General features: G+C 65.5%; 109 protein-coding genes, 1 tRNA gene and 1 other RNA gene (1 of these 111 cut by a window edge). 43 read left to right on the top strand and 68 right to left on the bottom strand.

Annotation, left to right across the window (positions count from 1 at the left end; all coding sequences use genetic code 11):
* The 3 genes from MXC11_RS02330 to MXC11_RS02320 form a co-directional block, all read left to right on the top strand.
* Positions 1-103: the final stretch of a GNAT family N-acetyltransferase gene (locus MXC11_RS02330; protein ID WP_250004662.1), read on the top strand. Its footprint begins 653 nt before the window's first position; only the last 103 of its 756 coding nucleotides appear in the window; its start codon lies off the left edge, out of view; the stop codon is at positions 101-103.
* Positions 103-879 carry a lysophospholipid acyltransferase family protein gene (locus tag MXC11_RS02325; protein WP_250004659.1) on the top strand — a complete coding sequence of 259 codons (777 nt, stop codon included), beginning with the start codon at positions 103-105 and terminating at the stop codon, positions 877-879. The genes MXC11_RS02330 and MXC11_RS02325 overlap by 1 nt, the downstream gene beginning before the upstream one ends.
* A gap of 91 nt (positions 880-970) precedes the next feature.
* Positions 971-2,026 (top strand): alkene reductase, encoded by a 1,056-nt coding sequence (locus tag MXC11_RS02320; protein WP_250004656.1) that lies wholly within the window; start codon positions 971-973, stop codon positions 2,024-2,026.
* Positions 2,027-2,064: 38 nt separating this feature from the next.
* Here the strand turns inward: MXC11_RS02320 and MXC11_RS02315 are convergent, their stop codons facing one another.
* Complete coding sequence (locus MXC11_RS02315; protein WP_250004654.1) at positions 2,065-2,715, bottom strand: hypothetical protein; 651 nt, start codon at positions 2,713-2,715, stop codon at positions 2,065-2,067.
* Between the two features lie 254 nt (positions 2,716-2,969).
* Here MXC11_RS02315 and MXC11_RS02310 point away from each other — a divergent pair, with 254 nt between their 5' ends.
* The 5 genes from MXC11_RS02310 (at position 2,970) to MXC11_RS02290 (ending at position 8,710) form a co-directional block, all read left to right on the top strand.
* The gene (locus tag MXC11_RS02310; RefSeq protein WP_250004651.1) at positions 2,970-3,551 is read left to right on the top strand and encodes a superoxide dismutase; all 582 of its coding nucleotides are present in this window, start codon (positions 2,970-2,972) and stop codon (positions 3,549-3,551) included.
* 143 nt (positions 3,552-3,694) lie between these two features.
* The gene (locus MXC11_RS02305; protein WP_250004648.1) at positions 3,695-5,026 is read left to right on the top strand and encodes an imelysin family protein; all 1,332 of its coding nucleotides are present in this window, start codon (positions 3,695-3,697) and stop codon (positions 5,024-5,026) included.
* A 15-nt stretch (positions 5,027-5,041) separates the two neighbouring features.
* A complete protein-coding gene (locus MXC11_RS02300; protein WP_250004645.1) occupies positions 5,042-6,463 on the top strand; it encodes a di-heme oxidoreductase family protein in 1,422 nt (473 codons plus the stop codon).
* A gap of 10 nt (positions 6,464-6,473) precedes the next feature.
* Positions 6,474-7,544: an imelysin family protein gene (locus MXC11_RS02295; protein WP_250004642.1), complete on the top strand. Its 1,071-nt coding sequence runs from the start codon at positions 6,474-6,476 to the stop codon at positions 7,542-7,544.
* Positions 7,545-7,612: 68 nt separating this feature from the next.
* Entirely contained in the window at positions 7,613-8,710 is a 1,098-nt protein-coding gene (locus MXC11_RS02290) for a DUF1513 domain-containing protein (RefSeq protein ID WP_250004639.1), read from the top strand.
* Positions 8,711-8,788: 78 nt separating this feature from the next.
* Here the strand turns inward: MXC11_RS02290 and groL are convergent, their stop codons facing one another.
* The 3 genes from groL to MXC11_RS02275 form a co-directional block, all read right to left on the bottom strand.
* Entirely contained in the window at positions 8,789-10,429 is a 1,641-nt protein-coding gene (gene groL, locus MXC11_RS02285; RefSeq protein ID WP_250004636.1) for a chaperonin GroEL, read from the bottom strand.
* 54 nt (positions 10,430-10,483) lie between these two features.
* Positions 10,484-10,777 carry a co-chaperone GroES gene (locus tag MXC11_RS02280; protein WP_250004634.1) on the bottom strand — a complete coding sequence of 98 codons (294 nt, stop codon included), beginning with the start codon at positions 10,775-10,777 and terminating at the stop codon, positions 10,484-10,486.
* 192 nt (positions 10,778-10,969) lie between these two features.
* The gene (locus tag MXC11_RS02275; protein WP_250004631.1) at positions 10,970-11,437 is read right to left on the bottom strand and encodes an FxsA family protein; all 468 of its coding nucleotides are present in this window, start codon (positions 11,435-11,437) and stop codon (positions 10,970-10,972) included.
* A gap of 262 nt (positions 11,438-11,699) precedes the next feature.
* On the opposite strand from MXC11_RS02275, the gene MXC11_RS02270 reads away from it, so the two are divergent.
* Complete coding sequence (locus tag MXC11_RS02270) at positions 11,700-13,238, top strand: AmpG family muropeptide MFS transporter (RefSeq protein WP_250004628.1); 1,539 nt, start codon at positions 11,700-11,702, stop codon at positions 13,236-13,238.
* Positions 13,239-13,319: 81 nt separating this feature from the next.
* Here MXC11_RS02270 and MXC11_RS02265 read toward each other — a convergent pair whose 3' ends face one another.
* Both MXC11_RS02265 and MXC11_RS02260 read right to left on the bottom strand, forming a co-directional pair.
* Positions 13,320-14,156 carry a mechanosensitive ion channel family protein gene (locus tag MXC11_RS02265; RefSeq protein ID WP_462938091.1) on the bottom strand — a complete coding sequence of 279 codons (837 nt, stop codon included), beginning with the start codon at positions 14,154-14,156 and terminating at the stop codon, positions 13,320-13,322.
* Positions 14,157-14,327: 171 nt separating this feature from the next.
* Entirely contained in the window at positions 14,328-14,807 is a 480-nt protein-coding gene (locus MXC11_RS02260) for a YajQ family cyclic di-GMP-binding protein (protein WP_250004624.1), read from the bottom strand.
* A gap of 149 nt (positions 14,808-14,956) precedes the next feature.
* Between MXC11_RS02260 and MXC11_RS02255 the strand changes: the two genes are divergently transcribed.
* Both MXC11_RS02255 and MXC11_RS02250 read left to right on the top strand, forming a co-directional pair.
* Positions 14,957-15,868 (top strand): putative 2-dehydropantoate 2-reductase, encoded by a 912-nt coding sequence (locus tag MXC11_RS02255; RefSeq protein ID WP_250004866.1) that lies wholly within the window; start codon positions 14,957-14,959, stop codon positions 15,866-15,868.
* Positions 15,869-15,999: 131 nt separating this feature from the next.
* Positions 16,000-16,575, top strand: coding sequence for a cob(I)yrinic acid a,c-diamide adenosyltransferase (locus MXC11_RS02250; RefSeq protein ID WP_250004622.1), 576 nt, complete (start codon positions 16,000-16,002; stop codon positions 16,573-16,575).
* On the opposite strand, the gene MXC11_RS02245 is transcribed toward MXC11_RS02250, so the two are convergent.
* The 4 genes from MXC11_RS02245 to secA form a co-directional block, all read right to left on the bottom strand.
* The gene (locus MXC11_RS02245) at positions 16,517-17,416 is read right to left on the bottom strand and encodes a DMT family transporter (protein WP_250004620.1); all 900 of its coding nucleotides are present in this window, start codon (positions 17,414-17,416) and stop codon (positions 16,517-16,519) included. The genes MXC11_RS02250 and MXC11_RS02245 overlap by 59 nt on opposite strands.
* 46 nt (positions 17,417-17,462) lie before the next feature.
* On the bottom strand, positions 17,463-18,401 hold the full coding sequence (locus MXC11_RS02240; RefSeq protein WP_250004618.1) for a Nudix family hydrolase: 939 nt from the start codon (positions 18,399-18,401) through the stop codon (positions 17,463-17,465).
* 76 nt (positions 18,402-18,477) lie between these two features.
* Complete coding sequence (gene argJ / locus MXC11_RS02235; protein WP_250004616.1) at positions 18,478-19,695, bottom strand: bifunctional glutamate N-acetyltransferase/amino-acid acetyltransferase ArgJ; 1,218 nt, start codon at positions 19,693-19,695, stop codon at positions 18,478-18,480.
* A 105-nt stretch (positions 19,696-19,800) separates the two neighbouring features.
* Positions 19,801-22,536 carry a preprotein translocase subunit SecA gene (gene secA, locus MXC11_RS02230; protein ID WP_250004614.1) on the bottom strand — a complete coding sequence of 912 codons (2,736 nt, stop codon included), beginning with the start codon at positions 22,534-22,536 and terminating at the stop codon, positions 19,801-19,803.
* 186 nt (positions 22,537-22,722) lie between these two features.
* Between secA and MXC11_RS02225 the strand changes: the two genes are divergently transcribed.
* Positions 22,723-23,187 carry a DciA family protein gene (locus MXC11_RS02225; protein WP_250004611.1) on the top strand — a complete coding sequence of 155 codons (465 nt, stop codon included), beginning with the start codon at positions 22,723-22,725 and terminating at the stop codon, positions 23,185-23,187.
* An 87-nt stretch (positions 23,188-23,274) separates the two neighbouring features.
* On the opposite strand, the gene lpxC is transcribed toward MXC11_RS02225, so the two are convergent.
* From lpxC to rsmI, 17 genes are all read right to left on the bottom strand, one after another.
* Positions 23,275-24,186, bottom strand: coding sequence for a UDP-3-O-acyl-N-acetylglucosamine deacetylase (lpxC, locus tag MXC11_RS02220; protein ID WP_250004608.1), 912 nt, complete (start codon positions 24,184-24,186; stop codon positions 23,275-23,277).
* A gap of 112 nt (positions 24,187-24,298) precedes the next feature.
* A complete protein-coding gene (gene ftsZ, locus MXC11_RS02215) occupies positions 24,299-25,501 on the bottom strand; it encodes a cell division protein FtsZ (RefSeq protein WP_250004605.1) in 1,203 nt (400 codons plus the stop codon).
* Between the two features lie 47 nt (positions 25,502-25,548).
* Complete coding sequence (gene ftsA, locus MXC11_RS02210) at positions 25,549-26,805, bottom strand: cell division protein FtsA (RefSeq protein WP_250004603.1); 1,257 nt, start codon at positions 26,803-26,805, stop codon at positions 25,549-25,551.
* A 16-nt stretch (positions 26,806-26,821) separates the two neighbouring features.
* A complete protein-coding gene (locus MXC11_RS02205) occupies positions 26,822-27,688 on the bottom strand; it encodes a cell division protein FtsQ/DivIB (RefSeq protein WP_250004600.1) in 867 nt (288 codons plus the stop codon).
* Between the two features lie 3 nt (positions 27,689-27,691).
* Complete coding sequence (locus tag MXC11_RS02200; protein ID WP_250004598.1) at positions 27,692-28,636, bottom strand: D-alanine--D-alanine ligase; 945 nt, start codon at positions 28,634-28,636, stop codon at positions 27,692-27,694.
* Entirely contained in the window at positions 28,633-30,096 is a 1,464-nt protein-coding gene (murC, locus tag MXC11_RS02195; RefSeq protein ID WP_250004595.1) for a UDP-N-acetylmuramate--L-alanine ligase, read from the bottom strand. The genes MXC11_RS02200 and murC overlap by 4 nt, the downstream gene beginning before the upstream one ends.
* Positions 30,089-31,159, bottom strand: a complete 1,071-nt coding sequence (murG, locus tag MXC11_RS02190; protein WP_250004593.1) for an undecaprenyldiphospho-muramoylpentapeptide beta-N-acetylglucosaminyltransferase — start codon at positions 31,157-31,159, stop codon at positions 30,089-30,091. Before murG ends, murC begins: the two co-directional genes overlap by 8 nt.
* On the bottom strand, positions 31,149-32,366 hold the full coding sequence (ftsW, locus tag MXC11_RS02185; protein ID WP_250004589.1) for a putative lipid II flippase FtsW: 1,218 nt from the start codon (positions 32,364-32,366) through the stop codon (positions 31,149-31,151). Before ftsW ends, murG begins: the two co-directional genes overlap by 11 nt.
* Complete coding sequence (gene murD / locus MXC11_RS02180; RefSeq protein ID WP_250004586.1) at positions 32,366-33,727, bottom strand: UDP-N-acetylmuramoyl-L-alanine--D-glutamate ligase; 1,362 nt, start codon at positions 33,725-33,727, stop codon at positions 32,366-32,368. Before murD ends, ftsW begins: the two co-directional genes overlap by 1 nt.
* A 4-nt stretch (positions 33,728-33,731) precedes the next feature.
* Positions 33,732-34,814: a phospho-N-acetylmuramoyl-pentapeptide-transferase gene (gene mraY, locus MXC11_RS02175; RefSeq protein ID WP_250004583.1), complete on the bottom strand. Its 1,083-nt coding sequence runs from the start codon at positions 34,812-34,814 to the stop codon at positions 33,732-33,734.
* Positions 34,815-36,188 (bottom strand): UDP-N-acetylmuramoyl-tripeptide--D-alanyl-D-alanine ligase, encoded by a 1,374-nt coding sequence (locus MXC11_RS02170; RefSeq protein ID WP_250004580.1) that lies wholly within the window; start codon positions 36,186-36,188, stop codon positions 34,815-34,817. It lies immediately after the preceding gene.
* Positions 36,181-37,650, bottom strand: coding sequence for a UDP-N-acetylmuramoyl-L-alanyl-D-glutamate--2,6-diaminopimelate ligase (locus MXC11_RS02165; RefSeq protein ID WP_250004577.1), 1,470 nt, complete (start codon positions 37,648-37,650; stop codon positions 36,181-36,183). The genes MXC11_RS02170 and MXC11_RS02165 overlap by 8 nt, the downstream gene beginning before the upstream one ends.
* Positions 37,650-39,395 (bottom strand): peptidoglycan D,D-transpeptidase FtsI family protein, encoded by a 1,746-nt coding sequence (locus tag MXC11_RS02160; RefSeq protein WP_250004575.1) that lies wholly within the window; start codon positions 39,393-39,395, stop codon positions 37,650-37,652. Before MXC11_RS02160 ends, MXC11_RS02165 begins: the two co-directional genes overlap by 1 nt.
* Complete coding sequence (ftsL, locus tag MXC11_RS02155) at positions 39,392-39,682, bottom strand: cell division protein FtsL (RefSeq protein WP_250004571.1); 291 nt, start codon at positions 39,680-39,682, stop codon at positions 39,392-39,394. The genes MXC11_RS02160 and ftsL overlap by 4 nt, the downstream gene beginning before the upstream one ends.
* The gene (gene rsmH / locus MXC11_RS02150) at positions 39,679-40,623 is read right to left on the bottom strand and encodes a 16S rRNA (cytosine(1402)-N(4))-methyltransferase RsmH (protein WP_250004568.1); all 945 of its coding nucleotides are present in this window, start codon (positions 40,621-40,623) and stop codon (positions 39,679-39,681) included. The genes ftsL and rsmH overlap by 4 nt, the downstream gene beginning before the upstream one ends.
* A gap of 444 nt (positions 40,624-41,067) precedes the next feature.
* Positions 41,068-41,415, bottom strand: an RNA gene (gene rnpB, locus MXC11_RS02145) — RNase P RNA component class A.
* A 40-nt stretch (positions 41,416-41,455) separates the two neighbouring features.
* Complete coding sequence (gene rsmI / locus MXC11_RS02140) at positions 41,456-42,310, bottom strand: 16S rRNA (cytidine(1402)-2'-O)-methyltransferase (RefSeq protein WP_250004565.1); 855 nt, start codon at positions 42,308-42,310, stop codon at positions 41,456-41,458.
* 120 nt (positions 42,311-42,430) lie between these two features.
* Between rsmI and MXC11_RS02135 the strand changes: the two genes are divergently transcribed.
* From MXC11_RS02135 to MXC11_RS02120, 4 genes are read left to right on the top strand one after another with little or no spacing between them, the layout of a single operon-like run.
* Entirely contained in the window at positions 42,431-44,242 is a 1,812-nt protein-coding gene (locus MXC11_RS02135) for a penicillin-binding protein activator (RefSeq protein WP_250004562.1), read from the top strand.
* The gene (locus tag MXC11_RS02130) at positions 44,239-44,604 is read left to right on the top strand and encodes a YraN family protein (protein WP_250004559.1); all 366 of its coding nucleotides are present in this window, start codon (positions 44,239-44,241) and stop codon (positions 44,602-44,604) included. Before MXC11_RS02135 ends, MXC11_RS02130 begins: the two co-directional genes overlap by 4 nt.
* Positions 44,605-44,629: 25 nt before the next feature.
* Positions 44,630-45,223, top strand: a complete 594-nt coding sequence (locus MXC11_RS02125) for a phosphoheptose isomerase (RefSeq protein WP_250004556.1) — start codon at positions 44,630-44,632, stop codon at positions 45,221-45,223.
* Positions 45,223-45,750 carry a BON domain-containing protein gene (locus tag MXC11_RS02120; RefSeq protein ID WP_250004864.1) on the top strand — a complete coding sequence of 176 codons (528 nt, stop codon included), beginning with the start codon at positions 45,223-45,225 and terminating at the stop codon, positions 45,748-45,750. The genes MXC11_RS02125 and MXC11_RS02120 overlap by 1 nt, the downstream gene beginning before the upstream one ends.
* 70 nt (positions 45,751-45,820) lie before the next feature.
* Here the strand turns inward: MXC11_RS02120 and MXC11_RS02115 are convergent, their stop codons facing one another.
* The 9 genes from MXC11_RS02115 to MXC11_RS02075 all read right to left on the bottom strand — a co-directional run bounded on the left by MXC11_RS02115 (position 45,821) and on the right by MXC11_RS02075 (position 52,402).
* Positions 45,821-46,249, bottom strand: coding sequence for a ClpXP protease specificity-enhancing factor (locus MXC11_RS02115; RefSeq protein ID WP_250004553.1), 429 nt, complete (start codon positions 46,247-46,249; stop codon positions 45,821-45,823).
* 5 nt (positions 46,250-46,254) lie between these two features.
* The gene (locus MXC11_RS02110; RefSeq protein ID WP_250004550.1) at positions 46,255-46,881 is read right to left on the bottom strand and encodes a glutathione S-transferase N-terminal domain-containing protein; all 627 of its coding nucleotides are present in this window, start codon (positions 46,879-46,881) and stop codon (positions 46,255-46,257) included.
* Between the two features lie 83 nt (positions 46,882-46,964).
* Positions 46,965-47,744 carry a cytochrome c1 gene (locus MXC11_RS02105; RefSeq protein WP_250004548.1) on the bottom strand — a complete coding sequence of 260 codons (780 nt, stop codon included), beginning with the start codon at positions 47,742-47,744 and terminating at the stop codon, positions 46,965-46,967.
* On the bottom strand, positions 47,744-48,955 hold the full coding sequence (locus MXC11_RS02100; RefSeq protein WP_250004545.1) for a cytochrome b: 1,212 nt from the start codon (positions 48,953-48,955) through the stop codon (positions 47,744-47,746). Before MXC11_RS02100 ends, MXC11_RS02105 begins: the two co-directional genes overlap by 1 nt.
* Positions 48,955-49,548 carry a ubiquinol-cytochrome c reductase iron-sulfur subunit gene (gene petA / locus MXC11_RS02095; protein WP_250004543.1) on the bottom strand — a complete coding sequence of 198 codons (594 nt, stop codon included), beginning with the start codon at positions 49,546-49,548 and terminating at the stop codon, positions 48,955-48,957. Before petA ends, MXC11_RS02100 begins: the two co-directional genes overlap by 1 nt.
* Before the next feature lie 254 nt (positions 49,549-49,802).
* Positions 49,803-50,195 (bottom strand): 30S ribosomal protein S9, encoded by a 393-nt coding sequence (gene rpsI / locus MXC11_RS02090; RefSeq protein ID WP_229604579.1) that lies wholly within the window; start codon positions 50,193-50,195, stop codon positions 49,803-49,805.
* A gap of 14 nt (positions 50,196-50,209) precedes the next feature.
* Positions 50,210-50,638 (bottom strand): 50S ribosomal protein L13, encoded by a 429-nt coding sequence (gene rplM / locus MXC11_RS02085; RefSeq protein WP_250004540.1) that lies wholly within the window; start codon positions 50,636-50,638, stop codon positions 50,210-50,212.
* 249 nt (positions 50,639-50,887) lie between these two features.
* Positions 50,888-51,703 carry a M48 family metallopeptidase gene (locus MXC11_RS02080; protein ID WP_250004537.1) on the bottom strand — a complete coding sequence of 272 codons (816 nt, stop codon included), beginning with the start codon at positions 51,701-51,703 and terminating at the stop codon, positions 50,888-50,890.
* A gap of 75 nt (positions 51,704-51,778) precedes the next feature.
* Complete coding sequence (locus MXC11_RS02075) at positions 51,779-52,402, bottom strand: SOS response-associated peptidase (protein WP_250004534.1); 624 nt, start codon at positions 52,400-52,402, stop codon at positions 51,779-51,781.
* Positions 52,403-52,546: 144 nt separating this feature from the next.
* Here MXC11_RS02075 and MXC11_RS02070 point away from each other — a divergent pair, with 144 nt between their 5' ends.
* Positions 52,547-53,713, top strand: a complete 1,167-nt coding sequence (locus MXC11_RS02070; protein WP_250004862.1) for a 1-acyl-sn-glycerol-3-phosphate acyltransferase — start codon at positions 52,547-52,549, stop codon at positions 53,711-53,713.
* A 71-nt stretch (positions 53,714-53,784) separates the two neighbouring features.
* Here the strand turns inward: MXC11_RS02070 and MXC11_RS02065 are convergent, their stop codons facing one another.
* From MXC11_RS02065 to MXC11_RS02050, 4 genes are all read right to left on the bottom strand, one after another.
* Positions 53,785-54,372: a YajG family lipoprotein gene (locus MXC11_RS02065; RefSeq protein ID WP_250004531.1), complete on the bottom strand. Its 588-nt coding sequence runs from the start codon at positions 54,370-54,372 to the stop codon at positions 53,785-53,787.
* A gap of 102 nt (positions 54,373-54,474) precedes the next feature.
* A complete protein-coding gene (zapE, locus tag MXC11_RS02060) occupies positions 54,475-55,578 on the bottom strand; it encodes a cell division protein ZapE (protein WP_250004529.1) in 1,104 nt (367 codons plus the stop codon).
* A 79-nt stretch (positions 55,579-55,657) separates the two neighbouring features.
* A complete protein-coding gene (locus MXC11_RS02055) occupies positions 55,658-57,001 on the bottom strand; it encodes a tryptophan--tRNA ligase (RefSeq protein ID WP_250004525.1) in 1,344 nt (447 codons plus the stop codon).
* Positions 57,002-57,024: 23 nt separating this feature from the next.
* Positions 57,025-57,660, bottom strand: coding sequence for an alpha/beta hydrolase (locus MXC11_RS02050; RefSeq protein WP_250004523.1), 636 nt, complete (start codon positions 57,658-57,660; stop codon positions 57,025-57,027).
* 153 nt (positions 57,661-57,813) lie between these two features.
* Here MXC11_RS02050 and MXC11_RS02045 point away from each other — a divergent pair, with 153 nt between their 5' ends.
* Positions 57,814-58,224, top strand: a complete 411-nt coding sequence (locus MXC11_RS02045; protein WP_250004521.1) for a Z-ring associated ZapG family protein — start codon at positions 57,814-57,816, stop codon at positions 58,222-58,224.
* A gap of 127 nt (positions 58,225-58,351) precedes the next feature.
* Here MXC11_RS02045 and cysN read toward each other — a convergent pair whose 3' ends face one another.
* The 3 genes from cysN to MXC11_RS02030 all read right to left on the bottom strand — a co-directional run bounded on the left by cysN (position 58,352) and on the right by MXC11_RS02030 (position 62,073).
* Positions 58,352-60,253, bottom strand: a complete 1,902-nt coding sequence (gene cysN / locus MXC11_RS02040; protein ID WP_250004519.1) for a sulfate adenylyltransferase subunit CysN — start codon at positions 60,251-60,253, stop codon at positions 58,352-58,354.
* Between the two features lie 12 nt (positions 60,254-60,265).
* Positions 60,266-61,183, bottom strand: a complete 918-nt coding sequence (gene cysD / locus MXC11_RS02035) for a sulfate adenylyltransferase subunit CysD (RefSeq protein ID WP_250004517.1) — start codon at positions 61,181-61,183, stop codon at positions 60,266-60,268.
* A 131-nt stretch (positions 61,184-61,314) separates the two neighbouring features.
* Complete coding sequence (locus MXC11_RS02030; protein WP_250004514.1) at positions 61,315-62,073, bottom strand: Nif3-like dinuclear metal center hexameric protein; 759 nt, start codon at positions 62,071-62,073, stop codon at positions 61,315-61,317.
* Positions 62,074-62,179: 106 nt separating this feature from the next.
* Here MXC11_RS02030 and MXC11_RS02025 point away from each other — a divergent pair, with 106 nt between their 5' ends.
* Positions 62,180-63,328, top strand: a complete 1,149-nt coding sequence (locus tag MXC11_RS02025) for a S1C family serine protease (protein ID WP_250004500.1) — start codon at positions 62,180-62,182, stop codon at positions 63,326-63,328.
* A 64-nt stretch (positions 63,329-63,392) separates the two neighbouring features.
* On the opposite strand, the gene hisC is transcribed toward MXC11_RS02025, so the two are convergent.
* The 10 genes from hisC to MXC11_RS01975 all read right to left on the bottom strand — a co-directional run bounded on the left by hisC (position 63,393) and on the right by MXC11_RS01975 (position 71,336).
* Positions 63,393-64,451 carry a histidinol-phosphate transaminase gene (hisC, locus tag MXC11_RS02020; protein ID WP_250004497.1) on the bottom strand — a complete coding sequence of 353 codons (1,059 nt, stop codon included), beginning with the start codon at positions 64,449-64,451 and terminating at the stop codon, positions 63,393-63,395.
* A 107-nt stretch (positions 64,452-64,558) separates the two neighbouring features.
* Positions 64,559-65,866 carry a histidinol dehydrogenase gene (hisD, locus tag MXC11_RS02015; RefSeq protein ID WP_250004495.1) on the bottom strand — a complete coding sequence of 436 codons (1,308 nt, stop codon included), beginning with the start codon at positions 65,864-65,866 and terminating at the stop codon, positions 64,559-64,561.
* Between the two features lie 177 nt (positions 65,867-66,043).
* A complete protein-coding gene (gene hisG / locus MXC11_RS02010; RefSeq protein ID WP_250004492.1) occupies positions 66,044-66,679 on the bottom strand; it encodes an ATP phosphoribosyltransferase in 636 nt (211 codons plus the stop codon).
* Positions 66,680-66,687: 8 nt separating this feature from the next.
* The gene (gene murA, locus MXC11_RS02005) at positions 66,688-67,953 is read right to left on the bottom strand and encodes a UDP-N-acetylglucosamine 1-carboxyvinyltransferase (protein ID WP_250004489.1); all 1,266 of its coding nucleotides are present in this window, start codon (positions 67,951-67,953) and stop codon (positions 66,688-66,690) included.
* Positions 67,954-67,974: 21 nt separating this feature from the next.
* Positions 67,975-68,214 (bottom strand): BolA family protein, encoded by a 240-nt coding sequence (locus MXC11_RS02000; RefSeq protein ID WP_250004487.1) that lies wholly within the window; start codon positions 68,212-68,214, stop codon positions 67,975-67,977.
* A gap of 81 nt (positions 68,215-68,295) precedes the next feature.
* A complete protein-coding gene (locus MXC11_RS01995; RefSeq protein ID WP_250004485.1) occupies positions 68,296-68,601 on the bottom strand; it encodes an STAS domain-containing protein in 306 nt (101 codons plus the stop codon).
* On the bottom strand, positions 68,598-69,245 hold the full coding sequence (locus tag MXC11_RS01990; RefSeq protein ID WP_250004483.1) for an MlaC/ttg2D family ABC transporter substrate-binding protein: 648 nt from the start codon (positions 69,243-69,245) through the stop codon (positions 68,598-68,600). The genes MXC11_RS01995 and MXC11_RS01990 overlap by 4 nt, the downstream gene beginning before the upstream one ends.
* A gap of 2 nt (positions 69,246-69,247) precedes the next feature.
* On the bottom strand, positions 69,248-69,730 hold the full coding sequence (gene mlaD, locus MXC11_RS01985) for an outer membrane lipid asymmetry maintenance protein MlaD (protein ID WP_250004481.1): 483 nt from the start codon (positions 69,728-69,730) through the stop codon (positions 69,248-69,250).
* Positions 69,730-70,527 (bottom strand): lipid asymmetry maintenance ABC transporter permease subunit MlaE, encoded by a 798-nt coding sequence (mlaE, locus tag MXC11_RS01980; protein WP_250004478.1) that lies wholly within the window; start codon positions 70,525-70,527, stop codon positions 69,730-69,732. Before mlaE ends, mlaD begins: the two co-directional genes overlap by 1 nt.
* Entirely contained in the window at positions 70,527-71,336 is an 810-nt protein-coding gene (locus MXC11_RS01975; protein ID WP_250004469.1) for an ATP-binding cassette domain-containing protein, read from the bottom strand. The genes mlaE and MXC11_RS01975 overlap by 1 nt, the downstream gene beginning before the upstream one ends.
* A 184-nt stretch (positions 71,337-71,520) precedes the next feature.
* Here MXC11_RS01975 and MXC11_RS01970 point away from each other — a divergent pair, with 184 nt between their 5' ends.
* The 10 genes from MXC11_RS01970 (at position 71,521) to MXC11_RS01925 (ending at position 78,464) form a co-directional block, all read left to right on the top strand.
* Positions 71,521-72,486, top strand: a complete 966-nt coding sequence (locus tag MXC11_RS01970; protein ID WP_250004467.1) for a KpsF/GutQ family sugar-phosphate isomerase — start codon at positions 71,521-71,523, stop codon at positions 72,484-72,486.
* Positions 72,486-73,010, top strand: coding sequence for a KdsC family phosphatase (locus MXC11_RS01965; RefSeq protein ID WP_250004464.1), 525 nt, complete (start codon positions 72,486-72,488; stop codon positions 73,008-73,010). Before MXC11_RS01970 ends, MXC11_RS01965 begins: the two co-directional genes overlap by 1 nt.
* Positions 73,010-73,585 carry an LPS export ABC transporter periplasmic protein LptC gene (lptC, locus tag MXC11_RS01960; protein ID WP_250004461.1) on the top strand — a complete coding sequence of 192 codons (576 nt, stop codon included), beginning with the start codon at positions 73,010-73,012 and terminating at the stop codon, positions 73,583-73,585. Before MXC11_RS01965 ends, lptC begins: the two co-directional genes overlap by 1 nt.
* Positions 73,572-74,096, top strand: coding sequence for a lipopolysaccharide transport periplasmic protein LptA (gene lptA / locus MXC11_RS01955; RefSeq protein ID WP_250004458.1), 525 nt, complete (start codon positions 73,572-73,574; stop codon positions 74,094-74,096). Before lptC ends, lptA begins: the two co-directional genes overlap by 14 nt.
* A gap of 7 nt (positions 74,097-74,103) precedes the next feature.
* Positions 74,104-74,829, top strand: a complete 726-nt coding sequence (gene lptB / locus MXC11_RS01950; RefSeq protein WP_250004456.1) for an LPS export ABC transporter ATP-binding protein — start codon at positions 74,104-74,106, stop codon at positions 74,827-74,829.
* 138 nt (positions 74,830-74,967) lie between these two features.
* Positions 74,968-76,452, top strand: coding sequence for an RNA polymerase factor sigma-54 (locus MXC11_RS01945; protein WP_250004453.1), 1,485 nt, complete (start codon positions 74,968-74,970; stop codon positions 76,450-76,452).
* A gap of 71 nt (positions 76,453-76,523) precedes the next feature.
* On the top strand, positions 76,524-76,832 hold the full coding sequence (hpf, locus tag MXC11_RS01940; protein ID WP_250004450.1) for a ribosome hibernation-promoting factor, HPF/YfiA family: 309 nt from the start codon (positions 76,524-76,526) through the stop codon (positions 76,830-76,832).
* Between the two features lie 18 nt (positions 76,833-76,850).
* Positions 76,851-77,315: a PTS IIA-like nitrogen regulatory protein PtsN gene (gene ptsN, locus MXC11_RS01935; protein WP_250004448.1), complete on the top strand. Its 465-nt coding sequence runs from the start codon at positions 76,851-76,853 to the stop codon at positions 77,313-77,315.
* 3 nt (positions 77,316-77,318) lie between these two features.
* Positions 77,319-78,176 carry an RNase adapter RapZ gene (gene rapZ / locus MXC11_RS01930; protein ID WP_250004446.1) on the top strand — a complete coding sequence of 286 codons (858 nt, stop codon included), beginning with the start codon at positions 77,319-77,321 and terminating at the stop codon, positions 78,174-78,176.
* 15 nt (positions 78,177-78,191) lie between these two features.
* Complete coding sequence (locus MXC11_RS01925) at positions 78,192-78,464, top strand: HPr family phosphocarrier protein (RefSeq protein WP_250004443.1); 273 nt, start codon at positions 78,192-78,194, stop codon at positions 78,462-78,464.
* Between the two features lie 45 nt (positions 78,465-78,509).
* Here MXC11_RS01925 and pmbA read toward each other — a convergent pair whose 3' ends face one another.
* Positions 78,510-79,859 carry a metalloprotease PmbA gene (gene pmbA, locus MXC11_RS01920; RefSeq protein WP_250004440.1) on the bottom strand — a complete coding sequence of 450 codons (1,350 nt, stop codon included), beginning with the start codon at positions 79,857-79,859 and terminating at the stop codon, positions 78,510-78,512.
* 94 nt (positions 79,860-79,953) lie between these two features.
* Between pmbA and yjgA the strand changes: the two genes are divergently transcribed.
* Positions 79,954-80,472 carry a ribosome biogenesis factor YjgA gene (yjgA, locus tag MXC11_RS01915; protein ID WP_284060330.1) on the top strand — a complete coding sequence of 173 codons (519 nt, stop codon included), beginning with the start codon at positions 79,954-79,956 and terminating at the stop codon, positions 80,470-80,472.
* 53 nt (positions 80,473-80,525) lie between these two features.
* Here yjgA and tldD read toward each other — a convergent pair whose 3' ends face one another.
* From tldD to mreB, 8 genes are all read right to left on the bottom strand, one after another.
* A complete protein-coding gene (tldD, locus tag MXC11_RS01910) occupies positions 80,526-81,965 on the bottom strand; it encodes a metalloprotease TldD (protein ID WP_250004437.1) in 1,440 nt (479 codons plus the stop codon).
* On the bottom strand, positions 81,962-82,816 hold the full coding sequence (locus MXC11_RS01905) for a carbon-nitrogen hydrolase family protein (protein WP_250004434.1): 855 nt from the start codon (positions 82,814-82,816) through the stop codon (positions 81,962-81,964). The genes tldD and MXC11_RS01905 overlap by 4 nt, the downstream gene beginning before the upstream one ends.
* A 22-nt stretch (positions 82,817-82,838) precedes the next feature.
* The gene (locus tag MXC11_RS01900) at positions 82,839-86,648 is read right to left on the bottom strand and encodes a YhdP family protein (protein ID WP_250004431.1); all 3,810 of its coding nucleotides are present in this window, start codon (positions 86,646-86,648) and stop codon (positions 82,839-82,841) included.
* A 14-nt stretch (positions 86,649-86,662) separates the two neighbouring features.
* Entirely contained in the window at positions 86,663-88,120 is a 1,458-nt protein-coding gene (gene rng, locus MXC11_RS01895; protein WP_250004428.1) for a ribonuclease G, read from the bottom strand.
* 43 nt (positions 88,121-88,163) lie between these two features.
* Positions 88,164-88,754, bottom strand: a complete 591-nt coding sequence (locus tag MXC11_RS01890) for a Maf family protein (RefSeq protein ID WP_250004425.1) — start codon at positions 88,752-88,754, stop codon at positions 88,164-88,166.
* Positions 88,755-88,781: 27 nt separating this feature from the next.
* Complete coding sequence (gene mreD, locus MXC11_RS01885; protein ID WP_250004423.1) at positions 88,782-89,270, bottom strand: rod shape-determining protein MreD; 489 nt, start codon at positions 89,268-89,270, stop codon at positions 88,782-88,784.
* Positions 89,270-90,259, bottom strand: coding sequence for a rod shape-determining protein MreC (mreC, locus tag MXC11_RS01880; protein ID WP_250004859.1), 990 nt, complete (start codon positions 90,257-90,259; stop codon positions 89,270-89,272). Before mreC ends, mreD begins: the two co-directional genes overlap by 1 nt.
* Before the next feature lie 150 nt (positions 90,260-90,409).
* Positions 90,410-91,447 carry a rod shape-determining protein MreB gene (gene mreB, locus MXC11_RS01875; protein WP_250004420.1) on the bottom strand — a complete coding sequence of 346 codons (1,038 nt, stop codon included), beginning with the start codon at positions 91,445-91,447 and terminating at the stop codon, positions 90,410-90,412.
* A gap of 207 nt (positions 91,448-91,654) precedes the next feature.
* Between mreB and gatC the strand changes: the two genes are divergently transcribed.
* The 4 genes from gatC (at position 91,655) to MXC11_RS01855 (ending at position 96,106) form a co-directional block, all read left to right on the top strand.
* Positions 91,655-91,942, top strand: coding sequence for an Asp-tRNA(Asn)/Glu-tRNA(Gln) amidotransferase subunit GatC (gatC, locus tag MXC11_RS01870; protein WP_250004417.1), 288 nt, complete (start codon positions 91,655-91,657; stop codon positions 91,940-91,942).
* Positions 91,939-93,393, top strand: coding sequence for an Asp-tRNA(Asn)/Glu-tRNA(Gln) amidotransferase subunit GatA (gatA, locus tag MXC11_RS01865; RefSeq protein WP_250004414.1), 1,455 nt, complete (start codon positions 91,939-91,941; stop codon positions 93,391-93,393). Before gatC ends, gatA begins: the two co-directional genes overlap by 4 nt.
* 11 nt (positions 93,394-93,404) lie before the next feature.
* On the top strand, positions 93,405-94,853 hold the full coding sequence (gene gatB, locus MXC11_RS01860; RefSeq protein ID WP_250004411.1) for an Asp-tRNA(Asn)/Glu-tRNA(Gln) amidotransferase subunit GatB: 1,449 nt from the start codon (positions 93,405-93,407) through the stop codon (positions 94,851-94,853).
* 167 nt (positions 94,854-95,020) lie between these two features.
* Complete coding sequence (locus MXC11_RS01855) at positions 95,021-96,106, top strand: calcium/sodium antiporter (protein WP_250004408.1); 1,086 nt, start codon at positions 95,021-95,023, stop codon at positions 96,104-96,106.
* 10 nt (positions 96,107-96,116) lie between these two features.
* Here MXC11_RS01855 and MXC11_RS01850 read toward each other — a convergent pair whose 3' ends face one another.
* From MXC11_RS01850 to MXC11_RS01840, 3 genes are all read right to left on the bottom strand, one after another.
* The gene (locus MXC11_RS01850) at positions 96,117-97,058 is read right to left on the bottom strand and encodes an AEC family transporter (RefSeq protein WP_250004393.1); all 942 of its coding nucleotides are present in this window, start codon (positions 97,056-97,058) and stop codon (positions 96,117-96,119) included.
* 69 nt (positions 97,059-97,127) lie between these two features.
* On the bottom strand, positions 97,128-97,688 hold the full coding sequence (locus MXC11_RS01845) for a response regulator transcription factor (protein WP_250004389.1): 561 nt from the start codon (positions 97,686-97,688) through the stop codon (positions 97,128-97,130).
* A gap of 40 nt (positions 97,689-97,728) precedes the next feature.
* Positions 97,729-98,988 carry an ATP-binding protein gene (locus MXC11_RS01840; protein WP_250004386.1) on the bottom strand — a complete coding sequence of 420 codons (1,260 nt, stop codon included), beginning with the start codon at positions 98,986-98,988 and terminating at the stop codon, positions 97,729-97,731.
* A gap of 128 nt (positions 98,989-99,116) precedes the next feature.
* Here MXC11_RS01840 and MXC11_RS01835 point away from each other — a divergent pair, with 128 nt between their 5' ends.
* The 9 genes from MXC11_RS01835 (at position 99,117) to MXC11_RS01795 (ending at position 110,782) form a co-directional block, all read left to right on the top strand.
* A complete protein-coding gene (locus MXC11_RS01835) occupies positions 99,117-99,857 on the top strand; it encodes an SIMPL domain-containing protein (RefSeq protein ID WP_250004383.1) in 741 nt (246 codons plus the stop codon).
* Positions 99,858-99,894: 37 nt separating this feature from the next.
* Entirely contained in the window at positions 99,895-100,560 is a 666-nt protein-coding gene (locus MXC11_RS01830) for an alpha/beta hydrolase (protein WP_250004380.1), read from the top strand.
* A 78-nt stretch (positions 100,561-100,638) separates the two neighbouring features.
* Positions 100,639-102,063, top strand: a complete 1,425-nt coding sequence (rhlB, locus tag MXC11_RS01825) for an ATP-dependent RNA helicase RhlB (protein WP_250004378.1) — start codon at positions 100,639-100,641, stop codon at positions 102,061-102,063.
* A gap of 260 nt (positions 102,064-102,323) precedes the next feature.
* Positions 102,324-104,693: a TonB-dependent receptor domain-containing protein gene (locus MXC11_RS01820; RefSeq protein WP_250004374.1), complete on the top strand. Its 2,370-nt coding sequence runs from the start codon at positions 102,324-102,326 to the stop codon at positions 104,691-104,693.
* A 162-nt stretch (positions 104,694-104,855) separates the two neighbouring features.
* Positions 104,856-107,081 carry a TonB-dependent receptor domain-containing protein gene (locus MXC11_RS01815; protein WP_250004372.1) on the top strand — a complete coding sequence of 742 codons (2,226 nt, stop codon included), beginning with the start codon at positions 104,856-104,858 and terminating at the stop codon, positions 107,079-107,081.
* Positions 107,082-107,098: 17 nt separating this feature from the next.
* On the top strand, positions 107,099-107,698 hold the full coding sequence (locus MXC11_RS01810) for a PepSY-associated TM helix domain-containing protein (RefSeq protein WP_250004369.1): 600 nt from the start codon (positions 107,099-107,101) through the stop codon (positions 107,696-107,698).
* Between the two features lie 10 nt (positions 107,699-107,708).
* Complete coding sequence (locus MXC11_RS01805; RefSeq protein ID WP_250004367.1) at positions 107,709-108,218, top strand: DUF2271 domain-containing protein; 510 nt, start codon at positions 107,709-107,711, stop codon at positions 108,216-108,218.
* Positions 108,219-108,234: 16 nt separating this feature from the next.
* Positions 108,235-109,164, top strand: a complete 930-nt coding sequence (locus MXC11_RS01800; protein ID WP_250004364.1) for a DUF4198 domain-containing protein — start codon at positions 108,235-108,237, stop codon at positions 109,162-109,164.
* A gap of 70 nt (positions 109,165-109,234) precedes the next feature.
* Positions 109,235-110,782: a sulfite reductase subunit alpha gene (locus tag MXC11_RS01795; RefSeq protein ID WP_250004362.1), complete on the top strand. Its 1,548-nt coding sequence runs from the start codon at positions 109,235-109,237 to the stop codon at positions 110,780-110,782.
* Between the two features lie 100 nt (positions 110,783-110,882).
* Here the strand turns inward: MXC11_RS01795 and MXC11_RS01790 are convergent.
* The 3 genes from MXC11_RS01790 to purU form a co-directional block, all read right to left on the bottom strand.
* Positions 110,883-110,957, bottom strand: a tRNA-Gly gene (locus tag MXC11_RS01790).
* Between the two features lie 56 nt (positions 110,958-111,013).
* On the bottom strand, positions 111,014-111,439 hold the full coding sequence (locus tag MXC11_RS01785) for a CBS domain-containing protein (RefSeq protein ID WP_250004359.1): 426 nt from the start codon (positions 111,437-111,439) through the stop codon (positions 111,014-111,016).
* A gap of 44 nt (positions 111,440-111,483) precedes the next feature.
* Entirely contained in the window at positions 111,484-112,335 is an 852-nt protein-coding gene (gene purU / locus MXC11_RS01780) for a formyltetrahydrofolate deformylase (protein WP_250004356.1), read from the bottom strand.
* Positions 112,336-112,573 lie beyond the last annotated feature (238 nt).

Genomic DNA, 112,573 nt, shown 5'->3' with positions numbered 1-112,573 from the left:
GCCGTGCTGGGACCCGGATTTTCAGGTCGCGGATGTCTTCATCCTGCTGCAACGCGATCAGCTCTGCCCGCGCTACGCCCGGCACTTCAAGACCGCCTGCTGATGCGCCGCCTGCGTCTGCTGGTCCGCTTGCCGCGCCTGGCCCTGGTGCTGGCCGAAGGTGCGCTGTATGCCGGGGTGATCAGCCTGTTTGCCCGCCTAGCGCCGTTCTCACTCGCACGGCGCCAGCGCCTGACCTGCCGCTTCATGCGTCACCTGCAGGCGGCGCTGCCTTTCAAGGTTCAGATACACGGCGCGCTGCCCACCCAGCCCTGCCTGTGGCTGGCCAACCATGTGTCCTGGACCGACATCGCCGTGCTCGGCGCCCTGCAGCCGCTGTCTTTTCTCGCCAAGCAGGAAGTCGCCGACTGGCCGCTGCTCGGCTGGCTGGCGCGCCAGGCCGGCACGCTGTTCATTGCGCGCGGGGCCGGGCAGAGCCGGGAGCTGAGCGCGCAGCTCGCGCAGCAGATCGGTGCAGGCCGGCCGCTGGCGATCTTCCCCGAGGGCACCAGCTCTGATGGGCGCACGGTGCGGCGCTTTCACCCGCGTTTGCTCGCAGCGGTCGCAGAAGCGGGCCTGGTGGTGCAGCCGGTGGCGCTGCGCTATCGGCGCGCGGGCCAGCTCGACACGCTGGCGCCCTTCATCGACGACGATGCCCTGCCGCAGCATCTGCTGCGCCTGCTGGCGGCCGAGCGCGCCTGTGTCGAGATTCACTTGCTCGCGCCGATCGACAGCGCAGGGCTGGGGCGCAGCGCGCTGGCGCAGTACGCCGAACAGATGATTCGCCAGACGGTCGAGGAGACGGGCAACGGGCTGTTTTTGCCCGGCGAGCGCTGTTAGTGTGGCGGCGCGTCTGCACCCAGCAGACGCCTTTCCATCCGTTTTGCGGCCAGAGGCTCGCCGCCCTGCGCCGCCCTGCAAGGAAATGACCATGCCGACACTGTTCGACCCTTTGAAAGCAGGCGATCTTGAGCTGCCGAACCGCATCATCATGGCCCCGCTGACCCGCTGCCGCGCCGAGCCCGGCCGGGTGCCCGGCGCCCTGATGGCCGAATACTACGTCCAACGGGCTGATGCCGGGCTGATCATCAGCGAGGCCACCTCGGTGACGCCGATGGGCGTTGGCTATCCGGACACCCCGGGCATCTGGTCGAGCGCGCAGGTGCAGGGCTGGAAGCAGGTCACCGACGCGGTACATGCCGCCGGCGGGCGGATCGTCCTGCAGCTCTGGCATGTCGGACGCATCTCCGACCCCGTCTACCTGGAAGGCACCGCGCCGGTCGCACCCAGCGCGATCGCTGCCCGTGGCCATGTCAGCCTGCTGCGTCCGCAGCGTGATTACCCGGTGCCGCGGGCGCTGGAGAGTGCGGAAATCGCCGGGATCGTCGAGGCCTACCGTCAGGGCGCGGAAAATGCCCGCGCCGCCGGTTTTGATGGCGTCGAGGTGCATGCGGCCAACGGCTATCTGCTCGATCAGTTCCTGCAGGACAGCACCAACCAGCGCACCGATGCGTACGGCGGCTCGCTGGAAAATCGTGCCCGCCTGCTGCTGGAGGTCACCGATGCCTGCATCGCGGTCTGGGGTGCCGGACGGGTCGGCGTCCACCTGTCACCGCGCTGCGATGCCCATGACATGGGCGACAGCAACCCGGCCGCGACCTTTGGTTATGTGGCCCGCGAACTGGGCCGGCGGGGCATCGCCTTTATCTGCGCCCGCGAGCACGCCGCCGAGGACAGCCTCGGCCCGCAGCTCAAGCAGCAGTTCGGCGGGGTGTACATCGCCAACGAGCGCTTCGACAAGGCGCAGTCCGAGCAGTGGCTGAGCGAAGGCAAGGCGGATGCCATAGCCTTTGGCGTGCCCTACATCGCCAACCCGGATCTGGTCGAGCGGCTGGCCAGCGATGCGCCGCTCAACACCCCCGACAGCAGCACCTTCTATGGCTCCGGCCCGGGCGGCTATCTGGACTACCCGACCCTCAAGGCCTGATCGCGGCAGGCGGTGCCCGCGCCCTGCGGGCACCGCGCTCAGCGCGAGTGGCCAGTCGTGCGCCCTTGCAGTGGCGTGCTCAAGCGCTGCGTCTCAGCCTGCAAGGCAGCCAGCTGCTCCTGCAGGCGTGTTTGTGTGGCCTGCTGCTGGTGCAGGCGCGCCTCAAGGACCAGACGGGCCTCCTGCTCGCGGGTCAGCGCTTCGGCCAGGCGAGTCGCCACCGTGCGCTGGGCCTCGAGCTGGGTGTATACGGCCTGCAGGCGCTGCTCCTCTTCCAGGCGTTGTGCCTGCAGGGCGGCGTGGCTGTCCTGTAGGCGGGCCAGACGCTCTTCCAGCAACCGCTGACGCTGGCGCAGCGCGTCACGCTCGCGGCTGACGCCCGACTCAGCCTCGCTGAGCTGCCTGGAGACCACCGCCAGCCGCCCGGCCGCCTCCTCGCTCAGGCGCGCAAAACTCTCCTGCGTGGCCACCAGGCGGGCATCGAGCAGCTGCCAGCGCTGCTGTTGCCAGAACAGCACACCGCCCAGTAGCGCCGACAGCGCCAGCAGAGTAAGCCCCTGGCGCCAGCGCGATGGCCGCAGCACCGGGGGCGCCAAGGGCTGATGGGCATGCAGACCGGCGGCCAGCGCGGGTAGCGGCTCATTGGTGCGGGAGGTGTCAGACGCGGGCTCAGACGCCGGGTGGTGCATGCGGCAGACCTTCAACAAAGACGGGCGAAAGCTCAGTATAGGCCGGGCAGCCGTCCACGCGGCAGCGGGCGGTGGCGGCGCTTTTCCCTACAGATGCTGCGTGGATATGCCCAGGTGCCGGTGCTATGATCCGGCGCTGACGGCGCATCAGAGCGCTGCTGCACGGGTCGCACGATCCTGCATCCCGGCACCGTGAGCCGGGCATCGCGTCAGACATGCGCGAATCCACCTGATTGATGATACGGAGAGAGACCATGGCTTTCGAACTGCCGCCGCTGCCCTACGAGAAGAACGCCCTCGAGCCGCACATTTCTGCCGAGACCCTGGAGTTCCACCACAGCAAGCACCACAACACCTACGTGGTGAACCTGAACAACCTGGTGCCGGGCACCGAGTTCGAAGGCAAGAGCCTTGAGGAGATCGTCAAGACCTCCACCGGTGGCATCTTCAACAACGCCGCCCAGGTGTGGAACCACACCTTCTACTGGAACTGCCTGAGCCCGAACGGCGGCGGCGAGCCGACTGGTGCGCTGGCCGAGGCCATCAACGCAGCCTTCGGCTCCTTCGAGAAGTTCAAGGAAGAGTTCAGCAAGGTCACCATCGGCACCTTCGGCTCCGGCTGGGGCTGGCTGGTGAAGAAGGCTGACGGCTCCCTGGCCCTGGCCAGCACCATCGGCGCCGGCTGCCCGCTGACCAGCGGCGACACTCCGCTGCTGACCTGCGACGTCTGGGAACACGCCTACTACATCGACTACCGCAACCTGCGTCCGAAGTACGTCGAGGCGTTCTGGAACCTGGTCAACTGGGACTTCGTGGCGCAGCAGTACGCCGCCTGAGTCTCCTGACCCTGTAACAAAAAACCCGGCCCTTGTGCCGGGTTTTTTGTTCTCTGGATCGCAGGGCATGACCCTTGAAAAATGATAAACGATCGCATTAAATAACGACTCGCTTTTGATGCCCGATCGCAAGGACCTGCCCGATGATTCGCTCCCCCCTGACCTGCGCCAGCCTGCTCGCCCTGTCCATCGCCCTTGCCGGTTGCGGTGAGGAGCCGCAGAACAAGGCACCAGCGGCCAGCACCGCACCCATCACCCAGAACACGGCTAACGTGACCGCGTTCGACCAGGACGCAGCTCGCGCGGTGGTCAATCACTACGCCAGCCTCGCCCACGCCGTGTTCAGCGACACCCTGTCCACCGCCCAGACCCTGCAGCAGGCGATCGACGCCCTGCTAGCTGAACCAAACGAGGCCAACCTCAAGGCCGCCCGCGCCGCCTGGCAGGCCGCGCGCATTCCGTACATGCAGAGCGAGGTGTTCCGCTTTGGCAACCCGGTGGTCGATGAGTGGGAAGGCCAGCTCAACGCCTGGCCGCTGGATGAGGGCCTGATCGACTACGTTGCCGCTGACTATCAGCACGTGCTGGGCAATCCCGGAGCCACCGCCAACCTCATCGCCAACACCTCGCTCCAGGTGGGTGAGCAGACCCTGGATATCAGCCAGCTCAATGGCGAGCTGCTGGCTCAGCTCAACGAGCTGGGCGGCTCGGAAGCCAACGTGGCGACCGGCTATCACGCCATCGAATTTCTGCTCTGGGGACAGGATCTCAACGGCAGTAATCCCGGTGCCGGCAATCGCCCGGCCAGTGATTTTCTGCTTGGCGAAGGTGCCACCGGGGGCCACAACGCGCGCCGCCGTGACTACCTGCAAGCCGTCACCGCCCTGCTAATCAGCGATCTGGAGTACATGGTCGGCCAGTGGCAGCCCGGCACCGCCGGCAACTACCGCGCCGCGCTCGAAGCGGAATCTGCCGAGAATGGCCTGCGCAAGATGCTGTTCGGCATGGGCAGTCTGTCGCTGGGCGAGCTGGCCGGTGAGCGGATGAAAGTCGCGCTGGAAGCCAACTCCACAGAAGACGAGCACGACTGCTTCAGCGACAACACCCACAACTCGCACTTCTACAACGCCCTGGGCGTGCGCAATGTGTACCTCGGTGAATACCGCAAGAGCGACGGCAGCCTGCTCACCGGACCCAGCCTGTCTTCGCTGGTCGCCCGGGCGGACAGCGCAGCGGATACCCGCCTCAAGGCCGATCTGGACGCCACCCAAGCCAGCCTGCAAAAGCTGGTGGACAGCGCCGAGCAGGAGGGTGTGTTCTTCGATCAGCTGATTGCCGCCGGCAACACCGCTGGCCAGCAGATCATCCGCGATGGCATCGCGGCCCTGGTCCAGCAGACCGCCGCCATCGAGCAGGCCGCTGGCCGACTGGGGATCAGCGACCTCAACCCCGATACCGCCGACCACAGCTTCTGATCAGGGAGTACGACCATGCCGCGCCCGACGACCGGCTTCCTGCTATTGCCGCTGGCCCTGCTGCTGGCGGCCTGCACGGCGGAAGACACCCCGCGCTTCACCGCTGCCGAGCCCGGCGAGCACCTCTCGGCGGGCGCGGCAACGGTCAACAAATCCGATCAGAACGCCTTTTCGTTGCCCTCAGCCAACCTGCCGCCGCTGAGGCGTCTGGACTTTGGCGTGGGCAACAGCTTCTTTCGCAACCCCTGGGTGATTGCGCCGGCCACGACCGATGCTCGTGATGGCCTGGGGCCGCTGTTCAACACCAACGCCTGCCAGAACTGCCACATCAAGGACGGACGCGGCCATCCGCCGGGCAGCCGCGGCGACAATGCCGTCTCCAGCCTGGTGCGCCTGTCGATTCCCGCCCAGCAGGGGCAGGAGGCATGGCTGGCGCGACACGGGGTGATCCCGGAGCCGGTCTATGGCGCACAGCTGCAGGACATGGCGATTCCGGGCGTTGCCGCCGAAGGGCGGGTGCGCGTGCAGTACCAGAGCGAGTTCGTCACCTTCAAGGACGGCACCCGCATCGGGCTGCAGCGCCCGACGCTTGAGATCGACCAGTTGGGATATGGCCCGCTGCACCCTGATGCGCAATTCTCTCTGCGCGTCGCACCGCCGATGATCGGCCTCGGGCTGCTGGAAGCCATCCCCGAGGCGGCCATCCTTGCTCAGGCGGACCCGGATGATCGCGACAGTGATGGCATTTCCGGGCGTGCCAATCAGGTCTGGGATCATGCCAGCCAGAGCACGCGGCTCGGTCGCTTCGGCTGGAAAGCCGGGCAACCCTCGCTCAACCAGCAAAACGCCGATGCATTCTTCAATGACATGGGGCTGTCCAGCAACCTGCTGGCCGGCACTAGCTGCAGCGCCGCGCAGACCGATTGCCGGGCAGCTCCGGAGGGCGGGGTCCCTGAAGTCAGCGATCACATCCTCGCCCAGGTGCTGTTCTACACCCGCAACCTCGCGGTCCCGGCCAGGCGCAATGTCGATGATCCGCAGGTGCTGGCTGGCAAGAGCCTGTTCCATCAGGCGGGCTGTCAGGCCTGCCACACCCCAAGCTTCACCACCGCCGCCGATGCGGCAGAGCCTGAGCTTGCCAGTCAGCTGATCCGCCCTTACACGGACCTGCTGCTGCATGACATGGGCGACGGACTGGCGGACAATCGCGGGGAATTTCTTGCCAGCGGCCGCGAGTGGCGGACTCCGCCGTTGTGGGGCATTGGCCTGACCGAGACCGTCAACGGCCATACCCGCTTCCTGCATGATGGTCGCGCCCGTAACCTGCTGGAGGCGATCCTCTGGCATGGCGGTGAGGCTGAGGCGTCACGCGAGCGGGTGCTGGCTTTTGATGCCGCGCAGCGCGATGCCCTGCTGGCGTTTCTCAATTCCCTGTAAGGAACCTCCCATGCTGCGCCCTGCCCTGCTGTCCTTGACTCTGCTGGCCACCCTCACCGCCTGCTCGGACAGTGCGCCGCCGGCCAAAACCGCGCTGGAGCCGATGGCCGCGGCCAGCACGGCGCTGAGTGAGGCGCTGATCCTGCCGGTCTATACGCGCTGGAGCGAGGCCAACCGCGCGCTGGCCGACAGCGCCCGTGCCCTGTGCGCCGGCGAGCAGACGCTGGATGCAGCGCGTCAGCGCTATCTGGACGTCCACCACAGCTGGGCAGCCCTGCAGCCGGTCGCCTTTGGCCCGCTGGCCGAGGGCAATCTGGCCTGGCAGGTGCAGTTCTGGCCGGACAAGAAGAACCTGGTCGCCCGTCAGGTCACCACTCTGCTGGACACCCATCCGGCGCTCAGCAGCACCGATCTGCGGCAGGCCAGCGTGGTGGTTCAGGGGCTGACGGCCTACGAATACCTGCTGTTCGATGCCAGCATCGACTTGCAGGCGCTGGAGCAGAAGCGCCGCTACTGCCCGCTGCTGCTGGGCATCGCCACCCATCAGCAGGCGCTGTCCACCGATGTACTGGCCGCCTGGCTGGGTGAGCAGGGTCTGGCCGCACAGCTGCGTCAATTCCCCAACGCACGCTATGCCGAGGGCCGCGAGGCGATCGCTGAACTGCTGCAGACCCAGGTCACCGCGCTGGACATGCTCAAGCGCAAGCTCAACACCCCGCTGCCGCCGGCCGGCAAGGCGGTGCAGCCCTATCAGGCCGAAGCCTGGCGCAGCGGTGCCTCGCTGGCGCTGATCGACAGCACCCTGCAAAGCGGCCAGCAGCTGTGGCAGCAGGGGCTGCGTGAGCTGCTGAGCCCTGAGCAGGCTGATCTGGCAACACGCCTGGATGCTGCCTGGAACGAAACCCGCCAGCGTCTGGCGGCGCTGGGAGCCCCCTTGAGCGAGCTGCTGACCCACGAAGAGGGCCGTGCCAGCCTCCGTAGCCTCTATGACAGCCTCGAACAGCTGCACCGCCTGCATGAAGCGGAGCTGGCCCGCGCACTGGGCATCACCCTCGGCTTCAACGCCCACGACGGCGACTGAATCCACCATCCACTCCGCGCCGCAGGTCACCGCGCAGGGGCCTGCGCCCAGTCTCTCTGGAGCATGCCATGCAACGACGCACCTTTCTGGGCCTGGGCGCCGCCTTGCTGGCAGCGGGCAGTCTGGGAGGCTGGACACTGGCGCGCACGGCCCAGGCACAGCCTCTGCTGCTCTCGGCCCGCGACGCTGTTGATGGCCGCCACTATGCGGTGGGTTATCGCCTCGACGGCCAGCGCCAGTTTGCCACCGCCGTGACCGAGCGCTGCCACGATGTCGTGGCGCATCCATTCTTGCCCATGGCCCTGTTCGTCGGTCGCCGCCCGAGTCGTGAGAGCTACCTGATCGACACTCGCGACGGCCGCCTGCTGCAGACGCTCAGCATCCCGCCTGAGCGTCACTTCCAGGGTCATGCGGTGTTTCATCACAGCGGCGAATGGCTGTACAGCACCGAGAATGACACCGCCGAGCCGGGGCGCGGCGTGATCGGCGTATGGCATCTGGAAGGCATGCAGTTGCGGCGGGCGAGCGAGCTGTCCAGCTTTGGCATCGGCCCGCACCAGCTGCTCTGGATGCCCGATGGTGAAACGCTGGTGATCGCCAATGGCGGCATCCGCACCGAAGCCGACAGCCGCGAGAAGATGAACCTCAATGCGATGGAGCCGAGCCTGGTGCTGCTGCAGCGCAGCGGCGAGCTGATCAGCAAAGAGCAGCTGCCCGAGCAGATGAACAGCGTGCGCCATCTGGCGGTCGCCCGCGACGGCACCGTGGTCAGCGGCCAGCAATATGAGGGCAATCCGGCGGACGCCGTGCCGCTGGTGGCGATCAAACGCCCGGGGCAGGCGCTGCAAGCCTTCCCGCTCGGCGAGGCGCAGCGTCTGGCCATGCGCCAATACACCGCCAGCGTGGCCATCCACAGCGAGCTACGCCTCTTGGCGATTACCGCACCACGCGGCGGCCGGTTCTTCATCTGGGCGCTGGACAGCGGCGCCTTGCGTCTGGATGCCCCGCTGCCCGACTGCGCAGGGGTGGCGGCCTGCAGCGAAGGTTTTGTGGTCAGCTCCGGGCGCGGGCGCTGCCGCCTCTACGACTGTCGCCGCAGCGCTATTCAGATGCAGGCACTGCAGTTACCGGCGGGGCTCTGGGACAACCACTTGCGCCTGGCCTGATACCGTGCGCAGCGGCCAGCAAAAAGCCCCGGGCCTTGCGGCACCGGGGCTTTTTTCAGCTAAGGCGGGTGGAGCGGCTTACATCATGCCGCCCATGCCACCCATGCCGCCCATGTCCGGCATGGCCGGAGCGGCCTTGTCTTCCGGAATGTCAGCGACCATGGCTTCGGTGGTGACCATCAGGCCAGCGATCGAGGCAGCCGACTGCAGGGCAGTACGGGTCACCTTGGCCGGATCGAGGATGCCCATCTCGATCATGTCGCCGTACACGCCGGTCGCTGCGTTGTAGCCGAAGTTGCCTTCGCCTTGCTTGACCTTGTCGACCACCACGCTCGGCTCGTCACCGGCGTTGGCAACGATCTGGCGCAGCGGCGCTTCGACCGCGCGGCGCAGCAGGGCGATACCGACGTTCTGGTCTTCGTTGTCGCCCTTCAGGCCTTCGATAGCCTGCAGGGAGCGCACCAGCGCCACACCACCGCCAGGCACCACGCCTTCTTCAACGGCAGCACGGGTCGCGTGCAGGGCGTCTTCGACGCGGGCCTTCTTCTCTTTCATCTCGACTTCGGTCGCCGCACCGACCTTGATCACCGCCACACCGCCAGCCAGCTTGGCCAGACGCTCTTGCAGCTTCTCACGGTCGTAGTCGGAGGTGGTTTCGCCGATCTGCTGACGGATCTGCGCCACGCGGGCTTCGATGTCGGCCTGCTGGCCAGCACCGTCGATGATGGTGGTGTTTTCCTTGCTGATCACCACGCGCTTGGCGTTACCCAGCTGCTCGATGCCGGTGGTATCCAGGCTCAGGCCGATCTCTTCGGAGATCACGGTGGCGCCAGTCAGGACGGCGATGTCCTGCAGCATGGCCTTGCGACGGTCACCAAAGCCCGGCGCCTTGACGGCGGCGACCTTGACGATGCCGCGCATGGTGTTGACCACCAGCGTTGCCAGGGCTTCGCCCTCGACGTCTTCGGCAACGATCAGTAGCGGGCGACCAGCCTTGGCAACAGCTTCCAGCACCGGCAGCAGTTCGCGGATGTTGGAGATCTTCTTGTCGACCAGCAGGATCAGCGGGCTGTCCAGCTCGGCAGACATGGTGTCCGGCTTGTTGACGAAGTACGGGGACAGGTAGCCGCGATCGAACTGCATGCCCTCGACCACCGACAGCTCGTTCTCAAGGCCCGAACCTTCTTCGACGGTGATCACGCCTTCCTTGCCGACCTTCTCCATGGCTTCGGCGATGATGTCACCGATGGAGTTATCCGAGTTGGCGGAGATGGTGCCGACCTGGGCGATGGCCTTGGTGTCGGTGCACGGCTTGGCCAGGCTCTTCAGCTCGGCGACGATGGCTATGGTGGCCTTGTCGATGCCGCGCTTCAGGTCCATCGGGTTCATGCCGGCAGCAACAGCCTTGAGGCCTTCGTTGACGATGGCCTGAGCCAGCACGGTGGCGGTGGTGGTGCCGTCACCGGCCTGATCGTTAGCCTTGGAGGCGACGTCCTTGACCAGCTGGGCGCCCATGTTCTCGAACTTGTCCTTGAGCTCGATTTCCTTGGCGACGGAGACGCCGTCCTTGGTGATCAGCGGCGCGCCGAAGGACTTGTCCAGCACCACGTTACGGCCTTTCGGGCCGAGGGTGGCCTTGACCGCGTCGGCCAGGATGTTCACGCCAACCAGCATCTTCTTGCGAGCGGAATCGCCGAATTTGACTTCTTTAGCAGCCATGTTTCTCAAACCTCGAAATGGAATTCAGGAAATGCGCGGTAAAGCAGCGGACACTCAGTCTTCGACGATGGCGAGGATTTCGCTCTCGCCCATCACCAGCAGATCCTCACCATCGACCTTGATGGTGTTGCTGCCCGAGTACGGGCCGAACACCACCTTGTCGCCGACCTTGACGGTCAGGGCGCGCACTTCGCCGTTGTCCAGAACGCGACCGGCGCCGACAGCGACGACTTCACCGCGATTCGGCTTCTCGGCAGCGGAACCCGGCAGGACGATGCCGCCTGCGGTCTTGGTTTCTTCTTCGCTGCGACGAATCACGACGCGGTCATGCAGAGGACGAAGCTTCATGGTCGATCTCTCCTAACAGGTTGTTTCCAGCATCCGGTGATGCTCACCGGCGGGTTGGCAGATTCCGGCAGAGCCGGGGGCGGCACGGCGAACCGTGCCACCGAAAGTCGTTCGCAGGATTACCCAAGCAATGCTGCGCTGACGGCTAGATGGGGGCCCGGCCGAGGGTTTCAAGGGGCGGCTGGAAAAATTTCAGGAATCGCGGCGCTCCCACTCGCCCTCGATGACCTGCGGGCGTACCCGCTCGGTCCCCGGCTCGCCGCTCCGGGGCGCATGGGCTGGCGAGTAAGGCGCGTGATAAGGAGGATGCGACCTGCGGGGGCGGGCCAGACGCTGACGCAGCAGATGCCGGGTGACCGGCAGCAGGCAAAGCAGCCCCAGCACATCACTGATAAAGCCCGGCAGCAGGATCAGCAGGCCGGCCAGGGCCAGCAGCAGACCATCGAGCATTTCCTGCTCAGGCGCCTCGCCGCTGAGCAGCCGGGCCCGGGCGCGCCAGGCCGTCGCGGGGCCGGCAATGCGCAGCAACCCGCCCCCGATCAGCACGCCAAGGAGGATCAGCAGCAGGGTGGCCAGCACGCCGATGCTGCTACCGACTTTGATCAGCAGCGCCAGCTCCAGCAGCGGGAAGAGCAGCAGAACGAACAACAGTACACGCATTGCGCAATAATCCTTGTGGGCTCGACGGCCCGCCTTATGAACAGATGGCGTCATTCTGCCGACAATTGATCCGGATCGGTGGCCGTCCGTCGCAACAGCATGTGACGGCTGCAAGGCAGATCGGCAGTGGCTGGCATTCTGCGCGTCTGGCACAGGCCGAGCAAAGCCAGGATACCGCGCCAGGACTGCGGGATGCTGGCCGGCGCCGGGCGGAGCGAGTAGAGTGCGTCACCGAAATCCTTGCCCCTGACAAGCCCGCCCCATGCCCCATCGCACCTGGCGAGAAGCCTTCGCCACCTACGCCAGCCCCTCGGCCATGGTCCTGCTGCTGCTCGGCTTCACGGCCGGGCTGCCGATGATCCTGGTGTTCTCCACCCTGTCGGTCTGGCTGCGCGAGGCCGGGGTGGCCCGCGAAACCATCGGCTATGCCAGCTTGATCGGACTGGCCTATGCGTTCAAATGGGTCTGGTCACCGCTGCTGGATCAGTGGCGCCTGCCGCTGCTGGGCACGCTGGGCCGGCGCCGTTCCTGGCTGGTGCTGTCACAGCTGCTGATCGCCACGGGGCTGGCCGGCATGGCGCTGTTTGATCCCAAGACCCATCTGGCCGGGCTGATCGCGGTTGCCGTGCTGGTCGCGTTTGCCTCGGCCACCCTGGATATCGCCTTGGATGCCTATCGCCTGGAGATCGCCGAGGACACCCAGCAAGCCGCGCTGGCGGCCTGCTACACCACGGGCTATCGAATCGCCATGCTGCTGGCCACGGCAGGCGCGCTGTTTCTGGCCGAGGGCTTTGGCTCGACAGCAGAGGGGTATGTCCACGCGGCCTGGTCCAGCACCTACCTGCTGTTCGCCCTGCTGATGCTGCCGGGCCTGCTCACCACGCTGGGCATGAAGGAGCCCGCGCTGCCGGCTCCGCTTAAACCCGGCAGCCTGCGCTATGGCCTGACGCATCAGCTGCTCTCGGTACTGGTGCTGATTGTGCTGCTGATCTCGGTGCCGGCGATGTTCACCCAGCTCTATCACAGCGGCGTGGACGGGGTGTTCAGCAGCCGGGTGAGCCTGCTGGATCTGCTGCTCGACGACCGCGCCTTTCTGCGCTTTACCCTCTACACCCTGCTGACCCTGCTGTGCCTGTCCTCGTTCGGCCGCCGCGGGCTGGCACCGGTGCTCACCCCGATCAGCGACTTCATCCAGCGCTATCGCTGGCAGGCGCTGATTTTGCTCGGGCTGATCGCCACCTACCGGATGTCCGACACGGTGATGGGGGTGATGGCCAATGTGTTCTACGTCGATCTGGGCTTTAGCAAGGATGAGATCGCCAGCATCAGCAAGCTGTTCGGGCTGGTGATGACCTTGCTGGGCGCGGCGACCGGTGGCGTGCTGATCGCCCGCTTCGGCATTCTGCCGATCCTGTTTTTGGGCGGATTGTTCTCAGCGGCCACCAACCTGCTATTCGCCCTGCTCTCGGGCATGGGGCCGAATCTCGAGATGCTGGTGTTCACCATCAGCGCCGACAACTTCAGTGGCGGACTGGCCACCGCAGCGTTCATCGCCTACCTGTCGAGCCTGACCAACCTGCAGTTCTCCGCCACCCAGTACGCCCTGCTCAGCTCGATCATGCTGCTGCTGCCGCGCTTGATGGGCGGCTACTCGGGAGTGATGGTCGAGCAGCTGGGCTATGGCGACTTCTTCCTGGTCACTGCCCTGCTGGGGATCCCGACCCTGCTGCTGATCGCCCTGCAGTGGCGGCGCGGGCAGTCCACGACCAGCGCCCACCCGCTACCGGGCAGCGACGCCTGAACCGCGCAGTACCAGCCACAACGCTACATCAGGCATCGCGCTCAGAGGCTCGTCCAGCGGCGGACAAGCCTCTCGCGCCGCTTACGACTCGCTGCGTGCCATATGCACCACGCGCTGCGGGAACGGAATGCCGATGCCCGCCTCATCGAAGCGCAACTTGACCTGTTCGGTAAAATCGAAGGTCACCGGCCAGAACTCTGCGGTATCCACCCAGACACGCAGTGACAGATTGACCGAACTGTCCGCCAGCGCCACCACCCAGACCACCGGCGCCGGATCGGCATGGACGCGCGGATCACGGGCAATCGCCAGCAGCACTTCGCGTGCCTGCTGAATGTTGCTGGAGTAGTCGATGCCGACCAGCACCTCGACCCGGCGACGGCCCTCCCGCGAGTGGTTGGTGATGGTGCCGTTGGACAGGCTGCCGTTGGGGACGATCACCGTCTTGTTGTCGCCGGTCTTCAGCACCGTGTGGAAGATCTGGATGTCGTTGACGCTGCCGGACACCCCCTGCGCCTCGATCCAGTCACCGACCCGGAACGGGCGAAACAGCAGGATCAGCACTCCACCGGCAAAGTTGGCCAGACTGCCCTGCAGCGCCAGACCGATCGCCAGACCCGCCGCACCGAGTGCCGCAATGAACGAGGTGGTCTCGACGCCGACCATCGACGCCACGCTGATCAGCAGCATCACCTTGAGGGCGACATTTGCCAGACTGCCGACAAAGCTGGTCAGCGAGCGATCGATGCTGCGCGCGCCCAGCAGGCGCCCGATCCGCTGGGTCAGGCGGCTGATCAGCCACCAGCCGATGATCAGCGTCAGCAGCGCCAGCGTCAGCTTGCCGCTGTACTCCAGCAGCACCGGCAGCCAGCTCTCTGACAGCTTGATCAGCTCGTCAACATTCAGATTGAGGTCCATGGGATCCATTGCGGTTCTCCGTAGCGGGGGGATGGAGCGGCGCAGGCCGCTGGAAGATCGGTGAGTCACATCACCATACAGATCCGCCCGACAAGGGCGGCAGGATAGGCCTGTACAGGCCAGAAGGCCGGCAAATCGCCCGCAGGCAACCGCGCTGCGGGCGGTGCACCCTCAATCGCGGAAGTTGTTGTACTGCAGCGGCATGCCCAGCTCCTGGGTGCGCAGCAGGGCGATGGCTTCCTGCAGGTCATCGCGCTTCTTACCGGTGACGCGCACCTGCTCGCCCTGAATCGCCGCCTGCACCTTGAGCTTGGCGTCCTTGAGCAGCGCAACGATCTTCTTCGCCAGCTCCTTATCGAGGCCCTCGCGCAGATTCACTTCCTGCTTGACCACCTTGCCGGAGGCGTAGGAATCCTTGACCTCCAGACACTGGATATCGATCTTGCGCTTGACCAGCGCGAGCTTGAGGATTTCGAGCATCTGCTCGAGCATGAAGTCCGCCTCGGCGGTCAGGGTGACGGTCTTGTCTTTGAACTCGAAGCTGCCCTTGCCGCGCAGGTCATAGCGGCGGTCCAGATCCTTGATGGCGTTGTCGACCGCGTTGGTGACTTCGTGCTTATCCAGTTCGGACACGATATCGAACGAAGGCATAGACTTTCTCCACAGCAGAGGGTGCTGGCCATCGGCACGGCCGCGCACCTGACTTGACGATAAAAACAGGCGCTCATTATAACCGAGCCCCGCCCGCCCGGCCCCTTCGGAGACCCACCATGCCCTGCCAGCCCCCAAGATCCGCCGCGCTGACCTGGAGCATCCTCGGCGCCGGCAGCCTCGGTAGCCTGTGGGCGATGCGCCTGGCCGCTGCCGGGCTTGAGGTGCAATTGCTGCTGCGTGACCCGCAGCGTCTGGCCGATTACCAGCGCGCCGGCGGGCTGACCCTGGAGCAGCCGGGACGGTGCATCACCCGGCGACTGCCCGCCCGCCTGCTGGCAGAAGCGCCCCCGCTGCAGCGCCTGCTGCTGGCCTGCAAGGCCTATGACGCCGCTGCCCTGGCCGAGCGCCTGGCACCGCACCTGCAGCCCGGCGCCGAGATCCTGCTGCTGCAGAACGGACTGGGCAGCCAGCAGGCCGTGGCCGCTGCCCTGCCCGGCGTGCGCTGCATCGCGGTCTCCAGCACCGAAGGTGCCCATCGGCGCCGCGATTTTCATTGTGTGCAGGCCGGGGCCGGCAATAACTGGCTGGGCGACCTGAGCGGCGGCCCGGCACCCCACTGGCTGGCGGAGCTGCAGCGCGCCGGCATTCCCGCGCAGTGGTGTAGCGACATCCTCGCGCGCCTGTGGCGCAAGCTGGCGATCAACTGCGCGATCAATCCGCTGAGCGTGCTGCAGGACTGCCGCAATGGCGGCCTGCTGGCACAGCGCGCACCGCTCGAGGCGCTCTGCGATGAACTGCAGCAGCTGCTGATCGCCGCGGAGCAGTCCGCCGCCGCAGAGGGCCTCAAGGCTGAGGTCTGGCGGATCATCGAAGCCACCGCCGCCAACTACTCCTCGATGCATCAGGATGTTGCTGCCGGGCGGCGCACCGAGGTCGATTACCTGCTGGGGCACGCCTGCCGCGAGGCGGCGCGCCTGGGCCTGGCATTGCCGCACCTGAGCGCCCTGCAGCGGCAGCTGGCGGCCCACCTGACAGCGCGTGGACTACCCACACACTGAGCGGCGAAGCGTCTAGCACAGCACGCTCAGCGTTTCGCAGTGATGCATCACACAGCGGTTGCCGGATCAGGGCGCCGCCGCTACCCTGCCGGCTGCCTGACTTGTACCCCTGCATTTGAGGAGCCAGCGCCATGGGCTATCGCCTGTCGAAGATCTACACCTGCACCGGCGATGCCGGCGAAACCGGCCTGGCCGATGGCCGCCGCGTGACCAAGGACCACCCGCGCATCGAGGCGATGGGCGAGGTGGACACCCTCAACAGCCAGCTGGGGCTGCTGCTCGCCGAGCTGGCTGAGCAGGAGGCGCTGTGGCCGGGACTGACCGAGGTGCTCGACGCGCTGAGTCCGTGTCAGCACCGGCTGTTTGATCTGGGCGGCGAGCTGGCCATGCCGGAGTATCAGGGCCTGCAGGCCAGCGAGATCAGCCGTCTGGAAGGGATCATCGATGCCTGGAACGAGGAAGTCGGCCCGCTGAAGAACTTCATCCTGCCCGGTGGATCACGCCTGCTCGCCCAGGCGCACGTCTGCCGCAGCTTCGCACGCAGCGCCGAGCGCCGCTGCCAGCACCTCAACGCCGTCGAGCCGCTGCGCAGCGAATGCCTGGCCTACCTCAATCGCCTCTCTGACCTGCTGTTTGTCGCCGCGCGGATCATCGCCCGCCGTCAGCAGATCGGCGAGGTGCTGTGGCAGGCCGCAGAGCGAGGCTGATGCCGCCGACGATCAGCGCGGCGGCCAGCAGCAGACGCCAGCCCAGCGGCTCGCCGAGCAGCGGTACCGCCGCCAGCGCCGCAATCAGCGGCACGGCCAGCTGCACGGTAGCAGCCTGCTGGGCACCGATCTGCCGCAGCACCCAATACCAGAGCGCATAACCGGCACCCGAGGCCAGCAGCCCCGAGGCCAGCGCGTACACGGTGCCCAGCAGCGTCAGGCGCAGCTCCCCGGTCAGCACCACCACCAGCAGCGGCAACAGCAGCAGTGGCACGCTGCGCACAAAGTTGCCCGCCGTATCCTGCAGAGGATCCCTGGAGCGCTTGCCAAGCAGCGAATAGAGGCCCCAGGCCACGCCCGAGGCGAGCATCAGCAGCGCGCTGCCCAGAGGCGGCGTTTCGCTGCCGGGCAGCAGCAGTGCCAGCAGACCGGCAAAGGCCAGGAGCATTCCGCCCAGCACTCGCCGGTGCAGCGGCTCGCCACGCAGCCAGCCGCCCACGAACATGCTGACCTGCACGGCCGCAAACAGCAGCAAGGCCCCGGCGCCCGCCTCAAGCTGCAGATAAGCGACGGAAAAGAGGTAGGCATAGCTGAACAGCGCCAACGCGCCCCAGCCACTGCCACCAAGACGCGGCGCGGGCACCCCTGAGGCAGCCGAGCGGCGCTGCACCAGTAGCCACAGCAACACGGCGCCACTCAACAGACGCAGCACGGTGAACGAATGGGCATCCATCGCGCCCTGCATCAGGGCCAGCCGGCAGAGCAGCGAGTTGCCGGCAAACGCCAGCAAGCTCAGCGACACCGCCAGCCACACCCCTGCCCCGCATGCAGGCGTTTTCATCCCGACAGGCCGGGTAATGCGTCCACCCGCAAGCGGCGGCGCATCACTATGGCCACAGCCCACGGATCCCGGCGATGCCCTGGGCGCCCTGCTGCCAGGCCCGCTCACGCTCGGCCGGACCCAGCCCGCCCAGCAGGTAGACCGGCCGATTGACACCGCGCATCAGCTCGGCGGCCTGCACCCAACCGAGCGGCGTAGCCTCGGGGTGGGTCTGGGTCGGCTGGATCGGCGACAGGGTGACAAAATCCACCCCCAACGACTCAGCCAGCGCCAGCTCCTCGGCATCATGGCAGGAAGCTGCCAGCCAGCGCCCCACTGGCAACGGACGCACACTGGTGCCCAGCTCACGCAGTTGCGCGGCGGTGAGATGCCAGCCGGCCTCAGGAAAATCAGCCGCCCAGGCCAGCGGCCCCTTGAGCAGCACGCGCGCGCGCCCGGCACACAGCGCCAGCACCTCGTCGGCCAGACTGCGATACGCTGAACTGGACAGCTGCGGCGCGCGCAGTTGCAGCAGACGGATGCCCTGCGCCAGCGCCCGCTCGATACCGGCCAGCAGCGCGCTGGCCGACAGATCACTCGGGGTAATCAGGTAGTCAGCGGGCAGACAGGCCGCCGTGACGATCGGCCGGTTGGCGGCGGGAAACGCAAAGCTGCCCAGCGCGCTTTCCTCCGCCCAGGTCAGCGGCTGCCCCTCCATGCCGCGCGGCGTACCGCTGAAACGGCTGACCTCCCAGACATCCAGCAGCACCGACAGGTCCGGGTAGGTATGGCGCACTTCGATCAGCGGACGGGCCTGTTCGACACGGATATCCAGCTCCTCGTGCAGCTCACGGGCCAGCGCCGCCTCAACCGCCTCGCCCGGCTCGACCTTGCCGCCGGGAAATTCCCACAGCCCGCCCTGATGCTTGTGCGCCGGGCGCTGCGCCAGCAGGATGCGCCGATCCGTACCACGGATCACCGCGGCGACTACATGCAATGCTTTCACCGACTCGCCCTCCACAAGGCCCAAGGGCGTGCAGCCTCGCAGTGCTGCACGCTCTCGAATGGTCACCAAGCGCCGATCAGGAGCGGTATTCGGCGTTGATCCGCACGTACTCGTGGGACAGATCGGTGGTCCAGATGGTCTCGCGGCACTCACCACGGCCCAGCTCGATGCGGATGGTGATTTCTTCCTGCGCCATCACCGCCGCACCCTGCTCCTCGGTGTAGCTGGCCGCGCGCCCGCCCTGATGGGCGATGCACACCTCACCGAGGAACACGTCGATCAGGCTGACGTCAAGGTTCGGCACACCGGCGTAACCGACGGCAGCCAGGATGCGGCCCCAGTTCGGGTCGGAGGCGAACAAGGCAGTCTTGATCAGCGGCGAGTGGGCCACGGCATACGCCACGTCCAGGCACTCCTGATGGTTGGCACCGCCGTTGACCTGCACGGTGACGAACTTAGTGGCGCCCTCGCCGTCGCGGACGATGGCCTGGGCCACTTCCATGAACACCTCGAACACCGCCTGCTTGAGCTGCTCGTACAATGCGCCGCTCTTCTCGGTAACCTCCGGCAGCGCCGCCTGGCCGGTGGCGATCAGCATGCAGCAGTCGTTGGTCGAGGTGTCGCCGTCGATGGTGATGCGGTTGAACGACTTGTTGGCGGCATCACGGACCAGATCCTGCAGCACCGGCTGGGCGACCTTGGCGTCGGTGGCGATGTAGCCGAGCATGGTCGCCATGTTCGGGCGGATCATCCCGGCACCCTTGCTGATGCCGGTAACGGTGACGGTGACGCCCTCATGCTGGAACCGGCGGCTGGCCCCCTTGGGCAGGGTGTCGGTGGTCATGATGCCTTCGGCGGCCAGCGCCCAGTTGTCTTCCTTGAGATCCGCCAGCGCCGCCGGCAGCGCAGCCTCGATCTTCTCGACCGGCAGCGGCTCGCCGATCACCCCGGTGGAGAACGGCAGGATCGCTTCCTCGGCAACGCCGGTCAGCGCGGCCAGCGCGGCGCAGCTGCGCCGGGCGTTGGCCAGGCCCTCGGCACCGGTGCCGGCATTGGCGTTGCCGGTGTTGGTCAAGAGGTAACGCACCGCACCGCCCAGGCGCTCGCGGGTGATCAGCACCGGCGCCGCACAGAAGGCGTTGGTGGTGGTCACCCCGGCGATGCTCGAGCCTTCAGCGCAGCGCATCACCACCACATCCTTGCGGCTGACACGCTTGATGCCGGCCGAGGCAATGCCAAGTTCAAAACCGGGAACCGGGTGCAGGGTGGGCAGAGGACCGAGACCGACAGCCATGGGAAAGCTCCTAGAAATGCGCGCTGCGCGAAAGGGATGGGGAACAGTATCAAAAACGCCGCGAGCGGCAAGGCCGGTCGCGGCGTGGGGCAAGCCCTCAGCCGATCAGCTGATCTGGCCGTGGCAGTGCTTGTACTTCTTGCCGCTGCCGCACGGGCAGGGATCATTGCGACCGATCTTCGGCTCCTGACGAATGGCCTGGGTACTGGCTTGCGGCTCGCCCGCTTCCGGCTCGCCGTCCTCGGTATCCAGTGCCGGGGCGCTGGCATGCTGGAACTCCATGTGCGCAGCCAGGGCCTCGGCCTCGCGGCGCAGGCGCTCCTCTTCCTCGGCCGGATCCTCGCGGCGCACCTGCACATGGCAGAGCACGCGGATTGCATCGCGCTTGATGCTCTCCAGCAGTTCCTGGAACAGGGCAAACGACTCGCGCTTGTACTCCTGCTTGGGGTTCTTCTGCGCATAACCGCGCAGGTGAATGCCGTGGCGCAGGTGATCCATGGTCGAGAGGTGATCCTTCCACAGATCATCCAGCACACGCAGCAGGATCTGCTTCTCGAAGGTGCGCAGCGCCTCGCTACCGGCCAGGGCTTCCTTCTCCGCGTAGGCCTTGACCAGCTCGTCAAGGATCCGCGCGCGCAGCGGTTCTTCATACAGCGCATCGTCCTCGTCAAGCCACTGCTGCAGGGGCAGCTTGAGGCCGAAGTCGCCCTGCAGGGCCAGCTCCAGCCCGGCCACGTCCCACTGCTCGGGCAGCGATTGCGGCGGGATATGCGCGTCGATGGCGCGCGCCAGCACCTCGGCGCGGAACTCGGCAATGGTCTCGGCCACGCTCTCGGCACTCAGCAAGCCGTTGCGCATGTGGTAGATCACCTTGCGCTGCTCGTTGGCCACATCGTCAAATTCCAGCAGCTGCTTGCGGATGTCGAAGTTGCGGCCCTCGACCTTGCGCTGGGCCTTTTCGATCGCATTGGTGACCATGCGGTGCTCGATGGCCTCGCCCTGCTGCATGCCCAGCGCCTTCATGAACTGCTTGACGCGATCAGAGGCGAAGATGCGCATTAAGTTGTCTTCCAGCGACAGGTAGAAGCGGCTGGAACCCGGGTCGCCCTGACGACCGGCGCGGCCGCGCAACTGGTTGTCGATACGCCGTGATTCGTGGCGCTCGGAGGCCACCACGTGCAGGCCACCCGCCTCGATCACCTGCTGATGACGGGCCTGCCAGTCGGCCTTGATCTGCGCCACCTGCTCATCGCTGGGGGCTTCTAGGGCGGCGACTTCCACCTCCCAGTTGCCGCCGAGCAGGATGTCGGTCCCGCGACCGGCCATGTTGGTGGCAATGGTCACCGCGCCCGGACGCCCGGCCTGGGCGATGATCTCGGCTTCCTTGTCGTGATACTTGGCGTTGAGCACCTTGTGCTCGATGCCCTCCTGCTGCAGCAGGCGCGACACGTATTCCGAACTCTCGATCGAGGCGGTACCGACCAGCACCGGGCGGCCCTTGGCCTGGCACTCCTTGACGTCGGTAATGATCGCCGCGAACTTTTCTTCCTGAGTCAGATAGACTAGGTCGTTGTAGTCCTTGCGCGCCACCGGGCGGTGGGTGGGGATCACCACCACATCCAGACCATAGATCTGGCGGAACTCGAAGGCCTCGGTGTCCGCAGTACCGGTCATGCCGGCCAGCTTGTTATAGAGGCGGAAGTAGTTCTGGAAGGTAGTCGAGGCCAGGGTCTGGCTCTCGGCCTGAATCTGTACGCCTTCCTTGGCCTCGATGGCCTGATGCAGGCCCTCGGACAGCCGGCGCCCCGGCATGGTCCGCCCGGTGTGCTCATCGATCAGCACCACCTGGCCGTTCTGCACGATGTACTCCACATTGCGGTGGAACAGCGTATGGGCGCGCAGCGCCGCGTAGGAGTGGGTCAAGAGGCCCAGGTTGTGTGCGGAATAGAGGCTCTCGCCTTCAGCCAGCAGCCCGGCCTGCACCAGCGTGTCCTCAAGGAACTGGTGCCCCTGCTCGGTCAGCTCCACCTGACGAGCCTTCTCGTCGATGATGTAGTGCCCTTCGCTGCCTTCACTGCCCTCTTCGGCTTCGACCTGGCGCTTGAGGCGTGGGATCAGCAGGTTCATCTGCTGGTAGAGCCGCGAGCTGTCCTCCGCCGGGCCAGAGATGATCAGCGGGGTGCGCGCCTCGTCGATGAGGATCGAGTCCACCTCATCGACAACGGCAAAGTTCAGCTCGCGCTGGAACTTGTCGCCCAGGCTGAAAGCCATGTTGTCGCGCAGGTAATCGAAGCCGAATTCGTTGTTGGTGCCGTAGGTGATGTCTGCAGCATAGGCGGCACGCTTGTCGGCCGGATCCTGGAAGGGGGTGACCACACCCACCGACAGGCCAAGAAACTCATACAGCGGGCGCATCCAGTTGGCATCGCGGCGCGCCAGGTAGTCGTTGACGGTGACCACGTGCACGCCCTTGCCGGACAGTGCATTCAGGTACACCGCCAGGGTGCCGACCAGGGTCTTGCCCTCGCCGGTACGCATCTCGGCGATCTTGCCCTCATGCAGCGCCATGCCGCCGATCAGCTGCACATCGAAGTGGCGCATGCCCATCACCCGCTTGCCTGCCTCGCGGGCCACGGCGAAGGCCTCGGGCAGCAGCTTGTCCAGGCTCTCGCCCTGGGCAACGCGCGCCTTGAATGCCTCTGTCTTGCTCCGCAACTGCTCATCGGAAAGCGCGACCATCTGCTCTTCCAATGCATTGACCGCCTGCACCACCCGGCTCATGCGCTTGACTTCACGGTCGTTCTTGCTTCCAAAGAGTTTCTTGAACAAAGGCGCAAACATGGCGAGAGGGTCATCCATCCGGGGTCATGGAGGACACTCCCAGCGGAGTGTCCGATGCCGACTGTGCGGCTGCGAAAAAGCATTCTACCCGGAATCGCCGGCGAGAAAAGCCGCGACCCACGCGCGCCATGCGTGCTCGATGGCTTCTGCTACCATGCGCAGGCTCCCTGCGACCGGTACCCACCCATGACCTTCCGCCCCCTGCACGCCCAGCCCCCCGCGGTACTGCTGCGCACTGACCGGACCCTGCGCCAACTGATGGGCGCAGCCCGGCGGCTGGAGCAGCTACAGCAGTGCCTCGAGCAGCAACTGCAGCCGGCGGCGCGGGCGCACTGCAAGGTCGCCAGCTGGCGCGACGGTGTGCTGCTGCTGATCATCACCAGCAGCGAGTGGGCGACCCGCCTGCGCTACCAGCAGCAGCGTCTGCTGCGCCTGTTGCAGGCCTGCCCCGAGTTTGCCGGCCTGCAGCGCATCCTGATGCGGGTGCGTCCGGCCTATACGCCGCAGGCTGGAAACCGGCCACCGCCCCGCCTGTCCGGCGAGGCCGCCCAAACCCTGCGCAGCACCGCCACCGGCATTAGTGACCCACGCTTGAGGGCAGCTCTTGAGCGTCTGGCCAGCCACGGCGAGCTTGCCGACGAGAACGTTTGACTCAGGCTGATCAGCAGAGTGCTACCGCGCAGACAGCAAAAGGCCACCGCGAAGGTGGCCTCAGGTACCGCATAAAGCCGGCTGCAATCAGCCGGCCGCAGCCGGGCGCATGTAGGAAATCGGCGCCGTCGAGGCATCCTCGAACGTCACCACTTCCCAAGCCTCCTGATCCGCCATCAGGGTACGCAGCAGGCGGTTATTGAGCGCATGACCCGACTTGTGGCCATGGAACTCACCGATCAGGCTGTTGCCGAGCAGGTAGAGGTCACCGATTGCGTCGAGGATCTTGTGCTTGACGAACTCATCCTCGTAACGCAGGCCGTCCTCGTTGAGCACACCGCCCTCATCCACCACAATGGCGTTATCAACGCTGCCGCCAAGGGCCAGGTTCTGCGAGCGCAGGAACTCGATATCACGCATGAAGCCGAAGGTGCGTGCCCGGCTGACTTCCTTGACGAAGGAAGTGCTGGAGAAATCGACACTGGCAGTCTGGGTACGGTCACGGAATACCGGGTGATCGAAGTCGATCTCGAAGGTCACCTTGAAGCCATCAAACGGGCGGAAAGTGGCGCGCTTGTCACCCTCCTCGACGCTGACTTCACGCTTGATGCGGATGAACTTCTTGGCCGCTTCCTGCTCCTGCAGTCCGGCAGACTGGATCAGGAACACAAAGGGACCGGCACTGCCGTCCATGATCGGCACTTCCGAGGCGGACAGCTCGATATAGGCATTGTCGATGCCAAGACCAGCCATCGCTGACAGCAGGTGCTCGACGGTATCGACCTTGACCTCGCCGTTGATCAGCGTGGTCGACAGGGTTGTTTCGCCGACAAATTCGGCGCGGGCCGGGATCTCGACCACTGGGTCGAGATCAACGCGGCGAAAGACGATCCCAGTGTCTACCGGGGCCGGGCGGAGCGTAAGGTAGACCTTTTCGCCCGAGTGCAGACCGACACCGGTCGCACGGATGACGTTCTTCAAGGTGCGTTGTTTGATCATGGCTATGGCCGTATCTGCGCAAGTTGTGAACTGTTCTCAGCAATGGCAGGCATCATAGCAGATGCCCACCTTTGCTGAACACCAATCAGCCACGCACTCTTAATATATAAAATCAATCAGCCTGGCGACGCAGGAAGGCCGGAATATCCAGATATTCCAGATCTTCTTGGCTAACGTTGCTGGACCCGGCGACAGACGCAGGCGCGGCACCGCGCCCCCCCGACATGCCGTTGCGCATGGCAGGCGGCAGATCATATGGATCATAATTGATCCCGCCATCGGCACGCACCGGCGCCTTGGCTAGGGCTGCCGCCATCTGCAGACCGTTATCGACTACCTTGACCGCTGGCTTCTCCATGCGTGCACCCAGGCCCGTAGCCACGACGGTGACATGCAGATCATCGCGCATTTCCGGATCGATCACCGCACCGATCTTCACAGTGGCGTGCTCGGAGGTGAACTGCTCGATGATGTTGCCCACCTCGGTGTACTCACCCAGCGACAGGTCAAGCCCGGCAGTGATGTTGACCAGGATGCCGCGCGCGCCCTGCAGGTTGATGTCTTCCAGCAGCGGGTTGCGGATCGCCGCCTCGGTCGCCTCGCGGGCGCGGTTCGGGCCGCTGGCACAGCCGGTGCCCATCATCGCCATGCCCATCTCGCTCATCACGGTACGCACGTCGGCAAAGTCGACGTTCATCAGGCCCGGACGCTGCATGATGTCGGAGATACCGCGCACCGCGCCGGCCAGCACGTCATCAGCCTTGGCGAAGGCCGACAGCAGGCTGGCGTCTTTGCCGAGGATGGTCAGCAGCTTTTCGTTGGGGATGGTGATCAGCGAGTCGACGTGCTCGGACAGCGCGCGGATGCCCTCATCGGCAATCTGCATGCGGCGCTTGCCCTCGAAGGGGAACGGGCGAGTGACCACGGCCACGGTGAGGATGCCCATTTCCTTCGCCACTTCGGCGATGATCGGCGCTGCACCGGTACCGGTGCCACCACCCATGCCGGTGGTGATGAACACCATGTTGGCGCCTTCGAGCAGCTCAGCGATGCGCTCGCGATCCTCCAGCGCCGCCTGACGGCCAATCTCGGGGTTGGTGCCCGCACCCAGGCCCTTGGTGACATTCTGGCCCAACTGCAGCACGGTCTTGGCTTCGACCTTCTTCAGCGCCTGTGCATCGGTATTGGCACAGATGAACTCGATATCTTCGATGTTGCTGCGCATCATGTGGTTGACGGCATTGCCGCCACCACCACCCACGCCAATGACCTTGATGACCGCACTGGACTGCACGTTGTCGGCTAACTCAAACATATCCCCTCTCCTCACCCCTTACTTGTTTCGCTGACAGCGGGGCGGCCTTAGAAGTTGCCCTGCACCCAGCGTTTGATTCGCTCGAACATCGCCGGTTTGCTGCGGGTCACCGTGCGCTCGTCATCGTCACGGCGGTCGGCAAACGAGATGCCATTCTGTTTTTTCAGCCCGTACATCAACAGGCCGACACCGGTTGCATAAATAGGATTATGCACGACATCCTCCAGTCCGCGGAGGCTCTGCGGTACGCCCAGACGTACGGAGGTGTGGAAAATTTCCTCGGCCAGCTCAACGGCGCCTTCCATCTTCGAAGTGCCGCCCGTCAGCACGATGCCGGACGGAATCAGATGCTCCAGACCGCTGCGGCGCAATTCGCCCTGCACCAGGCGGAACAGCTCCTCATAACGCGGCTCGACCACCTCGGCCAGCGCTTGGCGGGAGAGATCACGCGGTGCTCGATCGCCGACGCCCGGCACCTTGATGGTGTCATGGGGGCTGGCCAGCTTGGCCAATGCACAAGCGTAGCGGATCTTGATGTCCTCGGCATTCTGCGTGGGGGTGCGCAGAGCCATGGCGATGTCACTGGTGACCTGATCACCAGCAATCGGGATCACCGCCGTATGGCGAATCGCGCCACCGCTGAAGATCGCGATATCAGTGGTCCCGCCGCCGATGTCCACCAGACAGACGCCCAGCTCCTTCTCATCGTCAGTCAGCACCGAGGCCGCCGAGGCCAGCTGTTCGAGAATGATGTCGTCCAGCTCCAGACCGCAGCGACGCACGCAGGTCTCGATGTTCTGTGCCGCGTTCACGGCGCAGGTGACCAGGTGCACCTTGGCCTCCAGACGCACTCCGGACATGCCGAGCGGCTCATGCACGCCGCTCTGGTTATCGATGATGTAATCCTGCGGCAGCGTGTGCAGCACGCGCTGATCAGCCGGAATGGCCACCGCCCGGGCGGCATCCAGCACCCGCTCGATGTCCGCGCCGCTTACCTCACGCTCACGGATGGCCACGATGCCGTGGGAGTCGATCCCGCGGATATGACTGCCGGCTACTCCGACGAATGCCGAGTGGATCTCGCAGCCGGCCATCTGCTGCGCCTCGTCGATGGCCTGCTGGATGGCCTGCACGGTGGACTCGATGTTGACCATCACGCCCTTTTTCATCCCGCGCGAGGGATGGGTACCGATCCCGACAATCTCCAGCTGCCCGTCGGCCAGCACCTCACCGACCAGCGCCACCACCTTGGACGTACCAATATCCAGGCCCACGATCATCTTGCCGCTCTGCACGCTTGCCATGACCCCAGTGATCTCCTCAATTACGCTTGCTGACCGCAGGAGCGCTCTCCCCGGCCGCGGTCGCAGGCAAGTCGCGCCACGCCACGGCCAGGCCGTTGGGGTAGCGCAGATCAACCCGCGCGATATGTGAAATATGTTCTTTGAGCGTCGTCTCATACACACGAACGAAGCGGCGCATCTTGTCCACAATCTTGTCGCGCCCAAGCAGCAGCTCAAACCCCTGACTGGTGGTCAGGTACCAGCTGCCGCGCTCGCGCATTTCAAGGCCTGCCACCGTGATCTCGATCGGGCGCAGCAGGCGGTTGAACAGCTGATACTGCTCCATCACCCGCTGCTGAGCCCGCTGCGGCCCCCACAGGCGCGGCAGGTGCCCGTAAGCCTTGAGTTCATCAGGCACAAAGGCCTTGCCCTGGTTATTCAGCAGCGCTTCATCCCCCCAGCGCGCCACCGGCAACTGCTCCTCGAGGCGCACGATCACCCGGTCGGGCCACACCCGCCGCACATGGGCTTCGGCAATCCACGGCATGGTCTGCAGATCGCTGCGAAGTGCTACCAGATCGACTGCAAAAAAGGTCTTTTTCCCCGTATGGGGCAAAATCCGCTCACTGACCTGCGCCGCGCTGAGGTAGCTCAGATCACCCTCGACCTGCACCCGGCGAATTGGCTGATCAATGAGCGGCTCGATTTTGGGACGCAATTCATAAAGAGCATACACAACTCCCGCCAGCAGGACAGGCAGGAGCAATCTGAACAGCCCGCGCCAGGTGGGTCTGGGCAGGCGCTTATGCAGCGGCTCGCGCACCACCGGGCGACTGGCGCCACGCGGCCCCGGCTTGCGCAGCCTTGGGGCGGGCGTACTCTGGTGGCGCAGCAGCGGCAGCATGACTCAGCTCCTTGCCTCAAGGCTGTCGGCGAGAATGGTCAGCACCAGCTGAGGGAAATCCAGCCCCGCTGCCCGTGCCGCCATCGGTACCAGACTGTGATCGGTCATGCCCGGGACGGTATTGACCTCCAGCAACCAGAAGCGCCCCTGCTCATCCTGCATCACATCGGCGCGCGCCCAGCCGCGGGTGCCGATTGCCTCGCAGGCGCAGGCCGTCAGGCGGCGCAGCGCCTCCTCCTGCTCGGCCGGCAGACCACAGGGCACCTGATAGCGGGTGTCATCCGCAAGGTACTTGGCTTCGTAATCATAGAAGCTGTGGGTGGTGCCGAGGCGAATGGGCGGCAATACCTGATCACCGAGCATCGCTACGGTAAATTCCGGGCCGCTGATCCACTGCTCGACCAGCACCTGCGGATCGAACGCACTGGCGGCCTGCCAGGCGGCAATCAGCTCCTCGAGACTCGTGACCCGCGCCATGCCGATGCTCGAGCCCTCATGGGCCGGCTTGACCATCAGCGGAAAGCCCAGTTCTGCAGCCGCCCGCTCGCAATCGGCCACGCTGCTCAGGGCCGCGTGACGCGGGGTCGGCAGGCCCAGGCTCTGCCAGACCTGCTTGGTACGCAGCTTGTCCATGGCCAGCGCCGAGGCCAGCACACCGCTGCCGGTGTAGGGAATCCCCAGGCACTCCAGCAGGCCCTGCATGCTGCCATCCTCGCCCCCACGGCCGTGCAGGACGATGAAGGCGCGATCGATAGGCTCCGCCGCCAGGCGCACCAGCAGATCGTCACCAACATCAATGCCAAAGGCATCGACACCGGCCTCCAGCAGAGCCGCCAGCACCGCGGCACCGGATTTCAGCGAGACCTCACGCTCGGCACTGCGCCCGCCATAGAGCACCGCCACGCGGCCAAAGCACTCGGGTTGACGGGGCGAAAAGGTGATGCTCATGCCGGATTCCTCAAGGTGCCCGCAGCGGCACCGAACAACGGGTTACTGATCAACTGGCCGGCCACGCCACCGATATCCCCCGCCCCCTGGCAGAGCAGGATGTCGCCGGGGCGCAGCAAGGGGCGCAGCAGCGGGGCCAGTTCGCTGCCGCGCTCGACATAGATCGGGTCCAGTACGCCGCGCTGGCGGATGCTGTGGCACAGCTGGCGACTGTCGGCACCGGGGATCGGCTCCTCGCCGGCCGGGTAGACCTCCATCAGCAGCAGCACATTGGCCTCGCCCAGCACCTGGACGAAGTCCTCGTACAGATCACGGGTACGGCTGTAGCGATGCGGCTGGTAGAGCATCACCAGCCGCCGCTCCGGCCAGCCGTCACGCACCGCACGCACCACCGCGGCAACCTCGCGGGGGTGATGGCCGTAGTCATCGACCAGCATCACCTCGCCCCCCTCGACCGCCAGCTCGCCGTAGACCTGGAAGCGCCGGCCAACGCCCTGAAAGCCCGAAAGCCCGGCGATGATCGCCTGATCGTCGATGCCCTCATCGGTGGCGATCGCGATGGTGGCCAGCGCATTGAGCACATTGTGCCGGCCGGGCATGCGCACCATGGTCTGCAGCGGCGAATGGCCCTGACGGATCACGGTGAAGTAGGTGCACATGCCTTCCTGACGCACATCCACGGCACGCACATCCGCACCTTCGTCAAAGCCGTAGGTGACGATCGGCCGACTGACCTGGGGGAGGATTTCGCGCACCACCGGGTCATCGATGCACAGCACCGCCAGCCCGTAGAACGGCAGGTTGTGCAGGAACTCGATAAAGGTCTTTTTCAGGCGATTGAAGTCACCGCCATAGGTGCTCATGTGGTCGGCATCGATGTTAGTAACCACCGAGACCATCGGCTGCAGATGCAGGAAGCTCGCGTCGCTCTCGTCCGCCTCGGCAATCAGGTAACGGCTGGCGCCGAGCTGGGCATTGGTGCCGGCGGCAGTCAGCTTGCCGCCGATCACAAAGGTCGGATCCAGACCGGCCGCGGCAAATACCGAGGCCAGCAGGCTGGTGGTGGTGGTCTTGCCGTGGGTGCCGGCCACGGCAATGCCGTGGCGATAGCGCATCAGCTCGGCGAGCATCTCGGCGCGCGGCACCACCGGGATGCGCCGCTCCAAAGCAGCCGCTACCTCCGGGTTGGCCGGATTGATCGCGCTGGAGACCACCAGCACATCGGCCTCGGCTACGTTCTGCGCGCTGTGGCCGATAAAGATCTGCGCTCCAAAGCCCTGCAGACGCTCAGTCACCGCAGAAGCCTTGAGGTCGGAGCCGGACACTTGATAACCGAGGTTGAGCAGCACCTCGGCGATGCCGCACATGCCCACCCCGCCGATGCCGACAAAGTGGATACGGCGGATGCGGCGCATGCGGCGCAGCTCGGTCGGGTTACCGCCACGCAGGGCATCAGCCATGGGCCACCTCCAGGCAGATATCGACCACCTCGGCGGTGGCATCGGGCTTGGCCAGGCGGCGCGCCTGCTCGCCCATGGCGTGACGTTTTTCGCGGTGCATCAGAACCTCGGTGAGCTGAGCGGCCAGCGCGGCCGCATCGGTGCGATGTTGTGCCAGCAGCACGGCAGCGCCGGCGCGGGCCAGGTATTCGGCATTACGGGTCTGGTGATCGTCGATGGCATGCGGCAGCGGGATCAGCAGTGCCGGCAGCCCGGCCGCCGCCAGTTCGCTGACGGTCAGCGCACCGGCGCGGCAGACCACCAGATCCGCCTCACGATAGGCCGCCGCCATGTCGGCGATAAACGGCACGACCTCCGCCTCGATACCGGCGGTGCGGTAACGCTCAGCCGTGATTTCGGCATGCTGGCGTCCGGCCTGATGGCGAATCTGCGGGCGCAGCTCGATAGGCAGGTGCGCCAGCGCTGCCGGCAGCAACTGATTGAGCGGCTCAGCGCCAAGGCTGCCGCCCAGCACCAACAGACGGACCGGCTGATCAGCCGCTCGGATAACCGGCGCCTCACTGAACAGCTCGGCACGCACCGGATTGCCGGTGGTGCGGCGCCTGGCCGACGGTGCGAAGGTATGCGGGAAGGCTTCACAGATCCGGCTGGCCAGCGGGGCCAGCAGACGGTTGCTGGTACCGGCCACCGCATTCTGCTCGTGAATGATCAACGGAATGCCAGCCAGCCGCGCCGCCAGCCCGCCGGGGCCGGTGACAAAACCGCCCATGCCCAGCACGCAGACCGGCTGGACTTCACGCAGCACCCGGCGCGCCTGACGCAGGGCGCTCACCAGCTGCCAGGGTGCCCGCAGCAACGCCCGCCAGCCCTTGCCGCGCAGGCCGCTGATCTGAATGTGATGCAGCGGCAGACCCGCCTGGGGTACCAGTTCGTTCTCGATGCCGCGCGGGGTGCCCAGCCAGTGCACGGTGTAGCCGCGGGCCGCGAACTCACGGGCACAGGCCAATGCCGGGAACACATGCCCGCCGGTGCCACCGGCCATGATCAGAACATTAGCGCCCATGCTGCGGCTCCTCGTCGTCGGCAAAATCGGCCTCACTGAACTCCACGTCGGCATTGCCAAGCTGGGTGCGCCGCTCCCAGTCGATGCGCAGCAGCAGCGCCAGACTGACGCAGCAGATCACCAGCGAACTGCCGCCGTAACTGAGAAATGGCAGGGTCAGGCCCTTGGTCGGCAGCAGGCCGACGTTCACGCCGATGTTGATCAGAAACTGCCCGATCCAGAGGATCGCCAGGCCGTAGGAGACATAGGCGGAAAAGTACTGCTGCTCGCGCTCGGCACACAGGCCGATGTACATCGCCCGCAGCGTCACCAGCACGAACAGGCCCACCGTCAGGAGCGCACCGATCATGCCCAGCTCCTCGGCCAGCACGGCGAACACGAAGTCGGTATGCGCTTCGGGCAGGTAGAACTGCTTCTGCACACTGTTGCCCAGCCCGACGCCGAACCACTCGCCGCGCCCGAAGGCAATCAGCGCCTGACTGAGCTGGTACCCGGCGCCGAACTGGTCAGCCCAGGGGTCGATGAAGTTGGTCAGGCGCTGCATGCGGTAGCTTTCCATGGTCATCACCATCACCCCCAGCACGAGGGTGCCCGCCGCCAGCGGCAGGAAGAAGCGCAGCGCCACGCCGCCAAGGAACAGCATCACCACCCCGGTACCAAACAGCACCACGGTGGCGCCAAAGTCAGGCTCCAGCAGCAGCAACAGCGCCAGCATGCCGAGCAGCACCAGCGGCAGGAAAATGCCGCGAATCCGCGTGCGCACAAACTCCTGACGCCGCACCAGATAGCTGGCCAGATAGATGACGGTGAACATCTTGGCCAGCTCAGAGGGCTGGATATTGAAGAAGCCCAGGCCAATCCAGCGCTGCGCGCCGTTGACCTGACGGCCGATCCCCGGCACCAGCACCAGAATCAGCAGCAGCACCCCGACCAGCAGCAGGCGGCCGCTGTGCTTCTGCCAGCTGGCCACCGGGATCAGCAGGGTCAGAAGGCCCGCCCCCGCGCCCAGTAGCAGGTAGATGATCTGGCGGATCATGTAGTAGAAGGTGTTGCCGGTCTGGGCCGCCGCCACATCCGAGGAGGCCGAGGTCACCATCACAAAGCCAAGGCCCAGCAACGCCAGGCAACTGGCCAGCAACGGGAAATCGACATCCACTCCGCGCCGGTTGAACAGCGGTGAGGGCGAAAGCGGCAGCGGGAAGCGCATCAGGACAGCTCCTCTACCGCCCGGGCAAAGCACTGCCCGCGCGCCTCGAAGTTCTTGAACATATCAAGGCTTGCACACGCCGGCGACAGCAGCAGCGCATCCCCCGCCTCGGCCAGCTCGACGCCATACCGAACGGCCTCCTCAAGACTGGCAACCCGCAGCAGCGGCACCACCGGGGCGCCGTCCGGCCCCTGCAGGGCGGTAGCAATCAGCTCGGCATCGCGACCGATCAACAACACCGCCCGGCAGTAACGCGCCACGCTGGCGCGCAGCGGGGTGAAATCGGCGCCCTTGCCATCGCCACCGGCGATCAGCAGCAGCTTGCCGTCAAGCTCCGCCCCCAAGCCGTCGATGGCGGCCAGCGCAGCGCCGACATTGGTGGCCTTGGAATCGTTGTAGAAGCTCACCCCGGCCCGCTCACCCAGCCACTGGCAGCGATGCGCAAGCCCGGTGAAGCCGCGCAGCACCTCCAGCATCGGTGCCATCGGCAGCCCTGCCGCGTGGCCCAGTGCCAACGCCGCCAAGGCATTGGCCTGATTGTGGGCACCGCGGGTCTTCAGCTCACGCACCGCCAGCAGCGGTTCAAACTGGAAGGCCAGATAGCGCTCGCCATTCACCTCACGCAGGCCAAAGCCGCGAAAATCCGGCTTGTCGAGACCAAAGCTCCAGCACGGCAGCTGATCGGCAATCAGCGGCCGCGACAGGGGGTCCTGACGGTTGATCACCACCTGACGGGCGCCGCGGAAGATCCGGTGCTTGGCCAGGTGATAGGCCTCGATGCCGCTGTAGCGATCCATGTGGTCGTCGCTGATGTTCAGGCAGGTGGCCACCTCAGCGTTCAGCCGCTCGGTGGTTTCCAGCTGGAAGCTCGACAGTTCCAGCACATACAGCTCCACCCCATCGGCCAGCAGATCCAGCGCCGGGGTGCCCAGGTTGCCGCCCACCGCCACGCGCTTGCCGGCCGCTGCGGCCATCTCGCCGACCAGGGTGGTCACGGTGCTCTTGGCGTTGGAGCCGGTGATGGCGATGATCGGGGCGCGGGCCTCGCGGGCGAACAGGTCGATATCGCCGGACAGCTTCACGCCACGCGCCGCCGCAGCCTGCAGCACCGGAGTGGCCAGCGCCAGCCCGGGGCTTACGTACAGCTCGCTGGCCCGGCAGAGAAACTCCAGATCCAGCGCGCCGCAACGCACCTCAATATGCGGATACTCGGCCTTGAGGGTCGCCAGCTCCGGCGGGTTGTCGCGGGTATCGGCAATCGCAAAGCGCACGCCCTGGCGCGCCAGAAAGCGCACCACGGACAGGCCGCTCTTGCCAAGGCCGACGACGATGCGGAACTGGTCGGAGGCAATCAGGCTCATCGGCTTATCTCAGTTTCAGGGTAGCCAGACCGATCAGCACCAGCACCACGGTGATGATCCAGAAGCGCACGATCACTCGCGGCTCTGGCCAGCCCTTGAGTTCAAAATGATGGTGGATCGGCGCCATGCGGAACACCCGCTTGCCGGTCAGCTTGAAGGAGGCGACCTGGATCATCACCGAGAGGGTTTCCATCACGAACACCCCGCCCATGATGAACAGCACCACTTCCTGACGGACGATCACCGCGATGGTGCCGAGCGCCGCACCCAGCGCCAGCGCGCCGACATCGCCCATGAACACCTGCGCCGGGTAGGTGTTGAACCACAAAAAGCCCAACCCCGCACCGATCAGCGCGCCGCAGAACACGATCAGCTCACCCGAGCCCGGCACATAGGGAATCAGCAGGTACTCGGCAAAATTGGCGTTGCCGGAGAGGTAGCAGAAGATCCCCAGCGCGCCACCGACCAGCACCGTGGGCATGATCGCCAGTCCGTCGAGGCCGTCGGTGAGGTTGACCGCGTTGCTCGAGCCGACGATCACAAAGTAGGTCAGCACGACGAAAAAGATCCCCAGCGGGATCTCGATGTCCTTCAGGAGCGGCATGATGAAGGTGGTTTCCACCGGAGTCTGCGCGGTCACGTAGAGAAACACCGCCGCGCCCAGACCAAACACCGACTGCCAGAAATACTTCCAGCGACTCGGCAGACCGCGGGAGTTTTTCTCGATCACCTTGCGGTAATCATCGACCCAGCCGATGGCACCAAACAGCAGGGTCACCGCCAGCACCACCCAGACATAGCGATTGGACAGATCCGCCCACAGCAGGGTGCTGAGGGTGATCGCCGAAAGAATCAGCGCACCGCCCATGGTCGGCGTGCCCTTCTTCGACAGGTGCGACTGCGGGCCGTCATCGCGCACCGCCTGGCCGATCTGCCGGCTGCGCAGGGTGCGGATCATCCACGGGCCCAGCCACAGCGACAGCACCAGCGCGGTCAGCACGCCGAGAATCCCGCGCAGGGTCAGGTACTGAAAGACCGCAAAGCCCTTGTGAAACTGTTGCAGATACTCGGCCAGCAGCAGCAGCATTCAAATCTCTCCAGCACGGGCACAGAGCGCCGCGACGACCTTGTCCATCGCCGCACTGCGCGAGCCCTTGATCAGTAAGGTGGTTTCCGGAGACTGTTCGGCTGCCAGCGTGGCGATCAGTTCAGCCTGATCGGCAAAATGTCGCGCCCCACGGCCAAACGCCTCGACGGCATGGCGCATCAGCGGCCCGACCGCATACAGTGCCGCCACCTTATCGCGGGCGTATTCGCCCACATCACGGTGCGCCTGCTCGGCCCAGTCACCCAGCTCACCCATGTCGCCGAGCACCAGCACGGTGCGCCCGGAAAAGCCGGCGAGTATATCAATCGCCGCACGGATTGACGCGGGATTGGCGTTGTAACTGTCGTCGATAATGCGCATTCCAGCCGGGTTGAGCTGCGCCACCGCACGCCCCTTGACCGGCTGCAGGGATTCGAGCCCGGCCACGATGGCCGCCAGCGGCACGCCCAGCGCATGGGCCGCTGCCGCTGCCGCCAGCGCATTGGCCACATTGTGGCGGCCCAAGAGGTTGAGCTGGACAGGGGCACTGCCGGCCAGCCCCTGCAGGGTGAAGCCCACACAGCCGCGGGCATCGCGCTGCACGGCGCTGGCAGTGAAGTCGGCGGCAGCATCGAGAGCGAAACTCAGCACCCGGCGCCCGGCGGCGCGCTGCACCCAGCGCGCAAAGGCAACATCGTCCGCGTTGAGGATCGCCACCCCATCGCGGCCCAGGCCGTCGAGAATCTCGCCCTTGGCCTCGACAATCTTCTGCGGCCCGCCGAATTCACCGACATGCGCCGTGCCGGCATTGGTGATGATCGCCACCTGCGGGCGGGTCAGGCCCACGGTGTAGGCGATCTCGCCAACATGATTGGCGCCCAGCTCGATCACCGCGCTCAGGTGCTGCGAGGCCAGTTCCAGCAGGGTCAGCGGTGCGCCCAGATCATTGTTGAGGTTGCCGCGCGTGGCCAGCACGGCGGCGTCGCTGCCGTGCTCGGCGCGCAGGATCGCGGCGAGCATTTCCTTTACCGAGGTCTTGCCGCTGGAGCCGGTCACTGCCGCCAGACGCCCGCTGAAGGCTGCACGATTCCAGGCTCCCAGCTGCCCCAGCGCGCGCCGGGTATCGGCCACCTGCAGCTGCGGCAGGGCCAGATCCGGCTGCGCACGCTCGACCAGCGCCGCTACCGCACCCCGCGCAGCGGCCACAGCGAGAAAGTCATGGCCGTCAAAGCGCTCGCCCGGCAGGGCGATGAACAGCTGGCCCGGCCCTACGCTGCGGCTGTCGATGCTCACGCCCGCAAAGCGGGCATCGGCGCCGTGCAAACGGCCTTGCAGAAGATCGGCCACCTCACTCAGAGCCACGGCCTCACGCATGGCGCACCTCACGCTCGGCCAGCGCACGGGCGGCATGTTCGATGTCGGAGAACGGCTGGCGCACCCCGGCAATCTCCTGATAGTCCTCATGGCCCTTGCCGGCCAGCAGGATCACATCATCCTCGGCGGCGCCCAGGATCAGCGCACGGATCGCTGCAGCCCGCTCGGCGCGGCAGATCACGGTAGCCGGATGGGCAAAGCCTGCACAAATTTCAGCGCGAATGGCCGCCGGATCTTCGCTGCGCGGGTTGTCGTCGGTGACCCACACGCCGTCCGCCAGCCGTTCAGCCGCGGCGGCCATCAGCGGCCGCTTGCCGCGATCACGCTCGCCGCCGCAGCCAAACAGACACAGCAGGCGCCCGCGCGCGTGCGGGCGCAGCGCCTCGAGGACCTTCTCCAGCGCATCTGGGGTGTGGGCGTAATCAACGACCACCAAGGGCTGCTGTCCGCCACCCAGACGCTGCATACGCCCGGGCGGGCCTTCGAGCTGCGGCAGGACGGCGAGGATTTCATCCAGCGGGTGCCCAAGCCCCAGCAGCGCGCCGACCACCGCCAGCAGGTTGCTGAGGTTGAAGCGCCCCAGCAGTGGGCTGATTAGCAGGCCATCGCCCTGAGCGGTGACCAGCCGGGCGCGGATGCCCTGCTCGGTAAAGCGCGCCTCGCTGCAGTACAGGGTCGCCTGCGCATCGCTCAGGCTGTAGCTGATCAGCCGCGAGGGCGCTTCAAGGGCCGCCAGCGCACGGCCGAACGGATCATCCAGATTGATTACCCGGCTGCAGAGGCCCGGCCAGGCAAACAGGCGTGCCTTGGCCTGACCGTAGCGCTGCATGTCGCCGTGATAGTCGAGATGATCACGGGACAGGTTGGTGAACACCGCCACATCAAAATCCAGCGCCTCGACCCGCCCCTGATCCAGACCGTGGGAGGAGACTTCCATGGCCACCGCACGGGCGCCGGCCTGCTTGAGGCGCGCCAGCTCCGCCTGCACGCGCAGAGGATCTGGCGTGGTGTGCTGGCCCTGCTGCAGCGCATCATGAAAGCCACTGCCCAGGGTGCCGATCAGCCCGCAGCGGGTACCGAGCTGGTCCAGTGCCTGGGCGATCAGCTGACTGACACTGGTCTTGCCGTTGGTGCCGGTGACGCCCACCAGCGCCAGGCTGCGGCTCGGGTCGCCATAAAAGCGCCCGGCAATCGCCGACAGCTGGGCGCGCAGGCCGCGAACCGGCACCAGCACGGTGTCGGCAGGATTCTGCGGCAGCGGCGGTGCGCCCTCTTCCTCATAGGCGATGGCCGCCACACCGCGGGCAATCGCCTCGGCAATGTAGATGCGCCCATCCCGGCCACTGCCGGGAATGGCGAAGAACAGATCACCTGCACGCAAGGTGCGGCTGTCCAGACTGAGCTCGCGGATCAGCGCATCCCGCGGCGCCTGGGGAAACATCTTCAACAGGCTCATCGGCATCAGCCGCGCCCTCCTGTGGCTGGGGGGGTGACGGCGGTACGCGCCGCCGGGGTGGCCGGCGCGGGCGGCGGCAGGTTGTCGGGAGCGATGTTCATCAGGCGCAGCGCACCGGCCATGACCTTGCTGAACACCGGGGCGGCCACCAGACCGCCGTAGTAGCCCTTGGCGACGTCGGGCTCATCAATCATCACCACCATGGCCAGGCGCGGATTGTCGATCGGGGCAATGCCGGCGAAGAAGCCGCGATAGGCCTTGGCCTGATAGCCCTTGCTGCCGGTGGCCGCCTTGCGGGCCGTGCCGCTCTTGCCGCCGACGTGATAGCCCGGCACACGCGCCCGGACAATCCCGCCCTGCCCACCGACCACATCCCGCAGGATGTTGGTCATGGTGCGGGCAATCTGCGGATCGATCACCTGCTCGCTGGCCTGAGGTTCATCCAGGCGCACCAGCGACAGCGGCACGCGGCGCCCTTCGTTGGCCAGCGTCGCGTAGGCATGCACCAGCTGCACAGCGGTCACCGACAGGCCATAGCCGTAGGCCAGCGTCGCGGTTTCCGCCTGACCCCAACGCCGGTGGTTGGGCAGGATACCGGCCTGCTCGCCAAGGAAGCCCAGGCCGGTCGATTGACCGAAGCCGACCTGCTGCATCACGCGATGAATCGGCTCATGGCCGATATCAAAGGCAATCTTGGTCACCCCGACGTTGCTGGACTTCATCAGGATGCCAGTCAGATCCAGCACGCCAGCCCTTGAAACGTCCTTGATGGTGTAGCGCCCGATACGCAGGCTGCCGGGGTAGGTATCCACCGTGTCGGTCGGCTTCCAGCGCCCGGTACCGAGCGCGGCGGCAATCGAGAAGGGCTTGACGGTCGAGCCCGGCTCGAAGATGTCCACCACAGCCCGGTTGCGCATGGTCGCCGGATCCAGGGTGCGGCGGTTGTTGGGGTTGTAGGTCGGCAGATTGACCATGGCGAGAATCTCGCCACTTTTCACATCCATCAGCACCACGGTACCGGCTTGCGCGCCGGTCTCGGTCAGGGCGTGCATCAGCTCGCGATGCGCCAGGTACTGCAAACGCAGATCCAGCGACAGTCGCAGGCTCTTGCCCGGCTTGGCGCTCTTGGCCTCGCCGAAGTCCTTGATCAGCTGGCCGCGCGGATTCTTCAGCACCCGCTGCTGGCCCGGCACGCCGGCCAGCCAGTGATCGAAGGTTTTCTCCACCCCTTCGGTGCCGCGGTCATCAATATTGGTCATGCCGACGACGTGGGAGGTCACCTCGCCGGCCGGGTAGAAGCGCCGATACTCGGCCTGCTCGTAGACGCCGGGGATGCGCAGCGCCAGCACCCGCGCGCCTTCCTCGGGGGTCAGGCTGCGCTTGAGGTAGAGGAAGCCGCGCCGGGACAAACGCTCCAGCCGCTCGCTCATTTCGGCCAGATCCAGATCCAGCACGCGCGCCAGCTCCGGCCAGCGCTCGCGCTGGCTGATCAGCTCACGCGGATTGACCCAGATCGCCACCACCGGCGTACTGACGGCCAGCGGCTCACCATTGCGATCGGCGATCAGCCCGCGGTGCGCGGCAATCGGCACATGACGCACGCTGAGCTTGTCGCCCCGGGACTGGAGAAAATCCTGATCCAGGACATGCAGGTAGACAATCCGCCAAACAATCACCGCCACCAGCAGCAACAGCCCGACAATGACGATCTGCAAGCGCACCGGGAACCGCGCCTGGGTGAATTTCCTCATGGCTGCACCATCTGCACTTCAGCAGGTTCAGGGATCCGCATCTGCAGCTCCTCACGGGCCAGACGCTCGACGCGCCCGTAAGCAGTCCAGGTGCTCTGCTCCAGCACCAGACGCCCCCACTCCGCCTGGGCGGCATCCCGGATGCTCAGTTCGGCATACAGCCGATTGAGCAGCTTGCGGTGTTCATGCGACTGCCAGGACACCGCCACGGCCGAGCCGAGAATCGCCAGAAACAGGATCAGCATGAACAGCGTGCCCGCCGGCAAGGCACTGGTCAGTGCCTTCATCGCAGCTTCTCCGCCACCCGCATCACGGCGCTGCGCGCCCGGGGATTGGCCTTGAGCTCCTCGCTGCCGGCATATTGCGGCTTGCCGATCAGTTTCAGGCGCGGCTCAAAGCGCGCGACCTGCACCGGCAGATCGCGCGGCAGGTTATCCGCCTCGCCCTTGACCTGGCGCCGCATAAATTGCTTGACGATGCGGTCTTCCAGCGAGTGGAAGCTGATCACCACCAGCCGGCCACCGATCGCCAGTGCCTCGAGCGCCGCCTCAAGGCCGCGCTCAAGATCGCCCAGTTCGTTATTGATATGGATACGCAGCCCCTGGAAGGCGCGGGTCGCCGGGTTCTTGCCCTTCTCCCAGGCCGGATTGGCGACGGTGATTACCTCGGCCAGATCCGCGGTGCGGGTAAAGGGCCGCTCGGCCCGGCGCTGCACGATGGCGCGCGCCATGCGCCGCGAAAAGCGCTCCTCGCCGTATTCATAGAACACCCGGGCGATTTCTTCCTCGCTGGCCGTGGCGATCCATTCGGCGGCGCTGAGCCCGGCGTCCGGGTTCATGCGCATGTCCAGCGGGCCATCGTTCATGAAGCTGAAGCCACGCTCGGGGTCATCCAGCTGCGGCGAGGACACCCCCAGATCGAGGAGGATGCCATCCACATGGCCGTTCAGCGTGCGCGCCGCCAGCTCCTCGCCCAGCTCGGCAAAGCTGCGCTGGACAATCTGAAAACGCGGATCTTCAGCGCTCAGCGCCTGGCCGGTGGCAATCGCCAAAGGATCCTTGTCAAACCCCAGAAGACGGCCCTCTGGGCCGAGCTGGCGGAGGATTTCGCGGCTGTGCCCGCCACGCCCGAACGTGCCGTCCAGGTAGCAGCCCTCCGGGCGCACCGCCAGGGCGTGGACCGCTTCGTGCAGCAGAACAGTGACATGGTGAAAGGTTGCTGCATTCATAGGTCAGGGCATCAGGTCCAGTGAATCGTCCGGCAGGACGCCGGGATGGCGCGAGGCGGCCAGATCCCCCCGCGGGCAGGCCATTTGCTGCACGGGCAACCGTCAGGCTGCAATGCAGACCGTACGGGCCGCCGCTACGTGCGCGGCACTCATTCAGTCAGCGGGTCAGGAATCGGGCAGGGATTCGGCGCATCCAGGATCGTGATCAGCGAGCTGAAAGAGGCAGGCCGCCGCTCGGGCGCACACTATAGAAATGCCGTCGCAAGGCCGTCAAGGCGCGCCCGGGACGAATGGCAAGACAGCGGCAGATAAGTGCCGATCAATGACCAGAAGCCCGATGATCCACGGCATTTATCGACGGATGGCGGCCGCAGCCACACGCCGGTGCGGGCTTTGCGCTACACGCACACAGCAGAGCAGCGGGGCGTGCGCGGCGGGAAAAAGAAGGAGAGTCGGCCTATAAGCCGGGTTCTGTCGAGGACGGTCATTCCTCTAGGACCGCCATCACTGACGGCCTCAAGCAACCTACCCGGTTCCAGCGCGGGCCACGCCAATGGAACCCTATTTGGTCTTGCTCCGAGTGGGGTTTACCTAGCCACGGACTGTTGCCAGCCGTGCGGTGCGCTCTTACCGCACCTTTTCACCCTTACCGGCACCGAAGCGCTTAGGCGGTTATTTTCTGTGGCACTTTCCGTAGGCTCGCGCCTCCCAGGCGTTACCTGGCACTCTGCCCTATGGAGCCCGGACTTTCCTCCCCCCTGCACGCAGGGCGGCGACCGTCCAGCCGACTCTCCGGGGCGCAGGGTACGCACTGCGAGCGTCGATCACAAGCTCAATCGCGGTCTTTCTGTCGCTCCAGCGCTTGCTGGTAAAGCAGATTCTTGCGCACACCGGTGATTTCCGCCGCCAGCGCCGCCGCACGCTTGAGCGGCAGGTCGGCGAGCAGCAGGTCAAGCACCCGCAATGCCTCGGCGCTGACGCTCTCCTCGCCCAGCGGCGCCTGCCAGCCCTCGACCAGCAGCACGCACTCACCGCGCTGCTGGTTGGCATCGGTGGCCACCCATGCGCACAGCTCGGCGAGCGGCGCACCCTTGAGGGTCTCGAAGGTCTTGGTCAGCTCACGGGCCAGCACCACCTGCCGCTCAGGCCCGAAGAGTTCGCGCATGTCTTCCAGGCTTTCCAGCAACCGGTGCGGCGCCTCGTAGAAGATCAGCGTGCGCGGCTCCTCGCTCAGGGCCTGCAGGCGCTGGCGCCGGGCGCTGCTGCGGGCAGGCAGAAACCCTTCAAAGATGAAGCGATCGGACGGCAGCCCAGCTGCCGACAAGGCAGCAATCAGCGCACAGGAGCCGGGAACCGGCACCACCGTCACCCCAGCCGCACGGGCCTGACGCACTAGGTGATAGCCGGGATCGGAGATCAGCGGCGTCCCGGCATCGGAGATCAGCGCTAGGCTCTCCCCCGCCAACAGGCGTTCGACCAGCCGATTGCCCTGATCACGTTCGTTATGCTCATGGCAGGCGACCAGCGGGGTCGGGATGCCAAAATGCTGCATAAGCCGCGCCGAGTGGCGGGTATCTTCGGCAGCGATCAGGGCAACCTCGCGCAGCACGCGCAGCGCACGGGCGCTGATGTCCTCCAGATTGCCGATCGGCGTTGCCACCACATACAAGACCCCTGCGCCGCTCATCGCTCGCCCTTCCCCGTAAAAGCGTCGGATTGTAGCCGCTTTGCGTGCGCCGTGATCGCGCCGCACGCCCCCCTTGAGTACAATCGCTGATCTTTACAGCCTGCGAAACGGAACCTGTTCATGACCGCCCGCCTGCGTCCACTTTCCCTTCTCGGCCTGGCCAGCCTGCTGGCCGCCTGCGCCAGCCAGCCCCACTCAGGCCTGGGTGAACTGCCGCCCCAGACTGCGGGCAGCGTTGAGCAGTTGCTGCAGCAGGCCGAGCAAAGCAGCAGCGCACAGGCTCTGCTGCTGCGCCTGTCCGCCGCCGAGCGCGCCCTGCAGAACAATGACCTGCAGCAAGCTACCCAGCTGCTGGAAAGCCTCGCCCAGCAGCCGCTGCCGCCGGCCCAGCAGGTCTTCCTCAGCACCCTGCAGGCTGAACTGGCGCTGCAGCGCCAGCGACCGCGCGCGGCGCTCAGCGCCTTGCAGCACCCGGACCTGGCCCGCCTGGACGAACTGCCACTGCCCCAGCAGATCCGCACCCGCCATGTCCGGGCCACGGCGCTGGAGCGCGACCATCAGCTGCTGGCGGCCGCCCGTGAGCGCATTGTGCTGGCGGCGCTGCTCGACGCCCAGGCCACCCCGGACAACCAGGAAGCCATCTGGCGCCTGCTCTCCGGTCTGTCCAGCCCGCAGCTCAAGGCCATCCCCCGGGACGGCTCGATCCTGGCCGGCTGGCGTGACCTGCTAGAGCTGACCCGTAGCGCGCTGGCACCGCGCGAGCAAATCCAGCTGATCGAGGCCTGGCAAAAGAGCCACGCCCAGCACCCGGCCGCCATCCAGCCGCCGCTGGCGATCGTACAGCTGCAAGAAATTGCCCGCCGCCCGCTCACCCATATCGCACTGCTGCTGCCGGCCGAAGGGCCACTGGCCAATGCGGGCGCGGCGCTGCGGGATGGTTTTCTGGCCGCCCACTATCAGGCCGGCGCCCCCGCCGAGCTAAAGATCAGCCTGCACGACAGCAACGCCCTGCAAAATCTCGATGCCTTCTACCAGAAGGCCCGTGAAAGCGGCGTCGAGCTGGTGGTCGGCCCGCTGGAGAAGCCGCTGGTCACCCAGCTCTCGGCGCGCAACAGCCTGCCGATCCCGACCCTGGCGCTGAACTACAGTGACAAGCCCGAGCAGGCACCGCGCGAGCTGTTCCAGTTCGGCCTGGCTGCAGAGGATGAAGCCCGCGAAGTGGTCCGCCGCGCCTGGGCCGATGGCCAGCGCCGCGCCGTGGCACTGGCGCCCAGCGGTGACTGGGGCCAGCGGGTCATGGCCGCTTTTCGCAGTGAGTGGGAGGCCCGCGGCGGCACGCTGATCGCGGTTGACTATGTCGATCAGCCGGTGCGCCTCGCCGGGCAGATCGCCCAGCTGCTGCAGCTGCGTGACAGCGAGCAGCGAGCGGCGCGCGTCGCCGGCGCGCTCGGCACGAAAGTGCAGTCGCAGCCGGCACGCCGGCAAGACATCGACTTCGTGTTCCTCGCCGCCACCCCCGCTCAGGCCCGCCAGATCAAGTCGACCCTGACACTGCAGTACGCCGGTGATCTGCCGGTCTATGGCACCTCGCACCTGTTCAGCGGCGACCGCCAGCCGGCGCGTGATCGCGAGCTGGATGGCATCCGCTTCAGCGAAACCCCCTGGATGCTGGAGCCGGACCACCCGCTGCGCCGCGAGATCCTCAGCCATTGGCCAGAGGCGGCCGGCCCGCTGGGGCGCCTATATGCGATGGGCGCCGACAGCTACCGGCTCGCCCCGCGCCTCAGCCAGCTGCAGACCGCACCGGGGATGCGCCTTGAGGGCCTGAGCGGCAGCCTGTCCCTGGGCCGCGTCCAGCGCATCGACCGCACCCTGCCCTGGGCGGAGTATCGCAACGGCCAGCCGGTGACCCTGCCACCGACCCGCCAGTGAATCGCCAGACGCGCGGCGCCGTTGCCGAGGCGTGGGCACAGACCCACCTGGAGGAGTACGGCCTGCGCCTGGCGGCACGCAACTGGCGCTGCCGACTGGGTGAGCTCGATCTGGTCATGTTCGAGGGCGATACCTTAGTATTCGTCGAAGTGCGTTACCGCAGCCATAGCGGCTTCGGTGGTGCGGAATACAGCGTGGATGCGCGCAAGCAGCGGCGGGTTGCCGCCGCCGCCCAGGTCTTTCTGCTTGCCCACCCCCAATGGTCGCGTCGAGCGTGCCGGTTCGACGTGGTCGCCATCGCAGCGGGCAATCAGCACACGCCACCGCTGCTGAACTGGATTCGTGGCGCCTTCGAGCACTGAGCGCCGCCCAACCGAAGGTTATTTCATGGACATGCAATCCCGTATCCGCCAGCTGTTTATCGACAGCATCGAGACCAAGCGCCAGGCCACCGAAGTGCTGATCCCGCACATCGAGCTGGCCAGCCAGGTGATGGTCAATGCCCTGCTCAACGAGGGCAAGATTCTCTCCTGTGGCAACGGCGGCTCGGCGGGGGACGCGCAGCATTTCTCCTCAGAGCTGCTCAACCGCTTCGAGCGCGAACGCCCGAGCCTGCCGGCCATTGCCCTAACCACCGACAGCTCCACCCTCACCTCGATCGCCAACGACTACAGCTACAACGAGGTGTTCTCCAAGCAGATTCGCGCACTGGGTCAGCCGGGCGATGTGCTGCTGGCCATTTCCACCAGCGGCAACTCCGGCAACGTGATTCAGGCCATCCAGGCTGCCCATGATCGTGAAATGACCGTGGTGGCCCTGACCGGCCGCGACGGCGGCAACATGGCCTCGCTGCTGCTGCCGGAGGATGTGGAGATCCGCGTGCCGGCGCGCAGCACAGCGCGTATTCAGGAAGTACACCTGCTGGCCATTCACTGCCTGTGCGACCTGATTGACCACCAGCTGTTCGGGAGTGAGGAATGATGAAGCGCTACCTGTCATTGCTGCTGGCCACCACCCTGCTGCTGGCCGGCTGCGGCGGCCGCAGCCTGGGCAACAAGATCGATGACCAGTTTCTGGCACCACGAGTCAGCAGTGAAATCGCCCGCAGCCACGCCGATCTCAACGACACCACCTCCCATGTGACGGTCGTCAGCTACAACGGTGTGGTCCTGCTCGCCGGGCAGACACCGCGCGCGGAGCTGCGTCAGCTTGCCGAACAGACCGCCAGCCGCGTGCAGGGCGTGCGCCGTGTCCACAACGAACTGCAGGTCATGCCCCCCTCCTCGGCGCTGGCGCGCAGCAGCGATGCCCTGCTGACCACTCGCATCAAGGCGGCCATGCTGGCTGACAACACCGTGCCCGGCAGCCGCATCAAGGTGGTGACCGAAAATGGCAACGTCTTCCTCCTTGGCCTGGTGACCCGCGCCGAAGCGCAACGCGCCACCCAGGTCGTGCAGGGCGTGGGCGGCGTACAACGCATCGTGCGCCTGTTCGAGTTCACAGACTGAGCCCCCAGAAACGCTCAGGGCGACCGTAAGGTCGCCCTGAAACCTCTACCGCCGGTTGCATGCCGACGGCTTACTTGACCACCTTGAGGCTCGGGCGTCCGCTGGGACGCGGCGGTGGTGTGTCATCGTCCGGATCTGGCGATATCGAAGGTGCCGCGTCAGCTGCTGCCTGTGCTTCCTCATCGTCCTGTTCATCCAGATCGAAGAACATGCCCTGACCGTTCTCGCGGGCATAGAGCGCCAGTACCGCCGGCACGGGTACGCGTAGCACCTGTGCAACGCCCCCAAAGCGCCCCTCAAAGCTGAGCAGGTCATTGCCCATCTGCAGATGGCGCACGGCACTGGGGGAAATGTTCAGCACGATCTGCCCATCCTTGGCATAACCGGCCGGCACCCGGGTACCCGGGTAGTCACTGGCCACCAGCAGATGGGGCGTGCAGTCGTTATCGACGATCCACTCGTAGAGGGCACGCAGCAGATAGGGGCGACTGGAATTCATCGTTGTCAGACTCCTCGGCGCAGGGCGCGCTCTTGGCTACTCAGGCTGGACTGGAAGCTGTCCCGGGCAAACATCCGCTCCATGTACTCCAGCAAGGGGCGGGCCGGACGAGGCAGCTCGATCCCCAATACCGGCAGACGCCAGAGTATCGGCAACAGGCAGCAATCGACCAGACTGAAATCATCACTGAGAAAACAGGGCTGCACCGCGAACAGCGGCGCGGCACCGATCAAGCTCTCGCGCAGCTCGCGTACCGCCCGCCCCTTCTGCTCGGCACTACTGCCGGGCGCCTGGGCAATATCCAGCAGGCGGCACCAGTCGCGCTGGATACGGTGCATCAGTACCCGGCTACTGGCGCGGGCCGCCGGATAAGCCGGCAGCAAGGCGGGATGGGGATAGCGCTCGTCCAGGTACTCCAGCACGGCCGGTGCGTCATAGACCACCAGGTTGCGCTCCACCAGCGTCGGCAGGCTGTGATAGGGATTGAGCTCGGCCAAAGCCTGGCTGTGCTCGCCGGGCAGGATATCGATGATCTGCACTTCCACGGCCTTTTCAGCCAGCACCAGGCGAACACGGTGGCAATAGTGGTCGAGGGGATCGGAATAGCAGGTCAGGCGATTGACGGCAGCCATGGCAGCGCTCTCGACGGTAGCAGGAAGCAGAAACGCATGCGCGCCCCGCAGGGCGCGCATGGATGGAGCGGTACAGCCGTTACTTAGTGAACGTCTTTCCAGTACTCGCGCTTGAGCAGGTAGGCGAACACGAAGAAGAAGGCCAGGAACAGCAGGACATAGACACCGATGCGCTGGCTTTCCAGCTTCACCGGGTTGGCCGAGTAGGCCAGGAATGTCACCAGGTTCTTGATCTTCTCGTCGAACTCGGCCTCGCTCAGGGTGCCGGTCTTGGACAGGACGGTCAGCTGGTTGCAGCCTTCCTCGGTCACCGGAGTGCCGGTCAGCGGGTCGAAGACCTTCTTGCCATCTTCAACCACCTGGACCTGCTTGCAGCCGATCACCTGACGACCCTGCAGGGCACCCAGCACATTCGGCATGCCGACGTTCGGGAACACCATGTTGTTCACGCCATAGGGGCGTGTCGGGTCTTCGTAGAAGGTCCGCAGGTAGGTGTACAGCCAGTCATTGCCACGCACACGGGCTACGAGGGTCAGATCCGGCGGCGCGGCGCCGAACCAGACCTTGGCATCGGACGCCTGCATGCCGATCTTCATGTGATCGCCAATCTTGGCACCGGTGAAGACCAGGTTTTCCATCATGACATCTTCAGGAATACCCAGGTCATTGGCAACACGCTCATAACGCTGATACTCGGCGCTATGGCAGCCCATGCAGTAGTTGGCGAAGGTACGCGCACCATCCTGCAGAGCCGCTTTGTCACGCAGGTCAACATCGACCTTGTCCAGCGGATACTCGGTTGCAGCGGCGAAGGAGACGGCCGGCAGCAGTGCGAACAACAGAGCAGCAAGTTGCTTTTTCATCAGCCAGTCACCCTTTCCGGAACCGGTTTGGTCTTCTCCATCCGGGTGTAGAACGGCATCAGGATGAAGAAGGCGAAGTACAGAACAGTGCACACCTGGGACAGCAGGGTACGGCCCGGCGTCGGCGCCAGTACACCCAGCACACCGAGGATCACGAAGGACACCACGAAGATGGCCAGCCAGATGCGGCTCAGCCAGCCCTTGTAGCGCATCGAGCGCACCGGGCTACGGTCCAGCCACGGCAGGACGAACAGCACGGCAATCGCAGCACCCATGGCAATCACGCCCAGCAGCTTGTCCGGAACGGCACGCAGGATGGCGTAGAAGGGTGTGAAGTACCAGACCGGGGCGATGTGCGCCGGGGTCTTGAACGGGTTGGCCGGTTCGAAGTTCGGCTTCTCGAGGAAGTAACCGCCCATCTCCGGGAAGAAGAAGATCACGGTGCAGAACACGAACAGGAACACCACCACGCCGACAATATCCTTGACGGTGTAGTACGGGTGGAACGGAATACCGTCCAGCGGTACACCGTTGGCGTCCTTCTTCTTCTTGATGTCGATGCCGTCCGGGTTGTTCGAGCCGACTTCATGCAGGGCAATGATGTGCAGCACAACCAGACCGAGCAGGACGATCGGCAGGGCGATGACATGCAGGGCGAAGAAGCGGTTCAGGGTGATGCCGGAGATCAGGTAGTCACCACGGATCCACTGGGTCAGGTCCGCACCAATCACCGGAATGGCACCGAACAGCGAGATGATCACCTGGGCACCCCAGTAGGACATCTGGCCCCACGGCAGCAGGTAGCCCATGAAGGCTTCGGCCATCAGCACGAGGTAGATCAGCATGCCGAAGATCCACACCAGCTCACGCGGCTTCTGGTAGGAGCCGTACATCAGGCCGCGGAACATGTGCAGATAGACGACCACGAAGAAGGCCGATGCACCAGTGGAGTGCATGTAGCGCAGGATCCAGCCGTACTCCACGTCACGCATGATGTATTCGACGGACGCGAAGGCACCTTCTGCCGACGGTTCGAAGCTCATGGTCAGCCAGATACCGGTCAGGATCTGGTTAACCAGCACCAGCAGGGCCAGCGAGCCGAAGAAGTACCAGAAGTTGAAGTTCTTCGGGGCGTAATATTTGGCGAGATGGTCTTCCCACATCTTGGTCGCGGGGAAGCGGGCATCCACCCATTCCATGAATTTGCTCATCAGGCAGTCTCCGGATCCACACCAACGATGACGACATCATCGGATTCATAGGCATGCGGCGGCACCGGCAGGTTCAGCGGCGCCGGTTGAGCCTTGTACACGCGCCCGGCCAGGTCATAGCGGGAACCGTGGCAAGGGCAGAAGTAACCACCCAGCCAGTCAGCGCCCAGGTCGGCAGGGGCCACTTCCGGACGGAAGGACGGTGCGCAGCCCAGGTGGGTGCACAGACCTTCCACAATCAGAAGCTCAGGCTTGACCGAGCGGACTTTCGGGTCCACATAGGCCGGTTGATCGGAAGCCTTGGACTCAGGGTCGGCTACGACACCTTCGAGCTTGACCAGATTGGCCAGAATCTCTTCGGTGCGGCGAACGATGAACACAGGCTTGCCGCGCCATTCGGCGACGATCTGCTGACCCGGTTCGATCTTGCTCACGTTCACCTTGACCGGGGCACCTGCGGCCTTGGCCTTAGCACTGGGGAACCATGACCCCACGAACGGGACCGCAGCACCGACAGCCCCCGCCGCGCCCACCACCGAAGTGGCGGCCACGAGGAACCGACGCCGGCCCACATTCACGCCGTCATTACTCATTCAGTCGTCTCCCATCAGCTTTCTGTGACCTGCTCGGGCAGGCACTGTAGTTGAAACCAGCTGCGCAAAAAATCCGCCAAATGGTAATTAAAACCCCATTTTCTGACAAGGTAATAACCGGCAACAACTCGTCGCCAACCCCCGCCAATCGCAGCATAGACGGCGCGACAGACTGTCGCAGGAGCGCACTGCAGATGCAAAAACGCCCGGATTCCTGAGGAACCCGGGCGCTTGTACAACCCGTGCGCGAAAGATCAGCGCTTGGAGTACTGCGGACGCTTACGCGCTTTGCGCAGACCGATCTTCTTACGCTCGACCTCACGGGCGTCGCGAGTGACGTAACCGGCTTTACGCAGCGGGCTGCGCAGGGTTTCGTCGTACTCGATCAGCGCGCGGGTGATGCCATGACGGATGGCACCGGCCTGGCCGCTGACACCACCACCAGCAACGGTGACGTAAATGTCGAACTTTTCGACATTCTCGGTCAGCTCGAGCGGCTGGCGCACGACCATGCGCGCGGTTTCGCGGCCGAAGAACTGCTCCAGGCTGCGATTGTTGATGGAGATCTTGCCAGTGCCCGGACGCAGGAATACACGTGCGGTAGCGGTCTTGCGACGGCCAGTGCCGTAGTTTTGAGTCGCCGACATTTGAGCCTACTCCGTTAAATCTTCAGTTCTTGGGGCTGCTGAGCAGTGTGCGGATGGCTGGCGCCAGCGTACACCTTCAGCTTGCGATACATCTCGCGACCCAGCGGGTTCTTCGGCAGCATGCCCTTGACGGCGGTCTCGATCACACGCTCAGGAGCGCGGATGATCAGCTTCTCGAAGCTGATCGACTTGATACCACCCGGGAAACCGGAGTGATGGTAGTACATCTTGTCGGAGCTCTTGGCACCGGTGACACGCACCTGCTCGGCATTGATCACGACGATGTAGTCGCCGGTATCAACGTGCGGAGTGTATTCCGCTTTGTGCTTGCCACGCAGACGGAGGGCGATTTCAGTGGCGAGACGACCCAGAGTCTTGCCAGCCGCATCGACAACATACCAGTCGCGCTTGACGGTTTCCGGTTTCGCAGAGAAAGTTTTCATTCGTTAAAGCCTCAGAGGCCGCCTGTCAATCAGGCGGCGGATCTTATAGGACAGTACCTGCCTCATACAAGGCAATCGCGACCGCATGCAGACACTAATCGGGGGCTCGGGTCAGTGTGTCTGCTACGGCAAATCGGCAGGCTAGGCATTCCCGCCGAGCAGGACGGGCTAGGCATCCCCCGTCCAAAAAGCCCGCGAATCTTACCGACTTTTGCAGAAAACACAAGTGGCGCTCATACAGCGAGGCACTCAGCGGCGCGACTGCTCGTACAGTGGCATGACCCGCGGGATCGCCGCGCGCAAATTGCTCATGCGCGTCGCTGACGAGGGGTGCGTGCTCATGAACTCCGGAGCCCCTGCCCCGCCGGCCTGCGCCATCTTTTGCCACAGCGTCAGCACCGCATTGGGGTTGAAGCCAGCGCGAGCCGCCAGCTCCAGCCCGATCAGATCCGCCTCATTCTCGTTACCACGACTGTTGGGCAGGGTCATGCCGTACTGCAGCGCCGCACCGGCGACCTGATTGCCCAGCTCACCGAGCCCCAGCAGGGTCACCACACCCTGCTTGGCCAACTCGCCCGCGTAGGCCTTGGACATCGACTCGCGACTGTGCTCGCGCAGGGCGTGGGCAATTTCATGCCCCAGCACCGCAGCCAGCTCGTCATCCGTCAAGTTCAGACGCTGGATCAGGCCGCTGTAAACGATGATCTTGCCGCCCGGCCCGACATTGGCATTGAGCTCATCGATCGCCAGCAGATTGGTTTCCCAGTTCCAGTTCAGCGCATCCGGCCGAAACACCGGTGTCTGGGCAATCAGCCGACGGGTAATGCCCTCGACACGCCGCGCCATCGCGCTGCTGCGATCAAGCCGGCCACTGGCCTGTGCCTTGCTCAGGGTTTCCTGGTAGGCCTGCGCATACATCTGCTCCAGCTGCGCACTGCTCAGCATGCTGAACATGTACTGCTGGCGCTGCACGCCCACCGCGCCACCACTGGTGGTATTCACCGCCTGGCAGCCACCGAGCAGCAGCACCCCGCCCAGCACCACACTCCACAGAACACGAGACATTCACTTCGCTCCCCAGAATCGACGCGGCATCTTAACGAGGCCAACGCCTCTCGGACAGTCACGCCACGGGCGAGTTCAGAGCGGTGTCAGGCACTGCGGCCCCTCCTCGCCCACCCGGTTGCCCAGCCCCGCCAGCAGGCGCTCGCGCAGCGGAATACCCGCACCAGCCAGCAGGGTATCCAGCATCGATGCAGGCGCCTGCGGATCCAGCCAGAGCGCTTGCGCCGCCTCATCCAGCAGCAGCGGCCGACGCTGCTCGCCGGCGGCAACCGTCACCACCGCCGCACTGAAATAGACCCGCCCGGAGACCGGATAAGCCTCCCAGAGCGCCGCCATGGCCAGCAGACCACCGTCGGCCGCACTCATCCAGAAGGGCCGCCGCCGCGGGCCACGCCACTCATAAAAGCCATTGGCCGGCAAAATGCCCCGCCGCTGACTCAGCGCCTCACGAAACATCGGCTGCTCGGCCAGGGTTTCGGCCCGCGCCTGGGCCGGTGAGCGCGACAGATCGCGCAGCCAGGGCGGCGTCAGCCCCCAGCGCACCAGCAGCGCTTCACGCCCCGCCCCGTCACCCGCTGCACGCACCAGCAGCACCGGCTGCCCGGGCGCAATATTCCAGCGCGGCTCAAGAGATGCCGGAAAGCCCGGCAGCGCACTCAGCGCCGGCGACCAACGAAACAGGGAATAGCGTCCGCACATCAGCGGCGTCCTCCAAAGGCCATCCGGGGAGCGGCACATTGTAAGTAGTCTGCACACCGCCCGGGGGGGCGATTCCTTTATAATCGCCACCCGGAGCCCCCCACTCGGGCCTTGCGCTCCCCTTCCCAGCCGAACCAAGAGAACATCATGGCCGAGTTCGAAGCCATCCGCCCCTATGCCGACACGGAAGTGCGCCCCGTCCTGGCGCGCCTGCTCACCGACGACGCCTTTCTCGACACCCTGACCCGCTACCGCTTTCCGCGTCTGGCCGGACCGCTGGGCTGGCTGCTCAAGCCGTTGATTGCCCACTACCTGCGCCGCGAAATTGCCGGTGTCGACAGCGTGGCGGCCCTGCAGATGAAGATCGAACCCTATGTCGATCGCAGCATCGAGCAGGCCACCGACGGCATCAGCTATTCCGGCCTCGAACACCTCAAGAAGGACCGCGCTTACCTGTTCATCAGCAATCACCGCGACATCGTCATGGATCCGGCGTTCGTCAACTACGCGCTCTACCATGCCGGACTGCCCACGCCGCGTCTGGCGATCGGTGACAACCTGCTGCAAAAGCCCTTCGTCAGCGACCTGATGCGCCTGAACAAGAGCTTCATCGTGCACCGCTCGATCAGCGGCCGCCGCGAAAAGCTGGCCGCTTTCCAGACCCTCTCCGCCTATATCAGCCACTCGATCCGCCAGGAAGGCGCCTCGATCTGGATTGCCCAGGCCGAAGGGCGCGCCAAGGATGGTGACGATCGCACCGACTCGGCGATCCTCAAGATGTTCCACATGTGCCGCAAGGATGAGCCCTTTGCCGACGTGCTGGCGGACCTGCACCTGGTGCCGGTCTCGATCAGCTATGAATACGACCCCTGCGACCTGGCCAAGGCCCGCGAGCTGTCGATTCGAGCCAGCACTGGCAGTTACACCAAGGCGTCCGGCGAGGACGATGCCAGCATCGTCACCGGCATTACCGGCCACAAGGGGCATGTGCACCTGCACTTTGGCGAAGAAATCCGCGAACCGGCTGAAGACGCCAAACTGCTGGCCCAGCACATCGACCGCGACATACTCGGCCATTACCGGCTGTTCCCGGTGCACTATCTGGCCTACGCCCAGTGGAGCGAGCGCGACCCGCAGCTGGCGGTTCCGGCAGCTGACAGCCTGTTCTCTGCCGAGGAACTGCACGCCGCGCAAGCGCGCTGGCAGCAGCGGCTGGCCGCCTGCCCCGCCGAGCAGCAGCCCTGGCTGATCATGCAATACGCCCGCCCGGTGGAAAATCACTACCGCCTGCGCAGCGCTGCCAGCGCCTGAATGCACAGGGGCGATGGTCTGCATCATCGCCCCTGTCGCCCACGCACCCCACCGGTTGCCGGCGGGCCGTCTTACTGGTTGTTGAGCACCTGGCCGACCACCGGATCGCGGAACGCCCGGGTCAGCGCATCGCTCAGCACATCGCTGACCAACTTGGCATTGGTCTGCTGATTCGGCGCCATGCCAAACCGCTGGTTGAGCGAGGCACCGTAGCGGCCACTGTAGCGGCGCACGCTGTTCTGCACGTCGGCCCGAATGTTGGCGCTGATGTTCGCCTCGGTGACGTAGGTGCTGTCCTTGGGCGACTGGTAGCGCAGATCGGTGAGGGTCAGGGTCAGCTGCGGCGCGTTATAGGCATTGGGCGTCGGCGTGAAGCCAAGCAGGCGCACCGCCGCTTCAGCCTGCCCCTGCAGACGCGGCAGAAGGTCCTGCTGACTGACGCTGATGGTGCTGGTTTCAGGATACATGCCACCGCGCGTCCCCAGCACCGGCGAGCTGCGCCCATCCACCACCCGCACCACGACCGCCTGCCCCTGCCCGACCGGGGTCAGCGCCGCCGTCACCACCGGTTGCGGACTGAGTTGTTGCGGACTGTGGGCACAACCGGCGAGGGTCAGGCCGGCAGCTATGCAAAGGCCAAGCAGCAGACGGGATGACATGTTCGGGATCTCCGCAAAAGGCAACAGGATGAGGCGTGCAGTATAAAGCGAGCCGTGGCCGCCAGCAGGCATGGGGCACCGGCAACCGGCCCCCGCGCTGATTCAAGGCTTGTGGGGACGCGCCAGGAACTCGTGGGACTGCATCTCCAGCAGACGGCTCAGGGTGCGCTGGAACTCGAACTCCAGACGCCCGCCGGTATACAGATCCTTGAGCTCCACTTCGGCCGAAACGATCAGTTTGACGTTGCGATCGTAGAACTCATCCACCATGTTGATGAAGCGCCGCGCCATATCATCCTTGCTGACGCCCATCTGCTCGACATTGGAAATCAGCACCGCCTCGAAGATCTTGCCCAGCTCGATGTAGTCGTTCTGGCTGCGCGGGCCATCGCACAAGGCGCGGAAGTCGAACCAGGCGACATCGTTGGCGGTCTTGCGCGCGCGAATTTCGCGGTTTTCGATCATCAGGACATCGTCATCCTTCACCCGGCAATGCTCGGTGAGCAAGCTCTTGAAGCTGCGCTCAAGGCTCAGTTCGGCCTCGGCATCCAGCGGGTAGTGATAGAGCTCGGCCTGCTCCAGCGCGCGCAGCCGGTAGTCGATACCGCTGTCGACGTTGACGATCTCGGTGTGCTCCTTGAGCAGGGCAATCGCCGGCAGGAAGCGCGCGCGCTGCAGGCCGTCCCGGTACAGGCCATCCGGGACGATGTTGGAGGTGGCCACCAGGCTCACGCCGTTCTTGAACAGCTCCTCCAGGAGGGTGGCAAGAATCATCGCGTCGGTGATGTCGCTGACGAAAAACTCGTCAAAGCAGATCACCCGGGCCTCGTCGGCAAAGCGCTTGCCGATGATGGTCAGCGGGTTCTTCTCACCCTTGAGGGTCTTCATCTCTTCATGCACACGCTTCATGAAGCGGTGGAAGTGGGTACGCATCTTCTGCTCGAACGGCAGCGCATCGAAGAAGGTATCGACCAGATAGGTCTTGCCGCGCCCCACGCCACCCCAGAAATAGATGCCCTTGATCGGCCCCTGCGCCTTCTTGCGCCCGAGCAGCTTGCCCAAGAGACCACCGCCACCGCTGGCCGGGGTGGCGTTGACCAGATCGTCGTAAAGCCGCTGCAGATGGCGGACGGCGTTTTCCTGGGCGGGATCGTGGAAGAAATCGGGGCGTTTCAGGTCAGCCTGGTAGCGTTCGAGCGGAGTCATGGCAGCAGCACGGTTGAGAAACGGGGCGCCACTTTAACTATGCACCCCGTACTTGGCAATTCAGGCCGCGCAGGACCTGTCAGTCACGCGGCAGCAGCGCGGTGCTGACCGCCTCGATCAGCGCTTCTGCAGCGCAGGCCTCCTCCAACACAGCAGAGCGCGCCACCGGTTGATCGTCCAGATAGGCCACCAGCTGCACGCCCTCGATGCGCAGATCCAGCTCCCCGGTCTGCAGGCGCTTGCTGGCAGCACCGGCGCTGCGGCCATCGGCAAAGGCCTCGGAAAGCAGCAACTGCTGGCCCTCGGCATCCAGCAGGCGGAAGCGGAAGCCACCATCCTCATCCCGGAAGCTGACCAGCCGGGCACCCTTGGCGGCCTTTTTCTTGCCCGCGGCCGCGCTCTGCAGTGCTCCGCGGAAGCTGCGCAGCCCCACCGCCTCACGCAGCTCAGCAAGGAACGGCGTGGCGATGCGCCGGGCCTTGGCGGCGCCGGCCAGCAGGATGTCCTCCAGATCATCCGGACGGGCGATCAGGGTGTGGTAGTGCTCGCGGGCCTCGCCCAGCTCGGCCTCGAGCAGGGCCGTCAGGCGCTGCTTGGCCTCGCCCCAGCCGAGCCCCTCTTCCAGCTCCGCACGGAAGGCCGCGCTCTGCGCCGTGCCGGCAAAGGCCTGATAGAGGGTGAACAGGTGCGAGCTGTCGGCATCCTTGGGCTCGCCCGGCAGGCGCGAGTCGGTGACGATGCGCGCCACCGCGTCCTTGAGCTGCTTGCTGGTGCCAAACAGCGGGATGGTGTTGTCGTAGCTCTTGCTCATCTTGCGCCCATCCAGGCCCGGCAGGGTCGCCACGCTCTCCTCGATCACCGCCTCCGGCAGCTCGAACAGCGCACGGCCATTGCCGAACAGGTGGTTGAAGCGCTGGCCGATATCGCGGGCCATCTCCACATGCTGGATCTGGTCACGCCCCACCGGCACCTTGTGGGCGTTGAACATCAGGATGTCCGCGGCCATCAACACCGGATAGCTGAACAACCCCATGGTGACCCCGGCATCCGCATCCTCGCCGGCGGCCAGGTTCTTGTCCACTGAAGCCTTGTAGGCATGGGCGCGGTTGAGCAGCCCCTTGCCGGCCACACAGGTCAGCAGCCAGGTCAGCTCGGGAATTTCCGGGATGTCCGACTGGCGATAGAAGGTCACCCGCTCGGGGTCCAGACCGCAGGCCAGCCAGGTGGCGGCAATCTCTAGGCGCGAGCGCTGGATGCGCAGCGGGTCATCGCACTTGATCAGCGCGTGGTAGTCCGCGAGGAAGTAGAACGAATCGACGTTGGCAGCACGGCTGGCATCAACCGCTGGACGGATGGCCCCGGCATAGTTGCCAAGGTGCGGGGTACCGGTGGTGGTGATACCGGTGAGGATACGGGTGGTCATGGCGTGATCGCTTGTCGGAGCATTCAGGAAGAGAGGCGCGGCAGCAGCAGGTCCTTGAGGACCGTCAGCCGGCCATGGAAGAAGTGGCCGCATTCTGCCACTTCAAGCAGCTCATGGGGACGCGCAAGCTGCGCCGACCAGTCGCGCACCGCCTGCGGACTGACCACGTCATCCCCGCTTGGCTGAATCACCGTCAACCGGGCCTGCTGTGGGAGGCGCCCCTCAACGCTGAAACGCTCGACCGGGGGCGCCAGCATCACCAGCTGGCGCACGGCCACACTCTGCTGCTCCAGCCGTCCGGCCAGGCACGCGGCGACGCAAGAGCCGAACGAGAAGCCGATCAGGTTCAGCGCCGCCTGGGGATAACGTGCGCGCAGCCACTGCACCGCGGCCTCGGCATCATCGATCTCGCCCTCGCCGTGGGCGTGCTCGCCGGCGCTCTGCCCGACCCCGCGGAAATTGAAGCGCAGCGTCGCCATGCCGGCGTCACGAGCGATGCGCTGGACCGTGGCCACTACCTTGTTGTGCATGGTGCCGGCATGCAGCGGATGCGGGTGGCAGATCAGCGCCACCTCGCGGGCAGCGGGCTGCTCAAGATAGAGCGCTTCCAGCACGCCACAGGGGCCATCGAGCAGGACGGGGGTTTCACGGGTGGACACAATAGGACTCCATAATCGATCAGAGGACGCGGGCAGCGGCCGCCGGACAGCGCACTCAGCAGGTCACGACACGGCCAGCGCGCCGCCACATGCTATACAGCGCCGAAATGAGCGGCTAACGTATGGCAAATTTTGCCCTTAGAGGAAGGTTTCGTGGAACAGACTTACGCCGCCTGGCTGCTGCCCGTCCTTGGCCTGCTTGCAGGCATTGTCATTGGCTTTTTGCTGGCGCGCCTGCTGACCAGCAGCCATGCCGGCAGCCAGCGCCACCGCGTGGACGAGATGCAGGAACGCTTTGAGAGCTATCAGAACGAGGTGGCCAACCACTTCAACACCACCGCCAACCTGCTGCAGAAGCTCAACCAGAACTATCAGGACATTCACGAGCACCTGAGCGAAGGCGCCAGCCGGTTGGCCGTCGATGAGCAGACCCGCCAGCTGCTGACCCGCAGCCTCGCTACACCCACCGCCCGCACACTGCCGGCCAGCAGCGAACCGCCGCGTGATTATGCGCCCGGCCACTCCGGGGTACTCAGCGACGAACCGGTGGTCAAGCACGACTGAGCCGCGTCGCACCGGCAGGGCCTCACGCTGGCGGGGCCTTTCCTGACGCGACAGGGATGCGCCACCGCGCGCACCAGCAAAAAGGCCCCGGCAGATGCCGGGGCCTTTTGCATTCAAGTGCGCTCGATCAGATCACGCCACGGCTACGCAGCAGCGCCAGCACCTGCGCCACGCCCTCCTCCAGCGAACTGGATTGGGTGTCGATCACCAGATCAGCATCCAGCGGCACATCGTAGGGGAAGGACTCGCCGGGGATGTTGTCCTCACCGGCGGCGTACAAACCCTGTGGATCGCGCTCGCGGCAAACCTGCGGCGAGGCCTGCACGTAGACGGTGATCAGCCGTTCAGCACCGACGATCGCCCGCGCCTGCTCACGGCCTTCAGCATCTGGAGCGACGAAGGCGGCCAGGGTCAGGAGACCCCCCTCGTTGAACTGCTTGGCCACCTGGGCGGCACGCCGCCAGTTCTCGGCGCGCCCGGCGCGATCCAGCGGCAGGCCCTTGTTCAGGTCATGGCGCAGGTTCTGGCCGTCCAGCACATAGACCGCACGCCCGCTGTCGAACAGCTTGCGCTCGACCGCGTAGGCCAGGGTGCTCTTGCCGGCGCCGGAGAGGCCCGAGAACAGCACGGTGGCCGGCTGCTGGCCGAAGCGCGCAGCGCGCTCCTCGGCGGCGACATGGGCCAGCTGGCCGTGGTGGCCGGCGGTGTTCTGCCCGGCCAGCGGGTCGGCGATGATCATCCCGGCCCCGACGGTGCCGTTGGTCAGACGATCAATGACGATGAACGCGCCGGTGGTGCGGTTGTGGGCGTAGCCGTCGAGGGCGATCGGCGCATCCAGACTGATACGCACCTTGCCGATCTCGTTGAGCTTCAGCTCGCTGGCCGCCAGCTGCTCGAGGCTGTTGACGTCGACGCGGTGCGCGATGGCAACGATGTTGCCCGGCACATAGCTGCTGGCGCGCTTGATGTCGTACTTCTTGCCCGGCAGCATCGGCTCCTCGGCCATCCACACCAGCATGGCGTCGAAGCTGTCGGTGACCTGCGGGCGGTTATCCGCGTGCACCAGCATGTCGCCGCGCGACACGTCGATCTCGTCTTCCAGCGTCAGCGTGACCGCCTGGCCGGGGATCGCCTGCTCCAGCTCGCCATCGAAGGTGACGATCGACTTGACGCGACTGGTCTTGCCCGACGGCAGCACGGCGACCTCGTCGCCCTTGTGCACGATGCCGCTGGCCAGGGTGCCGGCGAAGCCGCGGAAATTCAGGTTCGGCCGGTTGACGTACTGCACCGGGAAGCGCATGTCGGTCAGGTTGCGATCGGCAGCGATCTCGACGCTCTCGAGAATCTCCATCAGCGTCGGGCCCTGGTACCAGGGCGCGCGCTCGCTGTGGTTGACCACGTTGTCGCCCTTGAGCGCCGACATCGGCACAAAGTGCAAGGAGCTTGGCTGCATGCCAATGCGCTCGGCGAACTGCAGGTAGTCGGCTTCGATCGCCGCGAACACGCCCTGATCGAAGTCCATCAGGTCCATCTTGTTGACCGCGACGACGATGTGCTTGATGCCCAGCAGAGAGGCGATAAAGCTGTGCCGGCGGGTCTGAGTCTGCACGCCGTAGCGGGCATCGACCAGGATGATCGCCAGATCGCAGGTCGAGGCGCCGGTGGCCATGTTGCGGGTGTACTGCTCGTGGCCCGGGGTGTCGGCGATGATGAACTTGCGCTTGGCAGTGCTGAAGTAGCGGTAGGCCACGTCGATGGTGATGCCCTGCTCGCGCTCGGCCTGCAGGCCGTCAACCAGCAGCGCCAGATCCACCTCATCGCCGGTGGTGCCGACCTTCTTCGAGTCACGAGTGATCGCTTCCAGATGATCCTCGTAGATCATCTTGGAGTCGTGCAGCAGGCGGCCGATCAGGGTGCTCTTGCCGTCGTCGACGTTGCCGCAGGTCAGAAAGCGCAGCAGTTCCTTGCGCTCGTGCTGGGCCAGGTAGGCGAGGATGTCCTCGCTGATCAGATCAGATTGATGCGACATGATGCGGAAACCTTAGAAGTAGCCCTGACGTTTCTTTTCTTCCATCGAGCCGGCCTGGTCGTGGTCGATCACCCGGCCCTGACGCTCGGAGGTGCGGGTCAGCAGCATCTCCTGGATGATTTCCGGCAGGCTGGTGGCGGTGGACTCCACGGCGCCGGTCAGCGGGTAGCAACCGAGGGTACGGAAGCGCACCATGCGCTTCTCGATCCGCGCCTTCTCCTCATCGGACAAGTGCTCGAGGATGCGCTCGTCGTCGATCATGATCAGCGTGCCATTCTTCTCGATCACCTCGCGCTCGGCGGCAAAATACAGCGGCACGATCGGGATCTGCTCAAGGTAGATGTACTGCCAGATATCCAGCTCGGTCCAGTTGGACAGCGGGAACACGCGGATCGACTCGCCCTTCTTGACCTTGCCGTTGTAGACGTTCCACAGCTCGGGGCGCTGGTTCTTCGGGTCCCAGCGGTGCTTGCTGTCGCGGAACGAGTAGACGCGCTCCTTGGCGCGCGACTTCTCCTCGTCGCGGCGCGCCCCGCCGAACGCGGCGTCAAAGCCGTATTTGTCCAGCGCCTGCTTGAGGCCCTCGGTCTTCATCACGTCGGTGTGCTTGGCACTGCCGTAGGTGAAGGGGTTCATGTCCTGGGCGATGCCGTCCGGGTTGATGTGGGTGATCAGCTCAAGGCCCATCTCCTCGACTATCTTGGTGCGGAACTCGTACATCTCGCGGAATTTCCAGCGGGTGTCGACGTGCAGGACCGGGAACGGCAGCTTGCCGGGGAAGAACGCCTTGCGGGCCAGATGCAGCATGACCGCGGAGTCCTTGCCGATGGAGTACAGCATCACCGGGTTGTCGAATTCGGCGGCTACCTCACGGATGATGTGGATGCTTTCCGCCTCCAGCTGCTTCAGATGCGTCAGTTTGTCGACCATGGCTACTCACATATGACGGACGGATTGCGGCCAGCGGGCCGCGGACGTGCGCGCACGATAGCACGCCAACAAAATTCTAATAAGCCAAGCAAATAGAACCTGTAGCTCTATAAATATGCCGCTGGCGGCCCTCAGGCCGGGTTGTCGATATCGATAAAGCGGTGCTCGATGGCAAAGCGCCGCGCCAGATACTCGCCCAGTGCCTGCACCCCGTAGCGCTCGGTGGCGTGATGCCCGGCGGCGATAAAGCTGATGCCATTCTCGCGGGCGCAGTGCACGGTCGCCTCGGAGACTTCACCGCTCAGGTAGGCATCCACACCTGCCGCCACCGCCTGCTCGATATAGCCCTGCGCGGCCCCGGTACACCAGGCGATGCGCCGGATCGGCCGATCTGCGGCCACCAGCAAGGGCGTGCGCCCCAGCGCCTGCGCAACCCGCGCAGCCAAAGCCTCCGGGGCCAGCGGCTGCGCCAGATGCCCGACCAGCCCCACCGAGCGCGGATTGCCCGGCTCCAGCGGCCCCTCGATCCCCAGCCCCAGACGCGCGGCCAGCTGCACGTTATTGCCGACCTCCGGGTGCATATCCAGCGGCAGGTGGTAGGCCAGCAGGCTGAGGTCGTGACTGAGCAAGGTCTTCAGCCGGCGCTGCTTCATGCCGACCACGCACGGGTTTTCGCTCTTCCAGAAATAGCCGTGATGCACCAGCACCAGATCCGCCTGCGCGGCTACGGCGGCCTCCAGCAGCGCCTGGCTGGCGGTCACGCCACTGACGATCCGCCGCACCTCGCCACGCCCCTCCACCTGCAGGCCATTGGGGCAATAATCGCTGATGCGCGCCGCATCCAGATAACGATCGCACTCAGCGACCAGTGTCTTGAGGTCAATGGCCACGGGCCGGCTCCGTTAGGTTGTCGACTGCCACCGCGGCAGCGCTCTCGTATAATGCGCGCCACCTTAATCAGCCCACCCTTCACGCCGCAAGCCCAAGGATGCCGAGATGCTCAAGACCCTGCGTTACCTCGGCCCGCCCACCCTGATCGGCCTGCTGCTGGCGGTGGCGCTCATGCTGCTGTTTCCGCAGTGGCTGGGGCCGACCGCCCCCGGCCTTGAGCTGCGCCGGGGCAGTCCCTACAGCGGCCTGGGCAGCGGCCCGGTGTCTTATGCCGAGGCCGTCGAGCAGGCCGCTCCGGCGGTGGCCAGCCTGCAGACCACCCGCCTGGCCAATCCGCCGGGCAGCGCCTCGGCGGCCGAGCCCTCTGCCCCGCTGTTCGGCAACGAGGCGCCCGAATCCCCGCGCCGGCAATCCAGCCTGGGGTCGGCGGTGATCCTCAGCCCGCAAGGGTATCTGTTGACCAACAACCATGTGATCGCCGGCGCCGAGCAGATCCAGGTCACGCTGGCCGATGGGCGCAAAACCCTGGCGCGGGTCATCGGCAACGATCCGGAAACCGATCTGGCGGTGCTGAAGATCGATCTGGGCGAGCTGCCCGTCATCACCCTCGGGCACTCCGAGCGTGTGCGCACCGGCGATGTGACCCTGGCGATCGGCAATCCGTTTGGCGTCGGCCAGACGGTGACCATGGGCATCATCAGCGCCACCGGGCGCAATCAGCTGGGCCTGAACACCTATGAAGATTTCATCCAGACCGATGCGGCGATCAACCCCGGTAACTCCGGCGGGGCGCTGATCGATGCTCGCGGCCAGCTAATCGGCATCAACACCGCGATCTTCTCGCGCTCCGGCGGCTCGCAAGGTATCGGCTTTGCCATCCCCACCCAGCTGGCGCTGGAGGTGATGCAGGCGATCATCGAGCACGGTCAGGTGATTCGTGGCTGGCTGGGCCTGGAAGTACAGGGCATCGGTGTAGCCCGGGCACGTCGCCTGGGCCTGCCTGAGCGCAGCATCATGGTCGCCGGGATCTACCGCGACAGCCCGGCCCTCAAGGCTGGCCTTAAGCCTGGGGATATTCTCCTGAGCCTGGACGGTCAGCCGGTCACCGACGGCCCCCAGGCAATGAACCAGGTGGCGCGCAAGCGGCCCGGACAGGTGGTGCCCATCGAGGTGCTGCGCGGCGCCGAGCGCCTGGCGCTGCAGATCGTGGTCGGCCGCCGGCCGGCACCGGCCACTGCCAAGCCGGCTTCCTGAGCGCGCGACAGACCAGCGGCAAACAAAAACGGCGCCCCAAGGCGCCGTTTCACGTTGCGAAGGCTCAGCCCAAGAGTTCGTGCAACGCCTCGCTCAGCGCCTGATTCTGCGCGTCGTCGCCGATGGTGATGCGCAAGAACTGGGCAATCCGCGCCTGGCGGAAGTGCCGGACGATGATACCGCGCTCGCGCAGCGCCGCCGCCAGCGCCTGGGCATCTTGCTGAGGATGGCGGGCGAACACGAAGTTGGCCGCCGAAGGCAGCACCTCAAAGCCCAGTCCCTGAAGATCCGCCACCATTTGCTCGCGGCTGGCAATCACCGCCTGGCAGGTGCGCTCGAAGTAGGCCTGATCCTCGAACGCCGCCACCGCCCCAGCCAGCGCCAGACGATCCAGCGGGTAGGAGTTGAAGCTGTTCTTGATCCGCTCCAGCGCCTCGATCAGCTCAGGATGCCCCACGGCAAAGCCGACCCGCAGCCCCGCCAGCGAGCGGGACTTGGAGAGGGTCTGGGTGACCAGCAGGTTGGGGAACTCATCGACCAGCGCAATCGCCGTTTCGCCGCCGAAGTCCACGTAGGCTTCATCGACCACCACCACCGACTCGGTATTGGCCGCCAGCAGTTCACGGATCGCCTGCAAGGGCAGCAGGCAGCCGGTCGGCGCATTGGGGTTGGGGAAGATGATGCCGCCATTGGGCCGCGCGTAATCGGCCACGTTGATACGGAACTGCGCATCCAGCGCCACCGTCTCGAACGGGATGCCGTACAGGCCGCAGTACACCGGGTAAAAGCTGTAGCTGATGTCTGGGAACAGCAACGGCGCGCCATGCTGGAACAGGCCATGGAACACATGGGCCAGCACCTCGTCGGAGCCGTTGCCGACAAACACCTGCTCGGCGCGCACGCCATGGTAGCGGGCGATGGTCTCCTTGAGGCGCTCGCCGTTGGGGTCGGGGTACAGGCGCAGGCCGTCACCGAGTTCGGCGCGGATCGCTTCGATCACCTGTGGCGACGGGCCGTAGGGGTTCTCGTTGGTGTTGAGCTTGACCAGCCGCTGCATCTTCGGCTGCTCACCCGGCACGTAGGGCACCAGGTCCTTGACGAAGGGACTCCAGAATTTACTCACGCCCTTCTCTCCTCGCATTCGATCGCTTCTGGGAGGGCTGAAGAACAGACGTTCCCAGCCGGTAACCGCCGGCAGCCCGCAGGCACTGCCGGCCGGCGACTACAGGTTCACTTGATGCGGTACTCGGCGCTGCGTGCGTGGGCGGTCAGCGACTCACCGCGCGCCAGCACCGAGGCGGTCTTGCCCAGCTCGGAGGCTCCCTCGGCCGAGCAGAAGATGATCGACGAGCGCTTCTGGAAGTCATAGACCCCGAGCGGTGAAGAAAAGCGCGCGGTGCCCGAGGTCGGCAACACGTGGTTGGGACCGGCGCAGTAATCACCCAGCGCCTCGGCGGTGTAGCGGCCCATGAAAATCGCCCCGGCGTGACGAATTTTGGACAGCAGCGCCTGCGGATCAGCGACCGACAGCTCCAGGTGCTCGGGGGCAATGCGGTTGGTGACCTGCAGTGCCTCGTCCATGTCGGCGACCTTGATCAGCGCGCCGCGGTTCTGCAGCGAGGTGCGGATGATCTCGGCACGCTCCATGGTCGGCAGCAGCTTGTTGATGCTGGCCTCGACGGCATCGAGGAAGGCGGCATCCGGGCTGACCAGGATCGACTGGGCATCCTCGTCGTGCTCGGCCTGGGAGAACAGGTCCATGGCGATCCAGTCCGGATCGGTCTGGCCATCGCAGACCACCAGAATCTCCGAGGGGCCGGCAATCATGTCGATACCGACCTGGCCGAACACGTGGCGCTTGGCGGTGGCCACATAAATGTTGCCGGGACCGACGATCTTGTCGCACTGCGGCACGCTCTCGGTGCCGTAGGCCAGCGCCGCTACCGCCTGGGCGCCACCGATGGTGAACACCCGGTCAACGCCCGCCACGCAGGCGGCGGCCAGTACCAGCTCGTTCAGCTCGCCACGCGGGGTCGGCACCACCATCACCACCTCGGGCACTCCGGCGACCTTGGCCGGGATGGCGTTCATCAGCACCGACGACGGATACGCCGCCTTGCCGCCCGGCACATACAGACCGGCACGATCGAGCGGGGTGACCTGCTGGCCGAGCACCGTGCCATCAGCCTCGGTGTAGGTCCAAGAATCCTGCTTCTGCCGCTCATGGTACAGGCGCACGCGCTCGGCGGCCTTCTCCAGCGCAGTGCGCTGTTCCGGGCTGATCCGGCTCAGCGCCAGTTCCAGACGTTCGCGCGGCAGGATCAGTTCATGCATCGCGGTGGCTTCGACGCCATCAAAACGCTGACTGAATTCGACCAGCGCCACATCGCCCCGCTCACGCACGGCCTGGATGATCTCCAGCACGCGCTGGTTGACCGCCTCGTCCGAGACGCTCTCCCAACTCAGCAGGTGGTCCAGATGACGGGCGAACTGCGGATCGGTGGCATCGAGTCGGCGAAGAGCGATAGGTGCAGTCATGACGAGGCCTCTCTGGCGTCAGCGTAAATAGGCGCCGCTAGGGTAGCAGCCCGCCTGCACCGGCACTCGGCAATTGTGCCTATGGTGCAGATAGGCGGCAGCGGCTGGCAGTCGCAGGCGCGCTGCCGGGTCTCTCGGCCCGAAGGCCTGCGCGGCATCCGCAGACACCGCGCGCACTCAACAGGCGTGGCGCTCGGCAATCGCCTGGCGCAGGGTCTCGATCAGCGCCTGGATCCGCGCATGCTGCATCTTCATCGAGGCCTTGTTGACCACCAGGCGCGAGCTGATATGAGCGATCAGCTCCTGGGGTTCAAGACCGTTGGCACGCAGCGTGTTGCCGGTATCCACCACGTCAATGATCTTGTCAGCCAGCCCCACCAGCGGCGCCAGCTCCATCGAGCCGTACAGCTTGATGATCTCGACCTGACGGCCCTGCTCGGCGTAATAGCGCTTGGCCACGTTGACGAACTTGGTCGCCACCCGCAGGCGCCCGCGCGGCTCGGCAGCACCGACCTTGCCGGCGGTCATCAGCTTGCAGCGGGCAATCTGCAGATCCAGCGGCTCGTAGAGGTTCTGTGCGCCGTACTCCATCAGCACATCCTTGCCGGCCACCCCAAGATCAGCAGCGCCATGCTCGACATAGGTCGGCACGTCGGTGGCGCGCACAATCAGGAGGCGCACATCGTCCTGGGTGGTGGGGATGATCAGCTTGCGGCTTTTATCCGGATTCTCGGTCGGCACGATGCCGGCTGCGGCCAGCAGCGGCAGGGTGTCATCGAGGATTCGGCCCTTGGACAGGGCAATGGTCAGCATGGCGACTCCTAGCCCGGTACGCGGCGGATCTTGGCACCCAGAAGCTGCAGCTTCTCCTCGATGCACTCATAGCCGCGGTCAATGTGATAGATGCGATCGATCAGCGTATCGCCGTCCGCCACCAGCGCTGCCAGCACCAGGCTGGCTGAGGCGCGCAGGTCGGTAGCCATCACCGGGGCGGCCTTGAGGCGCGGCACGCCGGTGACGATCGCGGTGTTGCCCTCGATCTGAATCTGCGCCCCCATGCGCTGCATTTCCAGCACATGCATGAAGCGGTTCTCGAAGATGGTCTCGACCACCGTGCCGGTGCCCTCGGCCACCGCATTCATGGCGATGAACTGCGCCTGCATGTCGGTGGGGAACGCCGGATACGGCGCGGTACGCACGTTGACCGCCTTGGGGCGCTTGCCGTGCATGTCCAGCTCGATCCAGTTCTCGCCGGTGGTGATCTCGGCGCCGGCTTCCTGCAGCTTGAGCAGTACCGCCTCCAGAATGCCGGGGTCGGTATCCTTGAGCTTGACGCGGCCACCAGTGGCCGCGGCGGCGACCAGATAGGTGCCGGTCTCGATGCGATCGGGCATCACCGCGTAGGTGGTGCCGTGCAGACGCGGCACCCCTTCGACCGTGATGGTCGCGGTGCCCGCGCCCTGAATCTTCGCGCCCATGGCATTGAGCATGTTGGCCAGATCGACCACCTCCGGCTCACGGGCGGCGTTTTCCAACACGCTGCGCCCGTTGGCCAGCGCGGCGGCCATCAGGATGTTTTCTGTACCGGTGACGCTGACGACATCAAAGCAGAAATGCGCACCGCGCAGGCCGCCCTCGGGGGCGCGGGCCTTGATGTAACCGCCCTCGACCTCGATCTCTGCACCCATCGCTTCCAGACCGCGAATGTGCAGATCGACCGGCCGCGAGCCGATGGCGCAGCCGCCCGGCAACGCCACTTCGGCCTGACCGAAACGCGCCAGCATCGGCCCGAGCACCAGGATCGAGGCACGCATAGTCTTGACCAGCTCATAGGGCGCGACCAGGGTGGTGATGCTCGAGGCATCGACCTCGACATCGAGCTTCTCGTTGATCACCGGCTGCACACCCATGCGCCCGAACAGCTCGATCATGGTGGTGATGTCGTGCAGGTGCGGCAGGTTGCGCACGGTGACCGGCTCGCTGGCCAAAAGGGTGGCGGCCAGGATCGGCAGGGCCGAATTCTTTGCGCCGGAGATGCGGATTTCCCCGTTGATCGGAGCGCCGCCGGTGATGATCAGTTTATCCATGGGATCTCTCGGGCCTGCGGCTCAGCTGCGCGCAGCCCAGGCGGACGGGGTGAAGAATTTCATGGTCACGGCGTGGATGCTGCCATCGGCAATCCAGGCATTGAGGTGGGCATAGACCTGCTGCTGACGCTTGACTGGGCTCAGGGCCGCCAGTTCATCGCTGATCAGGTTCAGCTGGAAATCGCAGCCCTGCCCTTCAACTTCCACGCGGGTGCCGGGCAGATGGGTTTCCAGATGGCGCTTGACGTCTTCAGCCTGCATGTTTCGACCTCGATGGACCGCTCTAAGGGGGCGCCATCATACAAAAAAGCCTTGAAGGCTGCGAACCCTGCGCACGCGGGCTCACTCGGCCAGGGGTAGTAGCTCGAGCAGTTCGCAGACTTCGGCGATCTGGCGCATCTTGGCGGGCAAGGCGCGGATCGTCAGGGTCTTGCCGCAGGCCTTGGCGTCACGCTGCAGGCACAGCAGCAGCGACAGCCCGACGCTGCTGCTGTGCTCGACCGCGCTGCAGTCCAGCACCAGGTGAGCCGCCTGACTGGCAGCCACAGCGCGGCGCGCGGCCTGGCGCAGGGCACTGCCATTGGCGGCATCCAAGTGCCCGCTCAGGGCCAACAGGCCGGGCGCGACTTCCTGCAGCTGGGCGCTCATCGGGCGCCGGCCTGAGCTTCGACACTCTGGCGCGAGCGGGCCACGGTATCGCCCCAGGTGGCAATCACCTGGTCCAGATTATTGCGGTTGTTGCGCATCGCCTCGGCAAACTGGTCACGGAACAGCTTGCCAATGTTGATGCCGTTGACGATCACGTTGCGCACTTTCCAGCGCTCGCCCTTGAGCTCCATGGTGTAGGTCAGCGGATAGACTGCACCGTTGCTGCCGACAATCTCCATGTTCACCGAGGCCCGCGCCGGATCACGCTCGGCCGCGACCGGCAGCATGCGGATCTCCTGATCCTGATACTCGAGCAGGGCATTGCCGTAGAACTTCATCAGGCTGCGCTTGAAGGTCTCCTGGAAGGTCTGCAGCTGCTCGGCGCTGGCCTGACGGCTGTAACGCACGGTCATCACCCCGCGGACAAAGCCCTCGAAGTCGATAGCCGGGGTCAGGATGTCATCCAGGGTGCGATAGAACAGCTCGGGATCCTTGCGGAACACCTCGCGGCGGGTATTGAGCTCGCCCAGCACCTGATCGATGGTCACCTGCACCACCTGATGGGGCGACTCGGCCGTCGCCAGGGCCGGCACGGACATCATAGCCAGCAGCGCCAGCAGGCCAGAACGCAACAGTTTGAGCATGGTCATTCTCCTGTGGAGGGGGCCGGTTCCTTGTTGACGGTATTGAGCAGGAACTTGCCGATCAGATCTTCCAGCACCAGCGCCGACTGGGTGTCGCGGATTTCGCTGCCATCGACCAGCAGCTCTTCCTCGCCACCAATGCTGATGCCGATGTACTTCTCACCCAGCAGGCCGGCGGTCAGCACCGAGGCGGTCGAGTCGACCGGCAGGTTGTCGACCCGGCCATCCAGCTCCATGGTCACCTTGCCCATGAAGCTGTCGTGATCCAGCTCGACGTTCACCACCTTGCCGATGGTCACGCCGGCCATGGTCACCTTGGCCCGCGCGCTGACGCCAGCGGCATTGTCGAAGTAGGCATGCACCCGGTAGGTGTCTGCCTGCGGGGTGATGGTCAGGCCGCTGACCCGCAGCGCCAGCAGCAGCAGGGCCAGTATGCCGGCGAGCAGGAACAGGCCGACGCCGATTTCCAGGGAACGCGATTGCATCAGAAGTCTCCGAACATCAGGGCGGTGAGGATGAAGTCAAGGCCGAGCACGGCCAGCGAGGCATAGACCACGGTGCGGGTCGTGGCACGGCTGATGCCCTCGGAGGTCGGCTCGCAGTCATAACCCTGGAACACCGCGATCCAGGTCACCACCACGGCAAATACCAGGCTTTTGATCATGCCGTTGAGCACATCGCCCTGAAACTCGACGCTGCGCTGCATGTTGCCCCAGTAGGAGCCCTCGTAGACGCCCAGCCAGTCCACCGCAACCATCGCCCCACCCCAGATGCCGACCACGGTGAAGATCGCCGACAACAGCGGCATGGAAATAAAGCCAGCCCAGAGCCTGGGGGCGATGATGTACTTCAGCGGATCGACGCCGATCATCTCAAGGCTGGAGAGCTGCTCGGTGGATTTCATGTTGCCGATCTCGGCGGTCAGCGCAGAGCCTGCGCGCCCGGCGAACAGCAGCGCGGTGACCACCGGGCCCAGCTCGCGCAGCAGGGTCAGCGCCACCATCTGCCCGACCGCCTCCTCCGAGGCGAAATCGACCAGGATGTTGTAGCCCTGCAGGGCCAGCACCATGCCGATGAAGATCCCGGAAACGATGATGATCACCAGGGACAATACGCCCACAGACCACAACTGGCGCACCAGCAGTGGCAGGAAGCGGCCTGCGCCATTACGGCTGAACAGCGCGTGCCCGAGGAAGATACCGGAGCGCCCCAGGGCTTCGAGCACGTCGATGCCGGCGCGCCCGAACAGACGGATCCGTTCGAGCAGGGAAGTCTTGCGCATCAAACCTCTCCGAGCAGATCGCGCCGATAGTCCGGCGCCGGAAAGTGGAAGGGAACCGGCCCATCGGCGATGCCCTGCATGAACTGACGGATCCGCGGATCATCCGCCTCCATCAGATCCTTGGGCGTACCGTGCCCCAGCACCCGGGCATCCCCCACCACATACAGATAGTCAGCAATGCTGGCGGTCTCGGCCAGATCGTGGGAGACCACGATACTGGTCAGCCCGAGGGCATCGTTGAGGCTGCGAATCAGGCGCACCAGCACACCCATGGCGATCGGGTCCTGACCGACAAAGGGTTCGTCATACAGCAGAATCTGCGGATCGAGGGCAATGGCCCGGGCCAGCGCCACCCGGCGTTTCATGCCACCGGACAGCTCATCCGGCATCAGCTCGACAGCGCCCCGCAGACCGACCGCCTGCAGCTTCATCAGCACGATGTCGCGGATCATCTCTTCCGGAAGATCGGTGTGCACCCGCAGCGGGAAGGCGACGTTCTCGAACACATCAAGGTCGGTGAACAGCGCACCACTCTGGAACAGCACGCCCATCTGCTTGCGCATGTCGAACAGCGCACTGCGCGACAGCTGCGGCAGGTTCTGACCATTGACGATCACCTGCCCGGCACTCGGGCGCAGCTCGGCACCGATCAGGCGCAGCAGCGTGGTCTTGCCGCAACCGGACGGGCCCATGATGCCGATCACCTTGCCACGCGGAAAGGCCAGATCCACCTGATCGAAGATCGCCCGCGCGCCGCGCCGGAAGGTCACTTCCTTGAGTTCGACGGCGTAATCGTTGTCGCTGTTCATCCTCACCCCTTGCACTCGGCCTGCCCTGCCGGTGACAGGCACCGCTGGACGCAGGGCGGCACTATACCACCGCCGCCAACGCGAACCCAAAGCACCCGGGCGCAGGCGTGCCGCGGACGGGTGAGCCGCCGCCGGTTTACCGCTATAATCCGCCATCTTGACTCCCTGCCAGTGACAGCACGCCATGTCCGACCTCATCGAATCAGCCCGCCGCACCATCCGCCTTGAACTGCAGGCGGTCAGCGACCTGCTCGAGCAGATCGATGGCGACTTTGTGCGCGCCTGCGAGCTGCTGCTGGCCTGCAAGGGCCGCGTGGTGGTGGTCGGCATGGGCAAGTCCGGGCACATCGGCAACAAAATTGCCGCGACCCTGGCCAGCACCGGGACGCCAGCCTTTTTCGTGCATCCGGCCGAAGCCAGTCATGGCGACATGGGCATGATCACCCGCGAGGACGTGGTGCTGGCACTTTCCAACTCCGGCTCCACCGCCGAGATCGTCACCCTGCTGCCGCTGCTCAAGCGCCTAGGCATTCCGCTGATCAGCCTGACCGGCAACCCCGACTCGCCGCTGGCCCAGGCCGCCGAGGTCAATCTCGATGCCCGCGTCGCGCAGGAAGCCTGCCCGCTGAACCTGGCCCCGACCTCCTCGACCACCGTGTCGCTGGTGCTCGGCGATGCGCTGGCCATCGCGCTGCTGGAAGCGCGCGGCTTCACCGCCGAGGACTTCGCCTTCTCCCACCCGGGCGGTGCGCTGGGCCGGCGCCTGCTGCTCAAGGTGGAAAACATCATGCACGCCGGCGAGCGCCTGCCGCAGGTGCCGCGCGGCACCCCGCTGCGCGAGGCGCTGCTGGAGATGACCCGCCAAGGCTTGGGCATGACGGTAATCACCGAACCCGATGGCCGCCTGGCCGGCATCTTCACCGACGGCGACCTGCGCCGGGCGCTGGATCGCGGCGTCGACGTGCGCGATGCGCTGATCGATGACCTGATGACCGTCGGCGGCAAAAGCGTGCGCGCGGAGATGCTCGCCGCCGAGGCGCTGAAGATCATGGAAGACCACAAGATCAGTGCCGTGGTGGTGCTCGATGCCGAGCAGCGCGCCATTGGCGCCCTCAACATGCACGACCTGCTGCGTGCCGGAGTGATGTAATGAACGATGACCTGCTGCACCGTGCCCGTGCCATTCGCTTGGCGATCTTCGATGTCGATGGTGTGCTGACCGACGGCAAGCTGTATTTCCTGCCCGAGGGCGGTGAATTCAAGACCTTCAACACGCTGGACGGCCACGGGATCAAGATGCTGATCAACTCCGGCGTGCGCACCGCCATCATCAGCGGGCGCAGCAGCCCGGTGGTCGAGCGCCGGGCCCAGAATCTGGGCATTCAGCACCTGATCCAGGGACGCGAGGATAAGCTGGTGGTGCTGGAGGCGCTGCTGGCTGAGCTGGGGCTTGCCCATGAGCAGGTCGCTTATCTGGGCGATGACCTGCCGGACCTGCCGGTGATCCGCCGGGTGGGCCTGGGGATGGCGGTTGCCAGTGCCAATGCCTTCGTGCGCCAGCACGCCCACGGCGTGACCGTGGCCCGCGGCGGCGAGGGTGCCGCCCGCGAGTTCTGCGAGCTGATCCTGCGCGCCCAGGGCACGCTGGACGCCGCTCAGGCCGCGTACCTGTGATGATGAGCCTGAGCCCGACCCTGCGCCTGGGGCTTCTGGCGCTGGCCCTGACCACGCTACTGGCCGCCATTGGCTACTGGAACATCCGCCCGGAGAGTTTCATGGCCAGCGCCCCGCTTGAAGAAGCAGAAACCATCGACTTCTATGCCGAAAAGGCCCGCAGCATCCAGTTCCAGGCCGATGGCTCGCTGGATTACCGGCTGACGGCCGAGCGCCTGGAGCATGTCCAGGCGACGGATCTGACCCGTATCAGCGCACCCGCGCTGCTGTTGCATCGCGGCCGCGAACAGCCCTGGCAGGTGCGCAGCCAGCGCGGCGAGGTGCTGCCCGGCGGCGATCAGGTCGAGCTGATCGAGCAGGTACAGGTCGAGCGCACCGACGCCCGCGGCCGGCAGATCCGCCTCCACACCGAGCGCCTCAGCGTCTTCCCCGAGCGCGAATTTGCCAGCACCGCCGCCGCGGTGCGTATCGAGGCGGCCAACGGGGTCACCACCGCGACCGGGCTGGAAGCCTATTTCAAGGACGGCAGGATGCGCCTGCTGTCGAACGTCAGAGGACAGCATGAAATCCGTTAACCCCCTTCCCCTTCTTCTCGGCCTGCTGCTGTCCGCTCCGGCTGCCTGGGCCCTGCCCTCTGATCGCGATCAGCCGATCCGCGTACAGGCCGACAGTGCCGAGCTGGATGAAAAGCAAGGCGTGGCCGTCTACCGTGGCGGCGTGGTCATCACCCAGGGCACCCTGAAAATCACCGGCGACACCGTGACCATCACCCAAGATAGTAAGGGTGACATCGAGGTCTTCACCGCCGTCGGCAAGCTGGCCCATTACGAGCAGCAGCCGGCGATCGACAAGCCGCTAGTCCAGGCCTCGGGCGTGACCATCCAGTACTTTGCCGCCAATGAGCGGATCGTACTGATCGATCAGGCGCGCATCGTTCAGGGTGGCAACACCTTCGAGGGCGAGAAGATCGTCTATGACACCCGGCGCCAGATCGTCAACGCCGGTCGCGCCAGCGGCACCGATGTCAGCTCGCCGCGTCCGCGTATCGACATGGTCATCCAGCCGCGCCCGCGCGCCCAGGAGTGATGCCGCGATGAGCGTTCTGATTGCCCAGCATCTGGCCAAGAGCTACAAGGGCCGCCAGGTGGTTCGTGATGTCAGCCTGTCGATTGCCAGCGGCCAGATCGTCGGCCTGCTCGGCCCCAACGGCGCCGGCAAGACCACCTGCTTCTACATGATCGTCGGCCTGGTGCGCGCCGATCAGGGCCGCGTCCTGATCGACGAGCAGGATGTGACCCACCAGCCGATGCATGGCCGCGCCCGCGCCGGCATCGGCTACCTGCCGCAGGAGGCCTCGATCTTCCGCAAGCTGACGGTCGCCGACAACATCATGGCGATCCTCGAGACCCGCCGGGATCTTGATCGGGCCGCGCGGCGCGAGGCGCTGGAGGGCCTGCTGCAGGAGTTTCACATCAGCCACATCCGCGACAACACCGGCATGAGCCTCTCCGGGGGCGAGCGGCGGCGAGTGGAAATCGCCCGCGCCCTGGCCAGCGATCCCAAGTTCATCCTGCTCGATGAACCCTTTGCCGGGGTCGATCCGATCTCGGTCGGCGACATCAAGCAGATCATCCAGCACCTCAAGAGCCGCGGCATCGGCGTGCTGATCACCGATCACAACGTGCGCGACACCCTGGACATCTGCGAGACCGCCTACATCGTCAACGCCGGCCAGCTGATCGCCGAAGGCGATGCGCAGAGCATCCTCGACAACGCCTTGGTGCGCGAGGTGTACCTCGGTAGCGAGTTCCGCCTCTAAATCCACGGCCCGATCCGTCGCCATGCCGGCGCTATGCAGGCGCGCGCGCATCGGGCATATAATCGCCGGGACTCGGCACACCGGTGCCAATCAGCAGCCAGCCCCTTCGCGCTGGACGATCCAGGTGCCCCTTCCCGCATGAAACATTCGCTAGTCCTCAAGATGGGTCAGCAGCTGACGATGACCCCGCAGCTGCAACAGGCCATTCGGCTTCTGCAACTCTCGACGCTCGACCTGCAGCAGGAGATCCAGGAAGCGCTGGATTCCAACCCGATGCTGGAGCGTCAGGAGGACGGCGATGACTTTGACACCAGCGACCCGCTCGCCGAGCAGGACGCCGCACCCGGCGCACGGGACAGCGGCGAGCACATCGCCGATCGCGATCCGGAAAGCCTCGACGAGGGCCAGTGGCAGGAGCGCATTCCTAGCGAGCTACCCGTCGATACCGCCTGGGAGGACATCTACCAGACCAGTGCCAGCAGCCTGCCGGCCAGCGACAGCGATGACTGGGACTTCACCGCCCAGACCAGCAGCGGCGAAAGCCTGCAAAGCCACCTGCTCTGGCAGCTCAACCTCTCGCCGATGGGCGAGCGTGACCGGCTGATCGCGGTGTCGATCATCGATGCCATCAACACCGATGGTTATCTGGAAGAAAGCCTTGAGGAGATCCTCACCTCCTTCGATCCTGAGCTGGAGATCGAGCCGGATGAAGTGGAGATGGTGCTGCACCGTATCCAGCAGTTCGAACCGCTGGGCATCGGCGCGCGTGACCTCAGCGAATGCCTGCTGCTGCAGCTGCGCCAGCTGCCCGCCGAGACCCCCTGGCTGGAGCAGGCCCGCCGCCTAGCACGCGACTACCTCGACCTACTCGCCAGCCGTGACTATGGCCAGCTGATGCGCCGCTTGCGCATCCGCGAGGAAGAGCTCAAGCAGGTCATCGCCCTGATCCAGCGCCTCAATCCGCGCCCGGGGGCGCAGATCGAATCCAGCGAAGCCGAGTATGTGGTGCCGGATGTCATCGTGCGCAAGGAGCGCGAGCGCTGGCTGGTCGAGCTCAACCCCGAGGCCATGCCTAGGCTGCGGGTCAATCCGCACTACGCGGGGCTGGTGCGCCGCGCCGACTCCAGTGCCGACAACACCTTCATGCGCAACCAGCTGCAGGAAGCGCGCTGGTTCATCAAGAGCCTGCTCAGCCGCAACGAAACCCTGATGAAAGTCGCCAGCGAGATCGTCGCCCAGCAGCAGGCCTTCCTCGAGCAGGGTGAGGAGGCCATGAAACCGCTGGTGCTGCACGACATCGCCGAGGTGGTCGGCATGCATGAATCGACCATTTCGCGGGTCACGACCCAGAAATACATGCACACGCCGCGCGGCATTTTCGAGCTCAAATACTTCTTCTCCAGCCACGTCAGCACCGCCGAAGGCGGCGAATGTTCCTCCACGGCGATACGCGCGATCATCCGCAAGCTGGTTGCCGCGGAAAATCCGAAAAAGCCGTTGAGTGACAGCAAGATCGCTGGTTTACTGGAGGCACAGGGGATTCAGGTAGCGCGGCGTACTATCGCCAAATATCGGGAATCACTCGGCATCGCACCGTCCAGTGAGCGCAAGCGCCTGGTGTGATGCCCTAATGAGAACAGCCACGCCGCAGCGGTTCATCGGACCGCCGGCCTGTGGCAATAAGGAGAAGCGGTATGCAAGTGAACATCAGTGGCCAACATCTGGAAGTGACCGAAGCCCTGCGCGCTTACGTCAACGAAAAATTCGAGCGACTGACTCGCCACTTCGACAAGATCACCAACGTCCAGGTGATCATGAGCGTGGAAAAACTGCAGCAGAAGATCGAAGCGACCCTGCACGTCGCCGGTGGTGAAGTGGTCGCGCATGCAGATCACGAAGACATGTACGCCGCCATCGACCTGCTGGCCGATAAGCTCGACCGCCAGCTGATCAAGCACAAGGAAAAGCAGATCGCCCGCGAGCAAGGCGCTGCCGCTCGCTGATCCCGCCACGACCTATCCATGACTCGCCTAGAGCACATACTGACCCCCGGCCGTTCCCAGGTGAACGTGCCGGGAGGCAGCAAAAAGCGCGTTCTTGAACAGATCGCCAACCTCGTGGCCCGGGATATTCCCGGGCTCGACGCACATGACATCTTTGAAAGCCTGGTAGCCCGCGAAAAGCTCGGCTCGACCGGCTTTGGCAACGGCATTGCCATCCCCCACTGCCGACTGGCCGGCTGCTCGGTGCCAATCAGCGCCCTGCTGCGCCTCGACGCCCCGGTCGACTTTGATGCCATCGACGGCACCCCGGTCGATCTTCTGTTCGTACTGCTGGTCCCCGAGGCCGCCACCGAGGAGCATCTGGAGCTGCTGCGCCAGATCGCCGGCCTGCTGGATCGCGCTGATGTGCGCGAGCGACTGCGTCAGGCACGCGATGGCTTCGACCTGTATCAGGTGGTGCTCGATACTGTGGATGAGCGCTGAACCATGCGCCTGGTGATCGTCAGCGGGCGCTCGGGGTCTGGCAAGAGCACTGCGCTGGCTGTCCTTGAGGACAGCGGCTTCTACTGCATCGACAACTTGCCCGCAGGGATGCTCCCGGAGCTTGCCGAGCGTGTCCTGCTGGATGCGGAACTGCTGCGCCCGCAGGTTGCGGTCTCCATCGATGCGCGCAATCTGCCCAGCCAGCTCAAGCGCTTCCCGGCACTGCTCGATGAGCTGCGCCAGCGCAATATCCAGTGCGATGTCCTGTACCTGGATGCCGACAATGCCACCCTGCTCAAGCGCTTCTCGGAAACCCGCCGGCGTCACCCGCTGACCGACGAGCATCGCTCGCTGGCCGAGGCCATCCATGAGGAAATCGCCCTGCTTGGGCCGATTGCCGACCTGGCGGATCTGAAGATCGACACCACCGGGCTCAACCTGTACCAGCTGCGTGACAGCATCCGCCTGCGCCTGCTGGAAAAGCCCGAGCCGGGCACGGCGTTTCTGATCGAATCCTTCGGCTTCAAGCGCGGCATGCCGGTGGATGCCGATCTGGTCTTTGATGTGCGCTGCCTGCCCAATCCGTACTGGAAGGCTGAGCTGCGCGAATACAACGGCCTGGAACAGCCGATCCGCGACTACATGGCGGCCCAGTCCGAGGTCGAGGAGATGTTCAACGACCTCAATCACTACCTCAGCAAGTGGCTGCCGCGCTTTGCCGCCAGCAACCGCGCCTATGTCACCGTGGCGATTGGCTGTACCGGCGGAAAACACCGCTCGGTCTACCTGGCCGAGCGCATCGGCCAGGCTCTGCGCACACCGCTCAGGAACGTGCAGATCCGCCACCGCGACCTCTCCTAGAAGGCTCAAGCGCCTATGCCCGCCTGCGACATCACCATCATCAACAAGCTGGGCCTGCACGCCCGGGCAGCGGCCAAGTTCGTCAGCGTGGCGGCGCGCTTTCCCTGCCAGGTACGGGTCGGGCGCAGCAGCGCGAGCCTAGTGGACGGCAAGAGCATCATGTCGGTGATGATGCTGGCCGCCGGCAAGGGCAGCGATATCCACATCAGCACCGAGGGTGAGCAGGCCGAGGAAGCACTGACCGCCCTGCAGGCCCTGATCAACGACTACTTCGAAGAAGGCGAGTAAGCTGACGCACGCCACAGGCCTGCGCCAGCAACAGGGCGGCCTGCCTCAGCTCCCACCCACCGTCATCCGGCCAATCAGCACCGAGCCGCTGCGGATGTTGCCGCGGGTTTCCACATCACAGCCCACCGCCTGCAGATCACGGAACATCTGCCGCAGGTTGCCGGCGATGGTCACCTCCTGCACCGGGAACTGAATCACGCCATTTTCCACCCAGTAACCCGCCGCACCGCGCGAGTAATCGCCGGTGACCAGGTTGATCCCCTGCCCCATCAGTTCAGTGACCAGCAGACCGCGATCCATGCGCCGGATCAGCGCGGCCTGATCCTCGCTGCCGTGGCTGACGAACAGGTTGTGCACGCCGCCGGCGTTCGCGGTGCTTGGCATGCCCAGCTTGCGCCCGGAATAGGTGCCCAGCGCATAGGACACCAGTTGGCCATCCTGCACGAAGGGCTTGGCATAGGTGGCCAGCCCGTCGCCATCAAAGCTGGCACTGCCCATGCCGCGCGGCAGATGCGGGCGCTCGTCCAGGGTCAGCCAGTCGGGGGCAATCTGCTCGCCCAGCGCCCCCTCGAGGAAGGAGGCCTTGCGGTACAGGTTGCCACCGGAAATCGCCGCCAAGAGATGCCCGAACAGCCCACCCGCCAGCTCCGCAGCAAACAGTACCGGCACCTCGCAGGTCGGTACCGGACGGGCACCGAGCCTAGCCGCAGCGCGCTGACCGGCGCGCTGACCAATCGCCTCGGAGCTGGCCAGCGCACTGCCCAGCCGACTGACGTCGTACCAGTAGTCGCGCTGCATCTGCCCCTCGCCCTCGGCAATCATCACGCAGCTCAGGCTGTGCCGGCTACTGGCGTAGCCGCCGATAAAGCCATGGCTGTTGCCATACACCCGGCAGCCCAGATGGGTATTGAGGGTGGTGCCATCGGCACGGGTCACCCGCGAATCGCTGGCAAAGGCGGCGGCCTCACAGGCCAGCGCCTGCTCGATGGCCTGCTCCGGGGTGATCGCCCACGGATGCCACAGATCCAGCTCCGGCAGCTCGCGGGCCATCAGCGCGGCATCAGCCAGCCCCGCGCAGTCGTCCTCACTGGCATGCCGGGCGATCGCCAGCGCGGCGGCCACCGTTTCACGGATCGCCGCCTCGCCCTCGGCCGAAGTACTGGCCGATCCCTTGCGCTGCCCCAGATAGAGGGTGATGCCAAAGCCGCGGTCACGGTTGAACTCGACCGTTTCCACCTCGCCCTGACGCACGCTGGCCGACAGGCCCTGCTCCAGAGATACTGCCACCTCGCAGGCCGTGGCGCCCTGACGCCGCGCTTCGGCGATGATCGACTCGACCTGTGCCTGCAAGCCCGGCAGCGCCGCTGGCCCTACCCCTTCCACCGCTGCATTCATGCCGTTTTCCTCATTGATTCACACGCGGGAGGGAACCGGACAAGCGGCCCTCCGAATAGGTATCATGGCGGCCATTTTTCACGGAATCCGCCCCATGTCCGCACAATTCGACGATTTCTCGCTGGAGAAGAGCAAGTCCCAGATCAAGCGCGAGCTGCACGCCCTGCAGGATCTGGGTGAGCGCCTGACCACCCTCAAGCCTGACCTGCTCGCCCGCCTGCCGCTTTCCGACGCCCTGCTCAAGGCCGTGCTCGAGGCGCCCAAGCACAAGGTGCATGCGGCGCGCAAACGCCATATCCAGTACATCGGCAAGCTGATGCGCGAGCAGGATATCGAGGCCATCGTCGCGCTGCTCGACCAGATGGATGCCTCCACCCGCCAGTACAACGAGCGCTTCCACGCCCTGGAGCACTGGCGCGACCGGCTGGTCGGCGGTAGCGACAGCGACCTCGAAGCGCTGCTCGGCGAGTACCCCGAGGCCGATATCCAGCACCTGCGCCAGCTGATTCGCCACGCCCAGCACGAAGCCGCCCACAACAAACCGCCGGCCGCCGCCCGCAAGGTCTTCAAGTACCTGCGCGAGCTGGACGAATTCAAGCGCGGCCTGCGCTGAGTCGCCAGGCAGCCGCCCCGTGAGCGGGCCACGTGCCCGCGCTCACCGGCGCCTCAACCGCCGGTCCCGCCGACCGTGATCGCCTCGATCTTCAGGGTCGGCTGACCGACACCGACCGGCACCGACTGACCGTCCTTGCCACAGGTACCCACACCGCTGTCCAGCGCCAGGTCGTTGCCGACCATCGAGACCCGGCTCATCGCCTCCGGGCCGTTGCCGATCAGCGTAGCGCCCTTGACCGGCGCGGTAATCTTGCCGTCTTCGATCAGGTAGGCCTCGCTGGTGGAGAACACGAACTTGCCGCTGGTGATGTCCACCTGGCCGCCGCCAAGGCTCGCGCAGTACAGGCCGCGCTTGACCGAGCGGATGATCTCTTCCGGCTCGCTCTGCCCGGCGAGCATGTAGGTGTTGGTCATGCGCGGCATCGGCAGGTGCGCGTAGGATTCGCGCCGGCCATTGCCGGTCGGCGCCACGCCCATCAGCCGGGCATTGAGCTTGTCCTGCATGTAGCCCTTGAGTACGCCATTTTCGATCAGCGTGGTGCACTGGGTCGGCGTGCCTTCATCATCGAGACTCAGCGAGCCGCGCCGTCCGCTCAGGGTGCCATCATCGACGATGGTGCACAGACTAGACGCCACTGACTCACCGACCCGCCCGCTGTAGGCCGAACTGCCCTTGCGGTTGAAATCGCCTTCCAGGCCATGACCGACCGCCTCATGCAGCAGTACACCGCTCCAGCCATTGCCGAGCACCACCGGCAGGCTGCCCGCTGGTGCCGGGATGGCTTCCAGATTGACCAGCGCCTGACGCACCGCCTCGCGGGCATAGCCCATGGCGCGCTCACCCTCGAGGAAATAGCGGTAGTCGGTACGCCCGCCGCCACCATGGGAGCCGCGCTCGCGGCGCCCGTTCTGCTCGACGATCACGCTGACGTTGCAGCGCACCAGCGGGCGCACATCAGCGCCGAGGCTGCCATCCAGCGCCGTGACCAGCACCTGCTCCCAGACCCCGGCCAGGCTCACGGTCACCCGGCTGATCCGCGAATCCAGCGCACGGGTCGCCTGATCGATCCGCTGGAGCAGTTCGACCTTTTCGGCGCGGCTGAGCACATCCAGCGGATTGTCCGCGGCATACAGCGGCGCCGGTGCCTGCACCCGCGAGGTGCAGACCTGCACCTGCTGACCGCTGCGGGCAATCGAGCGCGCCGCGCTGATCGCCTGGCGCAGCGCCGATTCTTCCAGGCTGTTGCTGTAGGCAAAGCCGGTCTTCTCGCCCGACTGGGCACGCACCCCCACCCCCTGATCGAGGTGGAAACTGCCCTCCTTGACGATGCCATCTTCCAGCATCCAGGACTCGGAGACGATGTTCTGGAAGTACAGATCGGCGGCATCAATACCGGGCCCGGCCAGCTCGCCCAGCAGGATCGGCAAACGCTCAAGACCTAAACCGGCCGGCTCAAGCAGGCGGCTACTGACGGATGACAGCATGTTCATGGGGACTCCTGTGAAGAGGCTTGCAGAGGGCCGGGGTACAGACGGCGATGCTCGAAGACCGGCATGCGTGCGCGCAACGCCTGCTGGGCGCTGGCGTCACGCTGGGCCAGCACGACACGTTCACCCTGCGCCGCATTCGCCAGCACCGCGCCCCAGGGATCGACGATCAGCGAGTGGCCAAAGGTCTCGCGCCCGCCCGGATGCACGCCGCCCTGATTGGCGGCCAAGAGATAGCACTGGGTCTCGATCGCCCGGGCACGCACCAGAACCTCCCAGTGCGCGGCGCCGGTCAGCGCGGTAAACGCCGAGGGCACGCAGATCAGCTCGGCACCGGCCAGCCGCAGGGCGCTGTACAGCTCGGCAAAGCGCAGATCGTAACAGATGCTAAGACCCAGCCGCCCGACCGGTGTATCGGCCACCACGATGCGCTGACCGGCGGCAAAATCGTCCGACTCACGGTACAGGCCGCGCCCATCCGCCACCTGCGCATCAAAGAGGTGCAGCTTGTCGTAGCGGGCCACGCACTGGCCATCGGCATCCAGCAGCAGCGAACTGGCATGCGGCCGACCACACGCGGCGCCCTCGCCAAACAGCGGCAGGCTGCCGGCCAGCAGCCATACCCCCAGCTCGCGACCGGTGCGCGCCAGCCAGGACAATAGCGGGCCTTCGCCTGCGGCCTCGGCGCGGGCCAGCGCCGCCTGATCGCCACAGCCCAGGGTGGCGAAGTTTTCCGGCAACACCGCCAGCTGCGCCCCGCCCGCGGCGGCTTCTTCAAGCAGGATGCGCGCACGCTGCAGGTTGGCCTCGACCGAGGGCTGGCTGATCATCTGGATCACGGCGAACGTGGACATCCGGGCACCTTGCAACAAAGACTCAGGGTTTGCCGAACAGGCTGATCTGCGGATCCTGCAGACTGCCGGCGACGCGGTATTCAACGCTGGCGGCCCGCGACAGGCGATCACCGATTAGCTGATCGACGATCAGCAGCGCGCCGGCCACCGGCAGCGCACCGGTCATCAGCGCGGCCAGCGGCAAGTTATTGGAGAGCGGCAGGGTCACCCGCAGGCCAGCGGCGATCTGCTCGCTGGCCATGTCCAGCTGCCCCTCAAGATCCAGACGGGTAGACGGCCCATCCAGCACCAGCGGCTGGCTGGTCAGGAACACGCCATCGGTGCCGCTCAGCTGGCCATCGAGGCGATCAAAGCTCAGGCCGCGGCCAAACAGGTCGCTGAAGTCCAGCCGCAGGCGCCGCCCCAGGGTATTGAAGTTGAGCACCCCAAAGACCCGCAGCAGCCCAGCGGCGCCCTCGACCTCCAGCAGCTGCCCCTCGCGGGCCTGCAGATCCAGCCGGCCACTGAAATGCTTCAAGGCGGCCATCGCCGGCGAACCCGGCCAGTGGCCGTCAGCCTCGATACTGAACTCGCGACTGCTCACACTCGGCGCAAAGCCCCAGGCCAGCAGCACCTCGCTGGCGTCTTCGCCGCCGAGCTGCCCCTGGAAGCGGCTGCGCATCGCCGCTCCCGTTCCCTGCCATTCCAGCTGCCCACGCAGGTTGAGGCCGGACAATTGCAGATCCAGTCCCTCGAAGCGCACACCTTGCGGCTGCGGGCGGGCGCGTAGCTGCCAGCGCCCCAGCGACTGCGTCCCCAGCATCACGCTGGCGATGCGCACGTCGAAGGCGGGCAACTGACGGGGATCGAGATGCCCCAGCGGGTCGCTGGGAGCGATCCCCGCCGCCTCGCGGGCGGCCTTGTCTTCGCTGCTTTCACGCGCCGGCAGACGCAGATGGCGCAGCGTCAGCTGCCAGGGCGCACGCGGCTGAGCCGGCAGCAGGACTTGGCCTGCGATCAGCGCACTGTCCAGCTCCAGGTGCCAGCCGCCGGCCTCCGGACGCACGCCAAGCTGCAGATCATTGACCTGCAGGCTGCCCAGCGACACCTGCTCGATACGCAGGCGCAGATCGCGCAGCACCCCGGCGCCGCCGCGCCCCCCGGCATAGCGGGCCTGCAGCGCCTGCCACTCGGCCAGGTTGGCCGCCGGCAAGCGGCCGCGCACCTGCAGCCCGGGCGTGCGCGGCAGTTGCGCCGCAGCACCGCCCAGCCGCAGCTCACCGCGCAGCCCCTGCAGGGTGCCGGGTGGAGCCGCCAGCGCCAGACTGGCCTGACCATCGTAGTCGAGTCCGTAGCGCCGCTCGGCGCCCTCCAGGGTCATGCGCCATTGCGCCGGGCGGGCGCTGTCGGCCGGCTTGCCCAGCGGGGCCGGCAGGTCGATCTGCACGCCGCGCAAATCCGAATCGACCTGCAGACGATCCTCCGGCCCCTGCAGATCCAGGGTCAGGCGATAGGGCAACTGGCCGCTAGCCGGAATCTCTGCCGCCGGCTGCTGGAGCCAGTCCAGCAGGCGCGCAACGGCGACCGTCCCCGCCAGTTCAAAGCGGCTGTGGGGTTGCCCGCCCTGCCCCAGCGCGCGGATGCGGCCACTGACCGCACTGCCCAGTACCCGCGCCCGCAGCTGTTCGGCACTCAGGCCGCGCTGGCTGTCGTAGCGAAAGCGCCCCTGCAGCTGGCTGATCTCCAGCGCCGACTGACGGATCGTCAGCGTCGCCCCGCGGGTGGCGAAGTCGACCACGGCCTGCACAGGATTGCCCTGCGCCGCCAGCGGCACGTCAAGGCGCAGCCCACCCTGCAGCTCGCCGGTGCCCGTCCAGCCCGCGAAGGTGGCCGAGCGGCCGAGCGGGGTGTCCTGAAGGATCTTCAGGCCATCGCCCAGCGGGGCGCTGATCTGGCCTTCGACCTGCAGGCGCGGCCCGCGCGCATCGCGCCTGACCTCAGCCCGGATGGCCTGCAACTGGCTGTCCAACACCTGGGCGGCACTGGCTTCGACACGAATGCCGCTGTCCTCCACCCACACCTCACCTGCTAGACCATGCAGCGGCGGCCAGTCCGGCTGATAGGCCAGCTGTGCGTCGCGGACCTTGAAGTACAGCCCCAGCGCCCGCGCCTCGGGCGGCGCCTCGCGGTTCAGGGCGCCCTGATAGAGAAACAGCCCCTGCTCGATGCGCCCGGCGGTGATGGCGGCCTGCAGCCAGTCGGCCAGCGGGCGGGCCAGCGCCGGTGAGCGGGTCGGCAGGTAGCGGCGGGTATAGGCGGCATCGCCATCGTGCAGGCCAACCTGCAAATCGAGGTAATCCTCGGCGGCGGGGTCATGCCGCAGGCGCAGCAGCATGTTGCCGGCCAGCTCGCCTTCCTCCCCGGACAGGCGCATCAGCGGGCTGGACAGGGTGAAGGCCTGCGCATCGAGCTGCCAGTCCAGCTGGGCGCGGGCCTGCCGGTAGCGCCAGGGCTCCGGGAACAGCGTCTCCAGATGCAGCAGCAGGTCCTGGCTGTCCAGCTGCAGGGTGCCGCCGGCGAGCGTGCCGCTGAGCAGGCCGCTGACATTGCCGGTGGCCGGCACCGCCCGCCAGGCGCCGGTGGCCACCTGGTTCAGGCGCATGTGGTATTCGACCTCCGGCAACCCCTGTGCCTGTGCCTGTGGCTGCAGGGTGAGGGCCAGCGCCTCGATGCGCCCGCGCGGGGCCAGGCTGCCCAACAGCTCCTGCCCCAGCGCCGGCAGCGGCAGCAGATGACGGGCCAGCGCCGCCGGAGCCTGCAGATCCAGATGGGCGGCCTGCACCTGCCAGCCCTGCGCCTGCTGGGTCAGCTGCAGGGCGCCGATGTCCAGCGCCAGCACGCCAAATTCCCCTTGCAGCCCATCGAGCTGCAGGTGCCAGCCCTGCGCGTGGCGCTGCAGCCAGGCTTGGCTGCGGACCTCGCGTAGCACATGACTGCCCCCGGCATGGCTGAAGGTCAGCTGCTCCAGCTGCAGGCGCGCCATGGCCCGCTGCACGCCGCCGGCGGCCCAGTCCAGCCACAGCTCGCCACCAGCTTGCAGCTGCTGCAGGCTGCGTCCCTCGCCCAGCACGGCCGCCGGCAGCCAGGCCGACCAGTCGCTGGCCGGCAGCTGCAGGTAGAGCTGGGCCTGACTGTCCAGCGGCTGCTGCCGATCCAGTGCCAGCGTGGTCTGCAGCTGCAGCCTCTGGCCATCCGGCAATTGCAGGTGCCCGGCCAGCGTCATGTGCTGCTGCCGGGTACGCAGTTCCAGGTCGATATCCGCCAGGGTAAAAGCCGCTTGCTGATACGGCTCAATGGTCAGCCGGGCATCCAGGAGCAGCGCCCGCTGCAGGATCGCCAAGGGGGCTAGCCGCTGGGCGAGCGACGACGAGGTGGATACCTTGCCAGCCGCGCTGAAGCCCTTGAGCTGCCAGCGCCCTGTCTCATCCTGACGCAGCCCCAGCTGTAGCCCTTCAATCTCCAGCAGCGCCAGACGCGGCGCACGATCGCGCAGGCTGGCCCACAGATCCGGACGCAGGGTCAGCCGATCCAGATGCAGGGCCTGCTGACCGTCACGCAGCTCGATATCCTCCAGCCGCAGCCGTGGCATCAAGCCCTGCCATTCGCCACGCAGGCTGCCGATATGCAGGTCTTGTCCCAACAGGCGACGCGCCTCAGTTTCCAGCGGGGCACGGTACTCGGCGACCAGCGGAATCAGGCTGCGCCCAAGGCTCACCCACAGCGCCACCAGCACCAGCGCAGCGGCCAGTAGCATCAGCAGCGCGCGCAGCAGCCGTAACAGCCTGGCCCCCATGTCAGTGGCTGGCCTCAGAGTGGCACCACATCGTAGAGCTCCTGGGAATACTTGGCCTCGACCTGAAAGCGGATCGGCCGACCGATGAAGGCTTCCAGATCGGCGACGTTGCCCGACTCTTCATCCAGCAGCCGGTCAATCACTCCCTGATTGGCCAGCACCAGGTAGGACTCGGCCTGATAGGCCCGCGCCTCGCGCAGAATCTCGCGGAAGATTTCGTAGCAGATGGTCTCGGCGGTCTTCAGCCGACCGCGCCCCTGGCAGCTCGGGCACGGCTCGCAGAGCACCTGCTGCAGGCTTTCGCGGGTGCGCTTGCGGGTCATCTGCACCAGCCCAAGCTCGGTGATGCCAATGATGTTGGTCTTGGCGTGGTCGCGCTCGAGCATCTTCTCCAGCGTGCGCAGCACCTGGCGGCGATGCTCCTCGTCTTCCATGTCGATGAAATCGATGATGATGATCCCACCGAGGTTGCGCAGGCGCAGCTGGCGGGCAATGGCGGTGGCGGCCTCAAGGTTGGTCTTGAAGATGGTCTCCTCAAGGTTTCGATGCCCGACAAAGGCGCCGGTGTTGACGTCGATGGTGGTCATCGCTTCGGCCGGATCGATGATCAGGTAGCCGCCGGACTTGAGCAGCACCTTGCGCTCCAGCGCCTTCTGGATCTCGTCCTCGACGCCGTAGAGATCGAAGATCGGCCGCTCGCCGGGGTAATGCTCAATGCGATCTGCCACCTCGGGCATCAGCTCGGCGACAAACAGCCCGACCTTCTGGAAGGTCTCTCGCGAGTCGATGCGAATCTTCTCGGTGCGCAGACTGACCAGATCGCGCAGGGTGCGCAGGGCCAGCGACAGGTCCTCATAGATCACCGAAGGCGCTGCGGCGCTGTGCATCTGCGCGCCGATCTGCTCCCAGAGGCGGCGCAGGTAGCGGATGTCGGCGAGGATCTCGTCGGCGCCGGCGCCCTCGGCGGCGGTACGCAGGATGAAGCCGCCCTCGCCCTCGATGCCCTCGCTGCTCATGCAGTCAGCCACCACCTGCTTGAGGCGCTCGCGCTCGCCTTCATCCTCGATCTTCAGGGAAATGCCGACATGCCGGGTGCGCGGCATGTACACCAGATAGCGCGAGGGAATCGACAGCTGCGTGGTCAGCCGCGCCCCCTTGCTGCCAATCGGGTCCTTGGTGACCTGCACCACCAGACTCTGCCCCTCATGGACCAGCGCGCTGATCGGCTCCACCGCGTTGCCCTCGCGGCTGGAAATCTCCGCCGCATGAATGAAGGCCGCCCGCTCCAGACCGATGTCGATAAAGGCGGCCTGCATGCCCGGCAACACCCGCACCACCCGCCCTTTGTAGATGTTACCGACGATGCCGCGCTTCTGGGTCCGCTCGACGTGCACCTCCTGCAGGACACCGTTCTCCAGCACCGCCACCCGCGACTCCATCGGGGTGATGTTGATCAGGACTTCTTCGCTCATCGGACACTCTCCAGGCGGGGTCGGCGACCATGCGGCCTGGCGCTCAGGGGCGCGCAGTCTGCCAGCAGGCCAGGCCAAATTGGGCCAACAGGTCGGCAGTTTCGCACAACGGCAAGCCCACCACGGCCGAATAGCTGCCCTCAAGGTGCTGCACGAACACCGCGCCCAACCCCTGGATACCGTAGCTGCCGGCTTTGTCCTGCGGCTCGCCGCTGTCCCAGTAGCGGACGCATTCGGCCTCGCTCAGCGGGCGAAAACGCACCTGGCTGGTCACCACCCGGCTGAGGCAACGGCGCTGGTCGGCCACCGCAACCGCGGTCAGCACCTGATGCACGCGCCCGGACAGCGCGGCGAGCATGGCCAGTGCCTCAGCGCGATCGGCGGGCTTGCCAAGGATCTGCCCCTCCAGCACCACACAGGTATCGGCGCCCAGCACACAGCCCTCGCGGCCCTCCAGAGCAGCCAGCCCCGTCAGGGCTTTTTCACGGGCCAGGCGCTCGACATAGACGACCGGCGACTCGCCCGCGCGCACCGCTTCATCGACTTCGGCGGCCACCAGGCGGTATGGCACACCGATCTGCGTCAGCAGTTCGCGGCGACGGGGTGAGGTCGAGGCCAGGTACAGATCAGGCATGGCAGGCGGACTCCAGGGACAGGCGGCTCAGTGCACGCCCAGGCGGCGGCCGCAAAAATGCAGGACGATGAACACCCACGGCCAGAGCAGCGCACTGACCAGCGCCGGAATCAGGAAGGCCAGACTGGGTGGGCGATTGCCACTGAGGCTGTCCAGCCACAGCAGCAGCAACTGCGCAAGACCAAACACCACCAGCAGCACCAGACTCTGCTGCCAGACCGGGAACATGCGCAGGCGCTGCTGCAGCGAAATCACCATGAAGGCGACCAGCGCCAGCACCAGCGCATACTGGCCAAGCGGTGTGCCATAGAGCAGATCCGCCGCCAGCCCCAGCAGCCAGACACGGGTCATGCCGAGCCGCAGAGGCGCCATCAGCAGCCAGTAAGCAATCACCAGGGGCAGCCACAGGGGGCGTCCCACCGCCAGAAATTCGGGGATCGGCGCAATGCTCAGGATCAGCGCACACAGCAGCGAGAACCAGACGAACCAGCCATTGCGGGAACGCTCATCGACCATCAGCGGCCTCCTGAGGGAGTGGCAGGTATCACCGGCGCCGCGGGCGGTGCATCGCGTGGTGGCGCCGCAGGCGTGACCGGCACTGCCGATGCGGGCGCGGGTGGCATGGCGGGCGCTGCACCGGCTGGCGCTGTAGCCTCAGCGGGCACCTGCTCTGTACGGCGATCCGCCGCTTCCTGCGCCTCAGCTGCCTCCAAGGCACGCTGCTCGGGGCTGCGCGGATCACTGAAGACCAGCAGCAGATAACGGCTGCGATTCAGCCGCGCGGTCGGCACCGCGTGCACCACGGCAAACGGCTGACCCGGATCGTTGATCACCGCACTGACGGTGGCCACCGGATAGCCCGCCGGGAAGCGCTGACCGAGCCCGGAGCTGACCAGCAGATCGCCTTCCTTGATGTCGGCGGTATCCGCCACATGCCGCAGCTCCAGACGCTCCGGATTGCCGGTACCGATGGCAATCGCGCGCAGGCCATTGCGGTTGACCTGCACCGGGATGCTGTGGGTGGTGTCGGTGAGCAGCAGCACGCGCGCGGTGTAGGGCATTACCTCGACCACCTGGCCCATCAGGCCCAGTGCGTCGAGCACCGGCTGGCCGACGAACACCCCGTCCTTCTCGCCTTTGTCGATCAGGATGCGGTGGGTAAACGGGTTGGGATCAACGCCGATCAGCTCGCTGACCAGCACCTGATCATCGACCAGCGCAGCGGAGTTGAGCAGCTCGCGCAGGCGCACGTTCTGCTCGGTGAGGGTGGCAAGTTTCTGCAGGCGCCGCTGCAAGAGCAGCGCTTCGGCCTTGAGCTTCTCGTTTTCCGCGATCAGCTCCTCGCGGCTGCTGAACTGCTGGCTGACGCCCTGCCAGAGGCGCAGGGGCTGCTCGGCCAGCCAGTACAAGGGCGTGAACAGCTGCCCGAGCTGGCTGCGCAGGGGGCGCAGGCTATCGACGCGGGCATCAGTGATCATCAGGGCGATGGACAGGACGCTCAGCACCAGCAGACGCACGCCCAGTGAAGGCCCTTTGGCAAACAGCGGTTTGATGACCGGCTCCTCACAATCGCGGTACGCGGACCTTCCGGTGCAGCGCCGGCCAAAACCACCTCACCGGCGCCGGCAAGGAGGTGAGGCAGCGCCCCGGAGGATTCACTCGGTCGACAGCAGATCCATGGCGTGACGATCGATCATTTCCAGCGCCCGACCACCGCCGCGCGCGACGCAGGTCAGAGGATCCTCCGCCACGATGACCGGCAGACCGGTTTCCTGCGCCAGCAGCTTATCGAGATCACGCAGCAGCGCACCGCCGCCGGTCAGCACCAGGCCGCGCTCGGCAATGTCCGCGGCCAGCTCCGGCGGAGATTGCTCAAGCACACTCTTGACCGCCTGCACGATGGTCGCCAAGGACTCCTGCATCGACTCCAGCACCTCGCTGGAGTTGAGGGTAAAGCTGCGCGGCACCCCTTCAGCGAGGTTGCGGCCGCGCACATCGATTTCGCGCACCTCACCGCCCGGATAGGCGGTGCCGATTTCCTGCTTGATGCGCTCGGCGGTCGACTCACCAATCAGGCTGCCGTAGTTGCGGCGCACATAGGTGACGATGGCCTCGTCGAACCGATCCCCCCCCACCCGCACCGACTCGGCATACACCACGCCGTTCAGCGAGATCAGCGCGATCTCGGTGGTACCACCTCCGATATCCACCACCATCGAGCCGCGCGCTTCCTCGACCGGCAAGCCCGCGCCGATTGCTGCGGCCATCGGCTCCTCGATCAGGAACACCTCACGGGCGCCCGCGCCGAGGGCCGATTCGCGAATCGCCCGGCGCTCGACCTGGGTGGATTTGCACGGCACACAGATCAGCACCCGCGGCGAGGGCTGCAGGAAGCTGTTTTCATGCACCTGATTGATGAAGTACTGCAGCATCTTCTCGCAGACGCTGAAGTCGGCAATCACGCCATCCTTCATCGGACGAATCGCCGAAATGCTTCCCGGAGTACGCCCCAGCATGCGCTTGGCTTCGGTGCCGACCGCGACCACGCTTTTCTGATTGCCCTGGTTGCGGATGGCCACGACCGACGGCTCGTTGAGAACGATGCCGCGCTCGCGCACATAAATAAGGGTGTTGGCCGTCCCCAGATCGATCGACAGATCGCTGGAAAACATGCCGCGCAGTTTTTTCAACATGGGACAGGAACCCCGGGGGAACACGTGGGTAAAAGTGCGGCAGACTCTAACAACGGCAGGGATTTTGGGCAAGGCGGACATATGTTAGATTGTTCCGCTTTCCGGGCCGGCAAGCCTGCCAGATCGCGGCCTTTGACCGCTTTTTCCGGCATGAGTGCCCCTTGTCCGCGACCGCCCACACCCCTCGCTTTCCGCTGGAGATTTCCGATGGCGCTCGAACGCTGCGACGTGGAAAAAATCGCCCATCTTGCCCGCCTAGGCTTCGATGAGGCGGAGATTCCGCGCACCACCGAGACCCTGAACAACATCCTCGGGCTGATCGATCGCATGCAGTCGGTCGAGACCGATGGCATCGCACCGCTCGCCCACCCGCTGGAAGCCACCCAGCGCCTGCGCGCCGACGTGGTGACCGAGAACAACTGCCGCGACGCCTATCAGGCCATCGCCCCGGCGGTGGAAAACGGCCTGTATCTGGTTCCCAAGGTGATCGAGTGATGCATCGACTGACTCTGACGCAAATCGCCCGCGGCCTGGCCGCCAAGGACTTTTCCGCGCTCGAGCTGACCGAGGCACTGCTCTCGCGCATCGAGGCGCTTGATCCGCAGCTCAACAGCTTCATCACCGTCAGCGCCGACGAGGCTCGCGCCCAGGCCGCTGCCGCCGATGCCCGCCGCGCCGCCGGCGAGCACGGCGCGCTGCTCGGTGCGCCGATCGCCCACAAGGACCTGTTCTGCACCAAGGGCGTGCTGACCACCTGCGCCTCGAAGATCCTCCACAACTTCAAGGCGCCCTACGATGCCACTGTGGTCGAGAAGCTCGCCGCGGCCGGCGCGGTCAGCCTCGGCAAGCTGAACATGGACGAGTTCGCCATGGGCTCGGCGAATGAATCCAGCCACTTCGGTGCGGTGAAGAACCCCTGGGACACCTCCCGCGTACCGGGCGGCTCCTCGGGCGGCTCGGCTGCCGCCGTGGCCGCCGGGCTGATCCCGGCCGCCACCGGCAGCGACACCGGCGGCTCGATCCGCCAGCCGGCAGCGCTGACCAACCTCACCGGCCTCAAGCCGACCTACGGCCGGGTGTCGCGCTGGGGCATGATCGCCTACGCTTCTAGCCTCGATCAGGGCGGCCCGCTGGCGCGCAGCGCCGAGGACTGCGCCCTGCTGCTCGGCGCCATGGCCGGCTTCGATGCCAAGGACTCGACCTGCGTCGACGTGCCGGTGGACGACTACTTGGCCGCGCTCAGCCAGCCGCTGGCCGGCCTGCGCATCGGCCTGCCGAAGGAGTACTTCGGTGCGGGTCTGGACGCACGCATCGCCGAGACCGTACTGGCGGTGGTCGAGGAGCTAAAGAAGCTCGGCGCCACGGTCAAAGAGATCTCGCTGCCGAACCTGCAGCACGCCATCCCCGCCTACTACGTGATCGCCCCGGCCGAGGCCAGCTCCAACCTGTCGCGTTTTGACGGCGTGCGCTTTGGCTATCGCTGCGCGGACCCGGTCAACCTTGAGGACCTGTACAAGCGCTCGCGCGGCGAGGGCTTTGGTGCCGAGGTCAAGCGGCGCATCATGGTCGGCACCTACGCGCTGTCGGCTGGCTACTACGATGCCTACTACCTGAAGGCACAGAAGATCCGCCGCCTGATCAAAAATGATTTTGTCAGCGCCTTCGCTGAGGTCGATGTGATCCTAGGCCCGACCACCCCGAACCTCGCCTGGAAGCTCGGCGAGAAGAGCGCCGATCCGGTCTCCGCCTATCTGGAAGACATCTATACCATCACCGCCAACCTCGCCGGCATCCCCGGCCTGTCCATGCCGGCCGGCTTCGTCGATGACCTGCCGGTGGGCGTGCAGCTCTTGGCGCCGTACTTCCAGGAAGCGCGCCTGCTCAACGTGGCGCACCAGTACCAGCAGGTCACTGACTGGCACACCCGCACCCCGGCCGGATTCTGAGGACGACACCTATGCAATGGGAAGCCGTGATCGGGCTGGAAATCCACGCCCAGCTCTCCACCCACTCGAAGATCTTCTCCGGCAGCGCCACTACCTTTGGCGCCGAGCCGAACACCCAGGCCAGCCTGGTTGACTTAGGCATGCCCGGCACCCTGCCGGTACTCAATGAACAGGCCGTGCGCATGGCGGTGAAGTTCGGCCTGGCGATCGACGCCGAGCTGGGCCGCAGCAACGTGTTCGCACGCAAGAACTACTTCTACCCCGACCTGCCCAAGGGCTACCAGACCAGCCAGATGGATCACCCGGTGGTCGGCCGCGGCCATCTGGATATCACCCTGGAAGACGGCACCGTCAAGCGCATCGGCATCACCCGTGCGCACCTGGAAGAGGACGCCGGCAAGAGCCTGCACGAGGACTTCCACGGCATGTCCGGCATCGACCTCAACCGCGCCGGCACCCCGCTCCTGGAGATCGTCTCCGAGCCGGACATCCGCTCGGCCAAGGAGGCGGTGGCCTACGTCAAGGCGATCCACGCGCTGGTGCGTTATCTCGGCATCTGCGACGGCAACATGGCCGAAGGCTCGCTGCGCTGCGACTGTAACGTCTCGGTGCGCCCCAAGGGCCAGGCAGCCTTCGGCACTCGCGCCGAGATCAAGAACGTCAACTCGTTCCGCTTCATCGAGAAAGCAATCAACCACGAGATCCAGCGGCAGATCGAGCTGATCGAGGATGGCGGCAAGGTGGTGCAGGAAACCCGCCTGTACGACCCGAACAAGGACGAAACCCGCTCGATGCGCGGCAAGGAAGAGGCCAACGACTACCGCTACTTCCCCTGCCCGGACCTCTTGCCGGTGGTGCTGGAAGACAGCTTCATCGAACAGGTGCGCAGCGAGTTGCCGGAACTGCCGACCGAGAAGTGCGCGCGCTTCCAGAGCCAGTACGGCCTGTCCGCCTATGATGCCAGCGTGCTGTCCGCCAGCCGCGAGCTGGCCGAATACTTCGAGCAGGTGCAGCAGGCCTGCGGCGACGCCAAGCTGGCGGCCAATTGGGTGATGGGCGAGCTGTCCAGCCTGCTCAACGAGCAAGGTATCGACATCGAGCAGTCGCCGGTTTCCGCCGCGCAGCTCGGCGGGCTGATCCTGCGCATCAAGGACAACACCATCTCCGGCAAGATCGCCAAGGATGTGTTCCGCTTCCTCGCCGCCGGCGAAGGTGAGTCGGCCGATGCGATCATCGAGCAGAAGGGGCTCAAGCAGGTCACCGACAGCGGCGCCATCGAGGCGATGCTCAAGGAGGTGCTGGACGCCAACGCCGCCCAGGTCGAGCAGTACCGCGCCAGCGACGAGGCCAAGCGCGGCAAGCTGTTCGGCTTCTTCGTCGGCCAGGCGATGAAGGCCTCCAAGGGCAAGGCCAACCCCGGCCAGGTCAACGAACTGCTCAAGCAGCTGCTCGAAGGCTGACAGCGCGCCGCCCCCTGCCGGTGCGCGCGCATCCCTCGCCCTGCGCTGGGCGAGGGATGCAAGCCTGGTAACGAGGCGGCGCCAGCCTCACCCGCCCCTGTCAGACACCTGCCACCTGCAGGATAATGACGCCCTCCCCCCTATCCCCCCTGCGGAACTCTGCAAACATGACTGTGATGACCTTCGTCTACCTGATCGGCGGCCTGGTGCTGCTGGTCGTCGGCGCCGAGGTGCTGGTGCGTGGCGCCGCGCGCCTGGCCGCACAATTTGGCATCCCGCCACTGATCATCGGCCTGACCGTGGTGGCCTTCGGCACCAGCGCGCCGGAAACCGCGGTGAGCGTGCAGGCGGCCCTGGAGGGGACCGGCGACATCGCCATCGGCAACGTGGTCGGCAGCAACATCGCCAACGTGCTGCTGATCCTCGGCCTGTCGGCGCTGGTCGCGCCGCTGCTGGTCTCGCGCCAGCTGATCCGCCTCGATGTGCCGCTGATGATCGGCGCCAGCCTGGTGACCTGGGCGCTGGCGATGGACGGCAGCCTCAGCCGCCTCGACGGCGTGCTGCTGTTCGGCGCCGTGATCGCCTATACCGCGTTCCTGATCATCAGCAGCCGCAAGGACAAGGCCGCTGCCAATGGCGATGAATTTGCCGAGGAGTTCGGCCTGCATGAAGCACCCAAGCCCTATGCCTGGGCAATCAACCTTGCCCTGCTGGTGGTGGGTCTGGTGCTGCTGGTCGGCGGCTCCAACTTCCTGGTGGAAGGCGCCGTCACCCTGGCCAAGGCGCTGGGCCTGTCCGAGCTGGTGATCGGCCTGACGGTGATCGCCATCGGCACCTCGCTGCCGGAGCTGGCTACCTCGATGATCGCCGCCTTCAAGGGCGAGCGCGACATTGCCGTCGGCAACGTGGTCGGCAGCAACCTGTTCAACCTGCTTTGCGTGCTCGGCTTGGCCTCGCTGGTCTCGCCGCTGCCGATCAACGTCTCGACCAATGCCCTGGCCTTCGACTTCCCGGTGATGATTGCCGTGGCGGTGGCCTGCCTGCCGATCTTCTTTGCCGGATACTGCATCAAGCGCTGGGAAGGCGCGCTGTTTGTCGGCTACTACGCGATCTACACCGCCTGGTTGATCATGCACAGCACCGATGCACCGGGGCTGGCCCTGTTCAGTCAGGCGATGATCTGGTTCGTGCTGCCGCTGACCGCCATCACCCTGCTGGTGATCGGTGGGCAAGCCTGGCGGAATCAGCGCTGAGGGCGTCCCGTCAGATCACTCCCAGCCACTGCAGCACGAACAATCCGCTGTTGATGGTCACCACTGCCAGCAAGGTGGTGATCACAATGATCGCCGCCGCCAGCTGATGATCTGCGCCCGCCGCGCGGGCCATGATGAAGCTGGCGGCGGCGGTCGGGCTCGCAAAATACAAAAACAGAATCCCCAGTTCAGCCCCGCGAAAACCCCAGGCGGCGGCACCGGCGGTGGCCAGCGCCGGCAACCAGACCATCTTCATCAGACTCGCGCCCAGGGCGCGCGTACTGCTGCGCCGCAGTACTGCCAGCGACAGGCTGGCACCGATACACAGCAGCGCTAGTGGCAAGGTCAGCTGGGCGAGGTATTGAGCGCAGGTCAGCAGCCACTGCGGCAGGGCCACTTGCCAAGCGGCAAAGGGAATCGCTGCCAGCACGCCGAGGATCAGCGGATTACGCAGAATCCCGCGCAGCACGCTCCAGGGCGTGGCGCGTGCATTCGGGTTGTAGTACTCCAGCACCAGCACCGACAGGCTGTTGTAGGTAAGGATCACCACCCCGCCCAGCACCCCGCCCAGTGACAGTCCGTAATCGCCATACAGGCTGGCCGCCAGCGCCAGCCCGACGATGCCGTTGTTGCCGCGAAACGCGCCCTGTACATACACACCGCGATCCGCCCGCGGCACCCGCCAGAGCGCCCAGCCCCAGGCCAGCAGGAAGCAGCCCAGCGTGGCGACCACAAAGTAGCCGAGCAGCGCCGGCTGCAGGGCGCTGGCCAGATCCGCCCGCAGGATGGCCAGAAACAGCAGCACCGGCAGGCTGAGATTGAAGACCAGCGCACTGGCGGTATGGATGAACGGCTCGTCGATCTGCCCGCGCCAGCGCAGCACAAAGCCCAGAAACAGCATGGCGAATACCGGCAGGGTCACCGCCAGGGTCTGCAGGAACAGGGACAGCATCAGCGCACCACCGGAATCAGCAAGGCCGGCCATGATAGCCGGCGGCACAGCCCACCGGGGTGCGGTGTGTTAGCGGCGTACCGGACGCTTCTGCAACTTGCGCTGCAGGGTGCGCCGGTGCATGCCCAGTGCGCGGGCGGTCGCCGAGATATTGCCGTCGTGCTCGGTCAGCACCCGCTGGATGTGCTCCCACTGCAGGCGATCGACCGACATGGGGTTTTCCGGCACCAGGCTGTCGACATCGACATGCTCGGAGACCAGCGCCGCCAGCACATCATCGGCATCGGCCGGCTTGCACAGGTAGTTGCAGGCACCGCGCTTGATCGCTTCGACCGCCGTGGCGATGCTCGAGTAGCCGGTGAGGATCACCACGCGCATCTCGCTGTCCAGCTCCAGCAGCCGTGGCAGCAGCACCAGGCCCGAATCGCCGTCCATCTTCAGATCCAGCACCGCGTAATCGGGCAGATCCTGCTCGGCCAGGGCCAGCCCTTCCTCGGCCGAACCGGCCACCGACACGCGCAGACCGCGCCGGCTCATCGCCCGCGCCAGCACCCGGCTGAAGGTCGGGTCATCGTCCACCAGCAGCAGGTGGGGCTGTTCCTCGCTGTCGAACAGGGTTTCTTCACTCATGACTTCCTCGCAAGGCAGAACGGGCGTGCAGGGCCACGCCTCAGGTTCGGGGCAGGCGTAGCTCGGTGAGCGTGCCACCCTCTTCGTGGTTGTAGAGCTTGACCGTTCCACCGGCGCGGCTGACGCTGGCCTGACTGAGGAACAGCCCCAGCCCGAACCCCTTGCCCTTGGTGGTGAAGAACGGCTTGCCCAGCTGCTCGGCAATCGCCAGCGGCACACCGGCACCGTGATCGCGAATGCTCAGGCAGATTTCACGCTCGTCCCAGTCCAGCTGGACCAGCAGATTGTCCGCACAGGCATCGGCGGCATTGTTGAGCAGATTGAGCAGCGCCTGGCTGAGATCGGCCGGCGGCATCAACTCGGGCGCAGGGCCAATCCCCAGGCAGCGATAGCGCCAGGTCGCCTCGGGGCGCATCAGGTGCCAGCGATCCAGCGTCGCCGCCAGCCACTCGCTGACCGGCTGCAGACGGATGCTCTGCCGGCGCTCGTCTTCCGCGGCGCGCACCAGCTGCTGCAGGGTTTCCTTGCACAGGCTCACCTGCTCCTGCAGCAGGGCCAGATCCTCCTGCAGTGCCGGGTCATCACGCTGCTCGCGGCGCAGCTCCTTGAGCAGCACGCTCATGGTCGCCAGCGGTGTGCCCAGCTCATGCGCCGCCCCGGCAGCCTGAGTGGCGACGGCCAGCAATTGCTGGTCACGCATGCCGTCCTCGCGGCGCTCGGCCTGCAGGCGATCCTGGGTACGCAGCGCATCGGCCATCTTGACCACGAAAAAGGTGATGAACGCGGCGGACAGGGCAAAGTTCAGCCACATGCCGAACAGGTGCAGATTGATCAGCATCACCTCGTGCTGCAGGCTCTGGGTGTGCAGCGGGTGATACCAGACGAGCAGCAGGGTATAGCCGGTCAGTGCCAGCCCGCTGAGTACGATCGAGTACAGCCACGGCAGGGTGGCCGCGGCAATGGTCAGCGGCACCAGGTAATAGGACACAAAGGGGTTGGTCGAGCCACCGGTGTAATACAACAGCACGCTGTGGATCAGCAGGTCGCAAACCAGCTGCAGGGCATACTCCTGTTCGGTCACAGGCCAAGGCGCACGCAGGCGCAGCGCGGTCAAAAGACACAGCAGGGCCGAGAGCACCAGGGTGATGCCCAGTTCAGTCCAGGGCAGGGGCAGCAGGTCCGACCACCAGGCAAAGCCGACCGATCCAGCCTGGGCAGCCAGCACAAGCAGGCGAATCAGCACCAGCCGGCCAAGGTTCTGCAGACTGGCGGAAAACAGCAGCTGGGCAGGGGCACGCATGGGCAGCTCCGTGAATCGTGCGAATTATAACCAGCACCCCCAAGGATGCCGTGCGGCAAAAATGCACAGCCCGCGGCGCGGCGGCGCATACTGTGGCAGGTTTGCCATAGCCGCCCGGAGTGTACCCGATGTTGCCGATCCGCCCGCTGTTCCTTGCCCTGACGCTGGGCAGCGCCTTGAGCGCGCCCGCCCTGTACGCTGAAGAACTCCGCTATAACCAGGTCAGCCTGCGCGCGGAAGTCAGCCGCGAAGTGGCCCATGACCGCATGCACGTCATTCTGTATATCGAGCAGCAAAAATCCCGCCCGGCCGAGCTGGCCGCGCAGATCACCCGCGAACTCAACGAGGCGCTGCAGCAAAGCCGCGCGGTGGCCGGCGTCGACAGCCGCCTGGGCAGCCGCGCCAGCCGGCCGGTCCATGATGAGGCGGGCCGACGCATCGTCGCCTGGCGTGAGCGCGCTGAGCTGCGCCTTGAGAGTGCCGATTTTGCCGCCCTCGCCCGCCTGACCGGCCAGTTGCAGGAGCGACTGCAGCTGGCCGGCATGCACTTCAGCCTGTCGCCCACCAGCCGTCGCCAGCATGAGGAGCAGTTGCTGCGCGAGGCCGTGGCGGCCTTCAAGGGACGCGCCGCGCTGCTCAGCGACTCGCTGGGTGCAAACGGCTATCGCCTGGTGCGTCTGGATCTGCGCAGCCAGGGTGCTCAACGGGAGCCGGTGCTGCGAGCGATGGCGGTCAGCCGCCTGGACGAGGGCTCGATGCCGACACCGGAGATCGAGGCCGGGCACAGCACCCTGCTGGTCGTGGCGGACGGCGTGATCGAGGTCGATCCCCCGCGCAGCCCTTCCGGGATGACCACCGGGCAGCGATAATCGCCGTCCTCTGACTGTTTCAACCCCGGAGTTCTGCATGTCCGCTATTGCCCCCCTGATCCTTGAACCGGCCGGCCCGGCCACCGCCTGCGTGATCTGGCTGCATGGTCTTGGGGCGGATCGCTTTGACTTCCAGCCGGTGGCCGAAGCGCTGCAGGGGGTTTTGCCCGATGTGCGCTTCGTGCTGCCCCAGGCGCCGACGCGCCCGGTGACCCTCAATGGCGGCTGGAGCATGCCGTCCTGGTACGACATCATTGCCTTGCAGCCCGAGTGCGCGCTCGATCTTGAGCAGCTGGAGGAGTCCAGCCAGAGTGTTCTTTCGCTAATCGAGGCCCAGCGGCAGGCCGGAATTGCTGCCCGGCGGATCATCCTCGCTGGCTTCTCCCAGGGCGGCGCCGTGGTGCTGCACAGCGCCTATCTGCGCAGCCGTGAGCCGCTGGGCGGAGTGATCGCCCTCTCCACCTACGCCCCGACCTTCGAGGCCGGCCAGCAGCCGCTGCAAGGTCACGCAGCGACACCGGCGCTATGCCTGCACGGCCGCGAAGACGGGGTCGTACCCGCCGCCCTGGGCCGGCGCGCCCATGACTGGCTGCAGCAGGCGGACGTTGCCGTGACCTGGCACGACTACCCGATGGGCCATGAAGTGTGCAACGACGAACTGCGCGACATTGCGTACTGGCTCAAGGCCCGTCTTGAGGACTGACCAGCGGCGCGCGCGATTTGGCACCCGCCGCCACGTTTGCTTTACACTGCAACCTGATTCTTCCCACAGAACACAGAGATGACCGTGCTCCAGGCACCCCAGACCCCCACCGATCTGAACGAGCAGGCGCAAGGCGCCGCGCCTCAAACCACCCCCGACACCGAGGCTGCCGCGCAGCCTGCGAGCGATGAGCCGCGTAGCGAGGCACGCAACAGCCGGCCGAAGAAACCGCGCGCCGAGCGCGGTGAGCGCAAGCGCCGCGAACGCCCGGCTCGCAAGGCCGACAGTGCCTGGAGCCTCGAGGACTTCGTGGTCGAACCGGCCGAAGGCAAGACCCGCTTCCACGACTTCGCCCTGGCCCCGAGCCTGATGCGCGGCATTCACGAGCTGGGCTTCACCTACTGCACGCCGATTCAGGCTCAGGTGCTTGGTCATACCCTCAAGGGGCGTGACGCTATTGGCCGTGCCCAGACCGGCACCGGCAAGACCGCGGCCTTCCTGATCTCGACCATCACCCAGCTGCTGATTACCCCGCCGCCCAAAGAGCGCTACATGGGTGAGCCGCGCGCACTGATCATTGCCCCGACCCGCGAGCTGGTGGTGCAGATCGCCAATGACGCGCGCGACCTGACCAAGCATACCGGCCTGAACGTGATGAGCTTTGTCGGCGGCATGGACTTCGACAAGCAGCTCAAGCAGCTGGAAGCGCGCTACTGCGACATTCTGGTCGCCACCCCCGGCCGTCTGCTGGACTTCAACCAGCGCGGTGAAGTGCACCTGGACATGGTCGAGGTGATGGTGCTCGATGAGGCCGACCGCATGCTGGACATGGGCTTCATCCCCCAGGTGCGGCAGATCATCCGCCAGACACCGCACAAGGGCGAGCGCCAGACCCTGCTGTTCTCGGCCACCTTCACCGATGATGTGATGAACCTGGCCAAGCAGTGGACTACGGCGCCTGCGATCGTTGAGATCGAGCCGGAGAACGTCGCCAGCGATACCGTCGAGCAGCATGTCTATGCCGTCTCGGGGGCCGACAAGTACAAGCTGCTCTACAACCTGGTCGCCCAGAACAACTGGGAGCGGGTCATGGTGTTTGCCAACCGCAAGGACGAGGTACGCCGCATTGAGGAGCGCCTGACCCGTGACGGCATCAGCGCCGCGCAGATGTCCGGTGATGTGCCCCAGCAAAAGCGCATTAAGGTGCTGGAGGGCTTCCGTGAGGGCAAGATCCGCGTGCTGGTGGCGACCGATGTGGCCGGGCGTGGCATCCATGTGGATGGCGTCAGCCATGTGATCAACTACACCCTGCCGGAAGATCCGGACGACTACGTGCACCGTATCGGCCGTACCGGCCGCGCGGGCGCCAGCGGCACCTCGATCAGCTTTGCCGGTGAGGACGATGCCTTCGCCCTGCCGCCGATCGAGGCACTGATCGGTCGCAAGATCCAGTGCGAGATGCCGCCTACCGAGCTGCTCAAGTCAGTACCACGTCAACGCTGATCCTCCCCGGGGCCGCTTTTGCGGCCCCTTTGCTATCTGCGGCATATCAACCTGTCGGGAGTACCCGGTAGCGGCTGCGCCCCTTGCCCTCTATCTCTCCCCTCAAGCCTTTGTTCTGAAAGCCACCGGGCGGCGTGCGCTGCACCTGTGTGGAGATACCCGGCACTCTGGGTAAACTTTATGTAAATATTTATCAAAATTTAATGATAAAAATTATCATTTGCGGGCGAACAAAAATCCTATTGGAGTAGCCCGCCGTCATGCCTCTACCCTCCCGCTCTCTGCTCGCTATCGCCATCACCTGCGCCAGCCACACCCTTTATGCTGACGAGCAGCCTATCGCCCTGGACAACGTCGTAGTCAGTGCTGCCGGTTTTGAGCAAAAGATCACGGATGCCCCCGCCAGCATCAGCGTCGTGAGCGAAGAAGAGCTCAGGCGCAAGCCTTACATCTCGCTGATCGATGCCATTCGCGACCTGGAAGGCATCGATGTCGGCGAAACGTCCGACAAGACGGGCCAGAAAACCATCAGCATGCGCGGCATGGGTTCGGACTACACCCTAGTGCTGATCGACGGCAAACGGCAAAACAACCATGGCGACATCTACCCCAACAGCTTTGGCGGTAACCAGTTCAACCATATCCCGCCCCTTGATGCCGTCGAGCGTATCGAGGTAATCCGTGGCCCGGCCTCCACCCTGTATGGCGCCGACGCCATGGGTGGGGTGATCAACATCATCACCAAGAAAGACATTGACCGTTGGGGCGGCTCGCTGACCCACGGACGCACCTCCCAGTCCGATAACGATTTTGGCGACGATCGCACCACTGATATCAGCCTGCGCGGCCCGCTGATCAAAGGCCTGCTGGGTGCAGGCCTGCGCGCCAGCCGCTATCAGCGCGATGCTTCCAACCCGCAATATGACCCGTCCATCGCCCCGGATGGCACTCAGCATCCCCGTAGCCTGGGCTTTGGCGGCGGCGGCAAGACAGTCGACAACCTCAACACTGCCTATGGCCTGAGCCTCTACCTGACACCCGATGATCGCCAGCGCATCACCCTGGACATCGATACCTCCAAGCAGCGCTACGACAATAAACCCGTGAATGGCAGCTTCCCACTGGGCACCGTCGACAGCATCGATACCCTCTGGCGTACCGCCAACGCCTGCGTGGGCGGCACGGGCAGCAATGCCGCCGCCTGCGGCGCCAGTGGCGGTACTTGGACACGCCGGGCCGATCCGCGCGTCGGCTATCTGGATGAGCAGGTCTTCACCCGCGAGAGCTGGTCACTGTCCCATGAAGGCAACTGGGAATTTGGCAGCAGCTTCGTTGGGCTGAGCTATATCGAAACCGATAACAAGGGCCGCACCCTGCCCTTCACAGTCGATGAGCGCCAGCGGCTGCTGCCGATCATCCAGAGCAACGGTATCTATGCAGGACTGAGCGAGGCCGAACGCCGACAGATCGCAGAAGAAACCTTCCTGCCCCGCGAGAAACGCACCCTGCAGAGCAACCAGTACACACTGGATGCCAATCTGCAGCTACCGCTGAACGGCATGGGCGGCGAGCATCTGGTGGTACTCGGCGGCCAGGTGATCGATGGGGAGCTCAAAGACGACATCTACGGCATGGAGTCCGGCAGCACGGGCAAGGTGCAGGAGCACAAGATGTGGGCGCTGTTCGCAGAGGACAGCTGGACACCGATCGAGGCCTTTACCCTGACGGCGGGGGTGCGCAACGACAACCACCAGGACTACGGCAATCACCTCTCACCACGCCTGTACGCCGTCTATCGCCTGAATCCCGAATGGACACTCAAGGGCGGTATCTCCACCGGCTACAAGACGCCCAAAACCACCGATCTGTATGACGGCGTCACCGGATTTGGCGGTCAGGGCACCTCGCCGCAGTACGGTAATCCGGACCTGCAACCAGAAACCAGCCGCAATACCGAAGTGGCGCTCTACTGGAATCACCCCAATCGCCACAGCTTCAACGCCACCCTGTTCCACAATGATTTCAAGGACAAGATCAGCTCCCAGAACTGCGGGCCAGGCACGGGCCTGACCTGTGCCAGCACCGGCGAGTATGCGGATCTGGGTTATGCCACCTCGACCCGCAAGACCAATATCGACGAAGTGGTGATCAAGGGGGCTGAAGTGGCCGGACGCTGGCAGATCGCCCGTGACTGGGCGCTGCGCGGCAACTACACCTATACCGACAGCGAGCAGAAGAGTGGCGCCCAGAAGGGCCTGCCGCTCAATCAGACCGCCAAACATATGCTCAATGCCACCCTCGACTGGCAAGCGCTGCCGGACCTGAATCTGCATCTGGGCATGGAGGCCCGCTCCAAGCGTTACCGCGGCCTGGTCAACAACAAGGAGGCTTACTACAAGGATTATGAGACCTTCCACCTCGGTGCCAGCTATGAACTCAACGAACACGTCACCTTCAATGGCCGCATCGATAACCTACTGAATGAGGATTTCACCTCCTATCAGGTCGACTTCGTCCAATGCTCCAGCGGCACCAGCTGCCTCAACGGTTTTCAGCCCACGTATCTGGACGACTACAACAACAAGGACAAAGCACGCAGCTTCTGGCTGAGTGTGAATGCACGCTTCTGAGCCCACATCCCGCGCCAAGGCTCATGCTTTGGCGCGGGATGCGACCAGCCGATTCGCTGCGTAAAGATAATGTAAAGATAATGACTTTTACATGCGAATCCATATCATTGGCACCAGATCATTCATCCGAACTGGTTTCCCAGGAACCAAGCGAGATTCGCCATGACCCAGCCCATTCGCTCCGCCCTTGCCGTCGCCATCGCCCTTGCCGCAGCCAGCCCGCTGCTCCACGCACAAGATGCCCCGATCCAGCTGGATAACGTCGTGGTCAGCGCCTCGGGTTTCGAGCAGAAGATCACCGACGCTCCCGCCAGCATCAGCGTGATCTCCGCCCAGGAGCTGCAGCAAAAGCGCTATAACAACCTGGCACAGGCGCTGGGTGACGTCGAAGGCATCGACATCGGCCAGGGCACCGGCAAGACCGGCGGCCTGAACATCAGCATCCGCGGCATGCCCAGCGAGTACACCCTGATCCTCATCGACGGCCGCCGCCAGAATGCCGCCGGCAATGTCACGCCCAATGGCTTTGGTGAAACCCGCAACAACTTCATGCCGCCGCTGTCCGCCATCGAGCGTATCGAGGTGATTCGCGGCCCGATGTCCACCCTGTATGGCTCGGACGCCATGGGCGGTGTGGTCAACATCATCACCAAGAAGGTCGCCGATCAGTGGAGCGGTTCGCTGACGCTGGATCACACCTTCCAGGAAAACAGTGACTACGGCGACACCAGAAACACCAGCGTGTACCTCAGCGGCCCGCTAGTAGAGAACCTGCTGGGCCTGCAACTGCGCGCCAGCCTGTTCGACCGTGAAGCCTCGGATCTGAGCTACGACAACGGTATCGCCCTCAGCCAGCGCGGCCCCTCCCCAGTCGAAGGGCGTAACAACAACCTGGGCGCACGCCTGAGCTTCACCCCCCATCAGGACCATGATTTCGCCCTCGATATCGAGCGCGGCAATCAGCGCTACAACAACGACGAGAGCCAGCTCGGCACCCTGGATCAGCGCCCCAGCGCCAGCGACCCCAACGGCGGACGCATCTCGGGCTATGATGATGAGCTGCGCTTTGAGCGCGAGCAGTTTGCCCTCACCCACACCGGGCGTTTTGCCATCGGCACCCTCGATTCCAGCCTGATGCGCAGCACCACCGAAACCCTCGGCCGGACCATCCCCGGCTCCAACGCCGGCAACGATTTTGGCCAACCGGTTCCAGCCATTCCCAGCCTGCGCATCGGCGATGACCGCAAGCTGGAAACCACCAACCTGGTGTTCGACACCAAAATGGTCGCGCCGCTGGGTGAGCAGCACGTCGCCACCGTCGGCGCCCAGTGGTGGGAAGCCGAAATGACTGACGGCATCGCCACTGAAGATTTTGAGCAGACTACCTGGGCGCTGTTCGCCGAAGATGAATGGCGGCTGCGCGATGATCTGGCCCTGACCCTGGGCGCGCGCTACGACGACCATGAGGCCTTTGGCGGCCACGTCAGCCCGCGCGCGTATCTGGTGTGGAACGCCAACGATCAGTGGACCCTCAAAGGCGGGGTCAGCAAAGGCTACAAGGCGCCGGATCTGAATGACCTGCACAGCGGCATCAATGGCGTGACCGGCCAGGGCCGCACCATCACCATCGGCAACCCGGACCTCAAGCCCGAGGAGTCGACCAGCTACGAAATCGGCGCCTACTTCGACAATCTGGCCGGCTTCAGCGGTAACGCCACGCTGTTCCTCAACCAGTTCAACGACAAGATCGCCGACGGCGACCCGATCAGCAACGCCCTGTGCGCGGGCAATACCGGCGGCACCTGCATCCAGAAGATCAACGTCGATGAAGCGGTTACCCAGGGGCTGGAACTGGCAGCGCGCTGGGAGTTTGCCCCGCGCTGGACGCTGAGCGGCAACTACACCTACACCGACAGCGAGCAGAAGAGCGGCAAGAACCAGGGGCAGCCGCTGACCAACACGCCCGAGCACCTGGCCAACCTCAAGCTCGGCTGGCAGACGAGCGAGCGTCTCGAGCTGTGGCTCAAGGGTGAATACCGCGGCGAGCGCGCCCGCTTCACCTCGACCTACGCCAACCTGGCCAATGCCAACGGCAGCCGCTCGACCAGCCAATCGATCTATGACGCGCTGGGCAAGGAAACCAAGGCCTACACCCTGTTCCACCTCGGCGGCTCGTACAAGGCGGCGGACAACGTGACCCTGAATGCCAGCCTCTACAACCTGCTGGACAAGGACTTTCTCGAGGGCAAGGCCTACACCACCTACACCACCGGCGGCGTTGTCGATGGCACCGCTTACGGTACCGACTATGCCCACTCCACCAGCAGCACCACCGGCCTGGTCGAGGAAGGGCGTCGCCTGTGGCTGTCGGCGACGGTCGATTTCTAAACGCCCTGGAGCGCACCATGCCCCGCACCCTCTGGCTCGGCACCCTGCGTCAATGGCACTGGATCAGTTCGGCGCTCTGCCTGGCCGGCATGCTGCTGTTTGCCGTCACCGGCATCACCCTCAACCATGCCGCGCAGATCGAAAGCCGCGCCCAGGTCACTAGCCGCACCCTGAGCTTGCCGCCGGCACTGCAGCGGCAACTGCAGGCGGCAGCGCCCGAGCATGGGCTGCCGGCGGCGCTGCAGGACTGGCTGGAGCAGTCGCTCACGATCCGCCTGCAGGGCCGCGAGGCCGAATGGAGCGAGGGTGAGCTGTACATCAGCCTGCCACGCCCGGGAGGCGATGCCTGGCTGAGCCTTGAGATTGACTCGGGCGCGCTGGAGTACGAGTCCACCGACCGGGGCTGGATCGCCTATCTCAACGACCTGCACAAGGGACGCCATACCGGCGCCCTGTGGAGTGCCTTCATCGATGTCTTTGCCGGCCTCTGCGTGATCTTCAGCCTCACCGGCCTGTGGCTGCTCAAACGCCAGGCGGCCAGCCGGCCGACCACCTGGCCACTGACGGCGCTGGGGCTGCTGATGCCGCTGCTCCTCGCCCTGCTGTTCATTCACTGAGGGATTTTTCATGCGCAACTACCTGCTGCCCCTGGGCTGGCTGCTGGCTAGCCCGGTCATGGCTGGCGAGCTGCTGATTGACGTGGAGATTCCGCGTCTTGAGGTCGCCGAATATCACCGTCCTTACGTCGCGGTCTGGCTCGAGCGGGCCGATCAGCAGCACGTCGCGGATCTTGCCGTCTGGTACGACGTGAAGATGAAGGACAAGGAAGGCGAGAAGTGGCTCAAGGACCTGCGCCAGTGGTGGCGACGCAGCGGGCGCAACCTGGAGATGCCGGTCGATGGCATCAGCGGCGCCACCCGCGCCGTCGGCACCCACCGCCTGAGTGTGGCCGCCAATGATCCGCGCCTGAGCGGCCTGGCGCAGGGCGAGTACCGCCTGGTGGTCGAAGCCGCCCGCGAGGTCGGCGGCCGCGAACTGCTGCGCGTGCCCTTCAGCTGGCCGGTCAGTGCCGCCCAGCAGCAACAGGTCCAGGGCAAGACTGAACTGGGCGCCATCACCCTCACGCTGAACCCCTGACGCAAGGATTGATTCTATGAAACCGATGTTCAAATGGGCAGCCCTCACCCTCGCCATCTGCCTGCCGCTGTCCGCGCAAGCCCACCGCGCCTGGATGCTGCCCTCCTCGACCGTGCTGTCTGGTGAAGATCCGTGGGTGACCGTGGACGCGGCGGTCTCCAATGACCTGTTCTATTTCGAACACTTCCCGCTGCAACTGGAAGGCATCGGCAAACCCCTGGCACTGCCGGGCCGCAGTCCGGCAGCGGCCAAACCCGCTGAAGCCGGCAAAGGCCCGAACGCCCAGCCGGCGGGCCGGGCGCCAATGCGCCGGCCAGCCAATACGCTGCAGGTCCTGGCGCCCGATGGCAGTGCGCTCAAAGCGCAGAATGGCGCGGTTGGTCGCTATCGCACCACCTTCGATGTACAGCTTTCCCAGAAGGGCACCTACAAGCTGGCGGTAGCCAATGGTGGCCTGATGGCGACCTGGAAGATCGGTGAGGAGCGCGGCCGCTGGATGGGCAAGGCGCAAGACCTTAAAGACGCCATCCCCAAAGAGGCCCAGAATGTGCGGGTCATCCAGACCAGTAACCGCATGGAAACCTTCGTGACCGTCGGCAAGCCGACCGAGCAGGTGCTCAAGCCGAGCGGCAAAGGGCTGGAGCTGCAGCCGGTCACCCACCCCAACGACCTGTTCGCCGGTGAAGCGGCGGAGTTCATCTTCCTGCTGGATGGTCAGCCAGCGCCGGATGTCGAGGTCAGCGTAATTCCGGGTGGCAACCGCTACCGCGATGCAACCGGCGACTTCACGGTGAAAAGCGATGCCGCGGGCAAGGTGCGCATCACCTGGCCGAACGCCGGCATGTACTGGATCGAGGCGGAGCTCAGCGCCACCGCGGGCGTCACCGCCCCGGCCACCGAACGCCGTGCGGTGTACAGCGCCACGCTGGAAGTGCAGGCCCCGTAACCCTGCCCTTGAACCGGCCGGTCGCCCTTAGCGCGGCCGGCCCTCCCTTGCCGGATTCGCCCCGCCCATCATGCCTCTCAACCGCTCGCGGCTCGCTGCCGCACTCGCCAGCCTGGTACTGCCGCTGATCTTGCTGCCGCTGCGCGAGGCGCTGGCGGTGCTGGCCATCCTGCTTTGGCTGCTGCTCTGCATGCGTGCCGGGCAGCAGATCCGCCGGCAACGCCCGTCCGTACCCGAGGTGGACGAGGTGCACTGCTGGGTAGCCTATGCCAGCCAGAGTGGCGCGGCGCGCACGCTGGCCGAGCGCAGCGCCCAGCAGCTGCGCGACGCCGGGCAAGATGTTTCGGTAGTGCCCCTCGAGGCGCTGCCCTGGCCACTGCCACCCGAGCAAACCCTGCTGCTGGTCGTCAGCACCTACGGTGATGGGGAAGCGCCCGATCATGCCCGGCGCTTTTTGCAGTCGCTGCACACCCACCCTCACGACCTGCACCACCTGCGCTATGCGCTGCTGGGGCTGGGAGATCGCCAATACCCAGCTTTCTGCGCTTGCGCCAGGGACCTGGAGCAGCATCTGCGCCAGCAGGGCGCTCAGGCGCTGTTCGAGACGCTGGAAGCCGACTGCCTGGATCCTGCCGTGCTGCACCAGTGGCAGCGCCAGCTGGCGCAACTGAGTGGCGAGCATGCCTTTACCGAGTGGCAGCCGCCTCAGTATCAGCCAGGCACCTTGCTGGAGCGCCATTGCCTAAACCCCGGCAGCCTCGGCGCGCCGCTCTATCATCTGAAGATTGCCGTCACCCCGCTCCCTCACTGGCAGGCTGGTGATCTCGTCGAGATCGGCCCCTGCCATGCACCGGCCGCCGTCGCGCAGTGGCTGGCCCGCTTGTCTCTCGATGGTCAGCAGGTGATGGCCGACGGCCAGACCCTGGCCTGGCATCTGGCGCGGCGCCAGTGGCCACAGGCGCCTGAGGCAGAGCGGCAGCGCAGCGCCGAAGCCCTGCTCGAGCACCTGCCGCGTCTGGCGCACCGCACCTACTCGATTGCCTCGATCCCCGCTGACGGCACCCTGGACTTGCTGGTGCGTCTGGTCAGACACGCCAAAGGCGGTTACGGGCTAGGCTCCGGCTGGCTGTGCCGGCATAGCCCGCTGGGCGCCTCGATTGATCTGCGGATACGCCCCAACCCTGCGTTTCAGCTGCCGCCAGATAGCGGCCGACTGCTGCTGATCGGCAACGGCAGCGGGCTGGCGGGCCTGCGCAGCCACCTGCGCGAGCGGGAGCGTCTGCAGCAAGGCGGGCACTGGTTACTGTTTGGCGAGCGTCAGGTCGCGCACGACGGCCTGCTGGACAACGAGCTGCAGGGCTGGCTCGCCTCCGGGCATCTGGCCCGTCTGGATCGGGTCTTTTCACGGGATGCTGGGCCCCATTGCTACGTACAGGATCGGCTGCGCGATGCCGCCGAGGATCTGCGCCACTGGATCGCCTGCGGCGGCTGCGTGCTGGTCTGTGGCAGCCTGCAGGGCATGGGGCAGTCGGTGGATGCGGTACTGCGCGGGATTCTGGGCAGCGCCGCGGTCGATCAGCTTTCAAGCGAAGGCCGCTATCGCCGTGATCTGTATTGAGTGCGCGGGCGCCGGGCGAGGCACCGAGGCCAGCGCCATCCGGGATAAAAGCCGCAGAAACAACAAGGCCCTGAACGAAGTCAGGGCCTTGCTGGGAAGCTGGAGCGGGTGATGGGAATCGAACCCACGTCATGGGCTTGGGAAGCCCAGGTAATGGCCATTATACGACACCCGCTTGGCAGGCCGTCTTTTTACCAGAAGCCTCGCCCCGCGTGAAGCCCCGTGTTGCACTCACTCTTCCATATGCTGCTTGCGATCGTGCTCGGCAAACTCCTTGACCGCCTGCAGCACATCACGGCGAGCAAGGATGCCGACCAGACGCCCATCCTCAACCACCGGCAGGCGACGCCGTTGCCCACGCAGGAAGCCCTCCGCCGCCTCGATGACATCGGCATCGGCGCTGATGGTGTCCAGCTCGCGACTCATGTAATCACCCACGGTGCCCCGGGCGTCCTCGAAATAGGCGCCGGTAAGAATGGCGCGCAGGCAATCGCTCTCCGACAGCAAGCCCAGCAGACGCCCCTCGCCGTCCACCACCGGCGCCGAGGCCAGACCATGCTCCAGCAGGCGGTTGATCGCCAGAAACAGGTCCATATCCGGCTGGAACGTGACCAAGCGCCGGGTCATGTAGGCGCGAACCTTGATCGATTTGAGCATGTTGCGATCCTCCTGAAGCAATGATGTGAGCGCGGACGCCGGCCTTACTCAAACACGACCGTGCGGTTGTCGTGTACCAGCACGCGATCCTGCAAGTGATAGCGTAGCCCACGCGCCAGCACACGGCGCTCGACATCCTTGCCGATGCGCACCATGTCCTCAGCCCCCTCGCGGTGCGTGACCCGCGCCACATCCTGCTCGATGATCGGCCCGGCATCGAGCTCCTCGGTCACGTAGTGACAGGTCGCGCCGATCAGCTTGACGCCCCGCTTGGCCGCCTGATGGTAAGGCTTGGCCCCGACAAACGACGGCAGGAAGCTGTGGTGGATATTGATCACCCGGCCGGCATATTCCTGGCACAGCTCCGGCGGCAGGATCTGCATGTAGCGGGCCAGTACCACGCAATCGGCCTGATGCTCGGCAATCAGGCGATTGACCTCAGCAAAGGCCGGCGCCTTGTCAGCGGGGTTAACCGGCACATGGAAGTAGGGAATCCCGTGCCACTCGACCATGCTGCGCAGGTCGTCATGGTTGGAAATCACGCAGGGAATCTCGCACTCCAGCTCACCGCTGTGCCAGCGATGCAGCAGATCCGCCAGGCAGTGGGATTCGCGGCTGGCCATCAGCACCACACGCTTTTTGACCGCCGAGTCATACACTTCCCAGCGCATGCCAAACTCACGGGCAATCGGCGCGAAGGCCAGGCGGAAGCCATCGAGGTCGAACGGCAGGGAATCGGCACGAATCTCGTGACGCATGAAGAACCAGCCGCTGTCGAGGTCGGAGTGGTGGTTCGCCTCGGTGATCCAGCCATTGTAGGTCGCCAGCAGATTACTGACCTTGGCCACAATGCCGACTCGGTCGGGACAGGCGATGACCAGGCGAAAGGTACGCATGAAAAGAACCCCATCAATTCGATAAGCGCCCGATTCTAGCGACAGTCCACGCAAACTGCAGCAGCCTCATTACGGGAAATTGGCGCCATCCGGCACAAGTGATTCAAACGCTGTTCAACGGCACGGGGGAATTATTAATCCGGCAATAAGATAGAGCATAGTCAGTATTTTCAAAATGACCAACGATGCACGCAGCCTCAGCCCCCTGGAACAGCGCGAAAAGCGCGCCACTGCCCTT

It is taken from the genome of Pseudomonas eutrophicaquae (genome assembly GCF_023544715.1).
In the GTDB taxonomy this organism is placed as follows: Bacteria; Pseudomonadota; Gammaproteobacteria; order Pseudomonadales; family Pseudomonadaceae; genus Geopseudomonas.
The sequence above is the reverse complement of the archived record's forward strand: the minus strand, read 5'-3'. Positions and strand labels throughout refer to the sequence as shown.

Coding starts and splice junctions, on each gene's coding strand:
- MXC11_RS02325 (WP_250004659.1), top strand. CDS start 103: ATGCGCCGCCTGCGTCTGCTGGTCCGCTTGCCGCGCCTGGCCCTGGTG.
- MXC11_RS02320 (WP_250004656.1), top strand. CDS start 971: ATGCCGACACTGTTCGACCCTTTGAAAGCAGGCGATCTTGAGCTGCCG.
- MXC11_RS02315 (WP_250004654.1), bottom strand. CDS start 2,715: ATGCACCACCCGGCGTCTGAGCCCGCGTCTGACACCTCCCGCACCAAT.
- MXC11_RS02310 (WP_250004651.1), top strand. CDS start 2,970: ATGGCTTTCGAACTGCCGCCGCTGCCCTACGAGAAGAACGCCCTCGAG.
- MXC11_RS02305 (WP_250004648.1), top strand. CDS start 3,695: ATGATTCGCTCCCCCCTGACCTGCGCCAGCCTGCTCGCCCTGTCCATC.
- MXC11_RS02300 (WP_250004645.1), top strand. CDS start 5,042: ATGCCGCGCCCGACGACCGGCTTCCTGCTATTGCCGCTGGCCCTGCTG.
- MXC11_RS02295 (WP_250004642.1), top strand. CDS start 6,474: ATGCTGCGCCCTGCCCTGCTGTCCTTGACTCTGCTGGCCACCCTCACC.
- MXC11_RS02290 (WP_250004639.1), top strand. CDS start 7,613: ATGCAACGACGCACCTTTCTGGGCCTGGGCGCCGCCTTGCTGGCAGCG.
- groL (WP_250004636.1), bottom strand. CDS start 10,429: ATGGCTGCTAAAGAAGTCAAATTCGGCGATTCCGCTCGCAAGAAGATG.
- MXC11_RS02280 (WP_250004634.1), bottom strand. CDS start 10,777: ATGAAGCTTCGTCCTCTGCATGACCGCGTCGTGATTCGTCGCAGCGAA.
- MXC11_RS02275 (WP_250004631.1), bottom strand. CDS start 11,437: ATGCGTGTACTGTTGTTCGTTCTGCTGCTCTTCCCGCTGCTGGAGCTG.
- MXC11_RS02270 (WP_250004628.1), top strand. CDS start 11,700: ATGCCCCATCGCACCTGGCGAGAAGCCTTCGCCACCTACGCCAGCCCC.
- MXC11_RS02265 (WP_462938091.1), bottom strand. CDS start 14,156: ATGGACCTCAATCTGAATGTTGACGAGCTGATCAAGCTGTCAGAGAGC.
- MXC11_RS02260 (WP_250004624.1), bottom strand. CDS start 14,807: ATGCCTTCGTTCGATATCGTGTCCGAACTGGATAAGCACGAAGTCACC.
- MXC11_RS02250 (WP_250004622.1), top strand. CDS start 16,000: ATGGGCTATCGCCTGTCGAAGATCTACACCTGCACCGGCGATGCCGGC.
- MXC11_RS02245 (WP_250004620.1), bottom strand. CDS start 17,416: ATGAAAACGCCTGCATGCGGGGCAGGGGTGTGGCTGGCGGTGTCGCTG.
- argJ (WP_250004616.1), bottom strand. CDS start 19,695: ATGGCTGTCGGTCTCGGTCCTCTGCCCACCCTGCACCCGGTTCCCGGT.
- secA (WP_250004614.1), bottom strand. CDS start 22,536: ATGTTTGCGCCTTTGTTCAAGAAACTCTTTGGAAGCAAGAACGACCGT.
- MXC11_RS02225 (WP_250004611.1), top strand. CDS start 22,723: ATGACCTTCCGCCCCCTGCACGCCCAGCCCCCCGCGGTACTGCTGCGC.
- lpxC (WP_250004608.1), bottom strand. CDS start 24,186: ATGATCAAACAACGCACCTTGAAGAACGTCATCCGTGCGACCGGTGTC.
- ftsZ (WP_250004605.1), bottom strand. CDS start 25,501: ATGTTTGAGTTAGCCGACAACGTGCAGTCCAGTGCGGTCATCAAGGTC.
- ftsA (WP_250004603.1), bottom strand. CDS start 26,805: ATGGCAAGCGTGCAGAGCGGCAAGATGATCGTGGGCCTGGATATTGGT.
- MXC11_RS02205 (WP_250004600.1), bottom strand. CDS start 27,688: ATGCTGCCGCTGCTGCGCCACCAGAGTACGCCCGCCCCAAGGCTGCGC.
- MXC11_RS02200 (WP_250004598.1), bottom strand. CDS start 28,636: ATGAGCATCACCTTTTCGCCCCGTCAACCCGAGTGCTTTGGCCGCGTG.
- murC (WP_250004595.1), bottom strand. CDS start 30,096: ATGGCTGATGCCCTGCGTGGCGGTAACCCGACCGAGCTGCGCCGCATG.
- murG (WP_250004593.1), bottom strand. CDS start 31,159: ATGGGCGCTAATGTTCTGATCATGGCCGGTGGCACCGGCGGGCATGTG.
- ftsW (WP_250004589.1), bottom strand. CDS start 32,366: ATGCGCTTCCCGCTGCCGCTTTCGCCCTCACCGCTGTTCAACCGGCGC.
- murD (WP_250004586.1), bottom strand. CDS start 33,727: ATGAGCCTGATTGCCTCCGACCAGTTCCGCATCGTCGTCGGCCTTGGC.
- mraY (WP_250004583.1), bottom strand. CDS start 34,814: ATGCTGCTGCTGCTGGCCGAGTATCTGCAACAGTTTCACAAGGGCTTT.
- MXC11_RS02170 (WP_250004580.1), bottom strand. CDS start 36,188: ATGCGTGAGGCCGTGGCTCTGAGTGAGGTGGCCGATCTTCTGCAAGGC.
- MXC11_RS02165 (WP_250004577.1), bottom strand. CDS start 37,650: ATGCCGATGAGCCTGTTGAAGATGTTTCCCCAGGCGCCGCGGGATGCG.
- MXC11_RS02160 (WP_250004575.1), bottom strand. CDS start 39,395: ATGAGGAAATTCACCCAGGCGCGGTTCCCGGTGCGCTTGCAGATCGTC.
- ftsL (WP_250004571.1), bottom strand. CDS start 39,682: ATGAAGGCACTGACCAGTGCCTTGCCGGCGGGCACGCTGTTCATGCTG.
- rsmH (WP_250004568.1), bottom strand. CDS start 40,623: ATGAATGCAGCAACCTTTCACCATGTCACTGTTCTGCTGCACGAAGCG.
- rsmI (WP_250004565.1), bottom strand. CDS start 42,310: ATGAGCGGCGCAGGGGTCTTGTATGTGGTGGCAACGCCGATCGGCAAT.
- MXC11_RS02135 (WP_250004562.1), top strand. CDS start 42,431: ATGACCGCCCGCCTGCGTCCACTTTCCCTTCTCGGCCTGGCCAGCCTG.
- MXC11_RS02125 (WP_250004556.1), top strand. CDS start 44,630: ATGGACATGCAATCCCGTATCCGCCAGCTGTTTATCGACAGCATCGAG.
- MXC11_RS02120 (WP_250004864.1), top strand. CDS start 45,223: ATGAAGCGCTACCTGTCATTGCTGCTGGCCACCACCCTGCTGCTGGCC.
- MXC11_RS02115 (WP_250004553.1), bottom strand. CDS start 46,249: ATGAATTCCAGTCGCCCCTATCTGCTGCGTGCCCTCTACGAGTGGATC.
- MXC11_RS02110 (WP_250004550.1), bottom strand. CDS start 46,881: ATGGCTGCCGTCAATCGCCTGACCTGCTATTCCGATCCCCTCGACCAC.
- MXC11_RS02105 (WP_250004548.1), bottom strand. CDS start 47,744: ATGAAAAAGCAACTTGCTGCTCTGTTGTTCGCACTGCTGCCGGCCGTC.
- MXC11_RS02100 (WP_250004545.1), bottom strand. CDS start 48,955: ATGAGCAAATTCATGGAATGGGTGGATGCCCGCTTCCCCGCGACCAAG.
- petA (WP_250004543.1), bottom strand. CDS start 49,548: ATGAGTAATGACGGCGTGAATGTGGGCCGGCGTCGGTTCCTCGTGGCC.
- rpsI (WP_229604579.1), bottom strand. CDS start 50,195: ATGTCGGCGACTCAAAACTACGGCACTGGCCGTCGCAAGACCGCTACC.
- rplM (WP_250004540.1), bottom strand. CDS start 50,638: ATGAAAACTTTCTCTGCGAAACCGGAAACCGTCAAGCGCGACTGGTAT.
- MXC11_RS02080 (WP_250004537.1), bottom strand. CDS start 51,703: ATGTCTCGTGTTCTGTGGAGTGTGGTGCTGGGCGGGGTGCTGCTGCTC.
- MXC11_RS02075 (WP_250004534.1), bottom strand. CDS start 52,402: ATGTGCGGACGCTATTCCCTGTTTCGTTGGTCGCCGGCGCTGAGTGCG.
- MXC11_RS02065 (WP_250004531.1), bottom strand. CDS start 54,372: ATGTCATCCCGTCTGCTGCTTGGCCTTTGCATAGCTGCCGGCCTGACC.
- zapE (WP_250004529.1), bottom strand. CDS start 55,578: ATGACTCCGCTCGAACGCTACCAGGCTGACCTGAAACGCCCCGATTTC.
- MXC11_RS02055 (WP_250004525.1), bottom strand. CDS start 57,001: ATGACCACCCGTATCCTCACCGGTATCACCACCACCGGTACCCCGCAC.
- cysN (WP_250004519.1), bottom strand. CDS start 60,253: ATGTCGCATCAATCTGATCTGATCAGCGAGGACATCCTCGCCTACCTG.
- cysD (WP_250004517.1), bottom strand. CDS start 61,183: ATGGTCGACAAACTGACGCATCTGAAGCAGCTGGAGGCGGAAAGCATC.
- MXC11_RS02025 (WP_250004500.1), top strand. CDS start 62,180: ATGCTCAAGACCCTGCGTTACCTCGGCCCGCCCACCCTGATCGGCCTG.
- hisD (WP_250004495.1), bottom strand. CDS start 65,866: ATGACTGCACCTATCGCTCTTCGCCGACTCGATGCCACCGATCCGCAG.
- hisG (WP_250004492.1), bottom strand. CDS start 66,679: ATGCTGACCATTGCCCTGTCCAAGGGCCGAATCCTCGATGACACCCTG.
- murA (WP_250004489.1), bottom strand. CDS start 67,953: ATGGATAAACTGATCATCACCGGCGGCGCTCCGATCAACGGGGAAATC.
- MXC11_RS02000 (WP_250004487.1), bottom strand. CDS start 68,214: ATGCAGGCTGAAGACGTCAAGCGCCATCTGGAAACCCATCTGCCCGGC.
- MXC11_RS01995 (WP_250004485.1), bottom strand. CDS start 68,601: ATGAGCGCCCAGCTGCAGGAAGTCGCGCCCGGCCTGTTGGCCCTGAGC.
- MXC11_RS01990 (WP_250004483.1), bottom strand. CDS start 69,245: ATGCTCAAACTGTTGCGTTCTGGCCTGCTGGCGCTGCTGGCTATGATG.
- mlaD (WP_250004481.1), bottom strand. CDS start 69,730: ATGCAATCGCGTTCCCTGGAAATCGGCGTCGGCCTGTTCCTGCTCGCC.
- mlaE (WP_250004478.1), bottom strand. CDS start 70,527: ATGCGCAAGACTTCCCTGCTCGAACGGATCCGTCTGTTCGGGCGCGCC.
- MXC11_RS01975 (WP_250004469.1), bottom strand. CDS start 71,336: ATGAACAGCGACAACGATTACGCCGTCGAACTCAAGGAAGTGACCTTC.
- MXC11_RS01970 (WP_250004467.1), top strand. CDS start 71,521: ATGTCCGACCTCATCGAATCAGCCCGCCGCACCATCCGCCTTGAACTG.
- MXC11_RS01965 (WP_250004464.1), top strand. CDS start 72,486: ATGAACGATGACCTGCTGCACCGTGCCCGTGCCATTCGCTTGGCGATC.
- lptC (WP_250004461.1), top strand. CDS start 73,010: ATGATGAGCCTGAGCCCGACCCTGCGCCTGGGGCTTCTGGCGCTGGCC.
- lptA (WP_250004458.1), top strand. CDS start 73,572: ATGAAATCCGTTAACCCCCTTCCCCTTCTTCTCGGCCTGCTGCTGTCC.
- lptB (WP_250004456.1), top strand. CDS start 74,104: ATGAGCGTTCTGATTGCCCAGCATCTGGCCAAGAGCTACAAGGGCCGC.
- MXC11_RS01945 (WP_250004453.1), top strand. CDS start 74,968: ATGAAACATTCGCTAGTCCTCAAGATGGGTCAGCAGCTGACGATGACC.
- hpf (WP_250004450.1), top strand. CDS start 76,524: ATGCAAGTGAACATCAGTGGCCAACATCTGGAAGTGACCGAAGCCCTG.
- ptsN (WP_250004448.1), top strand. CDS start 76,851: ATGACTCGCCTAGAGCACATACTGACCCCCGGCCGTTCCCAGGTGAAC.
- rapZ (WP_250004446.1), top strand. CDS start 77,319: ATGCGCCTGGTGATCGTCAGCGGGCGCTCGGGGTCTGGCAAGAGCACT.
- MXC11_RS01925 (WP_250004443.1), top strand. CDS start 78,192: ATGCCCGCCTGCGACATCACCATCATCAACAAGCTGGGCCTGCACGCC.
- pmbA (WP_250004440.1), bottom strand. CDS start 79,859: ATGAATGCAGCGGTGGAAGGGGTAGGGCCAGCGGCGCTGCCGGGCTTG.
- yjgA (WP_284060330.1), top strand. CDS start 79,954: ATGTCCGCACAATTCGACGATTTCTCGCTGGAGAAGAGCAAGTCCCAG.
- tldD (WP_250004437.1), bottom strand. CDS start 81,965: ATGAACATGCTGTCATCCGTCAGTAGCCGCCTGCTTGAGCCGGCCGGT.
- MXC11_RS01905 (WP_250004434.1), bottom strand. CDS start 82,816: ATGTCCACGTTCGCCGTGATCCAGATGATCAGCCAGCCCTCGGTCGAG.
- MXC11_RS01900 (WP_250004431.1), bottom strand. CDS start 86,648: ATGGGGGCCAGGCTGTTACGGCTGCTGCGCGCGCTGCTGATGCTACTG.
- rng (WP_250004428.1), bottom strand. CDS start 88,120: ATGAGCGAAGAAGTCCTGATCAACATCACCCCGATGGAGTCGCGGGTG.
- MXC11_RS01890 (WP_250004425.1), bottom strand. CDS start 88,754: ATGCCTGATCTGTACCTGGCCTCGACCTCACCCCGTCGCCGCGAACTG.
- mreD (WP_250004423.1), bottom strand. CDS start 89,270: ATGGTCGATGAGCGTTCCCGCAATGGCTGGTTCGTCTGGTTCTCGCTG.
- mreB (WP_250004420.1), bottom strand. CDS start 91,447: ATGTTGAAAAAACTGCGCGGCATGTTTTCCAGCGATCTGTCGATCGAT.
- gatC (WP_250004417.1), top strand. CDS start 91,655: ATGGCGCTCGAACGCTGCGACGTGGAAAAAATCGCCCATCTTGCCCGC.
- gatB (WP_250004411.1), top strand. CDS start 93,405: ATGCAATGGGAAGCCGTGATCGGGCTGGAAATCCACGCCCAGCTCTCC.
- MXC11_RS01855 (WP_250004408.1), top strand. CDS start 95,021: ATGACTGTGATGACCTTCGTCTACCTGATCGGCGGCCTGGTGCTGCTG.
- MXC11_RS01850 (WP_250004393.1), bottom strand. CDS start 97,058: ATGCTGTCCCTGTTCCTGCAGACCCTGGCGGTGACCCTGCCGGTATTC.
- MXC11_RS01845 (WP_250004389.1), bottom strand. CDS start 97,688: ATGAGTGAAGAAACCCTGTTCGACAGCGAGGAACAGCCCCACCTGCTG.
- MXC11_RS01840 (WP_250004386.1), bottom strand. CDS start 98,988: ATGCGTGCCCCTGCCCAGCTGCTGTTTTCCGCCAGTCTGCAGAACCTT.
- MXC11_RS01835 (WP_250004383.1), top strand. CDS start 99,117: ATGTTGCCGATCCGCCCGCTGTTCCTTGCCCTGACGCTGGGCAGCGCC.
- MXC11_RS01830 (WP_250004380.1), top strand. CDS start 99,895: ATGTCCGCTATTGCCCCCCTGATCCTTGAACCGGCCGGCCCGGCCACC.
- rhlB (WP_250004378.1), top strand. CDS start 100,639: ATGACCGTGCTCCAGGCACCCCAGACCCCCACCGATCTGAACGAGCAG.
- MXC11_RS01820 (WP_250004374.1), top strand. CDS start 102,324: ATGCCTCTACCCTCCCGCTCTCTGCTCGCTATCGCCATCACCTGCGCC.
- MXC11_RS01815 (WP_250004372.1), top strand. CDS start 104,856: ATGACCCAGCCCATTCGCTCCGCCCTTGCCGTCGCCATCGCCCTTGCC.
- MXC11_RS01810 (WP_250004369.1), top strand. CDS start 107,099: ATGCCCCGCACCCTCTGGCTCGGCACCCTGCGTCAATGGCACTGGATC.
- MXC11_RS01805 (WP_250004367.1), top strand. CDS start 107,709: ATGCGCAACTACCTGCTGCCCCTGGGCTGGCTGCTGGCTAGCCCGGTC.
- MXC11_RS01800 (WP_250004364.1), top strand. CDS start 108,235: ATGAAACCGATGTTCAAATGGGCAGCCCTCACCCTCGCCATCTGCCTG.
- MXC11_RS01795 (WP_250004362.1), top strand. CDS start 109,235: ATGCCTCTCAACCGCTCGCGGCTCGCTGCCGCACTCGCCAGCCTGGTA.
- MXC11_RS01785 (WP_250004359.1), bottom strand. CDS start 111,439: ATGCTCAAATCGATCAAGGTTCGCGCCTACATGACCCGGCGCTTGGTC.
- purU (WP_250004356.1), bottom strand. CDS start 112,335: ATGCGTACCTTTCGCCTGGTCATCGCCTGTCCCGACCGAGTCGGCATT.